Genomic DNA, 111,802 nt, shown 5'->3' with positions numbered 1-111,802 from the left:
GCCCGTGAGCGCCACGCCCAGCCAGCCCATCAGCGTGCCGAAGAAGGGGTAGAACACGCCGGTATTGGCAAAGGCCAGGCCCAGGGTGGTATCGGTACCCGAGTAGCGTGTTAGCGTGCCCAGGGCCAGCATCAGCACGATGGTCAGCAGCGAGTAGCGCACCAGCCAGGTGGTCTTGAAGAAGGTGCGCACGATGGTGACCGGGTTGTACTTCATGACGAAGGCGCTGACGATGGCCGACAGCAGAATGGCGGTTCCGGTGGCCGACAGCAGGTTCAGCGTGTAGACCGCGCCTTCCTTGGTCGGCTGGGGCACCACGGGCGGCATTTTCTCGATCAGATTGTGCAGGCCCGTCATGGGGAAGGCGGGGGCAAACAGGCTGTTGAGCCAGGCCTTGACCGGCGGCAGGCCCCAGATGAAGACAAACACCGAGAGAATGATCCAGGGCGTCCAGGCGGCGATCAGCTCGCTCTTGCTGTGCTTGGCCACGGGCTGGGGTGGCTTGACTTCGGAGGCGCTGACATCCTTGCCGCGCAGCGAGGCCGAGGTCCAGATCTTCTTGGGCTGCCAGACGCGCAGGAACAGGATCAGGCTGGCCATGGAAACAATGGCCGCGATGATGTCCACCAACTCGGGTCCGATGAAGTTGGAGACCAGATACTGAGGAATCGCAAACGACAGGCCGGTGACCAGAATCGCGGGCCAGATCTCCATCATGCCCTTGCGACCGGCAAAGGCCCAGATCAGCCAGAACGGCACCAGCACCGAGAAGAAGGGCAACTGGCGGCCGATCATGGCGGTCACTTCCATCAGGTCGTAGCCATGGACCTTGGCCAGCGTGATGACGGGAGTGCCCAGGGCGCCAAAGGCCACGGGAGCGGTATTGGCGATCAGCGACAGGCCGGATGCCGCCAGCGGCGAAAAGCCCAGGCCGATCAGGATGGCGGCCGTCACGGCCACGGGCGTGCCGAAGCCGGCAGCGCCTTCGAAGAAGGCGCCGAAGGAGAAGGCAATCAGCAGCAGCTGGATGCGGCGGTCTTCGGTGATTCCGGAAAGCGAGTCCTGCAGCACCTTGAAGCTGCCGTTCTGCTCGGTCAGCTGGTGCAGGAAGATGATGTTCAACACGATCCAGCCAATGGGCAGCAGGCCGGTGAAGCCGCCGAACAAGGCGGCACGCCCCGCCATTTCGCCGGGCATGTTGTAGACAAAGACTGCAATCAGCAGCGCTGCAATCAGGCCTGCGCCTGCGGCCAGGTGGGCCTTCATGTGCAGAAAGCCCAGGCCCACCAGCATCACCACGACCGGAATGGCCGCAAGCAATGTGGACAGCCACATATTCGATAGGGGGTCGTAGACCTGTTGCCAAACCATCTCTCTTCTCTCCTGCTTGTTGTGATAACAAGGATGGTCGCTGGACGAATACGCTTGCACACCTAGCATTAGCCCTTGATTTGCCCTCGCTGAAGAAAATTTCAAAAGCGGCATAAATCACTTCAAACCAGAGCGCAACGCCGATAGCGGCGATGAGGGCTACCATCGGGCTCAAATCCCATTACAAGGCTAGAAGTCGTGAGCGATCTCTCCAAAATTACCTGTATCGAAGACCTGCGCGTGGTGGCCAAGCGCCGTGTGCCGCGCATGTTTTATGACTACGCCGACTCGGGCTCCTACACCCAGGGTACGTACCGGGCCAACGAAGACGAGTTCCAGACCATCAAGCTGCGTCAGCGTGTGGCCGTGAACATGGAAGGGCGCAGCACGCGTACCACCATGATCGGCGAGGAGGTCGCCATGCCGGTGGCGATTGCGCCCACGGGTCTGACCGGCATGCAGCATGCCGATGGCGAGATTCTCGGTGCCAAGGCTGCGAAGGCATTCGGCATTCCGTTCACCTTATCCACCATGAGCATCTGCTCGCTGGAGGACATTGCCGAGCACACCGATCACCATCCGTTCTGGTTCCAGCTCTATGTGATGCGCGACAAGGCCTTCATGGAACGCCTGATCAACCGCGCCAAGGCGGCCAACTGTTCGGCGCTGGTGGTGACGCTGGATCTGCAGATCCTGGGCCAGCGTCACAAGGACATCAAGAACGGACTGTCCACACCGCCCAAGCCCACGCTTGCCAATCTGCTCAATCTGGCGACCAAGCCGCACTGGTGCCTTGGAATGCTGGGTACCAAGCGCCGCAGCTTCGGCAATATCGTCGGCCACGTGGATGGCGTGGGTGATGTGTCCTCGCTGTCGTCCTGGACTGCAGATCAGTTCGACCCCTCGCTGAACTGGAACGACGTGGAATGGATCAAGAAGCTCTGGGGCGGCAAGATCATTCTCAAGGGCGTGATGGATGCCGAAGACGCGCGTCTGGCGGCACAAAGCGGTGCTGACGCGCTGGTGGTCAGCAACCATGGCGGCCGTCAGCTCGACGGTGCGCCGTCCTCGATTGCCGCCTTGCCGTCGATTGCCGAGGCCGCGGGCAAGGACATCGAAGTCTGGATGGATGGCGGCATTCGCAGCGGGCAGGACGTGCTCAAGGCCCGGGCCCTGGGCGCGCAGGGCACGATGATAGGTCGCAGCTTTCTCTACGGTCTGGGTGCCTACGGCCAGGCCGGCGTGAGCAAGGCGCTGCAGATCATCCACAAGGAGTTGGATACGACCATGGCCTTCTGCGGTCATACCCATATCGACCAGGTCGGCAAGGAGATTCTGTTGCCTGGCACCTACCCCAAGCCGTTTGCAGTGATCTGATCGGCGTTGTTGGCGGCTTGCTGCGCTGCAAGCCGCCGCGACCTCTGCCCAGAAGTCAGGAGTTGCCAGTCCGGGGCTTCCATTCCTGCACCTGCTGCTGGATCTTGGCCCGTTGCGCCGGTTTCAATTTCTTGGCGATGATTTCCTGCTGCTTGGCCGAATCCTTCTCGCCATCCTTGGCTGCCAACAGCGCCCAGAAATAAGCCTGAGGCCAGCTTTGCTCAACACCGCGGCCCAGCGCATACATGGAGCCCACGTTGAACTGGCTATTGGCATCACCCTGTTCTGCCGCCGTCATGTACCACTTGAAGGCCTCCTTGCTGTCTTGCGCCACGCCACGGCCATGGTCGTACATGTATCCGAGATTGCTTTGGCTCGATACATGGTTCTGTGCCACTGCAAGGCGGTACAGCCTGACGGCCTCCTCCTGGTTCTCGGCTACGCCCCGGCCGTCGTCATACATCACCGCGAGGTTGAACAGACCGTCGGCGTCGCCTTGTTCCGCGGCCAGGCGATACCACTTGACCGCTTCCTCATCGCTTTGCGGCACGCCGCGCCCGCGGCCGTACATCAGGCCGATATTGGACTGGCTTTCGGCGTGGCCCTGCTTTGCTGCCAGCATGAACCACTTGGCTGCTTGCTCGTCGTTTTTGGGTGTGCCACGGCCTGTGAGGTAGGCGGCTGCAAGTTTGAACTGTGACTGGGCATCGCCGCCCTCGGCTGCCTGCAGCAGGGCGGACGATTGTGCGATGGACAAAGTGCTGCAAAGCAGCAAGGCGGCTGCGCAAAAGAGACGGCTCAAGGGCTTTTTCATGGCTTGCTTGTTGATGGGACGTTGCGGTTTCTAGTGTGCAGATTCAGCGAATTTGCGGCTTGGGTTTCCAGCTGCCGATTCTTGAATCCTGTGCAGCACGCTCTGCGGGCTTGAGCTTGCGGGCCGCAGCATCGCGCAGCGGCACCGTGTCTTCCAGGTCTTGGGCTGCCGCCAGGGCATACCAGAAATAGGCCTGAGACAGGCTGCGTCTGACGCCACGCCCTTCCTCGAACATCGTGCCGAGGTTGACCTGGGCGGTCGCATTGCCTTGCTCTGCGGCCAGGCCCAGCAGTCTGGCAGCCTCTTTCTCGTTGCGCGGCACGCCGCGACCGGTGGCGTACATCACGGCGAGGTTGACCTGGCCCGAGTCATGGCCTTTTGCAGCCGCTATGCCAAACCATTTGGCGGCCTCCTGATCGCTTTGTTCCACGCCGCGGCCGCTGACATACATCAGACCCAGGTTGTACTGGGCATCGAGAAGGTTTTGCGCTGCAGCGAGCCGATACCACTTGACGGCCTCCTCATCGCTTTGCTCGACGCCGCGCCCATCTTCATACATCACGCCCAGATTGAACTGGCCGTTGGCCTCTCCCTGCGCTGCCGAAAGGCGGTACCACTTGACGGCCTCCTGGTCGCTTTGCTTCACGCCACGGCCCCGGTCGTACATCAAGCCGAGATTACTCTGGCTCAATGCATTGCCTTGTGCTGCCGCAAGACCAAACCAATGAGCGGCTCTCTCGTCGCTTTGCGCCACGCCACGGCCTTCCACGTATATCTGGCCAAGATCCAGCTGTGCCTGTGCATCTCCCGCTTGCGCTTTGTGCAGCAGGTCCGCTGGCTGAGCCATTGCCAAGGTGCTGGCAAGCAACAATGCGGCAGCGGAGTAAAGGTGAGCCATTTTTTGTGCATTTCTTCTGATGTTCTTGCGATAGATAAGCTGTGCCCCGACTGCAACGGCAAGGCGGACCCTGATTTCAGGCTGCCCTGATGTCTTGCCCTGAATGCCCGGGCGGACCCACGGTTCAGCAGTCGGCAGAGCGTGGGCGTACCGCGAAGCGGCACGGCGAGAGCGCCGACCATCGGGCCTTCGCTGATTCACGCCGGTTACGGGCCTGGAACTTCTGAAGCATCAGTCGGCGCCCTTCATGGCGCAGGCATTCAGATGTCCGGAGTTGCGGGCCAGAGCGGGGAGGCATTCTAGTCACCTAACGAACTGCAGCCGCCAGTCGTTCATCGCGTCTGGCGGCTGCAGCTTGTTGATCAGGGGCGCTTGTCAGCCCCGAGCCCGGCCGGGCATCGTGATCGGGAAGTGCTTATGTGCGCTGCAGGCGCTTGCGCATGGCAAAGCCATAGCCCAATCCCAGCAAGGCGGCGATGGCCGAACCGGCCAGAATGCCCAGCTTGGCTGCACCCAGCAAGGAGGCATCCGCAAAGGCCAGACCGCCGACAAAGATGGACATGGTAAAGCCGATGCCGGCCAGCAGGCCCACCAGCAGCACGCCGCGCCAGTTCAGGCCCTCGGGCAGGCTGCACAGCCCGCTTCTGACGGCCAGCCAGGTGCAGATGAAGACGCCCAGGGGCTTGCCCAGTACCAGGGCCACCAGCACGGCCATGGCCGTGGTCTGCGGTGCAGCAGCGCTCAGGTCTATGCCCGAGAACTGTACGCCGGCATTGGCCAGCGCAAAGATGGGCATGATGCAGAAAGCCACCCAGGGATGAAGAATCATGGGCAGGCGCAGCGCAGGTGGCAGCAGGTCGCGCTGTGCGAACTGGGCGGTGCGCAGCTCCTGCAGCAGGTGTTGCGGATCCGGCCGCCCGCTGAGCACCTGCTCGCCGGCCTTGCGCATGGCCGTCTGTGCGGTGATCAGCAGCGGCATGGGGGCAGGGCGGGTAAACACGGGCGTCATCAGGCCCAGCACCACGCCTGCCAGGGTGGGGTGTGCGCCGGTCTTGAGCAGGCCGAACCAGAGAACGGCTCCGGGCAGCACATACAGAGGAGCGGCGGCAATGCCCATGCGGTTGAACAGCAGCACCAGCAGCACGCCGGCCGCAGCCACCACAAAGCCCATGGCCTGCAGCCCGCCCGAGTAGAAGAAGGCGATGATGAGCACGGCCACGATGTCGTCGATGATGGCCAGGGCCAGCAGGAAGATACGCAGCGCTCCCGGAATATTGCGGCCCAGCAAGGCCAGCACGCCCACGGCAAACGCGATGTCGGTTGCCGTCGGGATTGCCCAGCCGTTGAGCAGCGTCCTGTCATTGCCCGCCAGGGCCATGTACAGAAGTGCGGGCACGGCCACGCCGCCGATGGCTGCGATCAGCGGCAGACTGGCCTGGCGCAGGCTGGCCAGTGCGCCGTTGTGCAACTCGCGACGGATCTCCATGCCCACGACCAGGAAGAACACCGTCATCAGCACATCGTTGACGATGAAATGCAAATCGGTGCTGAAGCTCCACGGGCCCAGCGTCAGCGCGACAGGCGCATGCCACAGCGCAAAGTAGCCTGGCGCCGCAGCGGAGTTGGCCCATACCAGGGCGACGGCGGCGGCCAGCATGAGCACCATGCCGGCAAAGGATTCGATATGCAGCAAATGCGAGATTTGCGCCTGCACGCGCTCGGTCGCGGATTGCAGCGCGGGGATGCGGGGGGACTTTTGAGATGCGGAGGGCGCAGGGGCCTGCACAAGTGTTTGTGGGTCCATGTAATGGTGGTGTCTGAGGCCGTCCGCTGACAGATGCACCATGCTTGATGGTGCCGTCTGCATTGCAAAACGACGGTGCGCTGGCGGCCCGACCTGCGCATGAAAATTCACCTGCCATCGCCACCTTGTGTGACGGGCACCCGGCTGAAATTGTAGCTAAAGATGCAGCAATGGTCTGGATATGGGGTTTATTTGCGGGAAAACAGACCTCGTTATCAGGACAGTTGCCTCTCGCGCTTCGCGTCGCCTCGGCTCAAGCGGGTGGACTGCACGAATCGCGTCAGCGCCGTCCGGCAGCCGGCGCTATGCTGGCGCGCTAACGAGAGAGAAGGCGTGTCATGTCGGGCATAGGAATGGAATATTTGTGGGTGGGCGTGGTGCTGTTTGCGGCGGCGGCGCAGACGGTACGCAACACGGCCCAGCGCTCGCTGACGGCGCAGGTCGGTACGCTGCCGGCCACGCTGGTGCGCTTTCTCTACGGCCTGCCGTTCGCCGCCGCCTATCTGCTGGCGCTGTATGCGCTGGGCGATCCGTCCCTGGTGCTGCCGAAGTTCAGCGCCGCCTATCTGGGCTGGATTGCGCTGGGTGCCTTCTTTCAGGTCGCGGCCACGGCGGCCTTGCTGGTGGCCATGAAGGAGCGCAACTTTGCCGTGGCGGTCACGCTGTCCAAGACCGAGGTGCTGCAGGTGGCCTTGTTTGCCGCCATGTTCCTGCACGAGTTGCCGACCCGCCTGGCGCTGCTGGCCATGGTGCTGGCCACGGTGGGCGTGCTGATGCTGTCGCTGCCGCCGCGTGGGCAACTGTTCACGCTCTCGGCCTGGACCAGCAAATCCTCGGTCTACGGCCTGATCTGCGGCGCCTGCTTTGCGCTGGCCACGGTGGGCTTTCGCGGCGGCGCGGTCGAGATCGCAACGCTGGGCGTGAGCTCGCCCTGGCTGTCCGGGGCCTGGGGCGTGCTGATCGCGCAGACCATGCAGTCCGTCGTCATGAGCGCCTGGATAGCCAGAACCCATGAGCAAGGCCTGCGCCCCATCTTCAAGGCCTGGCGCATCTCGCTGCTGGCCGGCAGCATGGGCGCTGCGGCCTCGCTGGCCTGGTTCACCGCCTATGCCATGCAGGGGGCCGCTGCCGTGCGCACCCTGGGCATGGTGGAGGTGGTGTTCAGCTATATCGTCTCGCGCAAGGTGTTCAGCGAGAAGCTGTCGCTGACCGAAAAGCTGGGCATGGCGCTGATGATGCTGGGACTGGTGCTGATCTGTCTGCAGCTCTGATTTCAAGAGCTGCTTGCGCTTTCCAATGTTCATTTTCAAGGTGAAAAGTCATTGAAATGAAGCATGAAAAGGCGCAATTAGCTCCTGAAAAATAGCTCTCTGCAGCGACGATGCGCGATGCCGTGCCTGGCTTGTTGGTGCAGTGCCCTGAACCGCTATCAGGCGCTGGCGGTGGTCAGCGTGGCCGGACGTGACTGCCTGCTGGCGCTGCCCAGGGACTGCAGCACGAGGTCGCCGACCATGTCGGCGGTGACGGCCGACAAGGTCCAGCCCAGATGGCCGTGGCCGGTGTTGTAGAAAACGCAGGGCTTGTTGCCAGGACCCACGCGCGGCAGCATGTCCGGCATCATGGGACGCAGGCCCGCCCAGGGCACCACGCTGCGCGTGCTGACGCCCGGGAAGCACTGCTGAACCCATTCGATGAGAGGGCGGATGCGGTCGGCGCGGATGTCCTTGTTGTAGCCGTTGAACTCCGCCGTGCCGGCCACGCGAAAGCGCTCTTCGCCGAGGCGGCTGGTGACCAGCTTGGTCTCGTCGTCCAGCAGGCTCACGACGGGAGCTGCGGCGCGGCTGGCTTCGTCCGGCAGATTGACCGTGATGGAATAGCCCTTGACCGGATAGATGTTGACGCTGTCGCCGAGCTGAGCGGCCAGCGCGCGGCTGGCCGTGCCCGCGCAGACCACCATGGCGTCGAAAGTCGAGGTCTCGGCCTCCAGACCCTGGCGCACGGTCACGCTGGCCTGTTTGCCGTTGCTGTTCACCGACACGATTTCCTGGCCGTAGCGGCATTGCACGCCCAGTCGCTCGCAGGCGGCGGCAAGGCCGCTGGTGAACTTGTGGATGTCGCCGGTGGAGTCGCTCTCGGTGAAGTAGCCGCCATAGAAGGTTCCTGACAGTGTCGGCTCGATGGCCTTCATTTCATCGGGCGTGACGGCGCGGCGCTCCAGCCCGCCCAGGGCGAGCAGTTGCGAGACCTTGCCCGCATGTTCGAAGCCGGCGCGGTCGCGGTAGATATGCAGGATGCCTTTTTGCTTCAGATCGAAGTCAATGCCTTCGGCGGCCGCCCATTCGAACAGGTGCTCGCGTGCCGCAATCGCCAGCCTGGCGGTCTCCACGGTGTTTTTCTGGTAGTGGGGGATGGCAGCGAGAAACTGGCAGAACCAGGAAATCTTGTGCCAGCTGGGCTTGGGGTTGAGCAGCAGCGGAGCATCGCTCTTGAGCATCCACTTGAGGCCTTTGACGATGGTGGACCAGTGGGTCCAGACCTCGGCATTCGAGGCCGAGAGCTGGCCGCCATTGGCGAACGAGGTCTCCATGGCCGCATAGCGCTGCTTCTCGAACAGGGTGACGGAAAATCCGCGGCGTGCGAGGGCGTAGGCGGTGGTCACGCCAGTGATGCCACCGCCGATGACGGCGATTGTCTTCATGATTCAGGTTCCAGACTCGTCAAGGGTGGAGCCCGTGCGCAACATGCGCAGCGGACGCCCCCTCTGTTCTGGACCTGAGAGATTCACGAGGCAGGGCCTTGCGGTGCTGCTCGCTTGCTCCTTCGGTATGCCCGGCGGACGATGACGTCCGGACATTCTTCAGAGTGTGTGAAAGCGATGCCGATCCTTTGGCCTGAGAGTTTCCGGGGCGGTTGCTCCTTCGGCGCTGCATGCGACAAGTTTGCGCTGCAGTCTCTCTCGGCATCACCGGGCTGAGAGCCTGTGGCGAATGTAGGAAGAATGGCGGCGCCTGGATATACGGGTTTTCTAGACTTCTGCGCCGGGGCAGGCCGTGCTGCGCTTCTTTTATTTGATAGCAGCTAGCGCTTGTTTTTAATGACTTTCTTGTGTTTTTATAAGGAAAGTGAATGTGTTCATGCGCAAGAAGCTTCCGAATTCATAGCATCAGGCGCTGTCAAGTGCCGCTGAGCAGCCCCAGAGCCAACCCCTGCATTGACATGACGGGCCATGGTCGGCGGTGGATTTGGGCAAAATATCGTCTTTGCCTGTCAATGGGCCCGGCGATATCACCGCTTTGCCATTGAAGCGCCCGACCGGGGTGGCTGCCGATTCAGGATGCAACTGGCCTATCCGCCATGGCGTTCTGCTGTCATGGCTTCGTTCCTTTGTCCTTGTTGCCCGCGACCGTCATGGTCGCCTTTTTGCGTTGCCTGTCGCAGCGCCTGCGGGATGGTTGGGTGTTTTGTCCGGATGGGCGCAAACCATTACAACAAGACATTTATGTCCCAACCCAACTCAAGCCAGCAGCTCGCGCCGACTGGCGATGGTGACGATAACCAGCCCCGCTTGCACCGGGTGCTCAAGCAGCGCCACCTGAGCATGATCGCCATTGGCGGCGCCATCGGCACGGGCCTGTTTGTGGCCTCCGGCTCGGCCATCGCCCAGATCGGCCCGGGCGGTGCCGTGCTCACCTATCTGCTCATCGGCATCATGGTCTACTACATCATGACCAGCCTGGGCGAGCTGGCCGCCTTCATGCCGGTGGCCGGTTCCTTCTCGACCTATGCCTCGCGCTATGTGGATCGCGGCTTCGGCTTTGCGCTGGGCTGGAACTTCTGGTTCAGCTGGGCCGTGGTGGTGGCGGTGGATCTGGTGGCCTCGCAGCTGGTCATGGCCTACTGGTTTCCCAATGTGCCGGGCATCCTCTGGAGCGGCCTGTTCCTGCTGCTGATGGTGGGGCTGAACGCGTTTTCCGCGCGGGGCTTTGCCGAGGCCGAGTACTGGTTCGCGCTGATCAAGGTGCTGGCCGTGGTGGCCTTTCTGATCACCGGCGTGCTGATTCTGTTCGGCATCATCAGCAACGGCCATGTGCCCGGTTTCGAGAACTGGACCACGGGCGATGCGCCATTCGTCGGCAATTTCGCGACCTTTGTGGGCGTGGCCATGATCGTGGCCTATTCCTTCCAGGGCACGGAGCTGGTGGGCGTGGCGGCGGGCGAATCCGAGAATCCGCGCGAAAACGTGCCGCGTGCTATCCGTCAGGTGTTCTGGCGCATCCTGCTGTTCTATGTGCTGGCGATTGTCGTCATCGGCTTTCTGATTCCCTATACCGATCCGCAGCTGCTGCGCACCGATGTGGCCGATATCGCCGTGAGCCCGTTCACGCTGGTGTTCCAGCACGCGGGTCTGCTTTCGGCGGCCACGGTGATGAATGCGGTGATCCTGACCTCGGTGCTGTCGGCCGGCAACTCGGGCATGTATGCGGCCACGCGCATGCTCTACAACATGGCGACCGAGGGCAATGCGCCGCGCATCTTCTCCCGGCTGACCCAGAACGGCGTGCCGCTGGTGGCCTTGATCGGCAGCACGCTGGTCGCCAGCCTGTGCCTGTTTTCCTCGCTCTACAGCCCGCAGGCCGTCTATATCTGGCTGCTGAACCTGGCCGGCATGACGGAGTTCATCGTCTGGCTGGGCATTGCCGTCAGCCACTACCGCTTCCGTCGCGGCTATGTCATGCATGGTCATGATGTGGGTCTGCTGCCCTACAAGGCCGGTGCCTTCCCCTTCGGCCCCATCTTTGCCTTTGTGCTGTGTCTGGTGGTGACGCTGGGCCAGAACTACCAGGCCTTCCTGGAAGATCGCATCGATTGGGGCGGCGTGGTCTCGACCTATCTGGGCATTCCGCTGTTCCTGCTGTTCTGGCTGGGTTACTGGCTGGTCAAGCGCAATACCTGGATCAGCTATGCCGACATGCGCTTTGACGAGCTCGAAGACATCAAGCAGGGCAAGGTGTCGTCCTGAGGCGGTTTGAGCCTTCCCCTTCTCCAGGCGGGAAGGGGTAGCAGCAGGGACGGGGGCTGGCGCTGCTTGTTGTATCCCGTTGCCCGTGTGCTTGTTTGACGCATGGGTGCCGGTTCTTGCCGGCGCAGGCAAAATCGGCACTGTGAGCGATCTTCCCACCAGCCCCGAGTCCAGGCCCAGGCGCATAGCGCATCTGGACATGGATGCGTTCTACGCCTCCGTGGAGCTGCTGCGCTACCCGCAGCTCAAGGGGCTGCCGGTGGTGATCGGCGGCGGGCGGCGCAGCTTTGACGAGGAGCTGCTGGCGCGGCATGCGGGGCGGCCGCTGTCCGAGATCCCGGTGGCGGACTTTCCGCTGCTGCGCGATTACACGGGGCGCGGCGTGATCACCACGGCCACCTATCCGGCCCGGCAGTTCGGCGTGGGCTCGGCCATGGGCATGATGAAGGCCGCCAGGCTGTGCCCGCAGGCGATTCTTCTGCCCGTGGACTTTGCCGAGTACCGGCGCTTTTCGCGGGCCTTCAAAGAGATCATCCTGTCGATCGCGCCGCTCATGGAGAACCGTGGCGTGGACGAGGTCTACATCGACTTCACCGACGTGCCCGGTGGTCAGCGCGAAGGCGGGCGCGTGCTGGCCCGGCTGATCCAGAAATCCATCTTCGACGCCACGGGTCTGACCTGCTCGGTCGGCGTGGCGCCCAACAAGCTGCTGGCCAAGATGGCCAGCGAGTTCAACAAGCCCAACGGCATCTCCATCGTCCAGCCCGAGGATCTGCAAAGCCGGATCTGGCCGCTGGCCTGCCGCAAGGTCAACGGCATAGGGCCCAAGGCCGATGCCAAGCTCAAGAGCCTGGGCATTGAAACTATTGGCGACCTGGCCGCGCAAAGCCTGCCGCAACTGCTGCACTGGTTTGGCAAAAGCTATGGCCACTGGCTGCACGAGTCGGCCTGGGGACGGGACGAGCGTGCAGTGGTGACCGAGAGTGAGCCGGTGTCCATGAGCCGTGAGACCACCTTCGAGCGTGATCTGCATGCCGTGCGCGACAAGGCCGAACTGGGTGCCATCTTCACGGACCTGTGCGAGCGGCTGGCCGAGGACTTGCAGCGCAAGGGCTATGTGGGGCGGACGGTGGGCATCAAGCTGCGCTATGACGATTTCAGGATCGCCACGCGGGACCAGACCCTGAACCTGCCGATACAGGATGCGGCCGCCATCCGCCTGGCCGCAGGCCAATGCCTCAAGCGCGTGCCTCTGGGCAAGCGCATCAGGCTGCTGGGGGTCAAGGTCTCGGGCCTGATCGCCGAGCCACTCTGGCAGGCCAGTGCCCACGATCCGGTGGCGCGAGAGTTGCTGCTCAGGCCTCATGGTTTGACATCCGTCAAGCATTTGGATCCCTATACCGCATCTCTGTTCTGAGCCTGGGGGCTCGGGAATCATCGCTGTGCGATGATCCAAGTGTGAATTTGTGTATCTGGTTAACCAGCTGTCGACGGGATGCCTGATCGCTCACTCTCGAACAAAAACTACATAGGCCTATTGGAGGAGTGCAAAGCATGCGCCTGAACCTGCCGGTATCTCAACAAAACTACGACTTTCCGGGCGACGAGCTGCTGGTCTCCAGCACCAACACCAAGGGTGAGATCACGCATTGCAATCCCGCCTTCGTCCGCGTCAGCGGCTATGGCTATGAAGAGCTGATCGGCCAGCCGCACAATCTGATTCGCCACCCCGACATGCCGGCCGCTGCCTTCAAGGACATGTGGCGCACCATCGCCCATGGCTACCCCTGGACGGCACTGGTCAAGAACCGCCGCAAGAACGGCGATCACTACTGGGTGCGCGCCAATGTCACGCCCATCATGGAAGGCGGCAAGCCAAGCGGCTATCTGTCGGTGCGCACCAAGCCTTCGGCGGCGGAAGTGGCCGCAGCCGAAGCGCTGTACGCACGCATGCGCAACGAGGAAAAGCAGGCACAGGCCAGCTTCCGTTTGCGCGCGGGCGCGGTGCGCCGTCTGGGGCTGATGGGCTGGTGGGACGGCCGCAAGGATGTGGGCCTGGTGGCGCGCATGGCCTGGTTGCTGGCCATCGTGGCCTTGATCGTCATGCTGCCCGATATGCTGGGCTGGCAGGGCGTGGCTGCCTGGGGCTGGCGTGCTGCCAGCCTGGTGGCGGGCGGCGCCTTCGTGCTGTGGCGCTTTCAGCAGCGCTGTGTGGCGGGGTTGGAGGAAGCCAGCCGCTTTGCCGCCGATGTGGCCGCCTGCAATCTGAGCACCGAATGCAACCAGAGCTATAGCGGCGCCGTGGGGGCGCTGATGCTGAGGCTGCAGCAGATTCAGATCAATCTGCGCGCCGTGGTGGGCGATGTGCGCACCGAAGTGCAAGGCTTTGCACAGACTGCCCATGAAATCGCTCAGAGCAGTTTAGACCTGGCAGGGCGTACCGAGTCGCAGGCCACCAGCCTGCAGCAGACGGCGGCCTCGATGGAGGAAATTTCGGGCACCGTGTCGCAGACGGCCGATACGGCGCAGTTCATGGCCGGCGCCAGCGACGAGAGCAGCAAGGTGGCCAGCCGCAGCGGCGCGGCCATCAGCGAAGTGGGGCAGGCTATGGAGCATATCCGCGGCTCCTCCACCCGCATGAGCGAAATCATTGGCGTGATCGAGAGCATTGCCTTCCAGACCAATCTGCTGGCGCTGAACGCGGCCGTGGAAGCGGCGCGGGCTGGCGAGCAGGGGCGCGGCTTTGCCGTGGTGGCGGGCGAGGTGCGGGCACTGGCCCAGCGCAGTGCCGAGGCGGCCAAGGAGATCAGCGTGCTCATCAACCGCACGGTCGATGGCATCAATGACGGCAATGCGCGCATGCGTGCCGCAGGCCAGACCATAGACGGCATGGTGCAGGCCGTGGACAAGGTCGGCTCCCTGGTGCACCAGATCAGCATTGCCACGCGTGAGCAGTCGATAGGCATCTCCCAGGTCAACGAGGCCGTGGCCCAGCTCGACTCCGTGACCCAGCAGAATGCGGCGTTGGTGGAGCAGTCGACCAGCGCTGCGCAATCGCTGCGCCAGAGTGCCAGGACACTGGAGCGTTCGGTGGACGTGTTCCATCTCTAGGCTTTTGTGGTCTTGCTCTGAAAAGGCAGCCGTGGAGCTGCCTTTTTTGCATCGGCTTTCGGTAGGATTGCGGCATGAGTGTTGTGCTGACCCTGATCGCCATTGCGGCGCTGGCCCTGTGTTTGCTGATCTGGCTGATATCGCGTTTGCGCGCTGACGCCAGACCCGCGTCGTCTGCAACTGCCCAGCAGGAGGCCGAGCCGTCCGTGGCCCATGCCAGAGCGGCGTCGGAGGTTGCAGCGCAGACGCTCTCCGATCAAGAGCTCGCGGCGCAGGCGGATACGGCGTCAGAGGCCAGCAGGGATGTGAATTTTCGTCCCCAGGGCGAGCGCGGCATGGGCGGCCCCATCTATGGTGATGTGCTGTGTGCGGACGGCGTCTACCTGCCCCATGTCTGGGAGATGGACATGCACACCTCCTATGATGGGCGGTGGCTGCGCACGGGCTTTTATGACAGCGAGACCGCCCATCTGGTCGACCGCAAATCACGTCGCAGCTGGGTAATCAGCAAGCCGGAAGGCGAGCTGCTGGATGCCATCCACTGGCGCATGCCGCGCTGGAGCGGCGAGAGCATCAACGAAAGCGGGATCGCCGACGACGCGCATGTGATCATGTCCGATGCCAGCTTTGAGGCCTGGCTGGGTGAGCATATGGCTGCGCAGGCGCAGCCCCTGCTGCAGGTGGTGGACCTCTGGGTGCCGGCAGACTGCCTGCCGGCCGAAGTCGCCCGGCCCATGCCGACTCTGCCTCAACCGGCTCAGCCCACCCCGGTGCCGTCGGTGCTGTTGCAGCGCCACTGGCCGGCTTCGCTGCGCAAGCTGCGCTACCCCATGGCTCCGCTGCAGAATCCGCACTGGCAGCTGATGCTGGGTGAGGCCGCCCAGCCCTGGGTGCTGGACGAGAGCCACAGCATGGTCTGGCGTGCCGATGCCCAGGCCTTTGCGCTCTATGCCTACCCTACCCAGGGCGATGCCAGCCAGGCCAGCCTGAGGCTGGCCGTATGGACCATGGAGCGGGGCTGGCAGCAATGGCCGGAGTTGATGCCCGAGGATCGCAAGCCCTGGGCCCTGGGCCTGCCGGATCTTGAGCCGCCGAGCGAGCCGCAAGCGCCAGCAGTTTTGCCGCTGAGCTGGCTCAATGAACTGCTGCTGCAGAGAGTGCAGCTCGATATGCCCGAGACCGAGCGCCTGCATGATGGCACCAGCATCAGCTGCGCCATGAGCGAGGTGGATGTCTGCGCTGCCCATCAGCGCGATGGCTTGCCCATCCTCAAACCCTCGCTTCCCTTGTGCTTCGACTGGCTGCGTGATCCGGCGCAGCCCGCGCTGTGGCGCGCGCAGAGCGAGCCGCTCAAGGGGCAGCGCCTGATCTGGACCCTGTCCAAGCCCGCCCGGGAGGAGCTGGGCGAAACGGCGGCCTACAACCTGCAATGGGGTGAACGCCATTTGCCCGGCACCTGGGCTATGGAACACGTGATCGTGCAGGGGCGCTGGGCGATTCTCATGCCGCATGGCCGTGCACCGATTCGCGGTGGCAGCGGCAGCCTGCAGGTCTGGGACGGGGAGCGCCTGCAAAGCGTGGACCTGCCCTGGCCCGTGGTGCGGCTGGCCGCTGTGCCGTCGGTCAAGGGCGGCATGGCCGCTCGCCTGCGCGTGCTGGCGCTGACGGCCAGTCTGGCGGACAAGGACTGGGACCCCTCGACCGCATCCTGGCGCTGGCCTCTGCAGTCCGTATCGGCCAGCCATCTGGCAAGACCCGACTGGCGCCCGCTTTACTCCGAGCGTGAACTGGCGCCCGATGCGCAAGGGCGCTGGCAGTTGCTGCCGCGCTGGCGCGAGGTGAGACAGATCCAGCATCCCTGCTCCGACGGCGACTATGTCTGGCGCGACGACGTGCGCGGCGACACCGTCTGGTGGTGGGGTGGCGTGAACGAGCGCGTCAACCACTATTGGCAGCATGATGAACCTCGCAAGGACGGCGTGATCATGACGCGCAGCGGGCTCGCGTTCTGCGGTGTCGGGCCCTGTGCCTGTCCCCATCCTTCAGGCGAAGGCTGGGCCTTGCTGGAGCCGGTGGAGACACGCTATGGCGAACTGGGTCAATGGCAGCTGCACTGGCTCAACCCCGTGGAAAAGGAAGTGCGCACGCTGACGCTCAAGGCGCGCATGCCGGTGCTTCAGGGCTGGGATGCCCAGGGCCTGCATTGGCAGGATCTGCCCTTGCCTGACGAAGCGGCGCTGCAGGGCGAGGCCAGCGCGGTTCACAAGCCCCCGTCGGAGCCGGCAGCGGCGCGTCAGCTGGTGGTGGCGCAGACCTGGCAGCGTGCTGCCGTCGAGCCTCTGCGCCAGGGCATGAACGGGCTATGGCTGCGCATTCAGGATCTGCGCTATGCAGAGGCTTTGCTGGGGCAGGATGACTGCCCTTGGAAGAATTGATCCCCTGAGCCGCTTTGCAGCCTCAGCCCCTTGCTTGCTGCCCTTGGTTGGGCCGTGCCGATACTACTGGCGTGCCGTGCGCACATTGGCGGGCAGGGCGCCCGGGTGGCTGGTGCGGAAGGGGTTGATGTCCAGGCCGCCTCGGCGCGTGTAGCGGGCGTAGACAGCCAGCTTGATGGGTTTGCAGCGGCTCCAGATGTCCATGAAGATGCGCTCCACGCATTGCTCATGGAATTCGTTGTGGTTGCGAAAGCTCACCAGGTACTGCAGCAGACCTTCCTGCTCGATCTGTGCACCGCTGTATTGAATCTGCACGCTGCCCCAGTCGGGCTGGCCGGTGACCAGGCAGTTGCTCTTGAGCAGATTGCTGACCAGGGTCTCGCTGACGGGGGATTCGCCATGGTTGGCACGCAGCAGCTCGGGAGCCGGCGTGTACCGGGTGCACTCCACATCGAGGCGGTCCAGCAGCAGGCCGTCCAGCTCATGCACTTGCTGGGCATCGAACTGCTCTGCCTGCAGCAGCCGCACGCCCACGCTGCCCTGGGCCTCGCTGCCGCGCCAGGTGGCTTCGGACAGATCGGTGCGCAGGCGCGCCAGCACCTCGCTGGCATCGGCAAAGCGGGTGTTGTTGAAGCTGTTCAGATACAGCTTGAAGGACTTGCTTTCGATCAGGTTGGGCGTTTCGCAGGGGATGGTGAAATGCGCCAGTGCCACCTGGGGCTTGCCACGCAGATTGAGCCAGGAAACCTCGAATGAAGTCCACAGGTCGGCGCCAAAGAACGGCGGGTTGATGGCGGCGCCGATTTCCTCGCGCTTGGTCAGGCGTGGCAGGGGAAAGAGCAGGGACGCGTCGTACTGGTCCACATAGGCCGAGCTTTTGCCCAGCTGCGATTGTTCAGGGGTGTGCATGATTCAAAAACAAAATGGCCAGCAGTAAAAAAGATAGCTGCTGGCGCTTTATGGGTAAGGGCTAGAGCCTGTTTTACTTGAACTCTCGTTCGCGTAGCCACTTGGTGGCAATCCATTTTTCGCCCTCCAGCACGGGAGCGCCGCCGTGCAGGGTCTTGGTCGCCGGGTCGGGCCGGTTGTAGCTGAAGAATACGGCATTGCCACGGCGCGGTACGACCTGCAGCCCTACATCGGGAAAGGTGGTTGCGCCGCCGCGCGCGGGCTCGTTGAGATACATGACCAGGGTTCCCACACGCTGGCCGCCACGCTTGAGTATGGTCGGTGTGCCGGGCTCGTTGGGGGCGAAGTAATCGTAATGCGGCTTGTATTCGGCGCCGGGCCGGTAGTGCAGCACCTGCATGCCTTCGCCGTTTTCCAGCGGCCAGTTCAGCAGCCTGGCAATGCGCTGCTCCACGCGGCCGATGAGCTCGTTTTCTCCACGCTGGAAGAACATGCCATTGCTGGTGCGGTCGTCGTTGACGGCCTCGCCACCGCTCTGGTTGTCCACGGTCAGCGAGCGCTGCATGCGCGGGCTGGCGGAGGCGATGATGGCATCGCACTCCTCGTCGGAGAGCAGGTTGCCGAACACCACGACCCTGGGGTGACGCATATTCATCAGCACATGGACCTCGCGATCGCCGGTGTTGATGCAACAGGGATCTGTCTGCAGATCGGGCTCGGGCACGCCGGACTCGTGAATCTGCACGTTCACCCCGGCTTCGGGCCTGGCCGCCGCGAACGCCTGGGGTAGCTCGCCTTCTTCGGGCAGGGCCAGCGCCCGGCGTGCCAGATGCTCTGCCCAGCCCGCCTTGCGCATGGATTGCAGCAGCGATGGCAGCGGCACGCCGGAGGCGCTTTGCGTGCGCACCCATTGCATCAGCTCGGGTGTCAGGCCGGGAGGTGTGACGAACTCGTCTTGGGTGGAGGTGCTCATGTCGACAATGCTAGTGTGCACTGATGCCGATTTCAATGCGCGGCGTCAGTCTTGCAGCTTGCGGCGGAACACCAGCTTGCCGGGCGTGCTGGCCTGCTCGGCCAGCGCGTAGCCTTCCAGGTCGAACTTGCGCAGGTCGGCCACCTTCCTGGCCTTGTGCTGCACGGCCCAGCGCACCATCAGCCCGCGCGCGCGCTTGGCATGGAAGCTGATGATCTTGTACTTGCCGCCCTTGAAGTCCTCGAAAACGCATTCCACCACGGGGGCCTTGAGCGTCTTGAGATCCACGGCCTTGAAGTATTCCTGCGATGCCAGGTTGACGACAATGCGCTCGGCATGGGCGTCAGCGTGCTCGGCTTGTGCGGCACTGCGCTCGTTCAGATAGTCGGCAATCTGGGTTCCCCAGAACTGATAGAGGTTGCTGCCCTTGGCATTTTCCAGCCGGGTTCCCATCTCCAGGCGATAGGGTTGCAGCAGGTCCAGCGGGCGCAGCACGCCATAGAGGCCGCTCAGGATCACGACATGCTCCTGGGCCCAGTCCAGTTCCCTGGGTTTGAGGCTGGCGGCATTCAGACCTTCGTAGACATCGCCATTGAAGGCCAGCACGGCCTGGCGCGAGTTCTTGGCGGTGAACCTGGCACTGAACGCTTCGTAGCGGCCCACATTGAGCACGGCCAGCTTGTCGCTGATGCTCATGAGCTCGGAAATCTGCTGGGGCGACTTCTCGCGCAGCACTTCGATCAGTTCAAGGGGCTGTTTTTTGAATACCGGCAGCGTGTGTGGCAGCTCGGCGGAAATTGGGCTTTCATAGTCCAGCGATTTAGCCGGAGAGATCAGAAACAACATGGCTTGACGTTCACTCAATCAAAGAAAGGGCGCATGAAAAAGGGCCAAGGCCCCATCCACAGAAGTGGACAGTCCCCTTGGCCCTGTGATGCCGGAAGGCAGTCTGCTTAGGCGTTGACGCCTGCAGCCTGTTCTTCCTTCTCGAACGGCAGCTGCATCAGGCTCAGATCCTTGCGGGTCTCGACCAGAATCAGCGGGCCTTCGTCAAGCACCACCACGGGCGGGCGCTCGCGTGGAATGCGCACGGGCTTGGGCTCGGCGGCAATCGCAGCCTGGACGGCGGCGATCTTTTCGGCATCGGAGTTGATCCATTCCAGACCCGATGCGGCTGCCAGGGCTTGCAGCTCGGCAATCGGCAGCGCATAGCTCTGTGCCTTGGGCGCTGCGACTGCAGGGGCAGGAGCCACGGTTTCAGCCACAAGCTCGACTGCGGCAGCCTGAGGCTCTGCAGCCGCCGCAGGCTCTGCCTGCACGGGCTGGGCGGGCTCCGCCATAGGAGCGACAGCCACCGCGGCTTCTTCTGCAGCCACGGGGGCCTGCACTTCTGCGGCTACAGGCGCTTGCTCTGCCTGAGCCTGAGGTGCAACCGCATCAAAGTAGCTGCGGCGTGCCGGCTGCTCGCCAGCGTCAGTTGCAGGCACTTCGACCGGGGCCTGGGCTTCGGCTGTCTGCTCGGCAGACTGCTCTTCTGCCTGTGCATCGCGCGGTGCACGGTCGCGGCGGTCACGGCCATAGCGGTCACGCGAACGGCGCTGGCGGGGTTCGCGAGTCTCGCCGCCTTGTGCGCCATCCTGCACCTGAGCGTCAGAGCCTTCAGCTTGGGCGGTATTCAGCACCGCTTCGTCGACCACGGGCTGCATGGCGGGCTGGGCATCGGCGTTGCGATTCTGGCGCTCACGGCGGCCTTCACCGCGTTCGCCGCGCTCATTGCGTTCCGCACGTTCGCCGCGTTCCTGGCGGTTGCGCTCGGGCTTGGGAGCTGCGTTGAACTCTTCGCCATTCAGCGCGGCTTCTGCCACCTGGGGCTGGCGGTCGTCGCGGCGCTCGTTGCGTTCGCCACCGCGGCGACTGCCGCGCTCGGGGCGGTCCTGGCGCTGTTGCTGCTCGGGACGCTCGTTGCGTTGCTGCTCATCACGGCCCTGGGCATTGCGGCGGTTGTTGCGGTCCGTGCGTTCGCTGCCATTGCGCTCTGCGCTGTTGCGGTCGCTGCGGTCACCGCCACGGCGGCTACGGTCACCGCCACGGCCTTCGCCTCGGCGGCCATCGCGGCTGCCTTCACGGGCGGCAGGAGCGGCAGCCTCGGCCGCGGGAGCGGGGGCTGCCACGGGAGCCGGTGCGCCAAAGCCGAACAGATTCTTGAGCCAGGCAAAGAAGCCTTGCTCGCGCACCACGGGGCGGGCCGCTACGGGAGCGGGTGTCGCGGCGGCAGCGGCAGTGCGCGGCTGGCGGGGTGGTCGAGGCTCGGCAATCGGCGCGGGAGCATCGGGCAGGACCCCCTTGATGACGGGAGTCTGCTTGTTGGTGGGCTCCTGCGAGCGGCGGGTGACGGTGGTCACCTCTTCGGGCTCGTCGGCCAGCTTGTAGCTGGCTTCCATGGACTCCAGGCGCGAGTCGTCGTGCTTGAGGCGCTCGAGCTTGTAGTGCGGCGTGTCCATGGACTTGTTGGGCACCATGATCACGTTGACGCGCTGCTTGAGCTCGATCTTGGTGATTTCGCTGCGCTTCTCGTTGAGCAGGAAGGAGGCCACTTCCACGGGCACCTGGCAGTGCACGGCGGCCGTATTGTCCTTCATGGACTCTTCCTGAATGATGCGCAGAATCTGCAGCGCCGAGCTTTCCGTGTCGCGGATGTGGCCGGAGCCGCCGCAGCGCGGGCAGTTGATGTGGGCGCCCTCGGACAGGGCGGGCTTGAGGCGCTGGCGGCTCATTTCCATCAGGCCGAACTTGCTGATGGTGCCGAACTGCACGCGGGCGCGGTCCTGACGCAGGGCATCGCGCAGGCGGTTCTCCACTTCGCGGCGGTTCTTGGCCTCTTCCATGTCGATGAAGTCGATCACGATCAGGCCGCCCAGGTCGCGCAGGCGCATCTGGCGGGCCACTTCGTCAGCGGCTTCCAGGTTGGTGCGGGTCGCGGTTTCCTCGATATCGCCGCCCTTGATGGCGCGGGCCGAGTTCACGTCCACGGAGACCAGGGCTTCGGTGTGGTCGATCACGATAGCGCCGCCCGAGGGCAGGGTCACGGTGCGCGAATAGGCGGACTCGATCTGGTGCTCGATCTGGAAGCGCGAGAACAGGGGGGCGTCGTCGCGGTAGCGCTTGACGCGGGCAGCATGCTCGGGCATCACATGTGCCATGAACTGCTGAGCCTGTTCGTAGATGTCATCGGTGTCGATCAGGATGTCGCCGATGTCATTGTTGAAATAGTCGCGGATGGCGCGGATCACCAGGCTGGATTCCTGATAGATCAGGAAGGCGCCCTTGGAGGCCCTGGCGGCGCCGTCGATGGCGCTCCACAGCTTGAGCAGGTAGTTCAGGTCCCACTGCAGCTCGGGAGCCGAGCGGCCGATACCGGCGGTGCGCGCAATGATGGACATGCCCTTGGGGTACTCGAGCTGGTCCATGGCCTCCTTGAGCTCGGCGCGGTCCTCGCCCTCGATGCGGCGCGAAACGCCACCGCCACGGGGGTTGTTGGGCATCAGCACCACATAGCGGCCGGCCAGCGAGATGAAGGTGGTCAGGGCCGCGCCCTTGTTGCCGCGCTCTTCCTTTTCGACCTGGACGATCAGCTCCTGACCCTCGCGGATCACGTCGTTGATGCGGGCCTGGCTGGGCGAAATGCCTTCGGCAAAGTATTGCTTGGAGATTTCCTTGAAGGGCAGGAAGCCGTGGCGGTCTTCACCATAGTCCACAAAGCAGGCTTCGAGGGAAGGCTCGACGCGGGTCACGACGGCCTTGTAGATATTGCCCTTGCGTTGTTCGCGACCTTCGATTTCGATCTCGTAGTCCAGCAGCTTCTGGCCGTCCACAATGGCCAGGCGGCGTTCTTCAGACTGCGTCGCGTTAATCAGCATCCGTTTCATGATGCGCTTCCTTTATTCGTTTTATGGGGCACGCTGGTCACAGACCAACGTGCCTTTGACTGGTAATCAAAGACAGGCTCAACAGGAGCCGTGATGCCAGACGAACGTGTTGAAACGGATGAGGAATCTGGGGCGGTACAGGACGGCGCTACTGGCCTGATCTCAAGTCAGTAGCGGAGGTACAGGCCGGGGGACGAGCGGTAGAGGACGCGCATGCAGACGGGGTACAAAAGAAGCCGACGCGCGTGCTAGGGAGGTGGGTGGTTTCTTCCAGACATGACTCGTCCCGGGGGCCGGCCGTGCCTTGCCCCAGAGGTTGATCAGCAATGTCCAAAAGATCCACATGCTCGTTGAGAAAACCGACAGTTGCAGGCTGCTTTTGCCTGGTCAACTGCACGGTATGAGATTCCGTATCAGTGTTTCAATTCGTCAGCCTTTGCCAGGCTTTCACAGGCTGCTGCAGCTCATCTTGACTGCAATTTGCGTGTGCAAAACTGGCGGGCATCGACCTGCCTGTGCGGTGGGAAATGATTGTTTGGACTAAACTCCATGCGAATCAATCACTTACAACTAAGCTCGGCACAGGTGAAACACATTATAGAGGGCAAACCGGCACAGGACCGGTCCCAGAATACGGCCACGGCCTCGGTACGGCTGATCGAGGTCGATGAAGACTCCGCCGGACAGCGACTCGACAACTTTCTCATGCGCCACCTCAAGGGGGTGCCCAAGACCCATGTCTACCGCATCATCCGCAGTGGTGAAGTACGGATCAACAAGGGGCGCGTGAGTGCAGAGACCCGGGTTCAGCCCGGCGATGTGGTGCGTCTTCCCCCGGTCCGGATCTCCGACAAAGTGGCTGAAAAAGCGGAACGCCCGGCGCCGGCTAAGGACTTTCCCGCACTGTTGGATGACGAGCACATGATCGCTTTGTCAAAGCCTGCCGGCGTGGCCGTGCATGGAGGCTCTGGCGTGAGCTTTGGCGTCATCGAGCAACTGCGCCAGGCGCGTCCCGATGCCAAGTTTCTCGAGCTGGTGCACCGGCTGGATCGCGAAACCTCGGGCATCTTGCTGGTCGCCAAAAAGCGCTCCGCACTCATCAATCTGCAGGACCAGTTTCGCGAACGTGAGACCGGCAAGACCTATCTGGCACTGGTGCAGGGGGCTTGGCCGGCCAACAAGAAGGTCATCGACCTGCCGCTGCACAAGTATCTGCAGGCTGATGGCGAGCGCCGCGTGCGCGTGACCACGGCCGATGACCCGGACGGAATGCGCTCCATCACCCTGGTCAAGATCAGAAAGCTGATCGAGCCGCGTCCCCTGCAAGGACTGCCTGCCATGAGCCTGCTGGAGGTGACCATCAAAACAGGTCGTACCCACCAGATTCGCGTGCATCTGTCGTCACAGGGGCATCCCATCGTGGGCGACGATAAATATGGTGATTTTGATCTCAACCGTCGTGTGCAAAAGCAGGGGCTCAAACGCATGTTTCTGCACGCCTGGCGGCTACAGTTCAACCATCCCGCCAGCGGCGAGCGTGTCGAGCTGCGCGCCGAGCTGCCGCCGGAGCTGGCGGATTTTGTGAACTGACTAGGCTTCATGACTACTGAAAACCATAGCGCCCAGCGACCACGCCGCTTCGATCTGATTGCATTTGACTGGGACGGGACCGTGGCGGACTCGACGGCCATCATCAGTCGCAGCATCCAGGAGGCGGTGCGTGATGTGGGTGGCACCGTGCCCAGCGACGAGCAGGCAGCCTATGTGATCGGCATGGCGCTGATGCCGGCTCTGGCCCGCGCGGCACCCGATGTGCCGCCTGAGAAATACCCGGAGTTGGCCAATCGCTATCGCTTTCACTTCTTCAAGCATCAGGACGATATCTGCGTGTTTGACGGCATCCTGCCTTTGCTTGCAGAGCTGCGTGAACGCGGCCACTGGCTGACCGTGGCCACGGGCAAGAGCCGCATGGGGCTCAACCATGCGCTGCAGGACCCGCAGCTCAAGGGATTGTTCGACGGTTCGCGCACGGCCGACGAGACCGCCGGCAAGCCCAGTCCGCTGATGCTGCACGAGCTGATGGCCGAATTCGGTGTGGAGCCCGAGCGCACGCTGATGATTGGCGACACCACGCACGACTTGCAGATGGCGCAGAATGCCGGCTGTGCCTGTGTGGGGGTCTCCTATGGTGCCCATGCGCCCGACGGCTTTGCCCAGTTCGATCCGCTGTTCGTGGCCGATTCCGCGGCGCAACTGCGGGCCTGGCTGCTGGCCAACGCGTGAAGCCAGATATGACAGATGCCGTGGAGCTGTGCGCCAGTGCGGATCTGGTCGATGGCGGCCGGGCGGTGGGCTTTGATGTGCTGTATGCCGGTCAGAGCAGCCGCGCTTTTGCGATTCGCTACCAAGGGCAGGTTCATGCCTATCTGAATCGCTGCAGCCATATCCCCATGGAAATGGACTACCAGGAAGGTCAGTTTTTCGACGATTCCGGTCGCTGGCTGTTGTGTTCTACCCACGCAGCGGCCTACGAACCTGACAGCGGTGCCTGTGCGGGCGGTCCTTGCCGCGGCGGACTGGTAAAAATCGCCTTGAGCGAAAGCAGTGGCTTGGTGCACTGGCATACTGGGCCACAACTGAAACCTCTGAAGTTTTGAGATGAGTACTCCTGACAACCATGATTCCCAGTCGCATGTGACGCCGGGCGCAGACCTGTGGTCCAAGGCGCCTGCTGCGTCCGCTGAGGCGCCCGCCGCTGCCAAGGCCTCCGGGAATGGGGGCTGGGAGCGCGATGTGCTGGAAAAGCTGGTGTTTGCTTCCATCAAGGAGCAGCGGGCGGCACGGCGCTGGCGTTTTTTCAGCCGTCTGCTGTGGTCCGTGGTGGTGCTCCTGGTACTGTGGGCAGTGTTCTTCAAGGACACGGCCACCAAGACCAGTACCTCACCCCATACTGCGGTGGTGGAGATCAAAGGCGAGATCGCCTCGGGAGCCGACGCTAGTGCCGAGTTCGTGGTGGCGGCCATGCGCAGCGCCTTTGAGGATTCCGGCTCGCGCGCCGTGGTGCTGCTGATCAACTCGCCTGGCGGCAGCCCCGTGCAGGCCGGCATCATCAACGATGAGATGACGCGTCTCAAGGCCAAGTACAACAAGCCTCTGTATGCGGTGGTCGAGGAATCCTGTGCCTCGGCGGCCTACTACATTGCGGCGGCGGCCGACGAGATCTTCGTCGACAAGGCCAGCATCGTGGGCAGCATCGGCGTGCTCATGGACGGCTTTGGCTTCACCGGCGTGATGGACAAGGTCGGCGTGGAGCGCCGCCTGCTGACGGCCGGCGAGAACAAGGGCTTTCTCGACCCCTTCAGCCCCATGTCGCCGCAGCAAAAGGAATTTGCGCTGCAGATGCTGGAGCAGATTCACCAGCAGTTCATCGGCGTGGTCAAGGCCGGTCGCGGTGACCGCCTGCATGAGACCCCCGAAATGTTCAGCGGACTGTTCTGGACCGGCCAGCAGGCCGTGGAGCTGGGTCTGGCCGACAAGCTGGGCAGCCTCGACTATGTGGCGCGCGAGGTGGTCAAGGCCGAGGAGGTCATCGACTACACCCGTCGCGACAATGTGGCCGAACGTCTGGCCAAGCGCTTTGGCGCCGCCATCGGAGAGGGCTCGGTCAAAGCCATGCGCGGCTTGGTGCCCAGCATTCGCTGATTAAGCATCGAAAGGCCGCTAACCCATTGCCAGGTGAGCGCCGATAGCTATCAAAAAGCCTGCGGTATTGGCCGCAGGCTTTTTGATTTCAGGCGCTTAGCGGCCTATGGCAAACACCACCGGTGTGCGGTTGTCGGGAGGCGCGTTGCGCTGGCGCCATTCGCGCACCAGATGGCTTTCGATGCGTGCCGTCTCCAGCGTCAATCCGCTGGCCAGGGCCAGTCTGGTATTGGGTTGCAAGGTTTGCAACAGCGCCTGCCAGAGAGCAGCATTGCGGTAAGGCGTCTCGATGAACTGCTGGGTCTGGCCTTGGCGCAGGGCCAGGCTCTCCAGCTCCTTGATGCGGGCCGTGCGCTCGGCGCCATCCTGAGGCACGTAACCGACAAAGGCGAAATTCTGGCCGTTGAGGCCGCTGGCAGCCAGGCCCAGCAGCAGCGAGACCGGTCCCGTCAGCGGTATTACGCGAATGCCCAGATCATGGGCGGCACGCACGACGGAGCTGCCGGGGTCGGCCACGGCGGGCATGCCCGCCTCGCTGATCAAGCCCATGTCCAGCCCGGCCAGAGCCGGTGCCAACAGGGGCTTGGGGTCGAAGACGGCGCCGCCTTTGTTGCCATGGTCGCCTTTTTTGTGGGCTTCGCGTGGCAGCTCGGCAATGTTCTGGGCCTGCAGCGGCGCAGCCAGCGGGAACAAGGCGTCGATGCGCTTGAGATAGGCGCGGGTCGTCTTGGCGTTTTCGCTGATCCAGTGAGTCAGAGAAGCGGCGCGGCGCAGCGTGCCCTCGGGCAGCACCTCGGTCAGCGCGGTCTGGCTTTCGCAGCCGAAGTCGAGTGGAGCAGGCACCAGGTAAAGGGTGCCGACTTTGCTTTTAGATGTGTCGCTCATGGCAGAACCACTCCCGCGGCACGCAGCAACTGGCAGGTGCGGATCAGCGGCAGGCCTATCAGTGCCGTGGGGTCGTCGCTGACGATGGCATCCAGCAGAGCGATGCCCAGGCCCTCGCTCTTGGCCGAGCCTGCGCAGTCATAAGGCTGCTCGGCACGCAGATAGCGCTCGATCTCGAGGTCGTTCAGTTCACGAAAGCGCACTTGCACCGTGACTACGCCGGACTCCATGAAGCCGGCTTCGGCACAGCTCACGCAGACGCCGGTGTGAAAATTCATCTGGCGGCCGCTCATCTGGCGCAGCTGCTCGGTGGCGTGCTCGTGGGTGCCGGGCTTGGACAGGGGCTGGCCGTCGAGCTCGGGCACTTGGTCGGAGCCGATAACGATGGCGCCGGGGTGTAGCTGGGCCACGGCTTGTGCCTTGGCCACGGCCAGACGCAGGCTCAGCTCGTAGGGTGTTTCGCCGCTGTGCGGGGTTTCATCCACTTCGGGAGACACCGTCTCGAACGGCAGTTGCAGGCGGCTGAGCAGCTCGCGGCGGTAGCGCGAGGTCGAGCCAAGAATCAATGGACGCTCAAGTCGTCCGGCAATCAATAAGTCGGGCATTGCGGGATTCTCTTACACTGACTGCATGAGCAAGGATTTTTCTGCGACCCGGCTGGACGTGCGTGCTTTCGCGCAGGCCGCAGGTCATCTGCATGGTCAGGCACCATTGTCGGACTTCAAGCGTCTGGCGGCGGATGCGCTGGCGATTACTGGCGAGCAGCCCCTGGTGCGCTGGGAAGCCGAAGGCGAGCTGGTCGAGCAAAAGGGCGGCAGCGGCCATGTGTGGCTGCACCTGAGTGCCGAGGTGGATTTACCGCTGACCTGCCAGCGCTGCCTGACCGAGGCCGATATTCCCCTTTATGTGGATCGGTCATTTCGCTTCGTTCCGGACGAGGCGACGGCAGAACTGGAAGATGACGACAGCGATGAGGATGTGCTGGCACTGAGCAGCGAGTTCAATCTGCTGGAGCTGATCGAGGACGAGCTGCTGATGGAAGTGCCGGTGGTGCCTCGCCATGAGGTCTGCCCGGTGCCCGTCAAGCTGGAGGTCAGCGATGACGCCTTCGAGCAGGCCAATGAGCAAAAGGAGAACCCTTTTGCCGTGCTGCAATCTCTCAATGTAGGCAAGTCTGCCGACTGATCCAGCCCGGAGCACGGTGGGGATTTGATTTTGCATAGGCCACGAAAAGCGTTTGCGCTATAATCGTGAGCTTCGCGCGAAACCCCCTCGTGTCTTTAATGGGCTGATCGCGTTTTTTTAGGACTTGCACAGACAAGGGCGCACTTACTCTCGGTGGGTGCGTTGAAAGGCAGAGTTTTTTGCCCGGTCTTGCTGTGTGGGTCGTGTTACCAACCCTTTCAAGATACACAGGAGCCATCATGGCTGTTCAGCAAAACAAGAAGTCTCCCTCCAAGCGCGGCATGCACCGTTCGCACAATGCACTGAATGTGCCTGGCATTGCTGTTGAAGCCACTACCGGCGAAACACATCTGCGCCACCACATCAGCCCCAACGGCGTGTACCGTGGCCGTCAAGTGCTGAAGAACAAGTCCGAAGCCTAAGCGACGACTGCATTCGCAAAGCCTGTTGCTACATTTTTTGTAGCAACAGGCTTTTGTTTTTATGGGAGATATTTGCAAAATCAGCCTTGGCTGGCCTTGCTGCACAATTCCAGGGCTGGTTTTGCAGATAACTCCTGTGGTGGTCCCTGGACCATCCAGTTCATTACCCCAAACCCGATTGGACCTGTCAGTCGCCCATGATTACTTTGGCTGTTGACTGCATGGGGGGCGATCATGGCCCCCGCGTCACGCTGGCCGCGTGTCGTCAGTTTCTGAATTTACACCCCGATGCGCATCTGCTGCTGGTCGGCAAGGCCGATGAGTTGGCTGGCTTCAAGCACGAGCGTGTGACCGTCGTCCCCGCCACGGAAGTGGTGAGCATGGATGACCCCGTTGAAATAGCCCTGCGCAAGAAAAAGGACTCGTCCATGCGCGTGGCTGTGCAGCAGGTCAAAAATGGCGCGGCTCAGGCTGCAGTGTCTGCCGGCAATACCGGAGCGCTGATGGCGATCTCGCGCTATCTGCTCAAGACTCTGGATGGAATTGACCGTCCTGCCATTGCCTTTGGTTTGCCCAATGCCAAGGGCAGCGACACCACCATGCTGGACCTGGGTGCCAATGTGGACTGCACGGCGGAGCATCTGCTGCAGTTTGCGGTCATGGGCTCGGCCCTGGTCTCGGCGCTCAAGAACACCGAGGCGCCCAGCGTCGGCCTGCTCAATATCGGAGAAGAGCTGATCAAGGGCAGCGAAGTCATCAAGCGCGCCGGCGAGTTGCTGCGCGCTGCTGGCGATGCGGGCAATCTCAACTTCTACGGCAATGTCGAGGGCAACGACACCTTCAAGGGTGTGGTGGACATTGTGGTGTGCGATGGTTTCGTTGGTAACGTTGCGCTCAAGACCACCGAAGGGGTTGCCTCGATGATCTCGGGGATTCTCAAGGAAGAGTTCAAACGCAATATCTTCACCAAGATTGCCGCCATCATTGCCTATCCGGTGCTATCTGCGCTGATGAAGCGTGTCGATCACCGTCGGTACAACGGCGCTGCCTTGCTGGGCCTGCGTGGGCTGGTCTTCAAAAGCCATGGCTCGGCCGATGCAATGGCATTCGAGCATGCTTTGAACCGCGCGTATGATGCGGCACGCAACAACCTGCTTGACCGTGTCCGCAGCCGTATTGCTGCTGCCGCACCCTTGTTGCTGGCAGCGCAGACGGAATCTGGAACTTCGGCGCCCTGATAGAAGACATGAGACGCTACGCACGCATCATCGGCACCGGCAGTTACCTGCCGCCCCGCCGCCTGACCAATAACGACCTCGCAGCCGAGCTGGCTCAGCGTGGCCTGGAAACCTCGGACGAATGGATCGTCGAGCGCACCGGCATTCGTGCCCGCCACTTTGCCGAGCCCGATGTGACCAGCAGCGATCTGGCTCTGGAAGCCAGTCGCAAGGCCATCGAGGCTGCAGGCATAGAGGCTTCGGACATCGATCTGATCATTGTCGCAACGTCCACCCCGGACATGGTGTTTCCCTCGACGGCAGCCATCCTTCAGCACAAGCTGGGCATCAGCAATGGTTGCCCTGCCTTTGATGTGCAGGCGGTGTGCAGCGGTTTCGTCTATGCCTTGACAGTGGCGGACTCCATGATTCAGTCCGGCGCCGCCAAGCGCGTGCTGGTGGTGGGCTCCGAAGTCTTCAGCCGCATCCTGGATTTCAACGACCGCACGACCTGCGTGCTGTTCGGTGATGGCGCCGGCGCCGTGGTGCTGGAGGCCTCCGACGAGCCCGGCATCCTGTCCACCGAATTGCATGCTGATGGCAGCCATGTCGGCATTCTCTGCGTGCCGGGTAATGTCTCCGGTGGCAATGTGCTGGGCGACCCCTTGCTCAAGATGGACGGTCAGGCCGTGTTCAAGCTGGCAGTGAGCGTGCTGGACAAGGCTGCTCGCTCCGCGCTGGAAAAAGCGGGCCTGACGGATGCCGACATCGATTGGCTGATTCCGCACCAGGCCAATATCCGCATCATGCAAAGCACGGCGCGCAAGCTCAAGCTGTCCATGGACAAGGTGGTGGTGACCGTCGATCAGCATGGCAACACCTCGGCTGCCTCGATTCCCCTGGCGTTGGATCATGGCGTGCGCAGCGGCCAGGTCAAAAAAGGCCAGACCGTGCTGCTCGAAGGTGTGGGTGGTGGCTTCACCTGGGGGGCAGTGCTCCTCAAGATGTAGCTATAAACGCAAGCTAGATAAGCGTTTAAGGCAGTTTTTATACTAAGAAATATGAAGAAATTCGCGTTTGTATTTCCTGGCCAGGGCTCTCAGTCCGTAGGCATGCTGGACGGCTGGGGTGATCATCCCGTCGTGGCTCAGACCGTGGCCGAAGCCTCCGAAGCTCTGGGTGAGGATGTAGGTCTGCTGATCAAGCAAGGCCCCAAGGAAGCGCTGGCTCTGACCACCAATACCCAGCCCGTGATGCTGGTGGCCGGTGTGGCGGCCTGGCGCGTCTGGCAGGCCGAGGGCGGTGCACTGCCCGATGCCGTGGCCGGTCACTCCCTGGGTGAGTACTCGGCACTGGTTGCGTCCGGCGTGCTGACGCTGGCTCAGGCCGCTCCCCTGGTGCGTCTGCGTGCTGCAGCCATGCAGGATGCCGTGCCTGTGGGCACGGGCGGCATGGCGGCTGTGCTGGCGCTGGATGCCGAAAAGGTCAAGGCAGTCTGTGCCGAAGTGACGGCTCAGTTGGGCGGCGCCGAAGTGGTGGAAGCCGTGAACTTCAACGATCCCGGTCAGACCGTGATCGCTGGCAGCAAGCTGGCCGTGGAAAAAGCCTGTGAAGCGGTCAAGGCGGCCGGTGCCAAGCGCGCCCTGCCTCTGCCCGTGTCCGCACCTTTCCACTCCAGCCTGATGAAGCCCGCTGCAGAAAAGCTCAAGGTCGCGCTGGCCGAGCTGACGCTGGCTACCCCCTTGATTCCCGTCATCAACAATATCGACGTCACCGTCCAGACGGACGCTGATTCGATTCGTGATGCCCTGTATCGTCAGGCCTTTGGCCCGGTGCGCTGGGTGGAATGCGTTCAGGCCATCAAGGCGCGCGGCGTCACCCATATCGTGGAATGTGGACCCGGCAAGGTGCTGGCCGGCATGGTCAAGCGTATTGACGCCGACCTGACGGGTGCTCCCTTGTTTGATACAGCCACCCTGGCTGACGTGAAAGAATTGCTCGCATGACTGATAACCAGACCAAGCCCCAGGTTGCCCTGGTCACCGGAGCCACTCGTGGCATTGGTGCCGCCATTGCGCAGGAGCTGGCCTCCAAGGGCTATCAAGTGATCGGCACGGCCACCTCGGATGCCGGTGCTGAAAAGATCAGCCAGGCGCTGTCCGCCTTCGGCGGCCGCGGTGTCACGCTGAACGTGACCGACGGCGCTGCCGTGGATGCCCTGATCGACTCCATCGTCAAGAACGACGGCGGCCTGCATGTGCTGGTCAACAATGCGGGCATCACGCGCGACACCCTGGCGATGCGCATGAAGGATGACGACTGGGACGCCGTCACCGACACCAATCTGAAGGCCGTTTTCCGAGTCAGTCGTGCGGCTATTCGCCCCATGATGAAGCAGCGCTTCGGTCGCATCATCAGCATCACCAGCGTGGTCGGTGCCTCGGGCAATGCTGGTCAGGCCAACTACGCTGCAGCCAAGGCTGGCGTGGCGGGCATGACCCGTGCTCTGGCCAAGGAACTGGGCAGCCGCGGCATCACCGTGAACTGCGTGGCTCCCGGCTTCATCGCCACGGACATGACGGCAGACCTGCCAGAGGCGCAGAAGGCTGCGCTCAAGGCGCAGATCGCCATGGGCGATCTGGGTCAACCCAGCGACATCGCGCATGCCGTGGCCTATCTGGCCTCTGCCGGTGCCGGCTATGTGACGGGGCAGGAGTTGCACGTCAACGGCGGCATGTACATGTAAGAGATTTCGGCAGCTTGCGTGGTGTTTGCCACAACTGCTGCCAGAGGCTGAACATTTTTGCAAGTTCAGTGGCCGTTTCCTCGCGACGGCCAGCCGCCAAGGGGCTTCTCCCGAAACGGCTAGAATCGCGGGTTCATTCACAACCCCCTGAGGGAAACCATGAGCGATATCGAAGCACGTGTCAAAAAAATCATTGCTGAACAACTCGGCGTTGAAGAGTCCCAAGTGACCAACGAAAAGGCCTTCGTGGCTGACCTGGGCGCTGACTCCCTGGACACAGTGGAACTGGTGATGGCCCTGGAAGATGAATTCGGCATCGAGATCCCTGACGAAGACGCAGAGAAGATCACGACGGTGCAAAACGCCATCGACTACGCCAATACCCACCAAAAGGCCTAAGGTCTTTTTTCAGCGATCAGTTAAAGGTTTGAACGCATGAGCCGTCGTCGCGTTGTCGTGACCGGTCTGGGCTGCATCTCCCCCGTGGGTAACACGGTGGGCGAAGCCTGGACCAATCTTTTGGCCGGCCAGTCCGGTATTGACCTCATCACCAAGTTCGATGCGTCGAACTTCTCCTGCAAGATTGCGGGTGAGGTCAAGGGATTTGATGTGGAGAAGTACATGAGCGCCAAAGATGCGCGCTCCATGGATACCTTCATTCATTACGGCATCGCGGCTGCGGAGCAAGCCGTTCTGGACGCAGGCCTGCCCACAGGTGAAGCCCTGTCCGAAGACCTTGCCACACGCATTGCCTGCGTGATCGGCTCGGGCATTGGCGGCCTGCCGCTGATCGAGAACACTCACGCAGAACTGGCTGCCCGCGGTCCTCGCCGCATCACGCCGTTCTTCGTGCCTGCTTCCATCATCAATATGGTGGCAGGGCATGTGTCCATGCGATTTGGCTTCAAGGGGCCGAATCTGTCGATCGTTACAGCCTGTACCACAGGTCTGCATTGCATCGGCGAAGCCGGACGCATGATCGAATACGGCGATGCAGACATCGTCGTGGCCGGTGGCACGGAAGCCACTGTCTCGCCTCTGGGTGTTGGCGGCTTTGCTGCCATGCGTGCGCTGTCCACGCGTAACGATGACCCCAAGGCTGCCTCGCGCCCCTGGGACAAGGACCGTGACGGCTTTGTACTCGGTGAAGGTGCCGGTGTGCTGGTGCTCGAAGAGTACGAACACGCCAAGGCCCGTGGCGCCAAGATTTACGCGGAGCTGGCAGGCTTTGGCATGAGTGCCGATGCCGGTCACATGACGGCTCCCAACATGGACGGCCCCCGCCGCGCCATGCTCAATGCCTTGCGCAATGCCGGTGTGAACCAGGATCAGGTCAATTACCTGAATGCGCATGGCACGTCCACGCCGCTGGGCGATGCGAACGAGTCCAATGCCATCAAGGCGGCCATGGGCGAGTTTGCGAAGAAGAATCTGGTGGTCAGCTCGACCAAGTCCATGACGGGTCACCTGCTGGGTGGCGCGGGTGGCATCGAGAGCGTTTTCACCGTGATGGCGCTGCACGACCAGAAGATTCCTCCGACCATCAACCTGATCAACCAGGATCCCGAGTGCGATCTGGACTATTGCGCCAACACGGCGCGTGACGCCAAGCTGGAAGTTGCCGTGAAGAACAACTTCGGTTTCGGCGGCACCAATGGCACGCTGGTTTTCAAGCGCGTCTAAGTCGCTGCTAGCTGCTTCTGCACAAGCCCGCATAGGCCCAGGCCTTGCGGGTTTTGTTTTATGTGGGGCTTGATCGTGCTTTCCCTAGCTTTGCGGCAGCCGGTTTTTCGCACATGGTCTGCCCATGAGCGCTCGCTACCATGCCCCCGCAGTTGCCTACGTCTTCGAGCGATCAGTCTGGGCCGCCGGGGGGCTGCTGTTGATCGGGGCAGGCCTGTTGACGGTCCTGCTGGCCTGGTGCCTGCAGGCCGGGGGGAACGGTCTGCAGTTGCTGCTGACCCTAGCGGCTCTGACGTTGGCCGCGGCGCTGCTTTGTGCGCAGTGGAGGAACTGGCCCCAAGGACGCCTGCTCTGGAATGGTGGGCATTGGTCGCTGGAGGCCAAAAACCTGTCAACCGCACAGTCATTGCCTGTGCGGCTGGGAGTGGGGCTTGATGGTGGCCACTGGCTTTGGCTCAGCGTTGCGGATGTCGTGGTGCTCAGGGCCAAGGGCGGCAGGCGCAGAGTGCTATGGATTTTCCTGTCTCAACGACACAGCCCCGAGCAATGGGGAGACTTGCGGCGTGCGGTATATTCCTCCATCGTGCCGCTGGCAGAGCAAGGCTAGGCCTTCGCCGGTTATGGCAGCACGCCGCTTGGCCTTTCATGACACCACCCGACTTCCCCACTCCCTCTGCCGACAGCGATCTGGCTCTGGTTGAACGAGCCAATGCTGGCGACACACGGGCTTTTGAGCTGCTGGTCATCAAATACCAGCGTCGCATCGAACGTCTGGTGGGCCGCATGGTGCGCGATGTCGATCTGGTGCCTGACATCACGCAGGAAACCTTCATCCGCGCCTACAAGGCCTTGCACCAGTTTCGCGGCGAGGCCCAGTTCTATACCTGGCTGTACCGCATCGCCGTCAACACGGCCAAGAAGGCCTTGATGGAAATGCATCGCTCGCCGGTGATGACCGAGAGCGCGTTACACACTGGGGACGATGAGGATGAAACTTCTGTTCACAGACAGGAACTAACGACTCAGGAAACCCCGGAAACAGTATTGGCGGCGCGTGAAATTGCCGAAGCCGTCAATGCCGCCATGGAAGCTTTGCCCGAGGATTTGCGCCAGGCGGTCACGCTGCGCGAAATCGAAGGGCTCAGTTATGAGGAAATCGCCCAGGCGATGGACTGTCCCATAGGCACGGTGCGCTCGCGCATCTTTCGGGCACGCGAGGCGATCTCGGCCAGGGTCAAGCCCCTGCTGGAGCGCCAGGGCGGAAAGCGTTGGTAGTACAGGCAAGACGAGCAGGTGAACTTCATGAATGACGATCTGATCAAGCAGGAACAGTTGTCGGCCCTGGTGGATGGCGAGGCTTCTTCGGTCCAGATGCAGGCCGTGCTTTCCTATGCGGAAAGCGACGAAGGCCAGCAGTCCTGGGCCATGTATCACCTGATTGGCGATGTGCTGCGTTCTCCCGAGCTGGCCCATCACAGTCAGCACGATATTTTGAGCGGCGTGCGCGCCCATATGGAGCGCGAGCCTATCCGTGGCATTCATCTGCCCGGTGTGAGCGCAGATGCGGCCAGCTCACTGGGCCTGGGCAGTCTGGAGCAGATCACTGCTGCAGAGGAGCGCGAGCGGGCGCTGGGCAATGGCGCAACCGTGGTCAGTCTTCCTGCTCGTCAGGCGGCCAATGCATCGGTCTTTCGCTGGAAAATGGCAGCCGGCTTTGCTTCGGTAGCCGCCGTGGCCGCTGTGGGATGGGGGGCGATGCTCGCGGGCTCGGGCGGCCTGTACGGTCGCCAGGGTGGCGCTCAGCTTGCGGCTCTGAGCCCGAGTGTCGTCGTGGCTGCCGCGCCCGCCGCATCGCTGGGTTTGAGCCAGCCGGTCTCCGGCGCTGAGGAAGCGGTCATGCCGCTGAGCTCGGAAGCCCAGTCGTCCACCGTGGTGGCAGTTGCGGGCCCCAACGGCCAGACCGTGATGCTGCGTGATCCGCGCCTGGACGAATTGCTGGCTTCGCACCCTCAGCAAAGCAGCGCACCGAATCTGCAGATGCCGGCCAGCTTCCTGCGCAATGCAAGCTTTGCCACAGCTACCCGCCATTGATGTTCCGGGGCATGGCCGTCCTCAGCCTGGGCTCATGGTTTTCAGACCTTGAGTCTTGTGCGGACTACGCAAGCTGCTATTGATTTCAATACAGTCGACCGCAGATGTTGTGTCATCTGCGGTCAATTCGATGGGGCAGGGCACTTTCGGCCGATGCCGGCTTTTGCCAGAATGAACATTCGACGCTCCTACCCGCTTTCTCTCATGGGTCTGATTTCACGACCGCTTGTGTCAGACGATTCGAACAAGGAATAGAAACGATGCGCACACCTGCCCGGATGACGCTCAAGTCCCGTGTTTCGGCTACAGCCCTGGCCAGCGCCATGGCAGTCGCGGCCCTGGCCACAGGAGCCATGCTGCCGGTCACCGCCGCTCATGCCCAAAGTGCTGCAACGGCGCGCGGGCTGCCGGATTTCACGGATCTGGTCGATCAGGTCGGCCCTTCGGTGGTCAACATCCGTACGCTGGAGAAGGTCTCCAATAACAGCGCCGAAGCTCTGGGCATGGATGAAGACATGCTGGAGTTCTTCCGTCGCTTCGGCCTGCCCGTGCCCAATGTGCCGCGTCAGCGCTCGCCCAAGGGCGGTCAGTCCGAGGAAGAGCAGCCGCGTGGCGTGGGTTCGGGCTTCATCCTCACTGCCGATGGCTATGTGATGACCAATGCCCATGTGGTCGATGGCGCCGATGAGGTCATCGTCACGCTGACCGACAAGCGCGAGTTCAAGGCAAAGATAGTCGGTGCGGACAAGCGCACCGATGTGGCTGTGGTCAAGATCGATGCCAAAGGCCTTCCCGCTGTCAAGATCGGTGATGTGAGCAAGCTGCGAGTGGGCGAGTGGGTCATGGCGATTGGCTCTCCCTTCGGACTCGAAAACTCGGTGACGGCCGGCATTGTCTCGGCCAAGCAGCGCGATACCGGCGACTATCTGCCCTTTATCCAGACCGATGTGGCCATCAACCCCGGCAACTCGGGTGGCCCGCTGATCAATATGCGGGGCGAGGTGGTGGGGATCAACAGCCAGATCTACTCCCGCTCGGGCGGCTTCATGGGCATCAGCTTTGCGATTCCCGTGGATGAAGCGACCCGTGTCAGCGATCAGCTGCGTGCCACCGGCAAGGTCACGCGTGGCCGTATCGGCGTGCAGATTGGCCCTGTGACCAAGGATGTGGCCGAGTCCATCGGCCTTGGCAAGCCCGAGGGCGCACTGGTGTCGGCTGTCGAGCCGGACTCTCCTGCGGCCAAGGCCGGTGTGGAGGCGGGCGACGTGATCACCAAGTTCGATGGCAAGGCCATCGAGAAGGTCTCCGATCTGCCGCGTCTCGTGGGCAATACCAAGCCCGGCACCAAGAGCAACATTACCGTGCTGCGCCGCGGCAAGCTCAAGGAGCTGAGCATGGTGATTGCCGAAGTGCCTTCCGACGAATCTGCCAAGGCCAAGGCCGGCAGCGGTGGGGCAGGCAAGACTCCTCCCGCCGGCACGCTGGATAACAAGGCTCTGGGCCTGACGCTGAGCGAGCTGACGGCTGCGCAGAAGAAGGAGCTGGCCATCAAGGGCGGCGTGCGCGTGTCGGCTGCGGTGGATGCCGCAGCCCGTGCCGGCCTGCGCGAGGGCGATGTGATCCTGCAACTGGCCAATGTCGAAGTCTCCGATCTCAAGAGCTTCGAGGCAGCCTGGGCCAAGGCCGACAAGTCCAAACCCGTGAATGTGCTGGTGCGCCGGGGTGACTGGGCGCAATATGTGCTCATTCGCCCTGCCAAATAAGGGTGCAGAAAAACCGGCAAGAGCTTGTTGTCATTTCGCGATCTGAAATGACAACAAGCCCTCAGCCCGCCAGTGCCCCTATGCCATTGGGTAGAATCCCACGCAAATGCATGGTGGTTGGACGCAAAAAATCACGCTGACAAGCGGTTTTCAAGCGGTGCAAAAGCCTTTGCAATCTCCTGCTACTGATGGCTAAACGGCGTTTTCCGGTCTGTGGATAATTTGTTGATAAATGAATTTGAAAATCACAAACCGGAACTTGTCAAGCCTTGCTGGGTCTTGGTTTGCGGCCAGTTTTGCCTACAATAAAGTCCCAACTATCGCAGTTGCCAGAGATTGTTGGTTAAGGGCGCGCCGCTTGAGGGACGCGCCCTTTTTTCTTGCTGCTGCAGGCCACTTTTTTCAATTCCAAGCTGTCTTTCTCGTTGATGAATCACATCCGTAATTTCTCCATCATTGCGCATATCGACCATGGCAAGTCCACGCTGGCGGACCGCCTGATCCAGCGCTGCGGAGGCCTCGCCGACCGCGATATGGAAGCCCAGGTGCTGGACTCGATGGACATCGAGAAAGAGCGCGGCATCACCATCAAGGCCCAGACTGCGGCCCTGCAATACAAGGCCAAGGACGGGCAGGTCTACAACCTGAACCTGATCGACACCCCCGGCCACGTGGACTTCTCCTACGAAGTCTCGCGCTCGCTGTCGGCCTGTGAAGGCGGTCTGCTGGTGGTCGATGCCTCTCAGGGCGTGGAAGCCCAGACCGTGGCCAATTGCTACACCGCGCTTGACCTGGGCGTGGAGGTGTTCGCCGTCCTCAACAAGATGGACCTGCCTCAGGCCGACCCCGAGAATGCCAAGGCCGAGATCGAGGATGTGATCGGTATCGATGCCAGCGACGCCATTCCCTGTTCGGCCAAGACCGGCATGGGCATCGACGAGATTCTGGAAGCCATCGTGGCCAAGGTGCCGGCTCCCAAGGGCAATCCCGATGGGCCTCTGCGCGCCATGATCGTGGACAGCTGGTTCGACCCCTATGTGGGCGTCGTGATGCTGGTGCGCGTGGTGGATGGCGAGCTCAAGAAGAATGAGCGCTTCAAGATGATGGCCAGCGGCGCTGCCTATGAAGCCAACAACATCGGCGTGTTCACTCCTGCCAACCAGCCGCGCGATGCGCTCAAGGCCGGCGAGGTGGGCTACATTATCGCCGGCATCAAGGAGTTGAAGGCCGCCAAGGTCGGTGACACCATCACGCTGGAAAAGAAGCTGCCCAACAACCTGGGTCCTGCCGAGAAGCCTCTGCCGGGCTTCAAGGAAGTCAAACCCCAGGTTTTCGCGGGTCTGTACCCCACAGAAGCGTCTGAATACGACCAGTTGCGTGATGCGCTGGAAAAGCTGCAGCTCAATGATGCGGCGCTGCAGTTCGAGCCCGAGGTCTCGCAGGCGCTGGGCTTTGGCTTCCGCTGCGGCTTCCTGGGTCTGCTGCACATGGAAATCGTGCAGGAGCGACTGGAGCGCGAATTCGACCAGGATCTGATCACCACGGCTCCCAGCGTGGTCTACCAGGTGATCAAGGGCGATGGCGAGCTGATCGACGTGGAGAACCCCTCCAAGATGCCCGATATCGGCCGCATCCAGGAGATCCGCGAGCCCATCGTGACCGTGCACCTCTACATGCCGCAAGACTATGTGGGTCCGGTGATGACGCTGGCCAACCAGAAGCGTGGCGTGCAGATGAATATGCAGTACCACGGTCGTCAGGTCATGCTGACCTACGAGATGCCGCTGGGCGAAATCGTGCTGGACTTCTTCGACAAGCTCAAGAGCGTCTCGCGCGGCTATGCCTCCATGGACTACGAGTTCAAGGAATACCGCGCATCCGACGTGGTGAAGGTCGATATCCTGCTCAACGGCGAGAAGGTCGACGCCCTGTCCATCATCGTGCACCGCTCGCAGTCCGTATATCGCGGCCGTGCCGTGGTGGCGAAGATGCGCGAGATCATCAGCCGTCAGATGTTCGATGTGGCCATTCAGGCCGCCATCGGCGCCAACATCATTGCGCGTGAAACCGTCAAGGCCATGCGCAAGAACGTGCTGGCCAAGTGCTACGGCGGCGACATCACGCGTAAGCGCAAGCTGCTCGAAAAGCAGAAGGCCGGCAAGAAGCGTATGAAGCAGATCGGTTCGGTAGAAGTGCCGCAGGAAGCCTTTCTGGCCATTCTGCAAGTGGAGGATTGATGCAAGTCATGCAGTGGATCACGGCCGCCATCCTGGCGGCCTTTGTAGGCTATATCGCGGCCTGGTACACCGGCTCCATCGAAGGCAACTTCGCATTGCTGCTGTTTCTGGCAACCGTGGTGACCGGTGTGTACTGGCTGGCCGAGCGCTTTTACTTCTGGCCCCGGCGCCGAGCGGCTGCGGCCGCGCTGGAGCAGGCTGCCGTCGAGCGTCGCGCCGAGCTGGACCGCATGGGCATCGCCAAGACTGACATCGAAGTCTCCGACGACGCCAAAGGTCGCATTCTCATGCAACCCTGGTGGCTGGACTGGACTGCCGGTCTGTTCCCGGTGATCGCCATCGTATTCGTGCTGCGGTCCTTCCTGTTCGAGCCGTTCAAGATTCCCTCCGGCTCCATGATTCCGACGCTGATGGTGGGCGACCTGATCCTGGTCAACAAGTTCACCTACGGCATCCGTCTGCCCGTGATCAACAAGAAGATCACCGAAGGCAACAAGCCACAGCGTGGCGATGTGATGGTGTTCCGCTACCCACCCCAGCCCACGCTGGACTACATCAAGCGTGTGGTGGGCGTGCCCGGTGATGAAGTGGCCTATATCAACAAGCGCCTGAGCATCAACGGCAAGGAACTGCCCGTGCGCGATCTGCCGGACTTCCTGGATCGCGACGTGATGCGCTACTTCAAGCAGTTTGAGGAAACCCTGGGCGAGCACCCGCACCGTGCCATCGTCAACAACGATGTGCCGGCCTTCATTCAGGGCGCGAGCAACTTCGAGTACAAGGAAAACTGCCGCTACAGCGTTGAAGGCGTGACCTGCAAGGTGCCCGAAGGCTATTACTTCATGATGGGCGACAACCGCGACAACTCGCTGGACTCGCGCTACTGGGGCTTTGTGCCGGACCAGAACATCGTGGGCAAGGCATTCTTTGTCTGGATGAACTTCGGTGATCTGAGCCGTATCGGCCGCTTCCACTGAGCACCGGCAATCGTTTCGTCATTTTTCTGGGATACACGGGCAGGAACATGCCCGGCTTGAGAGGGGAAAAGCATGAAAAATCTGGCAATGCGCTCCAGGCAGCGTGGTCTGTCCTTCATCGGTCTGGTGTTTCTCGTGGCCATCATCGTGGCAGTTGCCGCAATTGGCGCACAATCGGTGCCCGTCTTCCTGGAGTACCAGGCCATCACCAAGGCGGCCAACAAGGCCGCCGCTGAAGGCAGTACCGTTGCCGAAGTCAAGGCCAGCTTCGATCGTTCGGCCTCCATTGATGACTTCAAGTCCATCACCGGCAACGATCTGAACGTGACCAAGGTCAACGACAAGATCGTCGTGGGCTTCGAGTATTCCCGTGAGATTCATCTGGCAGGCCCTGCCTACCTTGTTTACCGTTTCAAGAAATAGACCTTTCAGGTGGAACCTGCTCTAGTCGCTCTGCAGCAAAGGCTGCAACATCAATTTGCCAACCCGGCGCTGCTGCAGCGTGCCATCACGCACCGCAGCTTTTCGGCCGACAACAACGAGCGACTGGAGTTTCTGGGCGACTCGGTGCTCAGTCTGGCCATCTCCAGCTTGCTCTATGCCAAGCTGGCCTCCATGCCCGAAGGCGATCTCTCGCGTGTTCGGGCCAATCTCGTCAAGGAAGGCACGCTGCACAAGATCGCGCTGAAGCTGCAGCTGCCTGATCTGCTGCGTCTGGGCGAAGGTGAGGCCAAGTCCGGTGGCAAGCAGCGCCCGTCCATCCTGGCCGATGCCGTGGAGGCGCTGATCGGCGCCGTCTACCTCGATGCCGGCTTTGCCGCAGGCGAGAAAGTCGTCCACCACCTCTTCGAGGGCGTGGACATCAACCCCCATATGCGTGCGGCCGACAAAGACCCCAAGACCGCACTGCAGGAATTGCTACAGGGCAAGCGCATGAAGCTGCCGCAATACCATGTGGTGGAAATCAGTGGCGCGGCGCACAAGCAGACCTTCAAGGTCGAGTGCACGATTGCCGAATGGAATATCAGCGCCCAGGGCTCGGGAGCATCCCGTCGCATGGGCGAGCAGGCAGCCGCCGCTGCCTTGCTGGAAAAAGTGAAAGCCAAAAATCCATGACCGATGCTGCTAAGAAAAAGATAGCGGGCACCGCAGGTGCAGAAAAAGCCAAGGGCCAAAAGGGCCCCAAGTCTGTGACTACCGATATCAGCGACCCCAGCCTGGACTACATCAGCGCCATGCTGGCCGCTGCCAAGCCCGGTAGCACGCCGACCGCCATCCGCGACCAGGAGGAAGAGGCTCCGGCACGCGTCTACGCGCCCGAAGAGCAGCGCTGCGGCCTGATCGCCATCGTCGGCAAGCCCAATGTGGGCAAGTCCACGCTGATGAACGCGCTGGTGGGCCAGAAGATCTCCATCACCTCGCGCAAGGCCCAGACCACGCGCCACCGCATCACCGGCATCCGCACCAAGGACGAGACCCAGTTTGTCTTTGTGGATACCCCCGGTTTCCAGACCAAGCATTCCACTGCCCTGAACAAGTCGCTCAACAAGACCGTGATGGGCGCGATCGGCGATGTGGACCTGATCCTGTTCGTGGTGGAGGCGGGCAGCTTCACGCTGGCCGATGCCAAGGTGCTGAGCCTGTTCAAGCCCGGCATTCCCACGCTCTTGATCGCCAACAAGCTCGACACCGTGGGTCGCCGCGCCGAGATCGCCCCCTGGCTGCGCGATATGCAGGAGCGCCATCCTTTTGCCGAGTTCGTGCCCATGTCGGCCAAGAACAAAAAGGATATCGAGCGCATGTATGGCATTTGCGCCAAATACCTGCCGCAGCAGCCCTGGTTCTACGGCGAGGATGAACTGACCGACCGCAGCGAGAAGTTCCTGGCTTCCGAGACCCTGCGCGAGAAGCTGTTTCGCTTCACGGGCGACGAGCTGCCTTATACCTCCACCGTGGTCATCGACAAGTTCGAGGAGGAGCCCAGCCCCAAGTTTGGCCGCTTCATGCGCGTTGCAGCCACCATCGTGGTCGAGCGCGACGGCCACAAGGCCATGGTGATCGGCCAGGGCGGCGAGCGCCTCAAGCGCATCTCCACCGAAACCCGTCAGGAGCTGGAAAAGCTGCTCAACGCCAAGGTGTTCCTGGAAGTCTGGGTCAAGGTCAAGTCCGGTTGGGCTGATGACGAGGCCCGGGTCAAATCCTTCGGCTACGAGTAAAACTTTTTGACCCCTACGCTCGCTCACTGCGTGTGCCCGCTGCCCCCCAAGGGGGCCATGACCCGGCTTAGGCCGGGTTTTGCCTTGGGGCGACCCGGCGGCAAAACCGCCCCCTTCACATTTTTGTTGTGGTACGGAGCAAGTCATGGCTAGCGCCAAACGCGTCGGCGACGAGCCCGCATATATCCTGCACCAGTACGACTGGAGCGAATCCAGTCTGATCCTGGAGGTGTTCACGCGCCATCGCGGGCGCGTGGCGCTCGCGGCCAAGGGCGTCAAGCGTCATACCTCCAACTTTCGCCCTGTGCTGCTGCCGCTGCAGCCGCTCAAGCTCAGCTACACGCTGGGGGCGGAGGGCAATGCCGAGATTCACACGCTCAAGGGCGCTGAATGGGCGGGCGGCCATGTCATGCCCCAGGGCGATGCACTGTGGTCGGGCATGTACCTGAACGAGCTGCTGCTGCGCCTGCTGGCGCGTGATGACCCGTATGCGGCGCTGTTCGACATCTATGCAGGGGTGGTGCGCGTGTTGGCGGGCCAGCATGGCGGCACGACCGAGGCCATCGAGCCTGTGCTGCGTGCCTTCGAGCTGGTGCTGCTGCGCGAACTCGGCCATCTGCCCGATCTGCGGCAGGAAAGCGCAACGCTCAGCCAGGTCAACAGTGTTTTGCGCTATACCCTGGTGGCCGATGGAGGCCTGCGCCAGGCCGCTGGTTACGAGCGCGCGGCGCTGAGCGGCCAGCAGTGGCAGGGCATAGAGCTGGCGCTACAGGCCGAGCAGCCATTTCCGCGAACCCTGAACGCACTGGCCGAGCCCGAAGTGGCCCAGGCCTTGAAGCCGCAATTGCGCCATCTTCTGCAATACCATTGCGGCTCAACCATGCTGCGCACCCGCCAGCTGATGATGGATCTGCAATCGCTATGAATACCTCTGCCTCCCCCCGCACCGCGCTTTCGGTCAATGTCAACAAGGTGGCGCTGCTGCGCAATACCCGCCATCTGGGCATTCCATCGGTGACGCGTGCGGCGCAGATCTGCCTTGAAGCGGGAGCGCAGGGCATCACCATTCACCCGCGCCCCGACGAGCGCCATATCCGTGCGCAGGATGTGTTCGAGCTGCACGAGCTGCTCAAGAGCTGGCCTGAGGCCGAATTCAATATCGAAGGCAATCCCACGCAGAATCTGATGGATTTCATCCGCCAGACGCGTCCGCATCAGGCCACCTTCGTGCCGGACAGCGAAGACCAGTTCACCAGCGACCATGGCTGGAGCTTTCCCCAGGATGCCGAACGCCTCCAGCCGCTGATTGCCGAATGCAAGGCGCTAGGCGTGCGCGTGAGCCTGTTCATGGATCCGATCCCCGAGCAGATGGCGGCAGCCAAGGCCGTAGGTGCCGACCGCGTGGAGCTCTACACCGAGCCCTTTGCCGCCAATTGGGGCAAGGCCGAGCAGGAGCAGCAACTGCAAGCCTATGCCAGGGCCGCGCAGGCCGCGCTGGACGCCGGGCTGGGTATCAATGCCGGCCATGACCTGAACCGCGACAATCTGGCCGCCTTTGTGGCGCAGGTGCCGGGTCTCGCCGAAGTCTCCATCGGCCACGCCCTGATTGCCGATGCACTGGAGCTGGGCTACGCCGAGACCGTCAAGGCCTATCAGGCCTGCATCGACGCTGGCATGGCAGGCAAGAATTCCTGAAAAGATAGCTGCTAGCGCTTTGTGGGTAAGCGTTTAAGGCCTTTTTCTCTATAAGGAGTCATGGATGATTTACGGCATCGGCACCGATATCTGCGATGTGCGCCGCATACGCGCAAGCCTGGAAAAGCATGGCGAGCGCTTTGCGCGCAAGGTTCTGGCCGATGGCGAACTGGCGACCTGGAAGGCGCGCAGCGAGCGCTGGCCCGAGCGCGGCATCCGCTATATGGCCACGCGCTTTTCGGCCAAGGAAGCGTTCAGCAAGGCCGTGGGAATGGGCATGGTCATGCCCATGACCTGGCGCCATTGCGAAGTCATCAAACTGCCCAGCGGCCAGCCTGCGATTCGTCTGCATGGAGAACTCAAGGAGTGGTTTGAGAAAAACAATCTGACGGCGCACCTGTCCGTCACCGATGAATCCGACTACGCAGCCAGCTTTTGCGTCGTCGAAAGAAAAGAATGAAATATGCTGCTGGCACTTAATGGATAAGCGCTAGCAGCTATCAAAAACAAAGTACATCATGAGCATGCACGCCCCTCTCATCATCGATATCGCAGGTACATCGCTGACCGATGTGGACCGCGCACGCCTGGCCCATCCTCTGGTGGGCGGCATCATTCTCTTCAAGCGCAACTGGGAGGACCGCAGCGCGCTGGTCCAGCTGTGTGCCGATATCAAGGCCGTCAAGCCCGACCTGCTGATCAGCGTGGACCACGAGGGCGGCCGCGTACAGCGCTTTCGCACCGATGGCTTCACGCATATCCCGCCGATGCGTGCCTTTGGCGAGATGTGGATGGATGACGGTAAGGGCAAAAAGCACCGCGAAGGCAGCGGCGCCATGCGCGCCATGAACGCCGCCACGGCCGCCGGCTACGTGCTGGGTACGGAGTTGCGTGCCTGCGGTGTGGATTTCAGCTTCACGCCCGTGCTGGATCTGGACTATGGCGAATCCTCGGTCATCGGTGACCGCAGCTTTCACCGCGACCCGCGGGTGGTGACGGCTCTGGCCAAGAGCCTGATGCAGGGTCTGCTGCAGGCCGGCATGGGCAATTGCGGCAAGCATTTCCCCGGTCACGGCTTTGTGAAGGCCGATTCGCATGTGGACATTCCCGTCGACAAGCGCAGCCTGACGGCCATTCTCGACGAAGACGCCGCACCGTACCCCTGGCTCTCCAGCGTGCTTACCGCCGTCATGCCCGCTCATGTGATCTATCCCAAGGTGGACAAGCGCCCCGCGGGCTTCAGCGAGAAATGGCTCAAGGACATCCTGCGCGCCCGTCTGCGCTATGACGGAGCCATCTTCAGCGACGACCTCAGCATGGAGGGCGCGCGCCGCATTGACGGCGAACTCATCAGCTACACCGATGCTGCGCTGACCGCCCTGAATGCGGGCTGCGACATGGTGCTGCTGTGCAACCAGAGCCTGGGCCTGGGCGAGCATGTGGACGAGTTGCTGGACGGCATGGATGCCGCGCTGCGCGATGGCCGCTGGGTGCCCGATATCGACTCCGAATCGCGCCGTGTCTCGCTGCTGCCCGACACCGAGCCCCAGGCCTGGGACGATCTGATGCGCCAGCCTGCCTATCTGCAGGCGCTGGATCTGTTGCCCTAGGCGGCACTGAGCCGGCCCAGCCATCCGCTGCCTTTGACGCAAGGGCAGCGGATTTTTTATGTCTTCCGAAGGCCGGGCAGGGCGGCTACCTGCATTTAAGTCTGGCCTCAGTTAACCGGCTTAGGGTGAGCTCAGGAGCCTGGCAGCGGCATCGCCGCGGCGCCAGTTGTTCATGAATCACCGAAAGCCTGCATGACTTCCAAGAGCCCGGGAGCTGAGTCCCGCAAACATCGGCCAGGCGTGCTGCGCCAGGCCTTTTCGCTGACCCGGCCCTATTTCCAGTCCGAGGAGAAATGGAAGGCCTGGGGGCTGCTGGCCGCCATCGTGGGCCTCAATCTCGCCGCGGTGTTCATGCTGGTGCAGATCAATGAATGGAACCGGGTGTTCTATGACGCATTGCAGAACAAGCAGGCCGAGGTGTTCTGGCAGCAGCTCTGGCGCTTTCTCTGGCTGGCCCTGGCGTATATCGTCATCGCGGTCTACAAGTTCTATCTGACGCAGTTGCTGCAGCTCAACTGGCGGCGCTGGCTGACCGAGCACATGTTGCAGCGCTGGCTGTCGGCCAAGGCGTTCTACCGGCTGGAACTGGGGCGCTATGGCGTGGACGGCAATGCCAAGGCCCCCGACAACCCCGACCAGCGGATTCAGGAGGACCTGAATCTTTTCACCACCTATAGCGTGTCGCTGTCCATGGGGCTGCTGAATGCGGCCGTCACCTTTGTGAGCTTCGTCGGCATTCTGTGGAGCCTGAGTTCCGTCGTCGATATCGGTCTGCCGGCCTTGTTCGGTGGCGGGCAGCTGCAGGTTTCCGGTTTCATGGTCTGGATGGCGGTGCTGTATTGCCTGGTCGGCAGTGCAATCACCTTCTGGATCGGCAAACCACAGGTCTGGCTCAACAGCCGCCAGCAGCAGCTGGAGGCCAATTTCCGCCACCACCTGATCCGTGTGCGCGAGCACGCCGAAGCCATCGCCCTGGACGGTGGCGAGCGCGTCGAGGGGGCGCAGATCGGCCTGCGTTTCGGAGACGCGCTGAGCAACTACCTGAACCTGATCAAGAAGCAGAAGAGCCTGGGCTGGTTTACCAATTTCTTCGGCCAGGCGGCCGTGGTCTTTCCCTTCATTATTGCCGCACCGCGTTTTTTCAGCGGTGCTATCCAGCTGGGTCAGCTCATGCAGATAGGCTCGGCCTTCAATCAGGTGCAGGACTCGCTGAGCTGGATCGTCAACAACTACTCCGATATCGCCGCCTGGCGGGCCACGACCTTGCGTCTGGCCGGTTTTGACGAGAGTCTGCACGAGCAGGAGGAGCATCCGGTCGGCGTGCAGCTTGCAGCGTCTAACCAGTTGCAGACCCGGAATCTCGATGTGTCCCTGCCCGCAGGAAGCCCGATCGTGGCGGACGCCGAGCTTCAGATACGCCCGGGTCAGAGGCTGCTGATCAGCGGGCCTTCGGGCAGCGGCAAGTCGACCTTGCTGCGGGCGTTTGCCGGCATCTGGCCCTATGCGCGAGGTCAGGTGGAGCGGCCTCGGGACGCGATGTTCATTCCTCAGCGTCCCTATTTTCCCGACGGCAGCCTGCGCGATGCCCTGGCCTATCCGGAGCCGGCGGCAAGCTACAGCGATGCCGAGCTCAAACAGGTCTTGCGCGAAGCGCAGCTGCCGCAGTTGCAGGAGCGGCTGGACAGCCAGGCGGCCTGGAATAGCAGCCTGTCGGGAGGTGAGCAGCAGCGGCTGTCCGTGGCGCGGGTCTTGCTCAAGCGCCCGGCCTGGGTGTTTGCGGACGAGGCCACGAGCGCGCTGGACAATGCCGCCGAAGCGAAGATCTACAGCCGGCTGGTGCAACTGGTGCAAAGCAAAGGCGGGGCATTGGTTTCGGTGGCGCACCGCGACAGCGTGACGGAGTTCCACACGGCCCGCTGGCTGCTTCAGCCGCAGCAAGGGATCCGGGAGGCCGACCTGCCCGGGAGCCGCTGAAGCAGGCAGGTTTGAGGACAGGCAGTCTCAACCGCAGTGCAGGCCCGGGAGGCTCTGGCCGCGACTTTCTCGTGGGATGATGTGCATTCGAGAATCTTTGGAGAGCGAGCCCATGCGCGTTGGTGTGCTGACCGGTGGCGGCGATTGCCCCGGCCTCAATGCGGTGATCCGTGCGGTCACCAAGTCCCTGATCAATCATGGCCAGTGCGAGGTACTGGGCATTGCCGACGGCTTTGAAGGGCTGATGGATGCGAGCCCGCGCGTCAGAGCGCTGAGCTGGGACGAGGTCAGCGGCATTCTGCATATCGGCGGCACCATCCTGGGCACCAGCAATAGCGCCAATCCATTGCGCGATGCGGCCACGCTGGCCCAGGTGGGGCGCAATGTCAAGGAACTGGCACTGGATGTAGTGGTCGCCATCGGCGGTGATGGCACCATGAGTCTGGCTCATGGCCTGGCGCAGGTGGGACTGCAATGCGTGGGCGTGCCCAAGACCATCGATAACGACATTGCCAACTGCGAGCGCAGCTTCGGCTTCGACACGGCCGTGGCCACGGTGACCGAAAGCCTGCGCCGCATCGAGAGCACCGCCATGAGCCACCACCGGGTGATGATCGTGGAGACCATGGGCCGCCACGCGGGCTGGCTGGCGCTGGAGTCCGGCATTGCCGGTGCTGCCGACATCATTTTGCTGCCCGAGATCGATTACGACCTGCAGTCCATCATCAAGGTCTGTCAGGAGCGCGAGCGGCGCCAGCGCTACACCATCATCTGCATCGGCGAGGGGGCCAAGGAAAGCGGCCAGAGCCTGACGGTGCGCGAGCGGATTGCGCACAGTCCGGACCCCGTGCGCCTGGGCGGCGTCGGCCATGTGCTGCGCGAGCGCCTGCAACCCCATCTCCAGAGCGAGGTGCGCGCCACGGTGCTGGGGCATGTGCAGCGCGGCGGCGATCCGACGCCGTTTGACCGGGTGCTGGCCACGCAGTTCGGCCACCATGCGGCGCAACTGGTGCTGGACGGCCAACTGGGCCATATGGTCACGCTGCAGAACGGCCGCATCGGTAGTGTGGCGATTGCCGATGTGGCCAATACCCAGCGCACCGTGCCGCTGGACAGCCCGCTGCTGACCATGGCGCGCGATATCGGAATTTGCTTTGGCGAGGCCTGAGCTGCGCTAAGGTGTGAGCCTGCGCGCACTTTCGGCGCGCCGGAGAAATTCAGCATGGACCGACATGAAGAAGCCGTGATGCAGCTGCTCACGGCCAACGGTGAGACTTTTGTGGCCCCCAAGTACGAGGTGGCCGATGGCTGGCAATGTCCGGCTTTCGTGGCATTGCGCCCGGCCCGTCGCCAGGTCTATGTGGTCGAGGTATCGGCTTCCGGCTATCCGCTGGCGCTGGTCAACCGTCTCAACGAGCGGGTCGAGAAATGGTATGCCCCGCTGTTGTCGCAGCTGCACGGCCTGGGCATCACGCAGCCCGACTGGGAGATTGCCTGCCTGGTGTTTGTACGCAGCGACCAGATCGACTGGCTCAAGGAACGCGTCAAGGATCTGAGCGGCGTGCATGTGCTGGGTCTGGAGCAGGCCAGCAGTCCCTGGGTCTGGGACGATGCGGTCTGGACTTCCGAGATGCGATTCGACGCGGGAAGCATTCCGCAGCGTGGCGGCAAGGCTGTGGGTCTGACGCACTGATACCCACCGAAAAATTCCAAGATATTGGCCTCAATCCCTTTTTCTTAAAGCGATTGAAGCTATCTATTTGGTAGAGATGCTGGCCCATGAACACCACTCACTTGCAGGTAGGCAGATGACTCTTTTCCGAATTCTGATCGCGGCGGCTTTGACAGCCTGCGCCGCTTTTGCCCAGGCTGCTGACTGGCAGATCTGCGATCTCAAGGTGCAGGTGCGAGAAAAGCAAAGCGGTGGCCGCGCGCTGCAGACCCGCGTGCTCGAAGCCAAGGCCAGCGGCGATGCCGAATGTCCGCAACCAGGCACGGCGCTGAGCTTCAGGCCCGAAACGGCGGACTATCAAAGCGAGCTGCCGCGCAGGCAGTGGCCCAGCCCGGGTGCTGCCGTGACGGTACGCTACCGCTATCTGGACGGGCAATGCAAGAATCGCGGCGCCTGCCGCATCGAGCATTACTCGCCGATGCCGCACTGAATCTTCAATCAGCCGCGCCATGCGCTTCATAGCTCGGCGCTGAAAGCGGCCGAATTGCCAAGCTGCAGTCACGAGAGGCTTGCCTGCTCGCCTATGATCGGGGGCTTGGCCCCATATATGCAGGATGCAACCATGACCACCCTAGGAACCCCTCTCTCCCCCAATGCCACCAAAGTCATGCTGCTGGGCAGCGGCGAGCTGGGCAAGGAAGTGCTGATTGCCCTGCAGCGCCTGGGCGTGGAAACCATTGCCGTGGACCGCTATGAAAACGCGCCTGGCCAGCAGGTGGCCCACCATGCGCGCACCATTACCATGAGCGATCCGGGCCAGCTCAAGGCGCTGATCGAAGAGGTCAAGCCCGATCTGGTCGTGCCAGAGATAGAGGCCATTGCCACGCCCATGCTGGAAGAGCTGGAGGCCGCAGGCGTCATCACCTGCATTCCCACGGCCCGCGCCGCGCGTCTGACCATGGACCGTGAAGGTATTCGCCGTCTGGCCGCTGAAACCCTGGGTCTGCCCACCAGTCCCTACCGTTTCTGCGATTCTCTGGCCGAGCTGCAAGCCGCGATCGACGGCAGCGACGGCCAGCCCGCCATCGGCTACCCCTGCGTGGTCAAGCCCGTGATGAGCAGCTCGGGCAAGGGTCAGAGCAAGATCGACGACCCGGCCGATGTGGCCAAGGCCTGGGATTACGCCATGGCCGGCGGCCGTGTGGCCAAGGGCCGCGTGATCGTCGAAGGCTTTATCGACTTTGATTACGAAATCACCCAGCTCACCGTGCGCGCCAAGGGGGTGGACGGCCGGATCGAAACCCATTTCTGCGACCCCGTAGGCCATATCCAGCAGGCAGGCGACTATGTGGAGAGCTGGCAGCCTCACCCCATGCACCCTGCCGCGCTCGAGAAATCGCGCCAGATTGCCAAGGCCGTCACCGACGACCTCGGCGGCCTGGGCCTGTTCGGCGTGGAACTGTTTGTGAAGGGCGAGCAGGTCTGGTTCAGCGAAGTCTCGCCGCGTCCTCATGACACGGGGCTGGTGACGCTGTGCACGCAGTGGCAAAGCGAGTTCGAGTTGCATGCCCGCGCGATTCTGGGTCTGCCTGTGGATGCCAGCCTGCGCAACCCAGGTGCCAGTGCCGTGATCTACGGCGGTCAGGATGCCGAAGGCCTGGTGTTTGATGGCGTGGATCAGGCCCTGGCCGTGCCCGATACCGATCTGCGCCTCTTCGGCAAGCCCGAGAGTTTCGTCAAGCGTCGCATGGGCGTGGCCCTGGCACGTGCTGGCGATGTGGAGCAGGCCCGCGTGAATGCCAAGCTGGCCGCCAGCAAGGTCAAGCCGCGCCTGCCTTGAGGTGACCTGTCAAGGAATCAAAAAAGGGCTTCTCAGGAAGCCCTTTTGCATGGAGGCCAGGTATCAGCCGGTCTCAGCGTGAAGCAGCGGCGCTGCCGTCAGGAGTGGTGATGGCTACGGCGCTAGCTTCCTCATGGCTGGTGGCCGGCGTGTTTTCCGTCACCACCGGCATGCCGCCTTTCCAGCGGCGAATGACACGCTGGAAGATCAGGGAGTTGGGGATCTGCAGCAGATTGGGCATGCCCGCCGGTGCGCTGTCATCCTGCAAGGTGATGTAGAGCATGTTGAGGTCGATCACGCGGCCCTTGGCTCCGGGCTTCTCGGCGGTGTCGAGTACCTCGATATAGTCGCCCAGCCTGAAGGGGCCGACGGTGACGATCAACAGCGCACAGAACAGGTTGGAGAGCACGCTCCAGGCCGCGAAGAATGCAACGGCGCCCACGGTGGCAAAGCCGGTGAAGGCCGTCCAGAGCACGGTGGCCGACATGCCCAGGCGCTCGAGAATCGCCAGCACGGCGGCGGCGATGATGATCCAGCGAAACACGCCGCGCAACGGCATGAGCAGCTCATGCGGCAGGTCATAGGCCTTGCCCGCGCGCGAGATGATGCGCTTGATGAGCCAGTTGATCAGCCAGGCGACCAGGATGATGAGAAAGATCTGAATCCCGGGAATCAGGATTTCAAGCCAGTCCTGCATCCAATCGGGCAGGTGCATTTGAAGACGACGCATAACCAGTCACTCGAGAAAAACGGCAGAGGTCAGACCCAAAGGGTCTGACAGGACAATGCGTCAATCCTAGCGTCTCTTGAGAGCGGAGCTGACAAGTGTCGACCTTGCAGGCTCCAGGCAGCAGCAGCCAGAGCGGCAACGCTGCCCCCATGGACGACTAGATCTGCCTTTGCTCTATGGTGTCCATCTGCATTTCGAAGCTGAAGAAGCGGTTGCGCCCTTGCGTCTTGGCAGCGTACAGGGCTTCGTCGGCACGCATCAGCATGGATTCGGCGCTGGTGTGTTCGTCGGGAATGCAGGTGGTGATGCCGCCGGAGAGGGTCAGCGGAATGTCTTCTGTCGTGCCTGGCGGACGAATCTTGAGGAACTTGAGCATCTGGCCAAGCGCACGCGCGAACGTCATCGAGCCGGAGCGCGGGGTGTTTGGCAGGATCAGGGCAAACTCTTCACCGCCGTAGCGTGCGGCGATGTCGCGCGGACGCACGCAGACTTCGCGCAGCAGACGCCCGACCTGCTTGAGGCATTCGTCGCCCTGGACATGGCCGTAGGTATCGTTGAAATGCTTGAAGTGATCGAGGTCGCAAAGCATCAGCGTCAGCGGCCTGCTCTCGCGCCTTGCCGCCGCAATTTCGGCATGCAGCATGCGGTCCAGTCCTCTGCGGTTGACTAGGCCCGTGAGCGCATCGAGCTCCACCATCTCGTTGAGTTTCTGATTCGCCAGATGCAGCTCTGCAGATACGGAGACGAGGCGGCGACGCATATCCAGCAGGCGGCGCATGGCACGCAGTTTGGCGACCAGCACAATGGGCTTGACGGGTTTGACCAGATAGTCGTCGCCACCCGCTTCAATGCCGCGCCAGACGTCCAGGTCGTTATCCAGCCCGGAGAGAAAGATGATGGGCGTCCATTCGCCGGGTTCGGCCTCGCGCAGCTGACGAGCGACCCAGTAACCGTCCTCGCCGGGAAGGCGGATGTCCAGCAGCACCAGGTCGGGTCTTTCGCTGCGAAACAGTGCCAGCGCGGTGCGGCCGTTTTCGGCTTCCAGCACGTGCGTCACACCGGCCTGGCGCAGTTCGGTCACCAGGGCAGCGCGCATGACGGCCTGATCCTCGACAACCAGCACGGAGAACGGGGTCGCAGAATCGGGTGCCGAGAACCGTGCCCCACTGGATTCGATGGCAGACAAAGCTGATGCAGAAGATGGCAGAGCTGTCATGGGAGGAAGATCAGGGTCGGACGCATCTGTAGTTCAGGCATGTGCCGGGAAATATATTGTTACTTTATACGCCGGTTTAGGGCAACAGGCTTTGCGAATGGTCACGGAGAGACTCAGGCCAATGCAAGGGTGGAGTGGGCCTTGCTGCTTTCATCGTGCCAGAGCACAAAAGTCTGCGCCGCCGAGCACTGCGTCGTCGCGCCCAGCTGTTCGATATAGCGACAGGCTGCGAACTGCGCCGATCTGGCCTCATAGTCCGACACCCACTGCTGGCGCGAAGCCTGGGAGGCGGCAGGCAGGGGCCAGCGCCTTTCCTGAGTGGACAGGCCATTCAGCCCCATGCGCCAGGGTTTTCCGCTGACGCGAGCGCGAAAGCACTGCTGCTGCTGGCACAGCATGGCATACAGCGGGTCGACCTCGAGTTGCAGGAACAGCGCCTGAACCTCGGGAGAGGAGGGGCTGAATGCGGCGTGGGTGACGATGACGCGCAAACCCTTGGGTGTTTCGTAGACGCGCAGGCCCCAGTCGGGGTGGCTGGCGGAGAACGCCTGAATCTTGGCCAGCGCAAGATCGACAGGCGGTGGCTGCCGGGCATTGTCGCGTTGCGCCTGGCGGGCATGCAGCCATTGCTTGAGGCCCGACCAGAAGACCAGGCCGATGCCGGCCACCAGCAGCATCAACACCGCAGCACCCAGACTCCAGGTCAGCGGGGTCACCCACAGCCAGGGCAGGGCCAGGGCCAGCAGCAGCGACGAGATGAGAGGGAAGCGGGCGGGCTTTTTCTGCTGTGGAAAGTCGATATCGGCAATGGCCACATGCTCTGTGTTCAGGCAGTGTGCGCCATAGCTGTTGCGGGTCATGACGGATTCATCACGCCGCTCCAGCACCTCTTCGCGAATGGGCGTGCCGCCGTCCAGACCGTATTCACCACGCCATTCCATGCGCTCGAAATCCGCATCGAGGTGGCGTTGCGTGGGAGCGGCCAGCACGGCGTCCAGCGCTTGCAGGGCCCGTTGCTGCGCATGGTTCTCGGCTTCCTGCTGGCTGTGGTCTGACCAGCCCCAACGCTGGACGGTCGCGCCGTGGCGTTGGCCGGTTGCATGGCGCAGCCGCGCTTGCGCCCAGTATTGAGGGATATGCATGGTGGGCCAGTATAGCCACGGGGTCGAGGCCGCAGTCACGGCCCAGATGTCCTGCAGTGATTGGATGAGCGTGCTCCGGGGTTTGTGCGGCTGAACGCGCCCTCAGGGTTGAATGGGCGCGAACGGCAGGTAGTCGATCTGCGTGCCACGCACAACGATTGCCGTGGACTCGGGCACCTGGGCCCAGGCCAGCGGCAGATCGACCAGCGGCTCGGAAACGATCAGATAGGCATCGTCGCCAACGGCCGCAATGCGCGGGTCGTCGGGGTAGAGCGCGTGAAGATGCTTGAAGGAGGTGCTGTGATAGAGCGAGCGCGGCGACTGGCCCTCGCTCGCGTAGCGCACGGCCACCAGTTGCTCGCCATCGCTGGCGCACACGGTCATGCTGAGCGGGTGTGCTATTCCGTGACTGCGCGCCGTTGCCTCGACAAAGCCCGCCATGCGTGCGATGGCCGGCACAGGGCTGTGCTCGAGCCCGAAGCTCATGGCCAGAAGGAACATGGCCTCCGAGTCCGTCGAGCCTTCCAGCGAGTTGAAGAACTGCGGATCGATGGCCACGAGCAGATCGCGCCTCACCCGCGGAAAGTCCTCGATCATGCCGTTGTGCATGAACATCCAGCGCCGGTGGCGGAAGGGATGGCAGTTGGTCTCCTGCACCGGCGTGTGCGTTGCCGCGCGAACATGCGCGAGAAACATGGGCGCCGACACGGCGCGCGACAGCTCGCGCAGGTTGTGATCGTGCCAGGCCGGCTGGATGCAGCGATAGCGAAAGGGCATCTCGTGCGGGTGCTGGTACCAGCCCAGTCCGAAGCCATCGCCATTGGTCGTCGTCGCTCCGAATCTCGAATGCAGGCTTTGGTCGATCAGTGAATGGCGAGCATGGAACAGCATTGTTTCCAGGGAAACAGGATTGCCCGTATAGGCCAGCCAACGACACATGGCGCTCTCCTTGAGACATGGAACCGATGAATCATCCTATCGGTTCCAGGTGTCTGCCGGGAAAAGCCTGTGTTTTTGCCAATTCTTTGATAGCAGGTAGCGCTCTCTCTGCTTGGATTTCAGTAATAAAAATATCTGAAAACCAAGACAGTCAAGCGCTAAAAGCTATCAATTTTCAGGCTTACTGTTCGCGACGCAGGGCGGGGAACAGGATCACGTCACGGATGCTGGCGCTGTCGGTCAGCAGCATCATGAAGCGGTCGATACCGATACCGCAGCCGCCGGTGGGAGGCATGCCGTATTCCAGGGCGCGCACAAAGTCGTGGTCGAAGTACATGGCTTCGTCGTCGCCGCCGTCCTTGGCTTCCACCTGGGCATTGAAGCGGGCAGCCTGGTCTTCTGCGTCATTGAGCTCGGAGAAGCCGTTGCCGAATTCGCGGCCGGTGATGTAGAGCTCGAAGCGTTCGGTCACTTCGGGACGCTCGTCGTTGGCACGCGCCAGCGGCGAGATCTCGGTGGGGTGTTCCATGATGAAGGTGGGGTTCCACAGCTTCTCTTCCACCACCTCTTCGAAGTACAGCACCTGCAGGCTGGCCAGTGTGCGGGTGGACAGCTTGTCCTTGTCTTCCTTCATGCCCAGCTTCTTCAGGGCATTGGTCAGCCATTCGCGGTTGGCCACGTTGTCGCCGGCTTCGGTGTACTTGACGATGGCTTCGGGGATGGTCAGGCGCTCGAAGGGCTTGGCCAGATCCACAGGCTTGCCGCCGTAGCTCAGCTCCAGCGTGCCCACGGCCTTGATGGCTGCATCGCGGATCAGCTTTTCGGTGTAGTCCATCAGGTCCTGGTAGTTCCAGTAGGCCGCGTAGAACTCCATCATGGTGAACTCGGGGTTGTGGCGTACCGAAATACCTTCGTTGCGGAAGTTGCGGTTGATCTCGAACACACGCTCGAAGCCACCGACGATCAGGCGCTTGAGATACAACTCGGGCGCGATGCGCAGATACATCTCCTGATCCAGCGCATTGTGGTGGGTGATGAAGGGCTTGGCATTGGCACCGCCGGGAATGGGGTGCAGCATGGGGGTCTCGACTTCCAGGAAGCCGTGTTCGACCATGAAGTCGCGGATGCCGGCCACAGCCTTGCTGCGCGCCACGAAGCGCTTGCGGGCTTCTTCGTCGGTCATCAGGTCCACATAGCGCTGGCGCACCTTCTGCTCCAGGTCGGCCATGCCATGGAACTTGTCGGGCATGGGGCGCAGGCTCTTGGTGAGCAGGCGGATCTTCGTGGCCTTGATCGACAGCTCGCCGGTCTTGGTCTTCATCAACTGACCTTCGACAGCGATGATGTCGCCCAGATCCCACTTCTTGAAATCGGCGTAGACCTCTTCACCCACAGCGTCGCGGGTGACATAGGCCTGGATGCGGCCCGTGGCGTCCTGCACGGTGGCAAAGCTGGCCTTGCCCATCACGCGCTTGAGCATCATGCGACCCGCCACGCTGACGGCGATGGCCGCGGCGTCCAGGGCTTCGGCATCCTTGTCGCTGTGTTCTGCAATCAGGGCTGCGGCGCGGTGCTCGGGCTTGAAGTCGTTGGGAAAGGCGACGCCGCCATTGGCCTTGGAGGACTCGCGCAGGGCTTTGAGTTTTTCGCGGCGCTCGGCGATGAGTTTGTTTTCGTCCTGAGGGGCGGTGTTTTCTGCCGCAGAAGAGGTGTTTTGTTCAGTCATGAAAAGAGAGCGCCAGCGACAAGCGCCGGTTGGAGGCCAGAAATAAGGGGCAGCCAAGATGGCAGCTGCCCGAAACCGGTGATTTTAAGTTTTTTGCCGAAGCAGCGGTAGGCGACCGGGCAAAGCGCTGACGGGAGCTGCGGTATGCGGCCTCCATGGCTCAGGCTGCATTCGGGCAAGTCAGCTATATGCTATTAAATAAGTAGCATCTATTGATTGTCAGCAAAGGGGGGAGGCGATTTCAGGCATTGTCCTGCGGGCGCGATCCGGTAATGCCGCTTTGCTCCAGCACATCGGCGATCAGCTCCAGCCGCAGCAGCGGGGCGTCCAGCGTCATCAGTTGCTGCTTGATCCGCACCGGCAGCGGCAGCATCTCGGCCCAGCGATTGGCAACCCAGGCACAGTCGTGCATTTGCGCTGGCGTGGGCAGCTGCGCGTGATCGGGGTCGTGGTCGTGCAGATTCAGCAAGGCCTGAGCCAGCGCATGGGAGGTGCTCAGCAAATGCTTGGGGACAGTGACCTTGGGGTCGTCGGGCAGCATGGCGACATCGGCCACCCACAGGCCATGCGGCAGTTGCCAGCAGCGCTGGATGTGAAAGCGCTGAGCTCCCCTGCATTGCAGATGCAGCAGCCCGGGCTGGGGCGAGTCGAGCCGGGCGATGCGGGCCAGCACGCCTTCCGAGTGCAGGCGCTCGGTCTGGGCGCCGGCCTTACGCACTTCCTGTCCCGCCTGCAGCGCAACCACGCCGAAAGGGGCGTCGGCATGCTGGCATTTGCGGATCATGTCCAGATAACGCACCTCGAAGACCTGCAGGCTCAGCAGGCCTTCGGGAAACAGCACCGTGTTCAGCGGGAACAGGGGCAGGGAATGCAGACTTTGCGTATCGGTCATGATGCCCGGCTATCATCCCATGAATAGGTGAGTTGCTCACTGTTTTCTGAATTGGGTCACATGCTGTTTGAAATCGTTCTGTTCCTGCTGGATGTCGTCGTCGGCTTGATCACCGGCGCCTGTCTGCTGCGCATGTATATGCAGGCACAGCGTGTGCCGTTTGGCAACCCCGTGGGGCAACTGGTCTTTGCGTTGAGCGACTGGATCGTCATGCCGCTGCGCAAGGTCGTTCCCGCCAAGGGGCGCTGGGACAAGTCCAGCCTGATTGCGGCCTTGCTGCTGCAACTGGCGCAGGTGCTGCTGATCTGGTTGCTGCTGGGCGGCAAGGGCTCGGTGCTGGCACTGCCGTGGCTCGCCCTTTGCGGACTGGTCAAAGTCATCCTGTCCGGCATGATGGGCATCTTGCTGATCTACGCCATCCTGTCCTGGGTCCAGCCCTATTCCCCCATCTACGGTGTGCTGCAGCGTCTGGCGGAGCCGCTGGTGGCGCCTATCCGCAAGGTGGTGCCCCTGATCGGCAATGTGGACTTTTCGGCGCTGATCGCCCTGATCGGCCTGCAGGTGCTGCTGATGGTGCTCAACTATGTACAGGCCGGTGGTCTGTCCATGATTGCCGGTATGCGCTAGGGGAGCTGCCCGGGCCAAGAAAGCCGCACCGCCTTGAGGATGAGGCCTCGTCAATTCCAAGGCCTGCTGCGGGAGGCTTTCTAAATATCCCGAGTCGATAAAGCCAAAAAAAACGGCTGACGCAGATGAATGCTGCGTCAGCCGTTTTGCTTTTAGCTCGTCCGGTGCTTATTCCACGGCGTCCGCAGGCAGACGTTGCAGCATGGCCAGAGAGCTGGCGACGCGATCACGCAGCTCGCGGCGGTCGACGATCATGTCCACAGCGCCCTTGTCCTGCAGGAACTCGGCGCGCTGGAAGCCTTCGGGTAGCTTCACGCGCACGGTGGTTTCGATCACGCGAGGGCCGGCAAAGCCGATCAGGGCCTTGGGCTCGGCGATCACGATATCGCCCACGAAGGCGAAGCCGGCGGACACACCGCCCATGGTGGGGTCGGTCAGCACGGAGATATAGGGCAGGCCTTTTTTGGCCAGACGTGTCAGCGCGGCATTGGTCTTGGCCATTTGCATCAGCGACAGCAGACCTTCCTGCATGCGGGCGCCACCGGTGGCGGTGAAGCAGATGAAAGGCACTTTCTGCTCGATGGCGGTTTCCACGCCGCGCACAAAGCGTTCGCCGACCACGGAGCCCATGGAGCCGCCCATGAAGTCGAACTCGAAGCAGGCCACGACCACATTGATGCTCTTGACGGAGCCACCCATGACGATCAGTGCGTCGGTCTCGCCGGTGTTCTCCAGCGCTTCCTTCAGACGCTCGGGGTACTTGCGGCTGTCTTTGAATTTCAGCGGGTCGACAGGAATGACTTCCTGGGCCAGTTCATAGCGGCCTTCCGCATCGAGGAAATGGTTCAGGCGCGCGCGCGCACCGATGCGGTGGTGGTGGCCGCAGGTCGGGCAGACGTTCTGGTTCTTTTCCAGATCGGTCTTGTACAGAACGGTTTCGCAGCTGGGGCACTTGATCCACAGACCTTCGGGAATCTGCTGGTGGCGTTCCGTCGGATTGGTCTGCTGGATTTTTGCAGGCAGAAGTTTTTCAAGCCAGGACATGGTTATTTCCTTTTCAGTTTCCACTGCACTGCGCGCCACCCGCAACCCATGAGAGCGGCGCGGCGCAGGCACTGGCGCAATCCCGGTCAGGGACAGCGAGCAAGGGCCGCCCCGCTGCGAGGCTGTCGTCCCCCTTCAAGGGGGAAGCGGCAAAGCCGCTCAGGGGGTGGCTGATTTCAGGGCTGCATTATGCGTCGAGAGCCTTTCGCACACCACGCAGAAAGTCTATTGCCAGAGGCACGATCTTCTCGTGGGGCTGGTTGTCGAGCAGGTCAATGATGCGGCTGCCGATGATGACGGCGTCGGCCACCTGGCCCACGGTCTGTGCGGTCTGGGCATCGCGAATGCCGAAACCCACGCCCACGGGCACGCTGACATGCTGGCGAATGCGCGGCAGCATGGCCTCCACGGCCGAGGTGTCCAGAGCGCCCGAACCGGTCACGCCCTTGAGCGAGACATAGTAGACATAGCCGCTGGCCACGCGCGCGACCTGTTGCATGCGCTCGTCCGTGCTGGTGGGTGCCAGCAGGAAGATCAGGTCCATGTCGCGGGCCTTGAGCTTGGCCGCAAACTCTTCGCATTCCTCGGGCGGATAGTCCACGATCAGCACGCCATCGACGCCGGCTTCGGCGGCATGGTTGACGAAGGCATCTTCGCCATGGATCTGGTCATAGCGCTCCACAGGGTTGGCATAGCCCATGAGCACCACGGGCGTGGCCTGGTCCTTTTTACGGAACTCGGCCACATAGGCCAGCACCTGGCTCAGACCCACGCCGTTGGCGATGGCCTTGTCGCCCGCGCGCTGGATGGTGGGGCCGTCGGCCATGGGGTCGGAGAAGGGCACGCCCAGCTCGATCACGTCGGCACCGGCTTCCACCATGCCGTGCATGAGGGGCGGGGTGATGGCGGCGAACGGGAAGCCTGCTGTCACATAGGGAATCAAGGCCTTGCGGCCTTCTTCCTTGAGCTTGTTGAAGGTGGCGGTAATTCGGCTCATAACTTGTTGCCCCCTGCGGCAGCCTTGGCTGCATCATGTCCGGGAGCGCCCTTGACGGTGAGACCGCGCATGGAAGGGCGGTCGAAGTATTCGGCACCCGACAGGTCGGCCACGGTGCCAATGTCCTTGTCGCCGCGGCCGGAGAGGCTGACGAGAATGGACTGGTCGGCGCGCATGGTCTTGGCCAGCTTCATGGCATAGGCCACGGCGTGGCTGGACTCCAGAGCCGGGATGATGCCTTCGGCACGGCACAGATAGTGGAAGGCGTCCAGGGCCTCCTGATCGGTAATGCCCACGTACTGGGCGCGACCGATTTCCTGCAGCCAGGCATGTTCAGGGCCCACGCCGGGGTAATCCAGGCCGGCGCTCACGGAGTGGGTCTCGGTGATCTGGCCGTTTTCGTCCTGCAGGATGAAGGTGCGGTTGCCATGCAGCACGCCCGAGCTGCCTTTTTGCAGCGAAGCCGAGTGCTTGCCGGACTCCAGACCCTCGCCCGCCGCTTCCACGCCGAACAGCTTGGTGTTCTCGTAGGGGATATAGGGGTAGAAGATGCCCATGGCATTGCTGCCGCCGCCCACGCAGGCGACCACGGCATCGGGCTGTGTGTCGGCGCCCAGGAACTCGGGCATCTGCGTCAGGCACTCGTCGCCGATGACCTTCTGGAAGTCGCGCACCATCATGGGGTAGGGGTGGGGGCCGGCCACGGTACCTATGATGTAGAAGGTGTTGTCCACATTGGCCACCCAGTCGCGCATGGCTTCGTTGAGCGCATCCTTGAGCGTTCGCGAGCCGGACTCCACGGGCACCACGGTGGCGCCCAGCAGCTTCATGCGGTAGACATTGGGGCTTTGGCGCTTCACGTCCTCGGCACCCATGTAGACGATGCATTCGAGGCCGTAACGCGCGCAGATGGTGGCCGTGGCCACGCCGTGCTGGCCGGCGCCTGTCTCGGCAATGATGCGCGGCTTGCCCATGCGCTTGGCGAGCATGGCCTGGCCGATCACATTGTTGATCTTGTGTGCGCCCGTGTGGTTGAGGTCCTCGCGCTTCAAATAGATCTGCGCGCCGCCCATTTCACGGCTCATGCGCGAGGCGTGATAGACGGGCGAGGGGCGGCCTACGTAGTGGGCCAGCTCGGACTGGAATTCGGCGATGAATTCGGGGTCGTTCTGATACTTTGCGTAGGCCTCACGCAGCTCGGTGAGGGCATGGGTCAGGGTTTCGCTGGCGAAGCTGCCGCCGTAGCGGCCGAAATGGCCGTGGACGTCGGGATACTGGTATTCAAACATGTGTCAGTCTGCAAAATTTGGGCATCAGCTGCGCGTACGGCAGCAATGAAGCGGTGAATCTTGTGGGCATCCTTGATGCCTTTGAGGGGCTTGCCGTCGGGACCTTCGGCCTCGACACCAGAGCTCACATCAACGGCCAGAGACAACCCGCGAGGGCGCACTTGCAAGATGCCATCGGTCACGTTTGCAGGCGTGAGTCCACCAGACAAAACGAGGTGAGAGTCGACGCTTGTTGGCAGAAGTGACCAATTGAATGCCTTGCCGCCGCCACCATAACCATCGACATGGGCGTCGAGCAGGATGGCTTGGGCCTTTGAATAACGTTGGGCATATTCTACGAGGTCAAACCGGGCCGCATCGTCTCCAAGGGGTATGCGCGCCGCGCGCAACCAGGGCTGGACGCCCCGGGTGGAGGCTTCGCAGTCCGCTGCCGATTCATCACCGTGAAATTGCACGCAGGCGTTCGGTATTTGGTCGCAGGCTGCTATCACATTGGTAGCTGTTTCATTCACAAAGAGCAAAACAGGTGTGACAAAGGGCGGCAGTCGCCGGGCCAGCTCGGCCGCGCGCTGCAGCGTCACGGCACGCGGGCTTGGCGCATAGAGCACGAAGCCGATGGCGTCGGCGCCGGCGGCCACCGCGGTGTCGACATCCTGCTCGCGGGTCAGGCCGCAGATCTTGATGCGGGTGCGGGAGGCAATGGAAGGCATGACTAATCCCTGGCGTTGCAGCAATCGTTGGCAGGTGGCTGCTCAGGGCAGCCAGGCAAACGGAGGGGTGTCGGCAGGCAGACCCCAGCGTGTATCGTAAATGGGGCCGAGAAAGTACAGGCCGTCAGGGGAGAAGGTGGGCGCGGCCACCTCGCGCGAGCGGGCATCGAGTACCTGCTGCATCCATTCCACGGGCTTGGAGCCCTGGCCCACGTAGATCAGGCAGCCCATGATGTTGCGGATCATGTGGTGCAGAAAAGCGCTGCCCTCGAACTCGAAGCGCCAGTAGCCGCATTCCATCTGCGCATCGCGCATGGGGGCCTGGCCAGCGGGACGGTAGTGGATGTCGATGCGGCGCAGGGTCTTGACCGGGCTCTTGGCCTGGCAGCCCGCGGCGCGAAAGGACGAAAAATCATGCTCGCCCAGCAGCATATCGGCGGCTGCGCGCATGCGCTGCGCATCCAGAGTCTGAAACACCCAGCCGACCCGGCCCTGGTCCACGCTGGGGCGCACGGGAGATTGCAGTAGCACATAGGCATAGCGACGTGCTGTGGCACAGGCGCGGGAATGGAAGCCATCCGGGCCGTCGGCCACCTCGGCCGCCCATTGCACGGCAATGTCCTTGGGCAGAAAGGTGTTGGTGCCGCGCACCCAGGAGTTGGGCGCACGCTGCAGCTCGGTGTCGAAATGCACGACCTGCATCAGGCCGTGCACACCGGAATCGGTGCGACCGGCGCAGATGGTGGAGACTTCTTGAGCAGCAAAGCGGCCCAGGGCCGCTTCGAGTTTGTCTTGTACGGTGTTGCCATCGGGTTGGCTTTGCCAGCCGCGATAGGTCTGACCGTTGTAGCTGACGCCGAGAGCTATGCGCATGGCATGGCTCCCGGCGCTGGGTCTGAATGCATCAAATCAATCAACCAATCTGAGAGAGAAGGCTGTGAGCCTTGGCCTTGAGATCGCCATGTGCCTCGGCGATCACTTCCTCGATCAGTGTACGCGCTCCGTCGCTGTCGCCGATGGCATTGAACTCTTCGGCCAGGGCCAGCTTGGTGGCCAGCGGGTCCTCGGGCTCGGAAGGTGCCGGCACGGCATCGATAGGTGCGGCGTCATCGGAGGTGCCCAGATCCAGCGACAGGCCGCTGAGGTCGAAAGTCACCTCGGGTTGTGCAGGAGTGGCGGCAGGGCTGTCGCTTTCCTGAGCCGGCTGCTGCAAGGTCAGCGCTTCGATGTCCTGCTCTGCGCCAGGGCTCTCCTGGCTGGAGGAGAGCTCCAGCGGAGTCGTTTCCTGTCCGCTTTCTGGCTCGGGTTGGGACTGCAAGGGCAGTGCGAAGCTGTCGAGGTCGAACTCGAGCGCATTCAGGGCGCCTTGCTCGGCGGGGGCGGGGGCTGTGACGGGAGCCGGAGCCTGAGAAGCCGTGGTGGGCAGGCTGAACGAAGCCAGATCGTCGAGGCTCAGGTCCAGGCCGTTGTCTGCTGCGGGTGCCGGCTCGGATGTGGTGACAGGGGTGTCCCACTGTGCCAGTGCCGCGAAATCCTGCTCGTTGGGCAAGGAAACGGGCTCGGAGGCCACGGGCGCTGCGCTGGCCGCGGTGTCGGGCAGGCCTGCTGGCAGTTCCAGATCCATGTCGAAGTCCATGCCGGCAGGCTCCGTGGGAGGGCCTTCGCGGCTGGCAGCCGCTTCGGCGGCCTGTGCAGCAGCCAATGCCGAGCCAAAGCCCACGGCTGCGGCCACGCCGCCTTGCAGCGCGGTCGATGGATCGGTGGGGCTGAACGCGTTGGGCGCAGCCGCTGCACCTGCTTGGGGCTGGGGAGCGCCGCCGAGCTGGTAGGTCAGATTGTCGGGATCCAGGATGCGGCCCTGATCGGCCAGTCGCTGCCATTCGGGGCCCTTGCCCTGGGTCAGTGCAAAGACGTTGTTGGCAACCGAGGCGTAGGCCATGCGGTCATGGCGCTTGGCATAGATTTCAGCCAGCTTCTGGTGCAGCACCAGGCGGTTGGGGTCGGTGCGCAGCGCTTCCTTGAGGATTTCCTCGGCCTGCAGATCGCGGCCGTAGGCCAGGTACACATCGGCTTCGGCCAGCGGGTCCACATCGCCGGCGTCGAGCTGGCTGGGAGAGTACTGCATCGACTGGCCCGACATCTGGCTGCTGCTGGTCGTGGTGTCCACGCGCTGGCCGCCGCTGGCGCCGAAGAAGGAGTCCGCCGACAGCTGGCTGTCGCCCAGCGTGCTGTCCGCGCTTGCCGCAGCGGCCTTGCGACGCTGAGAAACACGGTAGCCGCCATAGCCCAGCAGCAGGGCCAGCAGTGCCGCACCTGCCAGCGGGATGGTGGGATCTTCCATCAGGCTGTCGATAAAGCTGGGCTCTTCGGGAATGGGAGCAGGTGCCGCCACAGGCTTGGGAGGGGCAACCGGTGCCGGTGCAGGCGCTGCAGCCTCGGCTGCGGCCTGCGCCTCCGGTGCGGGCGCGGCGTCGCTGCCAGCCTCGGCTGGTGCGGCTCCAGCGGTCGTAGCCACAGCATCGGCAGCCACGGCCGGCGCCGGGGCTGGTGCTGCAGGTGTTGCAGCGGCATCAGCGACTGGAGCGGGAGCAGGCGCCGCCACATTGGCGGCACCGGCCGCGGGCACGGCGACGCTGGGGCCTGCCGCAGGCGCAGCTGCTGCCGGTGTGCCAGCTGCGGGAACTGCAGCCGTACCGGCGGGTTTGGTGGCGGCCGCAATCTGGCTCAACTCGGCCATATTGCGCTTGAGTTCATCGGCGCGCGCAGACTGGTCGGCAGCCTGCTTTTGCTGGGCCACCTGCTCGTCGGCGACAACGCCCTTGACGGAGCCCTTGGACAGGGTCAGCTTGTCGGGGGCTGCGGTAGCGGCCTTGGCATCTGCGACATGGGCCTGAACCTGGCCGGAGGCGCTGCGCGAGGCTGCTTCCACGGTGGCCACAGGTGCCACGCCTGCGAGTTGACGGCGGAACTGGTTGAAATCCTGAGACTGGGCCGCCATGATCTGGCGTGCTTCCTTGGCCGAGGTGGCCTGGGCCGCGGCCTGATCGGGCATCTGAACCACGACGCCGCTGCGCATGCGGTTGATGTTCCCATTGACAAAGGCCTGGGGGTTGCTGCGCAGCATGGCCACCAGCATTTGGTCGAGCGAGACACCTGCGGGCTTGTGCGCCGCAGCAAGGCGTCCGGCGGTGTCGCCGGTTCTGACGCGGACTTCGTCACCGCTGCCTGCAGGTGCTGCAGCACCTGCCTGGCGCTTGCGCTGCGGCTTCGCAGCGGCTTCGTCCTGGTCACGGTCATTGCGCAGGTCCCCGCCGGCGCTGCTGACAGGACTGGAGGCAGCTCGTGTGGTCACGGCGGCACGTGCTGGTGCAGGTGCAGGCACTGCGGCAGGCGTGGCCTGAGCCGCAGTGGTGGGCACAGGAGCAGGGCGGCGCGTTGCCGGGGGGTCGAGCAGCAAGGTGTAGTTGCGCTGCAGCTTGCCCGATGCCCAGTTGGCATCGATCACCAGATCGACAAAGGGATCGTTGACCGGCTGAAAGCTGCTGAGCTTGAGCACGGCCGTGCCGTTGGCGCGCTTTTGCACCTGCACGCGCACCGAATTGGCCGTGCCTGTGAATTCCATGCCCTGGGCGCGGAAGGCGGCTGGCGATGCGATCGCCGCCTGCAGGCTGTCGGCTTCGGCAGCGCTGAGCTGAGGGATTTCAACTTCGGCACGCAGAGGCTCGCCCAGAGCCGACTGCACCGTGATGCGCCCCAATGCCAATGCCCATGCATCGGTGGCCGAGAGGCTTGACAGTGCGAGGGTGGCTGCGGCTAGCGCAGAGAGTTTCCAGCGTTGCATAGGGCTCAGACTTGATTCGTGCAGCCTACAGCCCTCTTGTTCTTGATCGGGTTTGTGGCTGCGGTGCACATAAAAATTGGAAATTCCAGCAGGCGGCAAAGGTCTCTCAGGCCGGCGGACACAGTTTGCATTGTCAACGACGCTATTGCAATGTGAGCAAAAGCATGGCTGGCAAGGCGCTGAATTGTTGTCGATTGGCAACGAGATGAAACCTAATGTAGGTTGGCTGACGGTTTGCATTCGCCCGAATAAGCGGGCAATTGTCGCCCAAGCCCGGAGCCCGGGGATAAAAAAGCGCCAGTCATCACGCGGATGACCGGCGCTTTGATGCACTGGATCAAGCCGTCAGGCGGCTTGATGGAGGCCGGAATCAGGCTGCCAGCAGGATGCGCAGCATGCGGCGCAGAGGCTCGGCAGCACCCCACAGCAGCTGGTCGCCGATCACGAAGGCCGAGACGTATTCGGGGCCCATGTTCAGCTTGCGCACGCGGCCAACGGCCACTTCCAGACCGCCGGTGGTGGCAGCAGGAGTCAGTTCCTTGACGGTCTCGGCGCGGTCGTTGGCCACGAACTTGACCCAGGGATTGCCGGCCTTGATCAGGGCTTCGATCTCTTCCAGGGGCAGATCCTTCTTCAGCTTCAGGGTCAGAGCCAGGCTGTGGCAGCGCATGGCGCCAATGCGCACGCACAGGCCGTCGACGGGAATGGTGGCTTCTGTGCCGAGAATCTTGTTGACTTCGGCTTGGCCCTTCCATTCTTCCTTGGACTGGCCGTTGGGCAGTTGCGCGTCGATCCAGGGGATCAGGCCGCCGGCCAGAGGCGCGCCGAAGAATTCGGTGGGCACATCTTCGCGGATGGTCTGGGCGACCTTGCGGTCGATTTCCAGAATCGCCGAAGCAGGAGTCGCCAGCTCGTCAGCGACGGCGGCGTGCACCACGCCCATGCCCTTGAGCAGCTCGCGCATATGGTTGGCACCGCCGCCCGATGCGGCTTGGTAGGTCATGGAGGAGACCCATTCCACCAGACCGGCCTTGAACAGGCCGCCCAGACCCATCAGCAGGATGGAGTTGGTGCAGTTGCCACCGATCCAGTTCTTGCCGCCTGCGGCCAGCTTTTGCTGGATCAGATCGTCGTTGACGGGGTCCAGTACGATGACGGCGTCGCTCTCCATGCGCAGCGAGGAGGCGGCGTCAATCCAGTGACCGTTCCAGCCGGCGGCGCGGATCTTGGGGAAGACTTCCTTGGTGTAGTCGCCACCCTGGCAGGTGATGATGATGTCGCACTTGGACAGCTCGGCGATGTCGTTGGCGTCCTTCAGCTCGGTGTGCACGGTGGCCATGGCCGGAGCCTTGCCGCCTGCATTGGAGGTGGAGAAGAACACGGGCTCGATCAGTGCGAAGTCGCCTTCGGCCTGCATACGGTCCATCAGCACGGAGCCGACCATGCCGCGCCAGCCCACCAAACCTACCAATTGCTTGCTCATTTGAAACGCCCTTTCAGTTTTGAAAACAGTAGCTTGAGACTGCTTCGGCCGGCTCGTCAGGGCCGGAAGGGGCGCGCGACGAACCGGGCTGGGTCAGCCTGTAATCGTCTTAATGGTGATTGCGCGCGCATTCACACCGGCAGTCTTTGCGGGTGTGACGATCTTGGGAGCGAAGGTGCGTGCGGCAAACATAAGAGTTGTCATTCTAGCGACTAGAGAAAAAGCTTGAAGAACTAAAAGTGCTTGAAACTCTAGTCAAAACGTCGAAATAAATGATTTATTTTTGACGTTTTGTTTTATTTGGTGCCGAAATTTGCGTCAAACCCAGCCGCCGCAAGCGGCGGCGGCTGGGTTTCAGCGGTTTCAGTGCCTCAGACGCCGGCCAGCGCCTTGACCACGGCATCACCCATTTCACGGGTGCTGACCTTGGTCGTGCCTTCGCTGTAGATGTCGGCAGTGCGCAGGCCGTCGGCCAGCACCTTTTGCACGGCGGCTTCGATCTTCTGGGCGGCTGCTTCCTGACCCAGGCTGAAGCGCAGCATCATGGCGGCCGACAGAATGGTGGCCAGGGGGTTGGCGATGCCCTTGCCGGCGATGTCGGGGGCCGAGCCGTGGCTGGGTTCGTACAGGCCTTGCTTCTTGTCGTTGAGGCTGGCGCTGGGCAGCATGCCGATGGAGCCGGTCAGCATGGAGGCTTCGTCGGAGAGGATGTCACCGAACATATTGCCCGTAACCACCACGTCGAAGCGCTTGGGCTCCTTGACCAGCTGCATGGCGGCGTTGTCCACGTACATGTGATCCAGAGCCACATCGGGATACTGCTTGGCGACTTCGGTGACCACATCCTTCCACAGCTGGAAGGTTTCCAGCACATTGGCCTTGTCCACGCTGGTCACGCGCTTGCTGCGCTTCTGGGCAGCCTGGAAGGCGACATGGGCGATGCGCTCGATCTCGGGACGGGTGTAGCGCATGGTGTCGAACGCTTCCTCGGCACCGGGGAAATGGCCGTCGGGAGCCACACGGCGGCCGCGCGGCTGGCCGAAGTAGATATCGCCGGTCAGCTCGCGGATGATGAGGATATCGAGGCCTGCCACCAGCTCGGGCTTGAGGCTGGAAGCATGGGTCAGTTCCTTGTAGCAGATGGCGGGGCGGAAGTTGGCGAACAGACCCAGGGCCTTGCGCAGGCCCAGAATGGCCTGCTCGGGACGCAGGGGGCGGTCCAGCGTGTCGTACTTCCAGTCGCCCACGGCACCGAACAGGATCGCATCGGCTTCCTGGGCCAGCTTCAGCGTGGCGGGAGGCAGGGGGTGGCCGGCAGCTTCGTAGCCAGCGCCGCCGACGGGAGCGGTTTCCATCTCCAGACCCAGATTCAGGGCCACGAGTACCTTGACGGCTTCCGCAACGATTTCGGGACCGATGCCATCACCGGGCAAAACTGCAATCTTCATGATGTTCCTTTGATTAATTTGATAGCTGCTTGCGTTTGTTATTCATAGATTTCAGATTGAATATCTATCGAAAACTATTGATGGAAAGCGCAAGCAGCTCATTTATTGATAGTTGAACTTGAATCAGGCATGCCCCAAAGTGAGAGACGGCCAGCAAGAGCCGCCTCGCGGCAAAGGCCGTCGTCCCCCTCTGGGGGAAGCCGCGGGGCCGCCTAGGCAAAGCGGCTCAGGGGGAGCTTTATTTCTGAATCAGGGTATGCGCCAGCCAGGGCTTTTGCGCCAGGCGCTCGGCTTCGAAGGCCTTGATCTTGTCGGCATGGCGCATGGTCAGGCCGATATCGTCGAAGCCGTTGAGCAGGCAGTACTTGCGAAAGGCGATGACGTCGAAGGCGATCTCTTCGCCCTGGGGCCTCAGGATCACCTGGCGCTCCAGGTCGATGGTCAGCTCGTAGCCGGGGAAGGCCGCGACGTCGTTGAACAGCTGGTCTATCGTGGCCTCGGGCAGCACGATGGGCAGCAGACCGTTCTTGAAGCTGTTGTTGAAGAAGATGTCGGCAAAGCTGGGGGCTAGGATGGCACGGAAGCCGTACTGATCCAGGGCCCAGGGCGCGTGCTCGCGGCTGGAGCCGCAGCCGAAGTTCTTGCGCGCGATCAGGATGCTGGCGCCCTTGAAGCGGGGCTGGTTGAGCACGAAGTCGGGGTTGGGCTTGCGGTCGGCTTCGGGCACGCCGGGCTGGCCGGGCTGGTCCAGATAGCGCCACTCGTCAAACAGGTTGGGGCCGAAGCCGGTCTTCTTGATGGACTTCAGGAACTGCTTGGGAATGATGGCGTCGGTATCGACGTTCTCGCGGTCCATGGGGGCGACAAGGCCCTTGTGCACGGTGAATTTTTGCATGGCGTGAATTCCAGGGATCAAGGGTTCAGCGAGCGGCTCGTTCGATGGCGCTGCCTGCACTTTGCACGTCCTGGCCCAGGCCCTTGACGGTGTTGCAGGCGGCCATGGTGAAGGCCAGGCCGATCAGGAGAATCGTGACGGAAGGCTTCATGCTCTGTCTCGCTGAAGAAATGGTTTAGGAGAACTTGCGGATGTCGACAAAGTGGCCGTGGATGGCTGCCGCAGCGGCCATGGCGGGGCTGACGAGGTGGGTGCGGCCACCGGCGCCCTGACGGCCTTCGAAGTTGCGGTTCGAGGTCGACGCGCAGCGCTCGCCGGGCTCCAGGCGGTCGGCGTTCATGGCCAGGCACATGGAGCAGCCGGGTTCGCGCCATTCAAAGCCGGCAGCCTTGAAGATCTGGTCCAGGCCTTCGCGCTCGGCCTGTTCTTTGACCAGACCTGAGCCGGGCACCACCATGGCCAGCTTGATGTTCTTGGCGACCTTCTGGCCCAGGTTCTTGACCACGGATGCGGCTTCGCGCATGTCTTCGATGCGGCTGTTGGTGCAGGAGCCGATGAACACCTTGTCGACAAAGATGTCGTTGATGGGCTTGCCGGGCTCCAGCGCCATATAGGTCAGCGCACGTTCGATGGCGCCGCGCTTGTTGGAGTCCTTTTCCTTGTCGGGATCGGGAACGGCGGCATCGATGCCCAGCACCATTTCAGGGCTGGTGCCCCAGGTCACCTGCGGCACGATGTCGGCGGCGTTCAGCTCCACCACGCGGTCGAACTTCGCATCGGCGTCGGAATGCAGTGTCTTCCAGTAGCTGACGGCGGCATCCCATTCGCCACCGGTGGGTGCCAGGGGGCGGCCCTTGATGTAGTTGATGGTCTTGTCGTCCACGGCAACGAGACCTGCGCGAGCGCCGCCTTCGATGGCCATGTTGCAGACCGTCATGCGGCCTTCCACGCTCAGGTCGCGGATGGCTTCGCCGGCAAACTCGATGGTGTAGCCCGTGCCGCCGGCGGTGCCGATCTTGCCGATGATGGCCAGCACGATGTCCTTGGCGGTGATGCCGGGTGCGACCTTGCCGTTGACCTGAACCAGCATGTTCTTGGCCTTCTTGGCCAGCAGGGTCTGGGTGGCCATTACATGCTCGACCTCGGAGGTGCCGATGCCATGGGCCAGCGCGCCGAAAGCGCCATGGGTGGAGGTGTGGCTGTCGCCGCAGACCACGGTCATGCCGGGCAGGGTCGCGCCTTGCTCGGGGCCCATGACGTGAACAATGCCTTGGCCCTTGTCCATGAAGGGGAAGAAGGCGGCCGAGCCGAACTCGGCAATATTGCTGTTCAGCGTGGTGATCTGTTCCTTGCTGATGGGGTCGGCAATGCCGTCATAGCCACGCTCCCAGCCGTCGGTGGGCGTGTTGTGGTCGGCCGTGGCCACGACCGAGCTGACACGCCACAGCTTGCGGCCGGCCATGCGCAGACCTTCGAAGGCCTGGGGGCTGGTGACTTCGTGCACCAGATGGCGGTCGATATAGAGGACGGAGGTGCCGTCTTCCTCGGTGTGAACGACGTGCTCGTCAAAAATCTTGTCGTAGAGGGTGCGTCCCATGATGGTCTCGTGAGGTTGGTTTGTTGGGAGGATTCTGTGTTCTGTGGCGGGCCTGAGCAGTGCTTCAAGCCTTGGCGCTGGCGGGGCAGAGGTGATCGACCAGCAGACGGGTGGTCACCGGCAGCGCTTCAAAGTCGCGCGCCACCACGCAGAGTTCGCGGTGCGCCCAGTCGTCGGTGAGCCGCACGGCGCGCAGATGGCCCACGCCATGCATCAGCTCGAATGCGCGGTCGGGCAGCAGACCCAGTCCCAGTCCGTTGTCAATCATGCGGCACATGGCGTCCAGGCTGGTGACCTGGATGCGCTGGTGCAGCGGGTGGCCGGCCTGAGCCGCGGCAGAGCGCATGGCCAGGCTGATGGAGGAGCCCGCATGCAGGCCGACGATGTCCCATTCCAGCACTTCCGTGAAGGCCACACTCTCGCGATCGGCCAAGGCATGGCGCTCGGGCACGACGACGACCAGCCTGTCTTCGCGATAGCTGCGGTATTGCAGCGGCACATTGCCCTGGCTCAGTTGCACGGTGGCCTGCTGGCCTTCGCTGCTTCTGATGTTTCCCAGTGTGCAGATGCCGATATCGGCCGTGCCCTCGGCCACCGCACTCAGCACGTCGGGGCTCAGGTGTTCCTGCAGGTCGATCTTGATCTGGCTGTGCTCGCGTGCAAACGCCCCCAGGTCCTCGGGCAGAAACTGCACGATGGCCGACATATTGGCGTGCATGCGCACATGGCCGCGCACGCCGTCGGCATATTCGGAGAGCTCGCCTTGCATGCGCTCCAGCCCGTAGAGCACATTGCGCGCATGGTGCAGCAGGCTCTCGCCGGCCGGCGTCAGCGTCACGCCGCGGCTGTGGCGATAGAGCAGGGCGGTGTCTACCGTCGCTTCCAGGTCGGACAAGCGCTTGCTGACGGCCGAGGCCGCAATGAACTCGCGTTCAGCGGCGCGGCCAATGCTGCCCAGTTCGCACACGGCGACGAACAGCTGAAGCGAGGTGAGGTCGATGCGGCGCGCAAAACTGCGCTCTGAATTCTTCATGGGGTAGGCTCAAGTCTTCTCGTTTCGAGAAGTTTTCAGCATTTTTACCGATTAATCCAGCTGCATCCATCTTTGAATGAGATGTCTTGCTTGACGATGGGTAAATTTTGGAGATGGGTGATTTCTTGCTTTGCGATGGATTGAGCAGACGTGGAAAAGTGATGTTGCATTTGTCAGTCTTGCGTACTTGCATTTTCATAGCGAAAACTCTATATGCCAGAATCGTTCAAGCCTGATCTGGCTTAGGGTGCGCTAGCACTTGCAGGTGCCTGAGTTACGGCATTTCTTTTACAAAGTAAATCGTCAGTAAAGCAGCCCGGAATCGACGCTATTCGCTGCAAAAATGTGAGTTATGAGAGTTCCCAATCATCCGATGTCTGACAGTGAGCCTTCCGAGTTGCCAGCCCTGGCTTCGGCCGGGGCATCCCTCTTGAACCGCAGCCGCTGCTGGAGCCATGCCTGCCTGCTGGCGGCGGCCCTGGCGCTGGGTAGTGGCATGGCCTTGCCGGCTGCGGCCAAGGGCAAGACCCCGGCCAAGTCCAGCGCGGCCGCGCCAGCCAAATCGTCCAAGTCTGCCAAGAGCACGACTTCAGGCGCTGCCAAATCTTCAGCAGCCAAGGCCGGCAAGAAAGGGCGTGCCGGTCGCCATGCAGCGGCGGCCGGTGCTGCGGCAGCTGGTGCTGCAGCGGCCGCTCCGCTGGGCCGCGAGCATTGGACACCGGAGGCCAGAAACAATCAGGCCGAGGATGCCAAGGAGCTGGCTGCCATGCGCGCCGAAGCCCAGACGGGCGATGCCAAGGCCCAGTATCTGTTGGGCTCGCGCTATCGTTTCGGCAAGGGCGTGAATCAGGATCTGGCCCAGGCCGTGCACTGGTATCGCCAGTCGGCCGAGCAGGGCTATGCGCCTGCGCAATCCGATCTGGGAGTGCTCTACGCCAATGGGCGGGGCGTGACGCTGGACGAGGCGCAGGCCGTGAGCTGGTACCGCAAGGCGGCAGATCAGGGCGACGGCATTGCGCAGAACAATCTGGGGCTGATGTATGCCGAGGGGCGTGGCGTGGCCGCAGACGATGCACAGGCCGTGCAATGGTTCGAGCGCTCGGCTAAAAGCGGCGAGGCTGCGGGTCAGTACAGTCTGGGCGTGATGCTTTCCAGCGGCCGGGGCGTCAAGGAAGACGGCCGCGCCGCCTTGCAATGGTTTGAGCAGGCGGCCGAGAAAGGCCATGCCGATGCCCAGTACAACGCCGGCATGATTTATGCTGTGGGTGCTCTGGTGCCCCAGGATCTGACGCGCGCTGCGCGCTGGCTGGAGAAGTCTGCCGGCCAGGGCAATGCGGCGGCGCAGTCGTCTCTGGGTTTTCTCTATGCCAACGGCCAGGGCGTGGCGCAGGATGCAGGCCAGGCGGCGCGCTGGTTCGATCGCGCAGCCAAGCAGGGCTACACGCTGGCGCAATCGAATCTGGCGGCCATGTATGCCAGCGGCCAGGGTGTGCAGAAGGACATGGGCAGGGCCTATTTCTGGCTGACCATCGCCCAGGTCAAGGACCCCTCGCTGCAAAGCCGCATGCAGGCGGCTGAGCAGGCATTGAGCCCATCGGAGCGGTTGAAGGTTCAGCGCGAGGTGCGTAGCTGGAAGCCGGGCAAGGAGTGATTCCCGCCCCGTGAAAAAAAAGCCCATCAGGCGCATGACCGGTGGGCTTTTTGTTGAGCGTCAGTGATTAGCTGAAGAAGCTTTTCAGGCGATCCGTCCAGCTCTCGCCGCTGGGCGAATGCTTGGAGCCGCCTTTCTTGAGCGATTCGTCCAGATCCTTGAGCAGCTTGCGCTGGTACTCGGTGAGCTTGACCGGGGTCTCCACCACGATGTGGCAGTAGAGATCGCCGGGGTAGCTGGAGCGAATGCCCTTGATGCCCTTGCCGCGCAGGCGGAACTGCTTGCCGGCTTGCGTGCCTTCGGGGATGTCGATCGCCGCCTTGCCCTGCAGTGTTGGCACTTCGATCTCGCCACCCAGGGCAGCGGTGATGAAACTCACGGGGACATTGCAGTGCAGATCGTCGCCGTCGCGCTCGAAGATGTCATGGTCCTTGACGCGAATCTCGATATAGAGGTCGCCTGCCGGGCCGCCGTTGGTGCCGGGCTCGCCGTTGCCGGCCGAACGAATGCGCATGCCGTCGTCGATGCCGGCGGGAATCTTCACTTCCAGCGTCTTCTGGCGTTTGACCTTGCCCTGGCCGCCGCAGGATGTGCAGGGCTCGGGAATGATCTTGCCGGTGCCACGGCAGTGCGGGCAGGTCTGCTGCACGCTGAAAAAGCCCTGGCGCATCTGCACCGTACCCATGCCGTTGCAGGTGGAGCATGTCTTGGTACTGGTGCCGGGCTTGGCGCCGCTGCCACTGCAGGTGTCGCAGCTGTCCCAGCTCGGAATGCGGATCTGGGCATCCTTGCCCTTGGCAGCTTCTTCCAGGGTGATTTCCATGGAATAGCTGAGGTCGTTGCCACGGTAGACCTGACGGCCGCCGCGACCGCTGCGGCCGCCGCCGTTGAACATATCGCCAAAGATGTCGCCAAAGGCTTCGGCAAAGCCGCCGAAGCCCTCGCCGCCACCCATGCCGCGGTTGGGGTCCACGCCGGCATGGCCGTACTGGTCGTAGGCCGCGCGTTTCTGGCTGTCGGAAAGCATCTCGTAGGCCTCTTTGACCTCCTTGAAGGTTTCCTCGGCTTCCTTGGCCTTGTCGCCCTGATTGCGGTCAGGGTGGTACTTCATCGCCAGCTTGCGATAGGCCTTCTTGATGTCATCGTCCGAGGCGCTTTTGGCAACGCCCAGAACTTCATAGTAGTCACGTTTGGACATGTGATTTTTCGGTCGGATGGAACAGGAACGCCGCGCCAGCTCCTGGGAGCCCGGCGCGGCGGCAAGCGGTCAATGGTTTGAGGCCAGGACCTGCCCGCGCTTAGTCCTTCTTGACTTCCTTGACTTCGGCGTCAACCACGTTGTCGTCAGCGGCAGCCGAGGCGCCGGCACCGGCGGAGGCACCTGCTGCTGCGGCAGCGGCTTCGGCACCGCCAGCGGCCTGTGCGTCGGCGTACATCTTCTCGCCCAGCTTCTGGCTGGCCGTCATCAGGGCCGTGGTCTTGGCGTCGATGGCGTCCTTGTCCTCGCCCTTGAGCGCTTCTTCCAGTTCCTTGACGGCGGCTTCGATGGCACCCTTTTCGGCTGCATCCAGCTTGTCGCCATGTTCGGCCAGGCTCTTGTTGACGCTGTGAACAGCAGCTTCGCCCTGGTTCTTGGCAGTCACCAGTTCCAGCTTCTTCTTGTCGTCGGCGGCGTTCAGTTCCGCATCCTTGACCATGTTCTGGATTTCTTCTTCCGACAGGCCCGAGTTCGCCTTGATGGTGATCTTGTTTTCCTTGCCGGAAGCCTTGTCCTTGGCCGACACGTTCAGGATGCCGTTGGCGTCGATGTCGAAGGTCACTTCGATCTGGGGCACGCCACGACCTGCGGGCGGAATGCCTTCCAGGTTGAACTCGCCCAGCATCTTGTTGGCGCTGGCAATCTCGCGCTCGCCCTGGAACACCTTGATGGTCACGGCGGGCTGGTTGTCTTCAGCCGTGGAGAAAGTCTGCGCGAACTTGGTCGGGATGGTCGTGTTCTTGCTGATCATCTTGGTCATGACGCCACCCAGGGTTTCGATACCCAGGGACAGGGGAGTCACGTCCAGCAGCAGCACGTCGGAGCGCTCGCCACCCAGCACCTGGCCCTGCACGGCAGCACCCACGGCCACGGCTTCGTCGGGGTTCACATCCTTGCGGGGATCCTTGCCGAAGAATTCCTTGACCTTTTCCTGCACCTTGGGCATGCGGCTCATGCCGCCGACCAGGATCACGTCGTTGATGTCGGACACCGAGATGCCAGCATCCTTGATGGCGGTGCGGCAAGGCGCGATCGTGCGTTCGATCAGGTCGTCCACCAGCGATTCCAGCTTGGCGCGGGTCAGCTTGATGTTCAGGTGCTTGGGGCCTGTGGCATCGGCAGTGATGTAGGGCAGGTTGATGTCGGTCTGGGCGGAGTTCGACAGCTCGATCTTGGTCTTTTCAGCGGCTTCCTTCAGGCGCTGCAGAGCCAGCACGTCCTTGGACAGATCAACGCCTTGTTCCTTCTTGAACTCGTCGATGATGTAGTTGATGATGCGCTGGTCGAAGTCTTCGCCGCCCAGGAAGGTGTCGCCGTTGGTCGACAGCACTTCGAACTGCTTTTCGCCGTCCACGTCGGCGATTTCGATGATGGAGACGTCAAAAGTGCCGCCGCCCAGGTCATACACGGCCACCTTGCGGTCGCCCTTGCCCACCTTGTCCAGGCCGAAGGCCAGGGCAGCAGCGGTAGGTTCGTTGATGATGCGCTTGACTTCCAGGCCGGCGATGCGGCCGGCATCCTTGGTGGCCTGACGCTGGGCGTCGTTGAAGTAGGCGGGCACGGTGATGACGGCCTCGGTCACGGGCTCGCCCAGGAAGTCCTCGGCGGTCTTCTTCATCTTGCGCAGCACTTCGGCGCTGATCTGGGGGGGGGCCAGCTTCTGGTCACGCACTTGCACCCAGGCGTCGCCGTTGTCGGCCTTGACGATCTGGAAGGGCATCAGGTCGATGTCCTTTTGCACCTCGGCTTCGGCGAACTTGCGGCCGATCAGGCGCTTGGCAGCGTAAATGGTGTTCTTGGGGTTGGTGACGGCCTGGCGTTTGGCGGACGCGCCCACCAGGATTTCGCCGTCTTCTTGATAGGCGACGATGGAGGGGGTGGTACGGGCGCCTTCGCTGTTTTCGATCACGCGGGTGTTGTTGCCCTCCATGATGGCGACGCAGCTGTTGGTGGTGCCCAGGTCAATACCGATGATTTTTCCCATAATTCTCTCCGTAATCTGTTGAATGTTTGCTTGATTCGTCACTTGTGGGCACTGCGGCCGGCTTCAAGAGCCGTCACTCACAAATTTTTGCCCTGACGGTGGGGTTATTGATGTCTTTGACGCTCAGCCCTGGGCCACGGTCACCAGCGCGGGGCGCAGGATGCGGTCGGCGATCACATAGCCCTTTTGCAGCACGGCCACCACGGTGTTGGCGGGCTGGTCGGCGGGAACCATGGAGATGGCTTGGTGATGGTGAGGGTCGAACTTCTCGCCCGCGGCCGGGTTGATGGCCTGCACCTTGTTGCGCTCCAGAGCCGAAGTCAGCTGGCGCAGCGTGGCGTCCGAGCCTTCGCGCAACTGCTCGGGTGTGGCGTTCTGGATAGCCAGGGCGGCATCCAGGCTGTCGATCACGGGCAGCAGGCTTTCGGCAAAGCTCTCGATGCCGAACTTGCGGGCCTTGGTCACTTCTTCTTCGGCACGGCGGCGCATGTTCTCGGCGTCGGCCTTGGCACGCAGGTATTGATCGGCCAGTTCGGCGCTCTTGGCCTTGAGTTCTTCCAGCTCGGCCTGCAGACGACCCAGTTCGTCCGACGCATTGGCTGCCAGGGCCGCTTCCAGTTCCTCGGGGCTGGCGTCGTTGATGGTGTTGGGGTTTTGGTTCTCGGTCATAGTTGGTGAAGGTTTCTCAAAACTTAAGACAATCTGTCTTCCAGATGCGCTCCGGCAGGTCTATTTCAAGACCTGTGTCGCCCGACAAGGGCGAACGGCGCAGTGGCTGAAGTGAGTCTGCAGGATTTGCGGGGTATTCTAGGAGAGTGAGTACTTGTGATTTCAGTGCCTCTCGCCTTGATTTACCAATGCTAATCGCAGGTTTATAGGCCCCAGAGTGTACAGATAGTCTGCCACTCGGCTAGAATCTAACGTTTTGCCTTGCCGCACCGCTACAGACGCAGTGGGCGGCGTTTACCCAAAAGGAGTCGTTATGCGTCATTACGAAATCATTTTGTTGATCCATCCGGATCAAAGCGAACAAGTTCCCGCGATGCTGGAGCGCTACAAGGGCATGATTGCTGCTGGTGGCGGCAAGGTGCACCGCGAAGAAGATTGGGGCCGTCGTCAGCTGGCTTACATGATCAACAAGCTCGCTAAGGCTCACTACCTGTGCCTGAACATCGAAGCCGACCAGGCTGTGATGGCTGAACTGGAACACGCCTTCAAGTTCAATGATGCCGTGCTGCGTCACCTGACTGTGCAGAAGAAGAAGGCTGATACAGCTGCTTCCGCCATGATGAAGAGCGTTGAGCGCGAAGAAGCCCGCAAGGCCAACCAGGCTGAGCACGCTTAATAGCATCAGACACTGAAGGAGTGGAAAACCGCGTTGTATTGACGGGCCTTCTCGCAGAGCAAGCTGCTTTGCGCTACACGCCCGCCGGATTGCCGGCCCTGGATTTGCGAATTGAACACAGTTCGCAGCAACAAGAGCTGGGCAGTACGCGCAACGTGAATGCATCTGTCAAGGCTGTTGCCTTTGGCGCCCTGGCTGAAAAGCTGGCCCGCCAAGCACCCGGTAGCCAATGGACCTTTCAAGGTTTTCTGGCCACGCCGCGCAATAGCAAGATGCTGGTTTTACACATTCAGGATATTCAACAAAATTAATTTTCAAGAGGTCCAGCAATGGCCACGTTCAAGAAATTCAACAAGGACAAGCGTCCTAAGCGCAACACCCAGTCGCTGCTGTTCAAGCGCAAGCGTTTCTGCCGCTTCACAGTCGCCGGCGTCGAAGAAATCGACTACAAGGATGTCGACACCCTGCGTGACTTCATCGCCGAAAACGGCAAGATTGTGCCCGCACGCCTGACCGGCACGCGCGCCATCTATCAGCGTCAGCTGAACACAGCCATCAAGCGCGCTCGCTTCCTGGCTATGCTGCCCTACTCTGACCAGCACAAGATCTAAGGAGCACGACAATGCAAATCATTCTGCTCGAAAAGGTTGTGAACCTGGGTAACCTGGGCGATATCGTCAAGGTCAAGGACGGTTACGCTCGTAACTTCCTGATCCCCTCCGGCGCTGCACGTCGTGCAACAGCTGCTGCCAAGGCTGAATTCGAAGCCAAGCGCGCTGAGCTGGAAAAGGCTGCTGCCGAGAAGCTGGCTGCCGCTCAAGAACTGAGCGAAAAGCTGAACGGCGCCAACGTGAAGATCACTCAGAAGGCCGGCGTTGACGGTCGTCTGTTCGGCTCCATCACCAACGCCGACATCGCTGAAGAACTGGTCAAGGCCGGTTTCGCAGTGAGCAAGTCGCAAGTGCGCATGCCCAACGGCCCCATCAAGACCGTTGGCGACGCCACTGTGGTGGTGGCTCTGCACACCGATGTGTCTGCAGAAGTGGCTGTCTCCGTGTACGGCGACCACTCCTAATTCAGGCTTTGTTCTGAATTGGCAAAAAGCCGCCTTCGGGCGGTTTTTTGTTTTCCGGTAATTGTTTGTCTAGCCAGCGTTTTTCTCGTCACCCGCCGTGACGTTGCCACTGCCTCCCGCTACGATGGAGGACTTGTCTCTAGGAGTGTCATGTCGTCAGTAATGCCCCCGCTTGATCTGCAAGATGATGCATTCGCCCCGGTTCCGCCAGCAGACCAGCAGGTGGCGCAACTGCGTGTGCCACCGCACTCCATGGAGTCGGAATCTTCGGTGCTCGGTGGTCTGTTGCTGGACAACAATGCCTGGGAGCGGGTGGGAGACCTGCTGAACGACGGCGACTTCTATCGGCACGAGCACAAGCTGATCTTCGAAGCCATAGGCAAGCTGATCAATGCCAGCAAGCCGGCTGACGTGATCACGGTCTACGAGCATCTGCAGGGCATGGGCAAGGCCGAGGAAGTCGGCGGCCTGATGTACCTGAACCAGCTGGCGCAATATGTGCCCAGTGCCAGCAATATCCGCCGCTATGCGGAAATCGTGCGTGAGCGTGCCATTCTGCGCAAGCTGGTTACGGCCAGCGACGACATCGCGACCAATGCCTTCAATCCTCAGGGCAAGACCGTGGAGCGCATCCTCGACGAGGCCGAGCAGAAGATCATGGCGATCGGCGAGGAGGGGGCGCGCAACAAGCAGGGCTTCCAGTCACTGGACACGCTGGTGGTGGATCTGCTGGACCGGGTCCAGGAGATGGCCGACAACCCCATGGATGTGACCGGAGTGCCCACGGGCTTTGTCGATCTGGATCGCATGACCTCGGGTCTGCAGGCCGGCGACATGGTGGTGCTGGCGGCGCGTCCCTCCATGGGCAAGACCTCGTTTGCCGTGAATATTGCCGAGCATGTGGCGCTTAACGAAGGCTTGCCGGTCGCCATCTTCTCCATGGAAATGGGTGCGGCCCAGCTGGCGGTGCGTATCGTCGGCTCCATTGGTCGCGTCAACCAGGGTAATCTACGTACCGGCAAGCTCAGTGATGACGAGTGGCCGCGTCTGACCGAGGCCATCGAGCGCCTGCGCACGGTGTCGCTGCATATCGACGAAACGCCGGGCCTGTCTCCGACCGAGCTGCGTGCCAATGCGCGTCGTCTGGCGCGCCAGTGCGGCAAGCTGGGCCTCATCGTGGTCGACTACCTGCAGCTGATGAGTGGCTCGGGATCGGCTGCCAGCTCGGACAACCGTGCCACCGAGCTGGGCGAAATCTCGCGGGGCTTGAAGATGCTGGCCAAGGAGCTGCAATGCCCGGTGATTGCGCTGTCCCAGCTCAACCGCTCGGTGGAGCAGCGTACCGACAAGCGTCCCATGATGTCCGACTTGCGTGAATCAGGCGCCATCGAGCAGGATGCTGACATCATCATGTTCATCTACCGCGACGACTACTACAACAAAGAGAGCAAGGAGCCCAATATTGCCGAGGTCATCATCGGCAAGCAGCGTAACGGTCCGACGGGCACGGTGAAGCTCTTCTTCCAGAAGAACCAGACGCGTTTCGAGAATCTGGCACAAGGCTACGGCACGGACGAATACTAAAAAGCATAGCTTCTAGCGCTTGTTCGGTATGGATTTCAGAACTCTATGAATATGAAATCTATGAATAACGAGCGCTGGCAGCTATCAAATTGAATGTGGACATAAGAAAAGCCCGCAAGGCACAGACCTTGCGGGCTTTGTTTTTGAGTGATTGCGGTGCTAGCGGCTGAACAGGTAGATGCCAAGACCGATCACGCACAGTCCCAGCACGCCGCAGGTCCAGGCCAGGCGCTGTGCGCCTATGCGCAGCGCTCCCACGGTCGCGACGATCTGGGCATTTTGCTGGGCCAGTTTCTCGATGATCTCCAGTGACTGGCGCTGCGACTGCTCCAGCTGGGCGATGCGCTCTTCCTGCTGCTGGATCAGCAGCAGTGCCTGCTCGCCGGCGGAAGCCGGTGGCGAAATGCGCTGCCTGGCGCTGTCCGCGCTGGCATCCTGCTCGCGCGCTTCGGCCTGGGCCTCTTTCTTCTTGAGCATGCCCTGGGCAGCCTTCACCACCTGGGGCGTGGCCTTGATGACCTCGCCCCAGGGTACGAGCTTGAGCGCCGCGATCCAGCTGGTCACTTACAGCACCTCGCTGGCGAAGTCCGCCAGGCGCGAGCGTTCGCCGCGCGCCAGGGTGATGTGGCCGCTGTGAGGCCAGCCCTTGAAGCGGTCCACCACATAGGTCAGACCCGAGCTGCCTTCGGTCAGGTAAGGTGTGTCGATCTGGGCCAGATTGCCCATGCAGATGATCTTGGTGCCGGGGCCGGCACGGGTGATCAGGGTCTTCATCTGCTTGGGCGTCAGATTCTGGGCCTCGTCGATGATGACGTACTTGTTCAGGAAGGTGCGACCGCGCATGAAGTTCATGCTCTTGATCTTGATGCGGCTGCGGATCAGCTCATTGGTGGCGGCGCGGCCCCATTCGCCGGCATTGCCGCCGTCGCCCTTGGCCAGGAACTCCAGGTTGTCGTCCAGGGCGCCCATCCAGGGACCCATTTTTTCCTCTTCGGTGCCGGGTAGGAAGCCGATATCTTCGCCCACGCTCACCGTGGCGCGGGTCATGATGATCTCGGTATAACGGCGCTCGTCCAGCACCTGGGCCAGGCCGGCGGCCAGGGCCAGGAGGGTCTTGCCGGTGCCGGCCGTGCCAGTCAGCGTGACAAAGTCGACTTCGGGGTTGACCAGCAGGTTCATCGCGAAGTTCTGCTCGCGATTGCGTGTGGAAACGCCCCAGACGGCATTCTTGGGATTGCCGAAGTCGCGCAGCGTCTTGAGCACCGCCGTCTTGTCGCGGATCTCGGTCACGCGCATGTAGAGGCTGGGCTCGCCCGGTGCCTCGTAGTACACGAACTGGTTGATCATCAGCTGGTCGACGATGACGCCGCTGACGCGGTAGTAGGTGATGGCGCCTTCCTGCCAGCTCTCCACATTCTTGCCGGCCTTGGTCCAGAAGTCGTGCGGCAGGGCGAGGGCGCCCGAGTACAGCAGATCGCCGTCCTCCAGCACCTTGTCGTTCTGGTAGTCCTCGGCAGCCAGGCCCAGTGCGCGCGCCTTGACGCGCATATTGATGTCCTTGGACACCAGCACCACTTCGCGGTCCTTGTGCTGCTCGCGCAAGGCGGCGACCACGCCCAGAATCTGGTTGTCGGCCTTGCCCTGGGGCAGGCTCTCAGGCAGGGATGCATCCAGAGGGTTGGTCTGGAAATACAGCGTGCCGGTGGCGCTGCGCTGACCCGTGGCATTGAGCGGCAGGCCTTTTTCCAGGCCGTCTGCGGGCTGGGAGGCAACCAGGGAGTCCAGCGTGCGGCTGACCTGACGGCCGTTGCGCGCCACCTCGGTCATGCCCTTCTTGTGGTTGTCCAGCTCTTCCAGCACGACCATGGGCAGGAAGATGTCGTGTTCCTCGAAGCGGAAGAGGCTGCTGGGGTCGTGCAGCAGCACATTGGTGTCCAGCACGAACAGTGTGGTCGGGCCGGTGCGCGTATTGCGGGCGCGGCGTGCGGGCTTGGCAGCCGCGTCGGCGGGTTTGGCGGGGGCAGCGGTAGTCGACCCTGTCTTTGCGGCGGAAGCCGTTGCTGCGCCAGTCGAAGCTGCAGTAGTGGGTGCAGCGGCAGTCGTTGTGGCGGCCTTGCGCGGCTTGGCAGTCGCCGTGGCCGAGGCGGAGGGCTTGCTGGTGCTGCGGCGCGGCTTGGTGGCTGCGGGAGCGGTCTCTGGAGCGGCGCCAGGGGCTGCTCCGGTGGAGGGGTTCAGATCCTCGTCAAGCTCTGCAGTCTGCCTGGCAGACTTGCGGATGGACGAAAAGGCTTCTGCGGGGAGCTTTGCGGCGCGGTGGCCGGGTGCGGGGGGCAGGGGCATAGTGGACGAACCGTTCTCAACAAGATTCAAAAAGCACAAAGCCGCCTGGAAACCGAGGCGGCTTTGGTGGGGTGAACAGAGAATACTACGTAGCACTGAGGCATGCCCCATTATGCATAGGCCGCGAGGGCCTGAACGCAGTATTTCCTGTTTTGCCTTGTTTAAAGACTTTGAAATACTTTGCGTGTAGATAATCGCAAGGTTTTCGGTCCCGGGCGGGGCTTAGGCCACCTTTTTGTCCTGAGTCTTCAGGCTTTTGACGGCCTTGAGAACTTCGTCCACATGGCCGGGAACTTTCAGACCGCGCCATTCCTGCATCAGGATGCCGTCTGCGCCGATCAGGAAGGTGGAGCGCTCGATGCCCTTGACCTTCTTGCCGTACATGATCTTGTTCTTGACCACGCCAAACATGTGGCACATCTTTTCTTCGGTGTCGGCAATCAGCTCGAACGGCAGTTCCAGCTTTTCCTTGAAGTCGTTGTGCGAGTTCATGTTGTCGCGCGACACGCCGAACACGGTGGCGCCAGCCTTCACGAAATCCTTGTACTTATCGCGGAATTGCATTGCTTCCGTGGTACAACCCGGCGTGTTGTCCTTGGGGTAGAAATACAGGATCAGAATTTGGCCGTTGTGCGAGGTGTTGGACACCTTGACGCCGCCGGTGGCGTTGGCTTCAAATTCTGGGAGTGGTTTGTTGACAACGATCGCCATGCGCTTGTATCTCTCGGGTGTGTTCGTTGAAATGCCGAGGGCGTCGGTGGTATTTTTGTTTTTATCAATCGATCGCCCCCAACCGCAACCTGCGATTTTACCCTGAAATACGTATTTCTCTCAATGTAAGCTCAGAAGTCTATGCTAGCAGCAGGGCTGCGACTACGTTGCGGCCTTCGCTGGCCAGAACGTTATAGGTGCGGCAGGCCGATGCAGTGTCCATGCTCTCCAGGCCGATGCGTTTGGCGATCAGCGGCTTGAGCCAGGCCACAGGCGGAAAGCGGTTCTTGCTGCCGCTGCCGAAGAGCACGACTTCCGCGTCCAGCTTGGCCAGTTCCTCGAAATGCTCGGCCGTCAGGTCTTCGAAACGGGTGCAGTTCCACTCGGTCAGCAGGCCGCGGGCTCCGACCAGCAGGCTGGTTTCATGGTTTTGCTTGTCAACGGCGATCCAGCCCGGGCCATAGCCGGTGATGGTTTGCGCATCGGATTTGTCTGCATGAAATTTCATGGTGGAGAGTGTGCGTAATCGGCGCGCTGGACGGGTGCGATGGCTGCTGTCTCCATACAGAGAGGGTGGGGACATTGTTGCAGCGCGGAACTGTGCTTAAATTATAGGTTTCACCATGGCACTTAATGCGCCCTGGCGTGCCTGAAATCCTTTTGTATTGATTCGCATGAAAACCGTTCAAAAATCCGCCAAGTTAGCAAACGTCTGTTACGACATCCGCGGGCCGATCATGGACGCGGCGAAGAAGATGGAGGACGACGGTCAGAAGATCATCAAGCTCAATATCGGCAATCTGGCCGTGTTCGGCTTCGACGCTCCCGAGGAAGTGCAGCAGGACATGATCCGCAACCTGCCCAACTCGGCAGGCTACTCCGACAGCAAGGGCATCTTCGCGGCGCGCAAGGCCGTGATGCACGAAACCCAGCGCCAGGGCATCAAGGGCGTGACACTGGACGATATCTATCTGGGCAACGGTGCTTCGGAGCTGATCAGCCTGGCCACCAACGCGCTGCTGGACAACGGCGACGAGATGCTGCTGCCTGCGCCCGACTATCCGCTGTGGACGGCTGCCACCAGCCTGTCCGGCGGTACACCCGTGCATTACATGTGCGATGAGTCCAATGGCTGGATGCCCAATATGGACGACATCCGCGCCAAGATCACGCCGCGCACCAAGGGCATCGTCGTCATCAACCCCAACAACCCCACGGGTGCGCTGTACTCCAAGGAGCTGCTGCTGCAGATCGTGGAGTTGGCGCGCGAGCATGGTCTGGTCATTTTCGCGGACGAGGTCTACGACAAGGTGCTGTACGAGGATGCCAAGCACACGCCGCTGGGCAGCCTGTCCATCGATGTGCTGACCATCACCTTCAATTCCCTCTCCAAGGCCTACCGCTCGTGCGGCTACCGCGCCGGATGGATGGTGATCTCGGGCGACAAAAAGCCCGCCAAGGATTACATCGAGGGCCTGAACATGCTCTCCAACATGCGCCTGTGCGCCAACGTGCCCGGCCAATGGGCGGTGCAGACGGCACTGGGCGGTCATCAGAGCATCGATGCTCTGGTGCAGGAGGGCGGCCGCCTGCGCGTGCAGCGCGATCTGGCCTGGGAGCTGATCAACGCCATTCCCGGCGTGAGCTGCGTCAAGCCCCAGGGCGCGCTGTACATGTTCCCGCGCCTCGATCCCGCCGTCTACCCCATCCAGGACGACCAGGAATTCTTCCTCGAAGTACTGCAGGAAACCAAGGTCATGCTGGTGCAGGGCACGGGTTTCAACTGGCCCGAGCCTGACCACTTCCGCATCGTGTTCCTGCCGCATGAGGCAGATCTGCGCGAGGCCATCAACCGGCTGGCATCCTTCCTCGAGAAGTACCGCAAGCGCCATGGCACGGACAAGCCCAAGGCAGTGCCGACAGAAAAGGCACTCAAGCCTGCCAAGGCTGAGAAAGCCGCGTAACTCATCTTTTTGATAGCTGATGGCGCTTGATTTTCAAGCGCTTCAGCGCTTTTTTGACCTTAGAACTTATGAAACCCATCCAAGTAGGCCTGTTGGGCATTGGCACCGTAGGCAGCGGTACTTTCAATGTGCTGGAACGCAATCAAGACGAGATTCGCCGTCGTGCGGGTCGTGGCATTGAAATTACCATGGTCGCCGACTTGGATACCGAACGCGCCAAGAGCGTGGTGGGTGACAAGGTCAAGGTGGTCGGTGACGCACGTGAAGTCATCGCCAACCCCGATATCGACGTGGTGGTCGAGCTGATCGGCGGCTACGGCATTGCCAAGGCCCTGGTGCTGGAAGCCATCGCGGCGGGCAAGCATGTGGTGACAGCCAACAAGGCCCTGCTGGCCGTGCACGGCACGGAAATCTTCAAGGCTGCGGCCGAGAAGGGCGTGATGGTGGCCTATGAGGCCGCCGTGGCCGGTGGCATTCCCATCATCAAGGCCTTGCGCGAAGGCCTGACTGCCAACTCCATCCAGTGGGTGGCCGGCATCATCAACGGCACGACCAACTTCATCCTGTCCGAAATGCGCGATAAGGGCCTGGACTTCGACGTGGTGCTCAAGGAAGCACAGCGTCTGGGCTACGCCGAAGCCGACCCCACCTTCGACATCGAGGGTGTGGACGCTGCCCACAAGGCCACGCTGATGAGCGCGATTGCCTTCGGCATTCCCGTGCAGTTCGACAAGGCCTATGTGGAGGGCATCACCAAGCTGGCCGGTGCCGATATCCGTTACGCCGAGCAACTGGGCTACCGCATCAAGCTGCTGGGCATCACCAAGCGCACGGACAAGGGTATCGAGCTGCGCGTGCACCCCTCGCTGGTGCCCTCCAAGCGTCTGATCGCCAATGTGGAAGGTGCGATGAACGCCGTGGTGGTGAACGGCGATGCCGTGGGCACCACGCTGTACTATGGCAAGGGCGCCGGGTCCGAGCCCACCGCTTCCGCCGTGGTGGCCGACCTGGTCGATATCGCCCGTCTGGACGGCTCCGATCCTGCCCACCGAGTGCCTGCTCTGGCCTTCCAGAGCAGCAGCCTGGCTGCTGCCGGCAGCGAGCTGCCCGTGCTGCCCATGGCCGAGGTCGTGACCAGCTACTACCTGCGCATCCGCGTGGCTGACGAAGCCGGAGTGCTGGCCAAGATCACCGGCCTGCTGGCTGGTGCCGGCATCAGCATCGATGCAGTGCTGCAGCGCGAAGCCGACGAAGTGGGCGGCGAAGGCTCGACCCAGACCGACCTGATCATTCTCACGCACGACACGCGCGAGGGCGATATGGACAAGGCCCTGGCCGAAATCCAGGGGCTGCCCACGGTGCTGGCTCCCATCACCCGCATCCGCAAGGAAGAGCTGAACTAAGGACTTGAGCATGTACCGTCGCACTCAAACCGGTTTATTCCCTGTTCAGTGCGGTGTCGCTATTGCAAACTCCTTCAAAGGCTGGCGCCCTATGGCGCCAGCCTTTTTGCTTTGGGTGGCAGCGGGTGCGCAAGCGGCGCCCGTCGATGTCTATCGTGGCACGCTGGGCGGCTCGGCGGTGGTGATGGAGCTGAGCAAGCCGGGTGAGGATGGTGAGCGCCAGGGGCGCTATTTCTATCTGCGGCATGGAGTGGATATTCCGCTCCGGGGCGCGCTGAGTGCGCTGTCTGAGGCACGTCCTTTGAATAACGACTGGGCGCGTGAAAGCGGTGGCGAGCCTCCCGTGCTAACAGACTCCCAACAGCGCCGCATCGTCTGGCAACTGCGCCAGCAAGGCAGTGCTTTGGCGGGTGAGTGGGTGGATGATATTCATGGCAAAAAACTGCCGCTGGCCCTTACCCATATTGCGCAGTACGACCCTGAAAAGATAGCGCCATTCGGTGTGGAGGCCGTGACGTTGGCGATTGTGCAAGGTGAGGGCAGTGGTATTGCATCGGGCGTTGCCATCTCGGCACAGGCCACGCCCTACGACTATCTGAAAGTGGCCGAGCAAAAGCTGGAGCAGGGCAAGGAAGTGGTGGTCAGCCCCACTCTGGCCTGGAGGCCGGTGCGCGATGCGCGTACCCAGTTCTGGTATCCGCGCCTCACGCGTCATCCGGATAGCAAAATTCTGGCGCAGACCAATACCGTTCTGGAGCAGCGCCACTGGGGCATGAGCCTGGAGGCGCTGGCCTGTGTGGGCTCGATCTATCAGAACGCTGGCCCGGCGGCAGGCTCGCTGGGGGACTTCAATAACGAGTCGATCAAGGTGACCTACCTCTCAAGCGCCTTGATGAGTGTGGTGGAGTCGGGGTCAACCGGTTGCGGCGGCGCGCACCCCAACAATCATTACGACCCCTTTGTGCTGGACTTGCTGCGGGGCGGCTATATGGACTTCACCCGCCTGCTCAAGGGCGTGAAATATGGCGAGTACAAGCTGGAATACGGTGATCGGCTGTCGCGTTTTCTGAGCAAGGCTGTGAGCCGGTATTCCGAGGATGACAAGGATTGCACCGAGCTGCTGCCTCAGTACATGGCGCTGATGTTTGACAAGCCCGACAAGATGAGTTTTGTGATCTCAGGCATAGGCCATGCCATGGGGGTGTGCCTGGGCAGCGGCGTCAGTGTCCCGTTCAAGGAGTTGAAGCCCTATATCAAGCCGGGGGCGCAGCGCTATTTCCAGCCATGAGTCCCCGTTCAGCGCGATATGAGGCAATGGCGTTGGCCGGTCTCTGCATTCGCGCGCAGTCAGATCGGGCTTGCTGACCGATAATGGTCAGCTTGGCGGCACGACTTCTGTCCGTTTGGCTGCCGGTTCCGAATTTTAGTTTTTGGCGAGTTTGAGATGCTGTATCTGTCCACCCGCGGCCATGCTGACCGCAAGCGTTTTTGCGACATTTTGCTCGAAGGTCTGGCTCCCGATGGCGGCCTGTACCTACCCGTCGAGTACCCCCAGATTGACGATGCCAAGCTGAGCCAGTTGCGCGAGACGCTGGTAGCCAAGGGCTATGCAGCTCTGGCCTTCGAGATTCTGTCGCTCTATATCGACGACATTCCTGCCGAAGATCTGCGCGCCCTGTGCGCCAAGACCTATACCAAGGAAGTCTTTGGCAGCGACGCCATCGTGCCCGTGCGTCAGCTCGACGGCGTGCTGCACATCGAAGCCCTGTCCAACGGCCCCACGCTGGCCTTCAAGGACATGGCCATGCAGCTGCTGGGCAATCTGTTCGAGTACGAACTGGCCCGCCGCAACGAGGAACTGAATATCCTGGGTGCCACCAGCGGGGATACCGGCAGTGCGGCCGAGTACGCCATGCGCGGCAAGAAGGGCGTGCGCGTCTTCATGACCAGCCCCCACGGCCGCATGAGCCCCTTCCAGCAGGCGCAGATGTTCAGCCTGCAGGACGAGAACATCCACAACATCGCCATCGAAGGTGTGTTCGACGACTGCCAGGACATCGTCAAGGCCGTCTCCAACGACCACGCCTTCAAGGCCCAGTACAAGATTGGTACTGTCAACTCCATCAACTGGGCACGTCTGCTGGCCCAGGTGGTCTACTACTTTGCCGGCTATCTGCAGGCCACCCGCTCCAATGACCAAAAGGTGAGCTTCACCGTGCCTTCGGGCAACTTCGGCAATATCTGTGCAGGCCATGTGGCGCGCCAGATGGGTCTGCCGATTGCCAAGCTGGTCGTGGCCACCAACGAAAACGATGTGTTGGACGAGTTCTTCCGCACTGGCGTCTACCAGGTGCGTGGCTCGGCCAACACTTACGAGACCTCCAGCCCCTCGATGGACATCTCCAAGGCCAGCAATTTCGAGCGCTTTGTGTTCGACCTGGTGGGCCGCGACGGCGTGCGCACCAGGCAGCTGTTCGCCGAAGGCGTGGCTAAGGCGGGCAAGTTCGATCTGAGCACAGATCCCGCTTTCAAGGATGCGGCCGGCAAGTACGGTTTTGTGAGCGGCAAGAGCACGCACGCCGACCGTCTGGCCACCATCAAGGACACCTTCGAGCGCTTCGATCAGATGATCGACACCCATACCGCCGACGGCGTGAAGGTGGCGCGCGAGCATCTGGGCACCGAGCCCATGCTGGTGCTGGAAACCGCTCTGCCCATCAAGTTTGCCGCGACGATCGAAGAGGCATTGGGCCGCCAGCCCGACCGTCCCGCCAAGTTCAATGGCATCGAAGACCTGCCCAAGCGCGTGGTCGTCATGGCTTCCGATGCGGACCAGGTCAAGGCCTTTATTGCCGAAAACTGCAAATAAAGCCTTGCGGCGTTAAGCTTGAAAAGCACCTGTAGCTTGGCGACAGGTGCTTTTTTCTTTGAATAAAATAGCCGCAATTCGCTTATCCATCAAGCGTTGGTAGCTATCAAAAGTATATTGAAATCAAGATGAAGGTCATAGGCTTTGCCGGATATTCTGGCGCGGGCAAGACGGCCCTGGTCGAGGCGCTGGTGATGCTGATGAGGCAGCACGGGCTGCGGGTCTCGGTCATCAAGCATGCCCACCATGACTTTGATGTGGATCGCGAAGGCAAGGACAGCTGGCGCCACCGCAAGGCCGGTGCCTACGAGGTGCTGCTCGCGTCCGACAGGCGCATGGCGTTGATGCGCGAATACGAGCAGCCTGCGCAGCCCAGCGTGCACGACATGCTGGCGCAGCTGGACCCCAGCGTGGATTGGGTGCTGGTCGAAGGCTTCAAGCATGGCGAGCTGCCCAAGATCGAGGTCTGGCGGTTGCAGCAGGACAGGCTGGACAAGGGCAAAAGCCTGGAGCCGCTGTTTGCCCACGACTCCCGGGTGCTGGCCGTGGCCACTGACGCTGCCCGGGATCTGCCGCAAACGCCTCACCAGCCCGTGCTGGACCTGAACCAGCCCCAGCTTGTGCTGCAATGGCTGCTGGCGCATTCGGATTCTCTGCAATACAAGAACTAAGGAAAGACACAGCAATGCAAGCATCACAGACGCCTCGCAAGCCGCTCAAGCCTCTGGACGAGGCCCTGCAAGAGCTGCTGGCCCATGCCTGGCACCAGGCCGGCGCACAGCTGGTGGACACCTTCGATGCCGATGGCCGCGTGCTGCTGCAGGCCGCCGTCTCGCCGCTGCAGGTGCCGCCTCAGGACAATTCGGCGATGGACGGTTATGCAGTGCGCAGCGCCGAATGCGCGGGCGGCACGGCGGTGCTGCCGGTGTCGCAGCGCATTCCCGCAGGCACCTCGCCTGAGGCCCTGGTTGCAGGCTCCGTCGCCCGCATCTTCACGGGCGCGCCCGTGCCGGCCGGGGCCGACGCCATCGTCATGCAGGAAGATTGCGAGCTGCTTGAGGATGGCCGTGTGCGCATCAAGGCCGAGCCCCGTGCCGGCCAGTGGATTCGCCGTGCTGGCGAAGATATCAGGCAGGGCGCGACCGTGATCGAGGCCGGCACCCGTCTCACGCCGGCCCACCTGGGTCTGGCCGCCAGCATGGGCTTTGCCAGCCTGCAGGTGGCACGCAAGCCGCGGGTGGCCTTGTTTTCCACCGGCGATGAATTGGTCATGCCCGGCACCGTCGCTCCGCAGGACATGCCGGCGGGCAGCATCTACAACAGCAACCGCTTCTTCCTGCGTGCATTGCTGCTGCGTATGGGCTGCGAGGTCACGGATCTGGGCATTGTTCCCGACGACCGCGAGGCCACGATTGCCGCACTGGCCGATGCCGCCATGGACCACGACGTGATCGTCACCAGCGGCGGCGTCTCCGTGGGCGAGGAAGACCATATCAAGCCTGCGGTGCAGGAGCTGGGGCAGCTGGATCTCTGGCAGATCAACATCAAGCCCGGCAAGCCTTTTGCCTATGGCCGCGTCAATCGCGAGTCCGGCACGGGCTTTGCGCATTTCATCGGGCTGCCGGGCAACCCGGTCTCCAGCTTTGTCACCTTCCAGGTGCTGGTGCGTCCCTTCCTGCTGCGTCTGCAGGGCGTTGAGAACGTGCTGCCGCGATCCTTAGAGGCGCGCGCCGATTTCGAGTGGCCAAAGGGCGACAAGCGCAGAGAGTTTCTGCGGGTGCGCTACAACGAGCGTGGTGGGCTGGAGTTGTTCAGAAACCAGAGTTCGGGGGTGTTGACTTCCACGGCCTGGGGCGACGGTGTGGTGGACAATCCCGCTGGTACCACGATTGCCATGGGAGACAGCGTGCGCTTTATCCCGTTTGCCGAACTCATGGCCTGATGGAGTTGGAGATGAAGACCGTTACGATTCGATATTTCGCCTCGATTCGGGAGGCCCTGGGCACGGGCAGCGAAAGCCTGCAGACTCCGGCAGCCACCGTGGGAGCATTGCGCGAGCAACTGATGAGCCGCAGCGATGCGGCTGCCCAGGCGCTGGCTGCCGGCAAGGCTGTGCGCATGGCGCTGAACCAGGATATCTGTGATGCAGATGCCGTGCTCAGCAATGGCGACGAAGTGGCGTTTTTCCCGCCTGTGACGGGCGGCTGATGAGCCTTGCCGCTTGTTGCCGCGCACACCGCTGCTGTGCTGCTCCCGCCATGGTTGCGGGGTCAGTCCCTGAGTCATATACCCATCTCTAATGCCATGACCGAAACCGCCGAGTCGTCCACGCCCGAAGTCAATCCCGAGATCAGCGCCCGCACCCGCAAGGCGTTGGCCGAAGCGCGTGAGCGCGGTGTCAAGCTAGGCACGGCCGGCGCGGCCAATATCCGCGCCACGGTGGAAAAGCGCAAATCGGCGGCCGATGCCTTTGCCAGGCAGCATGAAGCGCTGTTTGCCGCTTTGCAGGAACTAGGACTGACCCACCGCGCCATGGCGGCCGAACTCAATGCAAGGGGCATTGCGGCGGCCAAGGGCGGCGAGTGGACCCATGGTCAGGTGCAGCGTATTCTGAACCGCTATGCGGACTGGAAGGCTGCCGACTCGGCCCAGGCCTGAAGCCGTCAGACCGATCCCCCAGCCGTGCGGCGTCTGCTGCACGGCTTTTTTGATGGGGCAGCAAAGAGGCTGTCAGGCCACGCGGCGCGCAGGCGACAGCTCGGGGTTCAGGCGGCCTGCCGCACGACTGCTTGCTGCCTTGTGGCTGCCAGTGCCAGCAAGCCCAGCACGATCAGCATCAGACCATAGCCATAGGTGGTGGGCACCAGCCCCAGGCTCTGGGTCAGCAGGCCTGCCGCGATGGCAGGCAGGCTGAAGGCCAGATAGCTCAGCACATAGATGGTGGACAGCAGGCCGCCGCGTTCATGCGGCTCGGCCAGCGGCAGCACGCTGCGCAGTGCGCCCTGAAAGCCCACACCAAAGCCCGCGCCGGCAATGACGGAGGCGGCCACCATCAGCGTCAGGCTGTGGCTGGCCACGCCCAGCAGCAGTATCACGATGCCCAGCGGCAGCATCGAGCCGCCAAAGCGCAGCATGCGTTGTGCCGTCCAGTGGCGCAGCAGCCAGATGGCTGCTGCCGCGCTCAGGGTGTTGATGCACACCGCCAGGCCTGCCATGAGGGTGGAGCCGGTGATCACCCGCAGCAGGGTCGGGCCTAGCGACAGATAAAAGCCAGCCAGCGCCCAGGCGGCGATATCCAGCGGCGCCATGCGCAGGAAGGCCGGGCGGATATGCGCGGGAAGGCGGATGCGAGGGCGCATGGAGGCCAGGGCTCCGCTGCGGCGGCTGACGGTTTCAGGCATCACGGCAATGGCCCAGGCCGATGCCGCAAAGACCAGTAGCAGCCACCAGTAGATCTGGTGCAGTCCGTCATGGCCGTGGCTGGCCAACTGGTTGGCGCCGAACACGCCGGCTGCCATGCCGATCATGGGAGACAGCGTGTTGATCAGCGCACCACGTTCGCGGTCCATATCGAGCAGGGCCGCGCCCAGAGCCGCACTGGCCATGCCGGTGGCAAAGCCCTGCACCACGCGAGACCAGAGCAGGGCCTGCGCATCCTGTGCATGGGCAAACATCAGCATGGAGACTGCTTCCAGTCCCAGGGCGGCAAGAATGACGGGGCGTCGGCCCAGGTAATCGGACAGTGCGCCCATGGTGAGCAGGGCGACGAGCAGGCTGAAGGCGTAGACCGCGAAGATCAGGGTCAGCATGCCCGACGAAAAGCCCCAGGCCTGTTGGTAGAGGCGATACAAGGGCGTGGGCGCGCTGGATGCCGCCAGAAAACTGGCCAGGGTCAGAGCGACAGCAGCCATATTGCGGGTGCTGGATACCGCAGTCAGGGATACAGAGGATGTGGACATGGGAAAGCTGGCTCCGCTACCATAAAAGCAAAATTTTTGCGTTTGCGTATTCTGCGTTAATTTCTCATTAACGCAAATATTTAGCTTTAATGACCATGATTGCAAAAGACCCAGTCCAATCCCGGCCTGGCGGGCGCAGTTCCCGCGTACAGGCCAGCGTGCATCAGGCGGTGAGAAAACTGCTGGAGCGCATGCCGCGCGAGGAGCTCACCTTTCCCCTGATCGCCACTCAAGCCGGCGTGACGCCTTCCACGCTGTACCGCCGCTGGGGCGATCTGCCGCAGCTGCTGGCCGATGTGGCGCTGGAGCGCATCCGTCCCATTGCCGAGCCTGCGGACACGGGCAGCCTGCATGGCGATCTGCAGGCCTGGACCGAGCAATACATTGAGGAAATGGGCTCGCCTCTGGGGCGCACCTTGCTGCGCGATACCTTGGTGGCAACCCAGGAAGATCAGGTCACCTGTGCCTGCGTGGACATCATCCGCGACCAGCTTGGCATTGTGCTGAGTCGGGCCGGGACGCGTGGCGAGTCAGGTCCCGATGTGGACACCATGCTGGATCAACTGGTGGCACCCATCGTCTATCGCATTCTCTATGGTCTGCAGCCTGATGTGGCTTTCGGGCGAAAGCTGGTCGAGCAGTTGGCCGAGCACCTGACGCCCAAGCAGGCCTGAGGCGCTTGCACTAGAATCGCGGCTCACAGGTGCAAAGGGGCGCCTGCCCGCACAAGAGGCTCTCACCCTTGCTTTCGGCAGCGTGTTCACGCTCGATTCGATGTTTTGCCAGACCATGGTTGTTCTAAGGGCCCAGCGCGGGAGGCTCCGATGCAACCTGGAGCACTGTCATGACTTCATCTCTCCATCCCCAGGCGCGGCGCGCGCTGACGCGGGACTACAAACAGGCGTTTCCCGCCATGGGTATCTACGCGGTGCGCTGTGATGCCGCCGACTTGTTGCGCCTGGGTGCCAGCCGCAATGTGGACGCAATACTCAACCGCCTGCGGTTCGAGCTGAATAATGGCTCCCGGCGCGATGCGGCGCTGGCCCAGGCCTGGGCCCGCCATGGCGCACAGGCATTCCGTTTTGAAGTATTGGACCGTGTGAAGGAGCGCGACGACCCCTTGTTCGACTATGACGCCGAACTTCAGGCCCTGCTGTCTCTGTGGCAGCAAGAGCTGCAAGGGGTGCAGCCATGAGCAGCGAAACCGTGAATGCCATGAGTTCAGGCCAAGCGCTGCCTGCTGGTGCTGGCGCTATTGACCCGTCGGGTCTGGCCATGGGGGCAAGTTCTGTTTCCGGATTCCTGTCGCCGCAGGCCATGGTCGACGAGATCAAGGTGCGTGCCCGCGTGCGTTTGAGCCGTGGGCGGCGCGATGGGGCTGCGGGCTCGGCCACCTTGCGCGACCACTTGCATCAGGCGGCGCGCGAGGTCGGCTTTGCCGGCTGGGAGCAGGCGCGCCGGGTGCTGGGAGCGCTGGCGGCACCGGGAGACGACATGGGCAGCTTCTGGCATGTGCCGCGTAGCGGCATTCTTCTGCACATCTGGTTCAGCGAGCATGCACAGGCGCGCAGTGTGCTTGCACAGCAGGCGGACGGTTTTTTGCTGCCTTATCGGCGCCAGTGCTTCATCGTGCAAGCGCCGTTCATCGAGGCCTTGGGCTTGAACCCGGTCGATCCGGCCTGGGCCGTCATTGGGCGCGATCTGGTCGCCGCCTATGGAACGTCTGCTTGGCGGGCCTTGGCCTGGCAGCGTCTGCATGCGCCTGCCGGAGCCTTCTGATCTAGCTCTGGAGTTTGAAGCGGAAAATGCTGGTCTGAAAGCGCTGAAACCGGTTCTGTCCGGGCTTTCAGGCCGGGTCTGCAGGAGTGGGAAACTGCGGTGCACGCCATTCCAGCAGCTCGGCCAGGCGCTGCATGATCCAGCCCGCTTCAAGCGCTGTGACGACCGAGCCCTCCGCGGCCAGGCCCGCATGCATGCCCAGCAGTACCTGCTCTTCGGAGGAATTGCCCGAGTGATAAAGCGTCTGTGCCTGCTCGGTCAGATGACTTGCCAGGTCTTCGCACAGCTCATAGCGTGCGACGACCTCGGCAATCGGGGCGGACAGCTTGCCGCTGCGAGTGCGAAACAGCTCGGCAAAGCTGGGCGGCGGCTGAATCTGGCTGGTGTCGTCCATGGCTTAGCTTGGCTCGAACAGGCGCTCGAAACGCTCGATGTCCACGGCCAGCTCGCAGGTAATGAGCTGGCCCGATTTGTTGTCGCGCTTGCGGTGGGCGGCAAATAGCGTGGCCTTGCCCTTGAAGTTGTAGTCGGGCAGATGGATCAGCTCATAGGGATAGGGCACAAAGAGCTGGAACTCGAAAATCATCCGATGCTCGTTGCGCGGAGAGGGGTACAGCGTGTACTCCGGCAGATTGATGGTTTGTGTGGCCATGGCGCAATGCTAATGCGCCAGACATGCCCATGCTGGCCTGCGACAATGCATGCATGACTGCAGCACGTGTATCCATTCAGACCCAGGACTTTGACCTTTCGGCCGAGATTGCCGCCTTGCGCGTCGGCGATGCGCGCGTGGGCGCGGTCTGCAGCTTTGTCGGCACGGTACGCGACCGCAACGAGGGCGATGCCGTCTCCAGCATGGAGCTCGAGCATTACCCCGGCATGACCGAGAAGTCGATCGAGGCCATCATCGACAAGGCCGTGGCGCGCTTTGGCATCTATGGCGCGCGTGTGATTCACCGTATCGGCCTGCTGCAGCCCATGGACCAGATCGTGCTGGTGGCCGTGACCAGCGCTCACCGCGGCAAATCCTTCGAGGCCTGCGAATACATCATGGACTATCTGAAGTCCGAAGCGCCGTTCTGGAAGAAAGAGCAGACCGGGCAGGGCGCTCGCTGGGTGGATGCGCGTGTCAGCGATGAGCAGGCATTGGCACGATGGCAATAATTCTATGAATTGATAGCTGCTTACGCATTTACTCATTGAGTTTCAGAAGAAAAATCATCTGAAACTAAATACATAAGAGCGGTAGATGCTATGCTTTTTGTAGACCGCTCGGCTGCAGCCAGCGGGGTGGCTTGAAGACCAGGACATTGCCAGCCATCACCAGGATCAGGCCCAGCATGCCGGCGGCAGTCCACTGGTAGCCTTCGAACAGAGCCGAGATATTGAGTGCCACAATGGGAAACAGCACTGTGGCATAGGCGGCTTTTTCGGGGCCCAGTCGGCCCACCAGTGTGAGGTAGGCGGTAAAGGCAATCACCGAGCCGGGAATGGCCAGATACAGCAGCGCGCCTGTATATTGCGGGCTGGTGTCAAAGTGCCAGGGCAGACCGGCGATCAGCGCATACGTCAGCAGCAGCAGCGTGCCGGCCAGCATGCCCCAGGCATTGGTGTGCAGTGGCTTGTAGCCCAGGCCCTGAAGCGATGCAGAAAGCATGTTCCCGCAGGAAAAGCACAGCGTTCCACCCAGCGCCCACAACAGACCTTGCCAGCTGGCGTGCTGACCCTGTTGCAGCTCCGGCCAGAACAGAATCACCAGACCCGTCAGGCCCAGAGCGCTGCCCGCAAGCACATTGGGCGCAAGCCTGCGACCATGGATGACTCGCGCCAGAAATGCATTCCAGATGCTGGCACTGGAAAACACCACGGCAGCCAGACCGCTGGTCAGGGTCTCGCTGGCGTGCATGAAGCAGACAAAGTTCAGGCTGAACAGGCATAGCCCCTGGCCCAGTACGCGTGGAATGGCTGCGCCGCGGGGGACGCGCCACTGGCGGGTCAGCAGCAGCCAGGCAAAAAGCACCAGGGAGGCAAGACCAAACCGGTAGGCGATGGACAGCTCTACGGGTACGCTGCCCAGTTGCATCTTGAGAGCGATCCAGGTGGAGCCCCAGATCAGCACGACCAGGGCATAAATAGGTAAAAGCATGGCAAGTCTTGGTGCTTGGAAGAGCCAGATCTTGCGCGCCTGGATTGGCTCTGCATTGCACATTCCTGCGGTTTTGTGGCGTTGCAGCAAGCGCGGCCAGATGGCTGGCGTCACAATGCAGGCATGCCCGCCAGCGCTGTATCCGCCCCTTCGCATCTGAGTCATGTGCTGGCTCGGTCACGCGCCGAGAACAGGCGCAGAGCGGGTTTGAGCCAGTCGCTGGAATTGGCAATCTGGGCCAATCACGATGATGAGGTGCACTACCGTCAGCAAGGGCATCACACGTTGTCTGTCTATCTGGCCGGAGGTCAGGGATCGCAACTCAAGGACGATGCACTGGCCCGAGGCGAAGCAGGGCGCTTTTGCGTTTTCCCGGCCGAGCATGAATCGCACTGGCTGGTGCGCGAGCCTGTGCAGTTTCTGCACCTGTATGTCTCGGATATTGCCTGGGCCGACCGTGTGGTGCGCCTGCTGGATGCCGAGCCGCGCAGCATTACGCTGACACCGCAGATTTATTCCCAAGACCCGATCTATGCGCAATGGGCACAGTCGCTGTGGCGAATGGACTGGAGTGGGGCTCACGACATATGGCAGGCGGACTGCCTGAGCCAGCAAGTGCTGGACCGGCTAGTGCTGCAGTCGGCGGCGCCCTGGCAGCGGCACAAGCTGCTGAAACCGCTGGGTGGCCTGTCATCCACGGCCCGGCGCAAGGTGCTTGACTATGTGGATGCCCATCTGGCCGACAGCAAAGCCCTGAGCTTGCCCGCGCTGGCGCAGGTCGTGGCCTTGTCCGAATATCACTTTGCCCGCATGTTCCATCAAAGCATGGGTTGCACCGTGCATGACTGGGTCATGCAGCGACGTCTGCAGCAAGTCTGCGCCCGCCTGCAAGGCAGCGCAGGCAGTGCCAGGGGGCGCATGCCGCAGCTGGAATGGCTGGCCGCCGAAACGGGGTTTGCCAATGCCAGCCATTTGCTGCGCAGCTTTCGCAAGCACTATGGGCTTACTCCTACGCAGCTGGCCCGCAGCTGGCGCGATGCTTGACTTGATATACCGCAAGCAGGGTGGGTGTAGATCTGCCTTTTGCTGTTTTTTTACGCATTAGGGTCTTGAAACCCCCTGTTTGACTATCAGATAAATGGCAATGAATCTGATTGGAGCGAAAGCGACAAACCATGCGAATTGACAAACTGACGACCAAATTCCAAGAAGCCTTGGCCGACGCGCAGTCCCTGGCGCTCGGTGCTGATCAATCCACCATCGACCCTCTGCACCTGCTGGTAGCCATGCTGCGCCAGGACGACGGCCCGCGTGCATTGCTGCAGCGCGCCGGCGGCAATGTGCAACAACTCAAGAACCTGGCGGAACAGGCCATGGCCGATCTGCCGCGCGTGCAGCAGCAAGGCGATGTGCAGGTCGGTTCGGAGTTGGCCCGCCTGTTGCAGGCCTCGGAGAAAGAAGCCCTCAAGCGCGGTGACCAGTTCATCGCCAGCGAGCTGTTTCTGCTGGCGCTGGCCGATGCCGCAGGCTCGGCCACGCGTGCCGGTGCCTTGCTCAAGCAAAGCGGCGTGAGCAAGTCCAGCCTGGAAGCGGCCATCAATGCCGTGCGAGGAGGTCAGAACGTGGACAGTGCAGAAGCCGAAGGCCAGCGCGAAGCGCTCAAGAAATACACACTGGACCTGACCGAGCGTGCCCGCAGCGGCAAGCTGGACCCGGTGATCGGCCGCGACGATGAAATCCGCCGCGCCATCCAGGTGCTGCAGCGCCGAAGCAAGAACAACCCTGTGCTCATCGGCGAGCCCGGCGTGGGCAAGACCGCCATCGTCGAAGGCCTGGCCCAGCGCATCGTGGCCGGCGAGGTGCCCGAGAGCCTGCAGAACAAGCGCGTGCTGTCGCTGGACATGGCTGGTCTGCTGGCTGGTGCCAAGTACCGCGGCGACTTCGAGGAGCGCCTCAAATCCGTGCTCAAGGAAATCGCACAGGATGAAGGCCGCATCATTCTTTTTATCGACGAGATCCACACCATGGTGGGCGCCGGCAAGGCCGATGGCGCCATGGACGCCGGCAATATGCTCAAGCCCGCACTGGCGCGTGGCGAGCTGCATTGTGTGGGTGCGACCACGCTCGATGAATACCGCAAATACATCGAAAAGGATGCCGCGCTGGAGCGGCGCTTCCAGAAGGTCATCGTGGACGAGCCTTCGGTGGAGGACACGATTGCCATTCTGCGCGGCTTGCAGGTGAAGTACGAGGCGCATCACAACGTCGATATCACCGATCCCGCCATCGTTGCCGCTGCGGAGCTGAGCCATCGCTACATCACCGACCGTTTTCTGCCTGACAAGGCCATCGATCTGATCGACGAGGCTGCGGCCAAGATCAAGATCGAAATGGACTCCAAGCCCGAGGTGATGGACAAGCTCGAGCGCCGCATGATTCAGCTCAAGATCGAGCGCGAAGCCATGAAGCGCGAAAAGGACGAGGCTTCGCAAAAGCGTCTGCAGCTGATCGAGGAAGAGCTGGAGAGTCTGGAGCGCGAGTACGCCGACCTCGAGGAAATCTGGAAGGCCGAGAAAGCCAGCGCTCTGGGCTCGGAGCAGATCCGCAAGGAAGTGGATCAGTTGCGCATCCAGATCGAGGAGTTCAAGCGCAAGGGCGATTTCAACAAGGTGGCCGAGCTGCAATACGGCAAGCTGCCCGCACTCGAAAAGCAGCTGCATGAAGCCCAGGCCAAGGAAGAAGGCCAGGATGGCGCGACGGCCAACAAGCTGCTGCGCACCCAGGTCGGAGCCGAAGAGATCGCCGAGGTGGTGAGCCGTGCCACGGGCATCCCCGTGGCCAAGATGATGCAAGGCGAAAAAGACAAGCTGCTGCACATGGAGGGCAAGCTGCACGAGCGTGTGGTGGGTCAGGAGGAAGCGATCAGCGCCGTGGCCAATGCCATCCGCCGCTCGCGCTCGGGCCTGTCAGACCCCAATCGTCCCACCGGCTCCTTCCTCTTCCTGGGCCCCACGGGCGTGGGCAAGACCGAGCTGTGTAAGGCGCTGGCAGGATTCCTGTTCGACAGCGAGGACCATCTGGTGCGCATTGACATGAGTGAGTTCATGGAAAAGCACTCTGTGGCACGCTTGATCGGTGCGCCTCCCGGCTATGTGGGTTACGAAGAGGGCGGCTACCTGACGGAAGCCGTGCGCCGCAAGCCCTATAGCGTGCTGCTGCTGGACGAGGTGGAAAAAGCCCACCCCGATGTCTTCAATGTGTTGCTGCAGGTTCTGGACGATGGTCGATTGACCGACGGCCAGGGTCGCACGGTGGACTTCAAGAACACAGTGATCGTGATGACCAGCAATATCGGCTCGCATTTGATACAGGCCATGGTTGGCGAGGATGCCGATGATGTGAAGGAAGCGGTCTGGGGGGAACTTAAAAACCATTTCCGACCCGAATTCTTGAACCGTATCGATGAAACCGTGGTCTTCCATGCACTGGATGCCAAGAACATCGAGGCGATTGCCAGGATTCAGCTGAAGTTGCTGGAAAGCCGTCTGCAGAAGATGGAACTGAGCATGCAGGTGTCCGAGCAGGCCCTGGCCGAGCTGGCCAAGGTGGGCTTCGATCCCGTGTTCGGTGCCCGTCCGCTCAAGCGCGCCATACAGCAGCGTATTGAAAACCCGCTGTCCAAGTTGTTACTTGAGGGAAAGTTCCCGCCCAAGAGTACGATAGCTGTGACAGTCGACCCGGTGAATGATCCCGGGGTGTTCCGGTTCGAGTCCGCAGGCACTGCCTGAGGCCCCGAACCCTAGAAAGAGGTATTGCTTTGAACGATTTCGCCGCCACTGCAACCCGTTGGGCCGTCCGCATCATGCTGATGCTGGTGGGCCTGGTGTTCTTCCTGTGCCTGATGGCCGTGGCCTGCCTCATCGCCCTGGCCTGGGGCGTGCGCGCCCTGTGGGCCAGACTCACGGGCCAGCCCGTGGTGCCCATGAGCATGGGAGCCATGAGTCCTTTTGCCGGTTGGCAGACGGTGTACCGCTCGGGAGCCGAGTGGATGGCGCAATCGTCGGGCAATGCCGATGCCAAGAAGGATGGGCGTGAAACCCGCGGGCGCCGCGGCGTTCTGCCCGGTACCGGCGATGTGACCGATGTGCAGCCACGCGAGGTACACGAGTCGTGATGACAAGCCCTTGTGCAGGCTTCATACTTTGGAGCCAGTGAGGCAAAAAAGGCCGCAGGCTGGTTTCGCGGTCAACACACAAGAGCCTGTGCAGTGTTGCATCAGGCTCTTTTTTTACGCTGTGTTTACGCAGTCTCGCGGTATGGTCGGGATTGTGATCTTGGGATTTTCAGACAGGCATGAACTACATGGACTTGCACCGCATTTTTGACTTGCAGTACCAAGCCAGCCGCACGCAGGTCGATGTACCTTTGCTGGTGCGCCGGGAGAGGCTGCTGCGTCTGCAGAAGCTGCTGGACCAGAACGGTCCGGCCTTGTGCGCGGCGGTGGAGCAGGACTTTGGCGTGCGCTCCGAGCGCTGGACCGAGATGCTGGATCTGATGCTGGTGCGCAATATGCTCAGGCACACGCTCAAGCACCTGCCCAGATGGAGCAAGCGCCAGCGTGTGCGCACGCCGCTGATGCTGCAGCCCGGCAAGGCCTGGGTGGAGCGCCAGCCTCTGGGTGTGGTGGGCATCATCTCGCCCTGGAACTATCCGCTGCAGCTATCGCTGGCGCCGGTCATCACGGCGCTGGCGGCGGGCAATCGCGTGATGCTCAAGCCCAGCGAGCTGACGCCGCATACCTCGGCAAAAATGGCGGAGCTTGTCGCACAGTTCTTCGCACCCGAAGAGTTCTGCGTGATCGAGGGCGATGTGGCCGTGGCCACGCAGTTCTCGGGCCTGCAATTCGACCATCTGCTGTTCACCGGCTCCACGGCCGTGGGGCGGCGCGTGGCGCAGGCAGCGGCCGTGCACCTGACGCCCACCACGCTGGAGCTCGGGGGTAAATCGCCCTGCATCATTGCGCAGGACTGCGATATGCAGGCCGCTGCGCTCAAGGTGGCCTACGGCAAGCTGGTCAATGCCGGGCAGACCTGCATCGCTCCCGACTATGTGCTGCTGCCGCGCGGCAAGGAGCAGGAGTTTGCCGAGGCCTACCAGGCGGCAGTCCAGCAGCTGTACCCGCGCATCTCGGGCAACCCGGACTACACGGCCATCATCAGCAAGCGCCATCTGGCGCGGCTCAAGCAGATGCTGCGTCAGGCGCAAAGCCTGGGAGCGCAGGTGCACTGGATGCATGAGGCCGCAGCCCCTGCGGTCGATGGCGACACCACTGCCTGGGGCGAGGCGGTGGAGCGCCAGTTCGCTCCGGCGCTGGTGTTTGGCGCCACGGGCGAGATGCAGCTGATGCAGGAGGAAATCTTCGGCCCCATCCTGCCCGTGATCTCGTACGAGCATATCGAGGACGTGATCAATGCCATCAACGCCAGCCCGCGCCCGCTGGCGCTGTACTGGTTCGGCAATGGCGAGGCCGAGCGCGATGCCGTGCTGACGCGCACCGTCAGCGGAGGCGTCTGCGTGAACGACACCTTGCTGCATGTGGCGCATGAGAACCTGCCGTTCGGCGGTGTCGGCGACAGCGGCTGGGGCGCGTATCACGCAGAGCAGGGCTTTTTGCGCTTTGTGCACCAGAAGGCGGTTTTCGTTCAGTCGCGCTGGGCTGCGACGTCCCTGCTTTACCCGCCATTTGGAGAGAAATTCGACCGGGTGATGGAATTCATGCGGCGCTGGCTCTGAATTTCCTTGACTGCGATCTAGGGACTGAGCGCTTGCATGCTGTGGTGAGCGCTTGCCATATTGTCATCAAATGTGACGCAAACCATTGATGGTTGTGGGCTTGCTGCTCTGCTTAGTGGAGCGCATAGCACATAGATTGCGCCATAGCAAGAAATAGCGAACAGCCGCAGTTGAGCAAATGGCTAACCACTGCACCGCGTGCCAAAACTCTGAATCTGTAGACAATTACGCCCTTCTATTCTTACATGTTTCCGCCCCGGTTTTTCCATGTCTAGTATCCAGGTCCGTCCCGCTACTCTTCGCGATGCAAAAGCGATTGCCCAGATCCATACTGCTTCCGCACTGGAGGCTTATCGAGGTCTGGTTCCCGATGATCAACTGAAGGCCATGTCCTCGGTTGAAAAGCGCCAGGCTTACTGGCGCGAAGCTATTGAATACTGCGAGCCGCAGGTCCAGGTCGCCATCGATGGTGACAAGATCGTCGGCTTTATCGGCTTTGACCGCTCCCGTGATGAAAAGTCCCGCCAGACCACCGGCGAGATTTGGGCCATCTATGCTGCCCCTTCCCACTGGAACCAAGGCGTTGGCGTTGCCCTGTGGGACGCTGCCCGTGACGGTTTGCTGGAAGAAGGCTGCACCAATGTGACTGCCTGGATTCCGCTGCGCAACGAGCGTGCCCTGCGTTTCCATGAAATGGCTGGCTTCAAGCGTGAAATGTCCACGGCCAAGACGGCTGTGATCGGCAGCATCAAGATCGAAGAAGTGCGCGTCAAGCGCCCTCTGAACGGCTGATCACACAGCGTTCAACCCTCACTGAAAGACAGGCCGTGACGTCTCTCCACAGCAAGCTCGCGGCCTCAGTCTGCGCTCCCGCATCTGCTTTCGATCTGCTGCAATGGCAGGAGCAAGCCCAGGCCCATACGGCCTTGTGGCGCAGCGAAAGCAGCCTGCCCAAGCCCCGCCGCATCGAAGTTGCCGATGACACCATGCCCGCTGATACGGCGTTTCGCCATATCAGCGAAGGTGCGTCATTGCTGTGGCGAGGTGATTTTCAGAATGCGCGCCAGCTGCTGCTGGCGCTGGGCCGCCGGCTGGACAAGAAGTCGCGCCGCAAGAGCCCGCCAAAGAGCCCCGCTGCGGCAGGCTTTCCGCACGCGTTTCATCTGTACCGCCAGTCCCAGGCCCAGCGTGCACGCATGTTGGGCAGCATTCTGATCGAGCTGGATGTGCAATGGCATTGCGCCTTGCGTCGCGCTCCGGACTGGAGCTTGGCCTGCTCCGAGGCTTGGGGCGCTGTTCCGGTCGAAGCACCTGCGCAGTCCGTGCTGGTGCCGCTGCGCGATCTGCTGGGCGTGGTCGGCGCCCATGAGTGGCGCAAGAAGGGGGTGGAGATTCCCTCCCTGGATGGCGCCCGCATTCATGCCCACTACGGTGTTTTCTCGCCCGTGCGCGGCGAGTATCTCGATCTGGTGGCGCGTGCGAGCATTCCCGCTGCCGGTCTGCAACAGGCTTGGGATATCGGTGTCGGTACGGGCGTGCTCTCGGCATTGCTGCTCAAGCGCGGCGTGAAGTCGGTGATCGCCACCGATACCAGCGAGCGTGCGCTGGCCTGTGCCACCGAAAATCTGCAGCGTCTGGGCCATGCTTCCCGGGTAGAGCTGCAGCGTGCCGATCTGTTTGCGCAAGGACAGGCAGGCCTAATTGTCTGCAACCCGCCATGGCTGCCGGGCAAGGCAGCATCGGTGCTCGATCAGGCCATTTATGACGAAGACAGCCGCATGCTGCGCGGCTTTCTGCAAGGGCTGGCAGCACACCTGCTGCCGGGTGGCGAAGGCTGGCTCATCCTATCGGACCTGGCCGAGCATCTGAAGTTGCGTACGCGTGACGAGTTGCTGGGCTGGATTGAAGCGGCCGGCCTCAAGGTGCTGGGGCGCGAGGATGTCCGCCCGCACCACGGCAAGGTGCAGGACCGCGAGGACCCCTTGCACACTGCGCGCGCGGCCGAAGTGACCTCGCTCTGGCGTCTGGCTGCTGCCGCTTGACCGCGGGCGTCCTCCTTCGATCGCCAGAAAGCTAGGCCGTTGCGCCATGCAGTTCCTGGCTGGAGGGATCGGCGGCTTCGCCATGCGCCAGCAGGGCGGCCAGCCTTTCGCGCAGCGACTGGGCGCGCTCTTCGCCCGCATATTCCTCTACCGCCGTCAACAGGCTGATGCCTGCGCTACGCAGACTGTTCAGGTCTCTGGCCTCGCGCAGCTGGGTGCGCAATGTCTGGGCCAGTGCCTCATGGCGGTTGGCAAACAGGCGCTCGCACATATCGAACAAATACATGCGCGTGCCCGCCATATTGATGGCAGGCATCGCGCTGGTGGCTTGCTCGGCGGGAGCCAGGGCCGGTGCGGCAGGGCTTTCGCCGAAGGTGGCGAGAGCCGCCGCAGGGTGGAGGGGCATGCCGCGCTCCCTGGGGGCGCCGGATGAAGTCACCAGCTGGAGATATCCCTGCTCCACCAATTGCTGGGCCAGTGCGGCATGATCGCTGCCCAGCATGGCGGCAAGTTCTTCCATGCTCTTGCCGCCGGCCAGCAACAGCAGGGAGCGCGCGCGCTGCGGCAGCTGGCGCGATCCTGGCTGAAGTTCCTCCTGGGCCTTGGCGGTTTTCTGCAAAATCATGGCTGGTTCTGTCTGGCGCATTACAAGTGCGGATGCGCTATTGCATGAGTTGACGATGACACTGGTGTGAATCTGCGCCAATTCGCAGTGGATGGCCCCGTCATTACTGCCCAAGCTTGCCAATTGCTTCTGAATTAATAGCTGCTGGCGTTTTTTGAATAAGCGCTACAGGTCAATCTGATTTGAATCTGAAATGAGACTGCTGCTTGCGCCCATGGAAGGGCTGCTGGATTTTGTGCTGCGCGATGTGCTGACCCGGGTGGGCGGCGCGGATCGCTGCGTGTCCGAGTTCATTCGCATCAGCGGCTCGCTGCTGCCGGACAAGGTCTATCTGCGCACCATGCCCGAGCTGCGCAACGGCAGCCGGACGCTGGCCGGCGTGCCGGTGCGGGCGCAGTTGCTGGGTTCCGATCCCGTCAGCATGTCCGAAAACGCGGCCAATCTGGCGCGCCTGGGGCCCGAGGGCATCGATCTGAACTTCGGCTGCCCGGCCAAGGTGGTCAACCGCCATGGCGGTGGTGCATCACTGCTGCAGGACCCCATGCAGATTGCCCGCGTGGTCGAAGCCGTGCGCAAGGCGGTTCCGGCGCAGCTGCCGGTATCTGCCAAGATGAGGCTGGGTTTCAACGACCGGGCGCTGATGACCGAGTGCGCCCAGGCCATGGAAAGCGGCGGAGCTTGCGAAATCGTCGTCCATGCACGCACCAAGCTGGATGGCTATCGCCCCCCGGCCTATTGGGAGGAGATTCCGCGCATCCGCGAGGCGGTGGGCGTGAATGTGGTGGCCAATGGCGAGATCTGGACCGTGGAGGAGGCCTTGCGCTGCCGCGAAGTTTCGGGTTGTGACGATCTGATGCTGGGACGCGGCATCGTGGCCGACCCGGGTCTGGCACTGGCGGTGCGCCGCGCCGTGGAGCAGGGCAGTGGCACGGTGGCGGCGGGCATTGACTGGTTGGTGCTGGTGCCCCAGGTGCAGCGTTTCTGGCATATGGTCTGCGAGGATCTGGAGCCGCGCCAGCGTGCAGGCCGCCTCAAGCAATGGCTCAATCTCATGCGCAGACGCTTTCCCGAGGCCGAGCAGGTCTATCAGGAAGTGCGCACCCAGACCGATCAACGCGCCATCAGCGATTGGGTGCAGGCGCTGCCGCTGCGCGATCTGCAGCAGGAATGGGCCTGGCCGCAGTCCGAGCCTAAAGCAGACTGTCCGGAGCCAGAGGCCCGAGCAACTGCAGCATGAGGCGAAGTCCAAGGCTGGCATCGGGCTCCGAGTAGGAGTCCGCTAGCCCGCTTTCCTGGGGAGCACGCCAGACCAGCTTCCCCTTGGGGTCCAGATCCAGGCGCCAGCTGTTTTCTGGCAGGCTTTCGTCGATGCTGTCGCCGGCCAGCTGGCTGAACCGGCGGCTGGCGATCAGCACGGCGATTTCGGTGTTCTGCAGCTGTGAGCGCATATCCAGATTCATGGAGCCCACGGCAACCAGACGTCCGTCTATGACCAGCAGCTTGGTGTGCAGCATGGCCCGCGAAGCCCCGGCGCTGCCCCCGCTGGAGCCCGTGGTGCCTGCGCGCAATGCCGAGCGTACATTGGCCGCTTCGCTGCGCATTTCATAGAGCTCGATGCCCATCTCCAGCAGGGCCTTGCGGTGGCGCGCATAGCCAGTATGGGCCAGCGGCGCATCGTTGGAGGCCAGCGAATTGGTCAGTACCCGGATGCGCACGCCCTTGCTGCGCGCGGAGCGAAAGGCATCCATGATCTCCGGTCCCGGGACAAAGTAAGGCGACACCACCAGCAGATCCTGCCTGGCCGAGCGGATCAGGGCCAGCAGGCCGTCGACCACCGATTCGGCATTCAGTGCTGGTGTGGCGGAGGGGGGCGGGCTGGAGGCTTCGCCAGCCTTGAGCACGGCTGACCCGGTGGACTCGCTGGCGGCAGATCGTTCTGCTCCTTCGACGGGGATCTTGGTGGGGCTGTCCGCCAGCACCATGGCCTGGGCCCAGATCCACGGGACCTGGTTCAGATTCAGGGAGCTGTCTTCGGGGGCGCTGGTGCCTTGGGTCGGTTCGGCCTTGCTGCTGGCGTCTTCCTGGTCGAACTGCGTCTTGAGCTTGAGCAGATCCGGCTCGCTGATCAGCGACTGCACGGGGTAGGCGCGCACATTGTTCCAGTAGCGGTCAAAACTGAGCGACAGGTCTTTGACGACGGGGCCGGCGGCCAGAACATCGAGATCGACAAAATTGCCCACATTGGAGGCGTCAAAGTAGGCGTCGCCCAGATTGCGTCCGCCAATCACGGCCAGGGTGTTGTCGGCCACAAACAGCTTGTTGTGCATTCGCTGCTGCGCACGCTGAAAGTCGGTCAGCAGCGTCCAGGCCCGGCCGATGGTGGAGGCGCGCGAGCCGGCCAGCGGGTTGAACATGCGCATCTCCACATTGGGCACAAAAGCCAGTCGCATGACCTGTGCATCCGGCCCGGTGCTGTGGAAGTCGTCCAGCAGCACACGTACGCGCACGCCGCGCCGGGCTGCCTGCACGACGGCGCGCAGCAGTCGCCCGGTGCTTTGGTCTGCATGGATGGCGTAGTACTGCAGATCCAGCGTTTTCTGTGCGTTCTCCACCAGCGCCATGCGGCTGCTGAGCGCATGTTTGGGCCCGGAGACCAGGGCAAAAGCCGAGGCATCTGGCTTTGCCTTGGCCGGGCGAGCCTGAGAGACGAACACGCCCAACTCGGTGCTTTGGGGCTGGCTCAGTGCCATGCTGACGGGGCGTTCCACATCCTTGGGTAGCGACGCCGCGCAACCCGTGAGCAACATCGCGGCAATAGCGCCGGCAAGCAGCGCCAGATGTGTTTGCGGCCCTGATGGTTGCAGTCGTGACGATGTGGAGATAGAAGCCGTCATTGCTGCTTTGTAACCCATGATGACCGAGTTCGGGTGTCGGACGCAGACTGCGCTAGAACTGCTCTCGGCCTTGGACTCTGGCAACAATGCGCAGATCCGGTCCCAGGCGGGCAACATCATGGAACACCAGCGGCAGGCCTTGGTCCAGGCTGTCGAGCGGGCCGAAGTTGGCAATGCCCATGGCTCCCGTGCCCAGCAGTCTGGGGGCCTGATAGAAG

Annotated in this window: 105 protein-coding genes and 1 riboswitch (2 of these 106 running past the window's edge); of the genes, 62 read left to right on the top strand and 43 right to left on the bottom strand. The window is 62.2% G+C overall.

Annotated features, from left to right (window positions below; translation table 11 throughout):
- Positions 1-1,371, bottom strand: partial view of an L-lactate permease gene (locus F3J24_RS10945; protein WP_043006410.1) — the 5' portion only. It extends 288 nt beyond the left edge of the window; only the first 1,371 of its 1,659 coding nucleotides appear in the window; it begins with the start codon at positions 1,369-1,371; the stop codon falls past the left edge of the window.
- Positions 1,372-1,569: 198 nt separating this feature from the next.
- Between F3J24_RS10945 and F3J24_RS10940 the strand changes: the two genes are divergently transcribed.
- Positions 1,570-2,748: an alpha-hydroxy acid oxidase gene (locus F3J24_RS10940; protein WP_167005832.1), complete on the top strand. Its 1,179-nt coding sequence runs from the start codon at positions 1,570-1,572 to the stop codon at positions 2,746-2,748.
- Positions 2,749-2,803: 55 nt separating this feature from the next.
- Here F3J24_RS10940 and F3J24_RS10935 read toward each other — a convergent pair whose 3' ends face one another.
- The 3 genes from F3J24_RS10935 to nhaA form a co-directional block, all read right to left on the bottom strand.
- The gene (locus tag F3J24_RS10935) at positions 2,804-3,562 is read right to left on the bottom strand and encodes a tetratricopeptide repeat protein (RefSeq protein ID WP_167005829.1); all 759 of its coding nucleotides are present in this window, start codon (positions 3,560-3,562) and stop codon (positions 2,804-2,806) included.
- A gap of 43 nt (positions 3,563-3,605) precedes the next feature.
- Positions 3,606-4,460 carry a tetratricopeptide repeat protein gene (locus F3J24_RS10930; RefSeq protein ID WP_240154310.1) on the bottom strand — a complete coding sequence of 285 codons (855 nt, stop codon included), beginning with the start codon at positions 4,458-4,460 and terminating at the stop codon, positions 3,606-3,608.
- Between the two features lie 415 nt (positions 4,461-4,875).
- On the bottom strand, positions 4,876-6,264 hold the full coding sequence (gene nhaA / locus F3J24_RS10925; protein ID WP_167005826.1) for a Na+/H+ antiporter NhaA: 1,389 nt from the start codon (positions 6,262-6,264) through the stop codon (positions 4,876-4,878).
- Positions 6,265-6,602: 338 nt separating this feature from the next.
- Here nhaA and F3J24_RS10920 point away from each other — a divergent pair, with 338 nt between their 5' ends.
- Positions 6,603-7,535: a DMT family transporter gene (locus F3J24_RS10920; protein ID WP_167005824.1), complete on the top strand. Its 933-nt coding sequence runs from the start codon at positions 6,603-6,605 to the stop codon at positions 7,533-7,535.
- Positions 7,536-7,693: 158 nt separating this feature from the next.
- Here the strand turns inward: F3J24_RS10920 and F3J24_RS10915 are convergent, their stop codons facing one another.
- Positions 7,694-8,962 carry a D-amino acid dehydrogenase gene (locus F3J24_RS10915; RefSeq protein WP_167005821.1) on the bottom strand — a complete coding sequence of 423 codons (1,269 nt, stop codon included), beginning with the start codon at positions 8,960-8,962 and terminating at the stop codon, positions 7,694-7,696.
- Between the two features lie 171 nt (positions 8,963-9,133).
- Positions 9,134-9,233, bottom strand: a riboswitch (glycine riboswitch).
- Between the two features lie 530 nt (positions 9,234-9,763).
- Between F3J24_RS10915 and F3J24_RS10910 the strand changes: the two genes are divergently transcribed.
- From F3J24_RS10910 to F3J24_RS10895, 4 genes are all read left to right on the top strand, one after another.
- Positions 9,764-11,284 (top strand): amino acid permease, encoded by a 1,521-nt coding sequence (locus F3J24_RS10910; protein WP_167005818.1) that lies wholly within the window; start codon positions 9,764-9,766, stop codon positions 11,282-11,284.
- 199 nt (positions 11,285-11,483) lie between these two features.
- On the top strand, positions 11,484-12,701 hold the full coding sequence (gene dinB / locus F3J24_RS10905; RefSeq protein ID WP_205244754.1) for a DNA polymerase IV: 1,218 nt from the start codon (positions 11,484-11,486) through the stop codon (positions 12,699-12,701).
- Positions 12,702-12,838: 137 nt separating this feature from the next.
- Positions 12,839-14,395 (top strand): PAS domain-containing methyl-accepting chemotaxis protein, encoded by a 1,557-nt coding sequence (locus F3J24_RS10900; protein ID WP_167005812.1) that lies wholly within the window; start codon positions 12,839-12,841, stop codon positions 14,393-14,395.
- Between the two features lie 74 nt (positions 14,396-14,469).
- Entirely contained in the window at positions 14,470-16,830 is a 2,361-nt protein-coding gene (locus F3J24_RS10895; protein ID WP_167005809.1) for a hypothetical protein, read from the top strand.
- Positions 16,831-16,893: 63 nt separating this feature from the next.
- On the opposite strand, the gene queF is transcribed toward F3J24_RS10895, so the two are convergent.
- The 4 genes from queF to F3J24_RS10875 all read right to left on the bottom strand — a co-directional run bounded on the left by queF (position 16,894) and on the right by F3J24_RS10875 (position 22,638).
- A complete protein-coding gene (gene queF, locus F3J24_RS10890; protein ID WP_167005806.1) occupies positions 16,894-17,739 on the bottom strand; it encodes an NADPH-dependent 7-cyano-7-deazaguanine reductase QueF in 846 nt (281 codons plus the stop codon).
- Positions 17,740-17,812: 73 nt separating this feature from the next.
- Complete coding sequence (locus tag F3J24_RS10885) at positions 17,813-18,712, bottom strand: 2OG-Fe(II) oxygenase (protein ID WP_167005803.1); 900 nt, start codon at positions 18,710-18,712, stop codon at positions 17,813-17,815.
- A gap of 45 nt (positions 18,713-18,757) precedes the next feature.
- Complete coding sequence (gene yaaA / locus F3J24_RS10880) at positions 18,758-19,558, bottom strand: peroxide stress protein YaaA (protein ID WP_167005800.1); 801 nt, start codon at positions 19,556-19,558, stop codon at positions 18,758-18,760.
- A gap of 107 nt (positions 19,559-19,665) precedes the next feature.
- Entirely contained in the window at positions 19,666-22,638 is a 2,973-nt protein-coding gene (locus F3J24_RS10875; RefSeq protein ID WP_167005797.1) for an Rne/Rng family ribonuclease, read from the bottom strand.
- A 585-nt stretch (positions 22,639-23,223) separates the two neighbouring features.
- Here F3J24_RS10875 and F3J24_RS10870 point away from each other — a divergent pair.
- From F3J24_RS10870 to F3J24_RS10855, 4 genes are read left to right on the top strand one after another with little or no spacing between them, the layout of a single operon-like run.
- Positions 23,224-24,228 (top strand): RluA family pseudouridine synthase, encoded by a 1,005-nt coding sequence (locus F3J24_RS10870; RefSeq protein ID WP_167005794.1) that lies wholly within the window; start codon positions 23,224-23,226, stop codon positions 24,226-24,228.
- Positions 24,229-24,237: 9 nt separating this feature from the next.
- The gene (locus F3J24_RS10865; protein ID WP_167005791.1) at positions 24,238-24,921 is read left to right on the top strand and encodes an HAD family hydrolase; all 684 of its coding nucleotides are present in this window, start codon (positions 24,238-24,240) and stop codon (positions 24,919-24,921) included.
- 8 nt (positions 24,922-24,929) lie between these two features.
- On the top strand, positions 24,930-25,295 hold the full coding sequence (locus tag F3J24_RS10860) for a Rieske 2Fe-2S domain-containing protein (RefSeq protein WP_167005789.1): 366 nt from the start codon (positions 24,930-24,932) through the stop codon (positions 25,293-25,295).
- A gap of 1 nt (position 25,296) precedes the next feature.
- The gene (locus F3J24_RS10855; protein WP_167005786.1) at positions 25,297-26,340 is read left to right on the top strand and encodes a S49 family peptidase; all 1,044 of its coding nucleotides are present in this window, start codon (positions 25,297-25,299) and stop codon (positions 26,338-26,340) included.
- 96 nt (positions 26,341-26,436) lie between these two features.
- On the opposite strand, the gene F3J24_RS10850 is transcribed toward F3J24_RS10855, so the two are convergent.
- A complete protein-coding gene (locus F3J24_RS10850; protein ID WP_167005783.1) occupies positions 26,437-27,225 on the bottom strand; it encodes an SAM-dependent methyltransferase in 789 nt (262 codons plus the stop codon).
- Entirely contained in the window at positions 27,222-27,830 is a 609-nt protein-coding gene (locus tag F3J24_RS10845; RefSeq protein ID WP_167005780.1) for a Maf family nucleotide pyrophosphatase, read from the bottom strand. Before F3J24_RS10845 ends, F3J24_RS10850 begins: the two co-directional genes overlap by 4 nt.
- Positions 27,831-27,855: 25 nt before the next feature.
- Here F3J24_RS10845 and F3J24_RS10840 point away from each other — a divergent pair, with 25 nt between their 5' ends.
- The 26 genes from F3J24_RS10840 (at position 27,856) to purT (ending at position 52,553) form a co-directional block, all read left to right on the top strand.
- Positions 27,856-28,410, top strand: coding sequence for a DUF177 domain-containing protein (locus F3J24_RS10840; protein ID WP_114862969.1), 555 nt, complete (start codon positions 27,856-27,858; stop codon positions 28,408-28,410).
- A 239-nt stretch (positions 28,411-28,649) separates the two neighbouring features.
- Entirely contained in the window at positions 28,650-28,832 is a 183-nt protein-coding gene (gene rpmF, locus F3J24_RS10835; RefSeq protein WP_003058062.1) for a 50S ribosomal protein L32, read from the top strand.
- A 197-nt stretch (positions 28,833-29,029) separates the two neighbouring features.
- The gene (gene plsX / locus F3J24_RS10830; protein ID WP_050872210.1) at positions 29,030-30,070 is read left to right on the top strand and encodes a phosphate acyltransferase PlsX; all 1,041 of its coding nucleotides are present in this window, start codon (positions 29,030-29,032) and stop codon (positions 30,068-30,070) included.
- A gap of 8 nt (positions 30,071-30,078) precedes the next feature.
- On the top strand, positions 30,079-31,059 hold the full coding sequence (locus tag F3J24_RS10825) for a beta-ketoacyl-ACP synthase III (RefSeq protein ID WP_043007685.1): 981 nt from the start codon (positions 30,079-30,081) through the stop codon (positions 31,057-31,059).
- A 51-nt stretch (positions 31,060-31,110) separates the two neighbouring features.
- A complete protein-coding gene (fabD, locus tag F3J24_RS10820) occupies positions 31,111-32,055 on the top strand; it encodes an ACP S-malonyltransferase (protein ID WP_167005778.1) in 945 nt (314 codons plus the stop codon).
- The gene (gene fabG, locus F3J24_RS10815) at positions 32,052-32,795 is read left to right on the top strand and encodes a 3-oxoacyl-ACP reductase FabG (protein ID WP_003058052.1); all 744 of its coding nucleotides are present in this window, start codon (positions 32,052-32,054) and stop codon (positions 32,793-32,795) included. The genes fabD and fabG overlap by 4 nt, the downstream gene beginning before the upstream one ends.
- Before the next feature lie 159 nt (positions 32,796-32,954).
- Positions 32,955-33,194 carry an acyl carrier protein gene (gene acpP, locus F3J24_RS10810; RefSeq protein WP_003058049.1) on the top strand — a complete coding sequence of 80 codons (240 nt, stop codon included), beginning with the start codon at positions 32,955-32,957 and terminating at the stop codon, positions 33,192-33,194.
- A 36-nt stretch (positions 33,195-33,230) separates the two neighbouring features.
- Positions 33,231-34,478, top strand: a complete 1,248-nt coding sequence (gene fabF, locus F3J24_RS10805) for a beta-ketoacyl-ACP synthase II (RefSeq protein ID WP_167005775.1) — start codon at positions 33,231-33,233, stop codon at positions 34,476-34,478.
- Positions 34,479-34,602: 124 nt separating this feature from the next.
- Complete coding sequence (locus tag F3J24_RS10800) at positions 34,603-35,085, top strand: hypothetical protein (RefSeq protein WP_167005773.1); 483 nt, start codon at positions 34,603-34,605, stop codon at positions 35,083-35,085.
- Positions 35,086-35,123: 38 nt separating this feature from the next.
- Entirely contained in the window at positions 35,124-35,753 is a 630-nt protein-coding gene (gene rpoE, locus F3J24_RS10795; RefSeq protein ID WP_003064186.1) for an RNA polymerase sigma factor RpoE, read from the top strand.
- Positions 35,754-35,780: 27 nt separating this feature from the next.
- Positions 35,781-36,569 carry a sigma-E factor negative regulatory protein gene (locus F3J24_RS10790; protein WP_167005770.1) on the top strand — a complete coding sequence of 263 codons (789 nt, stop codon included), beginning with the start codon at positions 35,781-35,783 and terminating at the stop codon, positions 36,567-36,569.
- A 260-nt stretch (positions 36,570-36,829) separates the two neighbouring features.
- A complete protein-coding gene (locus tag F3J24_RS10785; RefSeq protein WP_167005768.1) occupies positions 36,830-38,332 on the top strand; it encodes a DegQ family serine endoprotease in 1,503 nt (500 codons plus the stop codon).
- A gap of 428 nt (positions 38,333-38,760) precedes the next feature.
- Positions 38,761-40,569, top strand: a complete 1,809-nt coding sequence (lepA, locus tag F3J24_RS10780) for a translation elongation factor 4 (RefSeq protein ID WP_167005765.1) — start codon at positions 38,761-38,763, stop codon at positions 40,567-40,569.
- Positions 40,569-41,546: a signal peptidase I gene (gene lepB / locus F3J24_RS10775; protein WP_167005763.1), complete on the top strand. Its 978-nt coding sequence runs from the start codon at positions 40,569-40,571 to the stop codon at positions 41,544-41,546. Before lepA ends, lepB begins: the two co-directional genes overlap by 1 nt.
- A 72-nt stretch (positions 41,547-41,618) precedes the next feature.
- Entirely contained in the window at positions 41,619-41,969 is a 351-nt protein-coding gene (locus F3J24_RS10770; protein ID WP_167005760.1) for a DUF4845 domain-containing protein, read from the top strand.
- Between the two features lie 9 nt (positions 41,970-41,978).
- Positions 41,979-42,662, top strand: coding sequence for a ribonuclease III (gene rnc, locus F3J24_RS10765; protein ID WP_003057967.1), 684 nt, complete (start codon positions 41,979-41,981; stop codon positions 42,660-42,662).
- Positions 42,659-43,762, top strand: a complete 1,104-nt coding sequence (gene era / locus F3J24_RS10760; protein ID WP_003057966.1) for a GTPase Era — start codon at positions 42,659-42,661, stop codon at positions 43,760-43,762. The genes rnc and era overlap by 4 nt, the downstream gene beginning before the upstream one ends.
- 145 nt (positions 43,763-43,907) lie before the next feature.
- A complete protein-coding gene (recO, locus tag F3J24_RS10755; RefSeq protein WP_167005758.1) occupies positions 43,908-44,687 on the top strand; it encodes a DNA repair protein RecO in 780 nt (259 codons plus the stop codon).
- Complete coding sequence (locus F3J24_RS10750) at positions 44,684-45,457, top strand: pyridoxine 5'-phosphate synthase (RefSeq protein ID WP_167005755.1); 774 nt, start codon at positions 44,684-44,686, stop codon at positions 45,455-45,457. Before recO ends, F3J24_RS10750 begins: the two co-directional genes overlap by 4 nt.
- Before the next feature lie 64 nt (positions 45,458-45,521).
- Positions 45,522-45,917 (top strand): holo-ACP synthase, encoded by a 396-nt coding sequence (acpS, locus tag F3J24_RS10745; protein WP_003064212.1) that lies wholly within the window; start codon positions 45,522-45,524, stop codon positions 45,915-45,917.
- 58 nt (positions 45,918-45,975) lie between these two features.
- On the top strand, positions 45,976-47,067 hold the full coding sequence (gene nagZ / locus F3J24_RS10740; RefSeq protein ID WP_167005752.1) for a beta-N-acetylhexosaminidase: 1,092 nt from the start codon (positions 45,976-45,978) through the stop codon (positions 47,065-47,067).
- A gap of 192 nt (positions 47,068-47,259) precedes the next feature.
- On the top strand, positions 47,260-49,041 hold the full coding sequence (locus F3J24_RS10735) for an ABC transporter ATP-binding protein/permease (protein ID WP_167005750.1): 1,782 nt from the start codon (positions 47,260-47,262) through the stop codon (positions 49,039-49,041).
- Positions 49,042-49,153: 112 nt separating this feature from the next.
- Positions 49,154-50,209, top strand: a complete 1,056-nt coding sequence (locus tag F3J24_RS10730) for a 6-phosphofructokinase (RefSeq protein WP_167005747.1) — start codon at positions 49,154-49,156, stop codon at positions 50,207-50,209.
- Between the two features lie 54 nt (positions 50,210-50,263).
- Entirely contained in the window at positions 50,264-50,734 is a 471-nt protein-coding gene (locus F3J24_RS10725; RefSeq protein ID WP_003057958.1) for a hypothetical protein, read from the top strand.
- A gap of 115 nt (positions 50,735-50,849) precedes the next feature.
- Positions 50,850-51,203: a hypothetical protein gene (locus F3J24_RS10720; protein ID WP_167005745.1), complete on the top strand. Its 354-nt coding sequence runs from the start codon at positions 50,850-50,852 to the stop codon at positions 51,201-51,203.
- Positions 51,204-51,335: 132 nt separating this feature from the next.
- Entirely contained in the window at positions 51,336-52,553 is a 1,218-nt protein-coding gene (purT, locus tag F3J24_RS10715) for a formate-dependent phosphoribosylglycinamide formyltransferase (RefSeq protein WP_167005742.1), read from the top strand.
- 73 nt (positions 52,554-52,626) lie between these two features.
- Here the strand turns inward: purT and F3J24_RS10710 are convergent, their stop codons facing one another.
- From F3J24_RS10710 to F3J24_RS10685, 6 genes are all read right to left on the bottom strand, one after another.
- Complete coding sequence (locus F3J24_RS10710) at positions 52,627-53,283, bottom strand: mechanosensitive ion channel family protein (protein ID WP_205244714.1); 657 nt, start codon at positions 53,281-53,283, stop codon at positions 52,627-52,629.
- Positions 53,284-53,440: 157 nt separating this feature from the next.
- Positions 53,441-54,499 carry a diguanylate cyclase domain-containing protein gene (locus tag F3J24_RS10705; protein ID WP_167005739.1) on the bottom strand — a complete coding sequence of 353 codons (1,059 nt, stop codon included), beginning with the start codon at positions 54,497-54,499 and terminating at the stop codon, positions 53,441-53,443.
- A gap of 113 nt (positions 54,500-54,612) precedes the next feature.
- Positions 54,613-55,641, bottom strand: a complete 1,029-nt coding sequence (locus tag F3J24_RS10700; RefSeq protein WP_167005736.1) for a hypothetical protein — start codon at positions 55,639-55,641, stop codon at positions 54,613-54,615.
- A gap of 102 nt (positions 55,642-55,743) precedes the next feature.
- Positions 55,744-56,580, bottom strand: a complete 837-nt coding sequence (locus tag F3J24_RS10695; protein ID WP_167005733.1) for a class II glutamine amidotransferase — start codon at positions 56,578-56,580, stop codon at positions 55,744-55,746.
- Positions 56,581-56,761: 181 nt separating this feature from the next.
- A complete protein-coding gene (gene lysS, locus F3J24_RS10690; protein ID WP_167005730.1) occupies positions 56,762-58,306 on the bottom strand; it encodes a lysine--tRNA ligase in 1,545 nt (514 codons plus the stop codon).
- A gap of 241 nt (positions 58,307-58,547) precedes the next feature.
- Complete coding sequence (locus tag F3J24_RS10685) at positions 58,548-59,198, bottom strand: LON peptidase substrate-binding domain-containing protein (RefSeq protein ID WP_167005727.1); 651 nt, start codon at positions 59,196-59,198, stop codon at positions 58,548-58,550.
- 60 nt (positions 59,199-59,258) lie between these two features.
- Here F3J24_RS10685 and F3J24_RS10680 point away from each other — a divergent pair, with 60 nt between their 5' ends.
- Positions 59,259-59,825, top strand: a complete 567-nt coding sequence (locus F3J24_RS10680; RefSeq protein WP_167005724.1) for a YggT family protein — start codon at positions 59,259-59,261, stop codon at positions 59,823-59,825.
- A 168-nt stretch (positions 59,826-59,993) separates the two neighbouring features.
- Here the strand turns inward: F3J24_RS10680 and accD are convergent, their stop codons facing one another.
- The 12 genes from accD to F3J24_RS10620 form a co-directional block, all read right to left on the bottom strand.
- Positions 59,994-60,869, bottom strand: coding sequence for an acetyl-CoA carboxylase, carboxyltransferase subunit beta (gene accD / locus F3J24_RS10675; RefSeq protein WP_167005721.1), 876 nt, complete (start codon positions 60,867-60,869; stop codon positions 59,994-59,996).
- Positions 60,870-61,056: 187 nt separating this feature from the next.
- On the bottom strand, positions 61,057-61,866 hold the full coding sequence (gene trpA, locus F3J24_RS10670; protein WP_167005718.1) for a tryptophan synthase subunit alpha: 810 nt from the start codon (positions 61,864-61,866) through the stop codon (positions 61,057-61,059).
- Positions 61,863-63,155: a tryptophan synthase subunit beta gene (gene trpB, locus F3J24_RS10665; RefSeq protein WP_043007186.1), complete on the bottom strand. Its 1,293-nt coding sequence runs from the start codon at positions 63,153-63,155 to the stop codon at positions 61,863-61,865. The genes trpA and trpB overlap by 4 nt, the downstream gene beginning before the upstream one ends.
- Positions 63,080-63,865 carry a phosphoribosylanthranilate isomerase gene (locus F3J24_RS10660; protein ID WP_167005715.1) on the bottom strand — a complete coding sequence of 262 codons (786 nt, stop codon included), beginning with the start codon at positions 63,863-63,865 and terminating at the stop codon, positions 63,080-63,082. Before F3J24_RS10660 ends, trpB begins: the two co-directional genes overlap by 76 nt.
- A 42-nt stretch (positions 63,866-63,907) precedes the next feature.
- Positions 63,908-64,738, bottom strand: coding sequence for a tRNA pseudouridine(38-40) synthase TruA (truA, locus tag F3J24_RS10655; protein WP_167005710.1), 831 nt, complete (start codon positions 64,736-64,738; stop codon positions 63,908-63,910).
- 40 nt (positions 64,739-64,778) lie between these two features.
- Positions 64,779-67,706, bottom strand: coding sequence for a FimV/HubP family polar landmark protein (locus F3J24_RS10650; protein ID WP_167005707.1), 2,928 nt, complete (start codon positions 67,704-67,706; stop codon positions 64,779-64,781).
- Between the two features lie 370 nt (positions 67,707-68,076).
- Positions 68,077-69,189 (bottom strand): aspartate-semialdehyde dehydrogenase, encoded by a 1,113-nt coding sequence (asd, locus tag F3J24_RS10645; RefSeq protein WP_043007194.1) that lies wholly within the window; start codon positions 69,187-69,189, stop codon positions 68,077-68,079.
- Positions 69,190-69,560: 371 nt separating this feature from the next.
- Positions 69,561-70,637 (bottom strand): 3-isopropylmalate dehydrogenase, encoded by a 1,077-nt coding sequence (leuB, locus tag F3J24_RS10640; protein ID WP_167005704.1) that lies wholly within the window; start codon positions 70,635-70,637, stop codon positions 69,561-69,563.
- Positions 70,638-70,875: 238 nt separating this feature from the next.
- Entirely contained in the window at positions 70,876-71,532 is a 657-nt protein-coding gene (gene leuD / locus F3J24_RS10635) for a 3-isopropylmalate dehydratase small subunit (RefSeq protein WP_003057935.1), read from the bottom strand.
- Positions 71,533-71,557: 25 nt separating this feature from the next.
- Positions 71,558-71,683 (bottom strand): entericidin A/B family lipoprotein, encoded by a 126-nt coding sequence (locus F3J24_RS10630; protein ID WP_043007199.1) that lies wholly within the window; start codon positions 71,681-71,683, stop codon positions 71,558-71,560.
- Between the two features lie 24 nt (positions 71,684-71,707).
- Entirely contained in the window at positions 71,708-73,129 is a 1,422-nt protein-coding gene (leuC, locus tag F3J24_RS10625) for a 3-isopropylmalate dehydratase large subunit (protein ID WP_167005701.1), read from the bottom strand.
- A 64-nt stretch (positions 73,130-73,193) separates the two neighbouring features.
- Complete coding sequence (locus tag F3J24_RS10620; RefSeq protein WP_043007203.1) at positions 73,194-74,162, bottom strand: LysR substrate-binding domain-containing protein; 969 nt, start codon at positions 74,160-74,162, stop codon at positions 73,194-73,196.
- A gap of 373 nt (positions 74,163-74,535) precedes the next feature.
- On the opposite strand from F3J24_RS10620, the gene F3J24_RS10615 reads away from it, so the two are divergent.
- Positions 74,536-75,813: a tetratricopeptide repeat protein gene (locus F3J24_RS10615; RefSeq protein ID WP_205244713.1), complete on the top strand. Its 1,278-nt coding sequence runs from the start codon at positions 74,536-74,538 to the stop codon at positions 75,811-75,813.
- Positions 75,814-75,880: 67 nt separating this feature from the next.
- Here F3J24_RS10615 and dnaJ read toward each other — a convergent pair whose 3' ends face one another.
- From dnaJ to grpE, 3 genes are all read right to left on the bottom strand, one after another.
- A complete protein-coding gene (gene dnaJ / locus F3J24_RS10610; RefSeq protein ID WP_167005698.1) occupies positions 75,881-77,011 on the bottom strand; it encodes a molecular chaperone DnaJ in 1,131 nt (376 codons plus the stop codon).
- Between the two features lie 100 nt (positions 77,012-77,111).
- Positions 77,112-79,055: a molecular chaperone DnaK gene (dnaK, locus tag F3J24_RS10605; RefSeq protein ID WP_167005696.1), complete on the bottom strand. Its 1,944-nt coding sequence runs from the start codon at positions 79,053-79,055 to the stop codon at positions 77,112-77,114.
- Between the two features lie 123 nt (positions 79,056-79,178).
- Positions 79,179-79,724, bottom strand: a complete 546-nt coding sequence (grpE, locus tag F3J24_RS10600) for a nucleotide exchange factor GrpE (protein ID WP_167005694.1) — start codon at positions 79,722-79,724, stop codon at positions 79,179-79,181.
- A gap of 313 nt (positions 79,725-80,037) precedes the next feature.
- Here grpE and rpsF point away from each other — a divergent pair, with 313 nt between their 5' ends.
- From rpsF to dnaB, 5 genes are all read left to right on the top strand, one after another.
- The gene (gene rpsF / locus F3J24_RS10595; RefSeq protein ID WP_003057922.1) at positions 80,038-80,400 is read left to right on the top strand and encodes a 30S ribosomal protein S6; all 363 of its coding nucleotides are present in this window, start codon (positions 80,038-80,040) and stop codon (positions 80,398-80,400) included.
- Positions 80,401-80,420: 20 nt separating this feature from the next.
- Entirely contained in the window at positions 80,421-80,711 is a 291-nt protein-coding gene (gene priB, locus F3J24_RS10590; protein ID WP_167005691.1) for a primosomal replication protein N, read from the top strand.
- An 18-nt stretch (positions 80,712-80,729) separates the two neighbouring features.
- Complete coding sequence (gene rpsR, locus F3J24_RS10585; protein ID WP_003057920.1) at positions 80,730-81,011, top strand: 30S ribosomal protein S18; 282 nt, start codon at positions 80,730-80,732, stop codon at positions 81,009-81,011.
- An 11-nt stretch (positions 81,012-81,022) separates the two neighbouring features.
- Positions 81,023-81,475, top strand: coding sequence for a 50S ribosomal protein L9 (gene rplI / locus F3J24_RS10580; RefSeq protein WP_167005688.1), 453 nt, complete (start codon positions 81,023-81,025; stop codon positions 81,473-81,475).
- Positions 81,476-81,625: 150 nt separating this feature from the next.
- Entirely contained in the window at positions 81,626-83,059 is a 1,434-nt protein-coding gene (gene dnaB, locus F3J24_RS10575; RefSeq protein ID WP_167005686.1) for a replicative DNA helicase, read from the top strand.
- Between the two features lie 159 nt (positions 83,060-83,218).
- On the opposite strand, the gene F3J24_RS10570 is transcribed toward dnaB, so the two are convergent.
- From F3J24_RS10570 to F3J24_RS10555, 4 genes are all read right to left on the bottom strand, one after another.
- On the bottom strand, positions 83,219-83,623 hold the full coding sequence (locus tag F3J24_RS10570; RefSeq protein ID WP_167005683.1) for a hypothetical protein: 405 nt from the start codon (positions 83,621-83,623) through the stop codon (positions 83,219-83,221).
- Positions 83,624-85,399 carry a PhoH family protein gene (locus F3J24_RS10565; RefSeq protein WP_167005680.1) on the bottom strand — a complete coding sequence of 592 codons (1,776 nt, stop codon included), beginning with the start codon at positions 85,397-85,399 and terminating at the stop codon, positions 83,624-83,626.
- Between the two features lie 222 nt (positions 85,400-85,621).
- Entirely contained in the window at positions 85,622-86,110 is a 489-nt protein-coding gene (locus F3J24_RS10560; protein WP_003057908.1) for a peroxiredoxin, read from the bottom strand.
- A 139-nt stretch (positions 86,111-86,249) separates the two neighbouring features.
- The gene (locus F3J24_RS10555) at positions 86,250-86,618 is read right to left on the bottom strand and encodes an Mth938-like domain-containing protein (RefSeq protein ID WP_003057904.1); all 369 of its coding nucleotides are present in this window, start codon (positions 86,616-86,618) and stop codon (positions 86,250-86,252) included.
- Between the two features lie 166 nt (positions 86,619-86,784).
- Here F3J24_RS10555 and F3J24_RS10550 point away from each other — a divergent pair, with 166 nt between their 5' ends.
- The 8 genes from F3J24_RS10550 to F3J24_RS10515 all read left to right on the top strand — a co-directional run bounded on the left by F3J24_RS10550 (position 86,785) and on the right by F3J24_RS10515 (position 95,004).
- Positions 86,785-88,074, top strand: coding sequence for a pyridoxal phosphate-dependent aminotransferase (locus tag F3J24_RS10550; protein ID WP_167005677.1), 1,290 nt, complete (start codon positions 86,785-86,787; stop codon positions 88,072-88,074).
- 68 nt (positions 88,075-88,142) lie between these two features.
- The gene (locus F3J24_RS10545; protein WP_167005674.1) at positions 88,143-89,477 is read left to right on the top strand and encodes a homoserine dehydrogenase; all 1,335 of its coding nucleotides are present in this window, start codon (positions 88,143-88,145) and stop codon (positions 89,475-89,477) included.
- A 91-nt stretch (positions 89,478-89,568) separates the two neighbouring features.
- Positions 89,569-90,765 (top strand): hypothetical protein, encoded by a 1,197-nt coding sequence (locus F3J24_RS10540; RefSeq protein WP_167005671.1) that lies wholly within the window; start codon positions 89,569-89,571, stop codon positions 90,763-90,765.
- A 156-nt stretch (positions 90,766-90,921) separates the two neighbouring features.
- On the top strand, positions 90,922-92,346 hold the full coding sequence (thrC, locus tag F3J24_RS10535) for a threonine synthase (protein ID WP_167005668.1): 1,425 nt from the start codon (positions 90,922-90,924) through the stop codon (positions 92,344-92,346).
- 128 nt (positions 92,347-92,474) lie between these two features.
- The gene (gene mobB, locus F3J24_RS10530; protein WP_167005665.1) at positions 92,475-93,017 is read left to right on the top strand and encodes a molybdopterin-guanine dinucleotide biosynthesis protein B; all 543 of its coding nucleotides are present in this window, start codon (positions 92,475-92,477) and stop codon (positions 93,015-93,017) included.
- Positions 93,018-93,031: 14 nt separating this feature from the next.
- A complete protein-coding gene (gene glp, locus F3J24_RS10525; protein WP_167005662.1) occupies positions 93,032-94,288 on the top strand; it encodes a gephyrin-like molybdotransferase Glp in 1,257 nt (418 codons plus the stop codon).
- 11 nt (positions 94,289-94,299) lie between these two features.
- Positions 94,300-94,554 (top strand): molybdopterin converting factor subunit 1, encoded by a 255-nt coding sequence (moaD, locus tag F3J24_RS10520; protein ID WP_039049984.1) that lies wholly within the window; start codon positions 94,300-94,302, stop codon positions 94,552-94,554.
- 96 nt (positions 94,555-94,650) lie between these two features.
- The gene (locus F3J24_RS10515; protein ID WP_167005659.1) at positions 94,651-95,004 is read left to right on the top strand and encodes a recombinase family protein; all 354 of its coding nucleotides are present in this window, start codon (positions 94,651-94,653) and stop codon (positions 95,002-95,004) included.
- A 107-nt stretch (positions 95,005-95,111) separates the two neighbouring features.
- Here F3J24_RS10515 and F3J24_RS10510 read toward each other — a convergent pair whose 3' ends face one another.
- Complete coding sequence (locus tag F3J24_RS10510) at positions 95,112-96,305, bottom strand: MFS transporter (protein WP_167005655.1); 1,194 nt, start codon at positions 96,303-96,305, stop codon at positions 95,112-95,114.
- A 95-nt stretch (positions 96,306-96,400) separates the two neighbouring features.
- On the opposite strand from F3J24_RS10510, the gene F3J24_RS10505 reads away from it, so the two are divergent.
- The 3 genes from F3J24_RS10505 (at position 96,401) to F3J24_RS10495 (ending at position 98,084) form a co-directional block, all read left to right on the top strand.
- Positions 96,401-96,979 (top strand): TetR/AcrR family transcriptional regulator, encoded by a 579-nt coding sequence (locus tag F3J24_RS10505; protein WP_167005652.1) that lies wholly within the window; start codon positions 96,401-96,403, stop codon positions 96,977-96,979.
- 170 nt (positions 96,980-97,149) lie between these two features.
- Positions 97,150-97,500: a GIY-YIG nuclease family protein gene (locus tag F3J24_RS10500; protein ID WP_167005649.1), complete on the top strand. Its 351-nt coding sequence runs from the start codon at positions 97,150-97,152 to the stop codon at positions 97,498-97,500.
- Entirely contained in the window at positions 97,497-98,084 is a 588-nt protein-coding gene (locus F3J24_RS10495) for a hypothetical protein (protein WP_167005646.1), read from the top strand. The genes F3J24_RS10500 and F3J24_RS10495 overlap by 4 nt, the downstream gene beginning before the upstream one ends.
- Before the next feature lie 67 nt (positions 98,085-98,151).
- Here the strand turns inward: F3J24_RS10495 and F3J24_RS10490 are convergent, their stop codons facing one another.
- Together F3J24_RS10490 and F3J24_RS10485 are read right to left on the bottom strand one after the other, a co-directional pair.
- A complete protein-coding gene (locus tag F3J24_RS10490) occupies positions 98,152-98,478 on the bottom strand; it encodes a hypothetical protein (RefSeq protein WP_167005643.1) in 327 nt (108 codons plus the stop codon).
- Positions 98,479-98,481: 3 nt separating this feature from the next.
- Entirely contained in the window at positions 98,482-98,736 is a 255-nt protein-coding gene (locus F3J24_RS10485; RefSeq protein ID WP_003057869.1) for a hypothetical protein, read from the bottom strand.
- Positions 98,737-98,789: 53 nt separating this feature from the next.
- Between F3J24_RS10485 and F3J24_RS10480 the strand changes: the two genes are divergently transcribed.
- Complete coding sequence (locus F3J24_RS10480) at positions 98,790-99,248, top strand: molybdenum cofactor biosynthesis protein MoaE (protein WP_167005640.1); 459 nt, start codon at positions 98,790-98,792, stop codon at positions 99,246-99,248.
- Positions 99,249-99,336: 88 nt separating this feature from the next.
- Here the strand turns inward: F3J24_RS10480 and F3J24_RS10475 are convergent, their stop codons facing one another.
- Positions 99,337-100,230, bottom strand: a complete 894-nt coding sequence (locus F3J24_RS10475) for a DMT family transporter (RefSeq protein ID WP_167005637.1) — start codon at positions 100,228-100,230, stop codon at positions 99,337-99,339.
- Positions 100,231-100,353: 123 nt separating this feature from the next.
- Here F3J24_RS10475 and F3J24_RS10470 point away from each other — a divergent pair, with 123 nt between their 5' ends.
- From F3J24_RS10470 to F3J24_RS10445, 6 genes are all read left to right on the top strand, one after another.
- Positions 100,354-101,274, top strand: a complete 921-nt coding sequence (locus tag F3J24_RS10470) for a helix-turn-helix domain-containing protein (protein ID WP_167005634.1) — start codon at positions 100,354-100,356, stop codon at positions 101,272-101,274.
- A gap of 131 nt (positions 101,275-101,405) precedes the next feature.
- Complete coding sequence (gene clpB, locus F3J24_RS10465) at positions 101,406-104,018, top strand: ATP-dependent chaperone ClpB (RefSeq protein WP_003064338.1); 2,613 nt, start codon at positions 101,406-101,408, stop codon at positions 104,016-104,018.
- A gap of 29 nt (positions 104,019-104,047) precedes the next feature.
- Positions 104,048-104,404, top strand: a complete 357-nt coding sequence (locus F3J24_RS10460; RefSeq protein ID WP_003057863.1) for a hypothetical protein — start codon at positions 104,048-104,050, stop codon at positions 104,402-104,404.
- 179 nt (positions 104,405-104,583) lie between these two features.
- Entirely contained in the window at positions 104,584-106,023 is a 1,440-nt protein-coding gene (locus tag F3J24_RS10455) for a coniferyl aldehyde dehydrogenase (RefSeq protein ID WP_167005631.1), read from the top strand.
- Positions 106,024-106,290: 267 nt separating this feature from the next.
- Positions 106,291-106,815 carry a GNAT family N-acetyltransferase gene (locus F3J24_RS10450; RefSeq protein ID WP_003057859.1) on the top strand — a complete coding sequence of 175 codons (525 nt, stop codon included), beginning with the start codon at positions 106,291-106,293 and terminating at the stop codon, positions 106,813-106,815.
- A 35-nt stretch (positions 106,816-106,850) separates the two neighbouring features.
- Positions 106,851-108,065, top strand: coding sequence for a class I SAM-dependent methyltransferase (locus F3J24_RS10445; protein ID WP_167005628.1), 1,215 nt, complete (start codon positions 106,851-106,853; stop codon positions 108,063-108,065).
- Positions 108,066-108,096: 31 nt separating this feature from the next.
- Here F3J24_RS10445 and F3J24_RS10440 read toward each other — a convergent pair whose 3' ends face one another.
- Positions 108,097-108,711: a hypothetical protein gene (locus tag F3J24_RS10440; protein WP_205244711.1), complete on the bottom strand. Its 615-nt coding sequence runs from the start codon at positions 108,709-108,711 to the stop codon at positions 108,097-108,099.
- Between the two features lie 172 nt (positions 108,712-108,883).
- On the opposite strand from F3J24_RS10440, the gene F3J24_RS10435 reads away from it, so the two are divergent.
- A complete protein-coding gene (locus tag F3J24_RS10435; protein ID WP_167005621.1) occupies positions 108,884-109,927 on the top strand; it encodes a tRNA-dihydrouridine synthase in 1,044 nt (347 codons plus the stop codon).
- Here F3J24_RS10435 and F3J24_RS10430 read toward each other — a convergent pair.
- Positions 109,881-111,584 carry a phosphatidylserine/phosphatidylglycerophosphate/cardiolipin synthase family protein gene (locus F3J24_RS10430; protein ID WP_167005618.1) on the bottom strand — a complete coding sequence of 568 codons (1,704 nt, stop codon included), beginning with the start codon at positions 111,582-111,584 and terminating at the stop codon, positions 109,881-109,883. The two genes, F3J24_RS10435 and F3J24_RS10430, sit on opposite strands and share 47 nt — an antisense overlap.
- A gap of 52 nt (positions 111,585-111,636) precedes the next feature.
- Positions 111,637-111,802: the final stretch of a bifunctional diaminohydroxyphosphoribosylaminopyrimidine deaminase/5-amino-6-(5-phosphoribosylamino)uracil reductase RibD gene (gene ribD, locus F3J24_RS10425; RefSeq protein ID WP_167005615.1), read on the bottom strand. 944 nt of this gene lie beyond the right edge of the window; only the last 166 of its 1,110 coding nucleotides appear in the window; the start codon falls outside the window, past its right edge; its stop codon occupies positions 111,637-111,639.

It is taken from the genome of Comamonas sp. Tr-654, from assembly GCF_011752915.1.
Lineage (GTDB): Bacteria > Pseudomonadota > Gammaproteobacteria > Burkholderiales > Burkholderiaceae_C > Comamonas.
The sequence above is the reverse complement of the archived record's forward strand: the minus strand, read 5'-3'. Positions and strand labels throughout refer to the sequence as shown.

Excerpts from the sequence above, each read along its gene's own strand:
- F3J24_RS10935 (WP_167005829.1), bottom strand. The coding sequence starts at position 3,562 with ATGAAAAAGCCCTTGAGCCGTCTCTTTTGCGCAGCCGCCTTGCTGCTT.
- F3J24_RS10930 (WP_240154310.1), bottom strand. The coding sequence starts at position 4,460 with ATGGCTCACCTTTACTCCGCTGCCGCATTGTTGCTTGCCAGCACCTTG.
- nhaA (WP_167005826.1), bottom strand. The coding sequence starts at position 6,264 with ATGGACCCACAAACACTTGTGCAGGCCCCTGCGCCCTCCGCATCTCAA.
- F3J24_RS10920 (WP_167005824.1), top strand. The coding sequence starts at position 6,603 with ATGTCGGGCATAGGAATGGAATATTTGTGGGTGGGCGTGGTGCTGTTT.
- F3J24_RS10915 (WP_167005821.1), bottom strand. The coding sequence starts at position 8,962 with ATGAAGACAATCGCCGTCATCGGCGGTGGCATCACTGGCGTGACCACC.
- F3J24_RS10910 (WP_167005818.1), top strand. The coding sequence starts at position 9,764 with ATGTCCCAACCCAACTCAAGCCAGCAGCTCGCGCCGACTGGCGATGGT.
- dinB (WP_205244754.1), top strand. The coding sequence starts at position 11,484 with ATGGATGCGTTCTACGCCTCCGTGGAGCTGCTGCGCTACCCGCAGCTC.
- F3J24_RS10900 (WP_167005812.1), top strand. The coding sequence starts at position 12,839 with ATGCGCCTGAACCTGCCGGTATCTCAACAAAACTACGACTTTCCGGGC.
- F3J24_RS10895 (WP_167005809.1), top strand. The coding sequence starts at position 14,470 with ATGAGTGTTGTGCTGACCCTGATCGCCATTGCGGCGCTGGCCCTGTGT.
- queF (WP_167005806.1), bottom strand. The coding sequence starts at position 17,739 with ATGCACACCCCTGAACAATCGCAGCTGGGCAAAAGCTCGGCCTATGTG.
- F3J24_RS10885 (WP_167005803.1), bottom strand. The coding sequence starts at position 18,712 with ATGAGCACCTCCACCCAAGACGAGTTCGTCACACCTCCCGGCCTGACA.
- yaaA (WP_167005800.1), bottom strand. The coding sequence starts at position 19,558 with ATGTTGTTTCTGATCTCTCCGGCTAAATCGCTGGACTATGAAAGCCCA.
- F3J24_RS10875 (WP_167005797.1), bottom strand. The coding sequence starts at position 22,638 with ATGAAACGGATGCTGATTAACGCGACGCAGTCTGAAGAACGCCGCCTG.
- F3J24_RS10865 (WP_167005791.1), top strand. The coding sequence starts at position 24,238 with ATGACTACTGAAAACCATAGCGCCCAGCGACCACGCCGCTTCGATCTG.
- F3J24_RS10860 (WP_167005789.1), top strand. The coding sequence starts at position 24,930 with ATGACAGATGCCGTGGAGCTGTGCGCCAGTGCGGATCTGGTCGATGGC.
- F3J24_RS10855 (WP_167005786.1), top strand. The coding sequence starts at position 25,297 with ATGAGTACTCCTGACAACCATGATTCCCAGTCGCATGTGACGCCGGGC.
- F3J24_RS10850 (WP_167005783.1), bottom strand. The coding sequence starts at position 27,225 with ATGAGCGACACATCTAAAAGCAAAGTCGGCACCCTTTACCTGGTGCCT.
- F3J24_RS10845 (WP_167005780.1), bottom strand. The coding sequence starts at position 27,830 with ATGCCCGACTTATTGATTGCCGGACGACTTGAGCGTCCATTGATTCTT.
- F3J24_RS10840 (WP_114862969.1), top strand. The coding sequence starts at position 27,856 with ATGAGCAAGGATTTTTCTGCGACCCGGCTGGACGTGCGTGCTTTCGCG.
- rpmF (WP_003058062.1), top strand. The coding sequence starts at position 28,650 with ATGGCTGTTCAGCAAAACAAGAAGTCTCCCTCCAAGCGCGGCATGCAC.
- plsX (WP_050872210.1), top strand. The coding sequence starts at position 29,030 with ATGATTACTTTGGCTGTTGACTGCATGGGGGGCGATCATGGCCCCCGC.
- F3J24_RS10825 (WP_043007685.1), top strand. The coding sequence starts at position 30,079 with ATGAGACGCTACGCACGCATCATCGGCACCGGCAGTTACCTGCCGCCC.
- fabD (WP_167005778.1), top strand. The coding sequence starts at position 31,111 with ATGAAGAAATTCGCGTTTGTATTTCCTGGCCAGGGCTCTCAGTCCGTA.
- fabG (WP_003058052.1), top strand. The coding sequence starts at position 32,052 with ATGACTGATAACCAGACCAAGCCCCAGGTTGCCCTGGTCACCGGAGCC.
- acpP (WP_003058049.1), top strand. The coding sequence starts at position 32,955 with ATGAGCGATATCGAAGCACGTGTCAAAAAAATCATTGCTGAACAACTC.
- fabF (WP_167005775.1), top strand. The coding sequence starts at position 33,231 with ATGAGCCGTCGTCGCGTTGTCGTGACCGGTCTGGGCTGCATCTCCCCC.
- F3J24_RS10800 (WP_167005773.1), top strand. The coding sequence starts at position 34,603 with ATGAGCGCTCGCTACCATGCCCCCGCAGTTGCCTACGTCTTCGAGCGA.
- rpoE (WP_003064186.1), top strand. The coding sequence starts at position 35,124 with ATGACACCACCCGACTTCCCCACTCCCTCTGCCGACAGCGATCTGGCT.
- F3J24_RS10790 (WP_167005770.1), top strand. The coding sequence starts at position 35,781 with ATGAATGACGATCTGATCAAGCAGGAACAGTTGTCGGCCCTGGTGGAT.
- F3J24_RS10785 (WP_167005768.1), top strand. The coding sequence starts at position 36,830 with ATGCGCACACCTGCCCGGATGACGCTCAAGTCCCGTGTTTCGGCTACA.
- lepA (WP_167005765.1), top strand. The coding sequence starts at position 38,761 with ATGAATCACATCCGTAATTTCTCCATCATTGCGCATATCGACCATGGC.
- lepB (WP_167005763.1), top strand. The coding sequence starts at position 40,569 with ATGCAAGTCATGCAGTGGATCACGGCCGCCATCCTGGCGGCCTTTGTA.
- F3J24_RS10770 (WP_167005760.1), top strand. The coding sequence starts at position 41,619 with ATGAAAAATCTGGCAATGCGCTCCAGGCAGCGTGGTCTGTCCTTCATC.
- era (WP_003057966.1), top strand. The coding sequence starts at position 42,659 with ATGACCGATGCTGCTAAGAAAAAGATAGCGGGCACCGCAGGTGCAGAA.
- recO (WP_167005758.1), top strand. The coding sequence starts at position 43,908 with ATGGCTAGCGCCAAACGCGTCGGCGACGAGCCCGCATATATCCTGCAC.
- F3J24_RS10750 (WP_167005755.1), top strand. The coding sequence starts at position 44,684 with ATGAATACCTCTGCCTCCCCCCGCACCGCGCTTTCGGTCAATGTCAAC.
- acpS (WP_003064212.1), top strand. The coding sequence starts at position 45,522 with ATGATTTACGGCATCGGCACCGATATCTGCGATGTGCGCCGCATACGC.
- nagZ (WP_167005752.1), top strand. The coding sequence starts at position 45,976 with ATGAGCATGCACGCCCCTCTCATCATCGATATCGCAGGTACATCGCTG.
- F3J24_RS10735 (WP_167005750.1), top strand. The coding sequence starts at position 47,260 with ATGACTTCCAAGAGCCCGGGAGCTGAGTCCCGCAAACATCGGCCAGGC.
- F3J24_RS10730 (WP_167005747.1), top strand. The coding sequence starts at position 49,154 with ATGCGCGTTGGTGTGCTGACCGGTGGCGGCGATTGCCCCGGCCTCAAT.
- F3J24_RS10725 (WP_003057958.1), top strand. The coding sequence starts at position 50,264 with ATGGACCGACATGAAGAAGCCGTGATGCAGCTGCTCACGGCCAACGGT.
- F3J24_RS10720 (WP_167005745.1), top strand. The coding sequence starts at position 50,850 with ATGACTCTTTTCCGAATTCTGATCGCGGCGGCTTTGACAGCCTGCGCC.
- purT (WP_167005742.1), top strand. The coding sequence starts at position 51,336 with ATGACCACCCTAGGAACCCCTCTCTCCCCCAATGCCACCAAAGTCATG.
- F3J24_RS10710 (WP_205244714.1), bottom strand. The coding sequence starts at position 53,283 with ATGCGTCGTCTTCAAATGCACCTGCCCGATTGGATGCAGGACTGGCTT.
- F3J24_RS10705 (WP_167005739.1), bottom strand. The coding sequence starts at position 54,499 with ATGACAGCTCTGCCATCTTCTGCATCAGCTTTGTCTGCCATCGAATCC.
- F3J24_RS10700 (WP_167005736.1), bottom strand. The coding sequence starts at position 55,641 with ATGCATATCCCTCAATACTGGGCGCAAGCGCGGCTGCGCCATGCAACC.
- F3J24_RS10695 (WP_167005733.1), bottom strand. The coding sequence starts at position 56,580 with ATGTGTCGTTGGCTGGCCTATACGGGCAATCCTGTTTCCCTGGAAACA.
- lysS (WP_167005730.1), bottom strand. The coding sequence starts at position 58,306 with ATGACTGAACAAAACACCTCTTCTGCGGCAGAAAACACCGCCCCTCAG.
- F3J24_RS10685 (WP_167005727.1), bottom strand. The coding sequence starts at position 59,198 with ATGACCGATACGCAAAGTCTGCATTCCCTGCCCCTGTTCCCGCTGAAC.
- F3J24_RS10680 (WP_167005724.1), top strand. The coding sequence starts at position 59,259 with ATGCTGTTTGAAATCGTTCTGTTCCTGCTGGATGTCGTCGTCGGCTTG.
- accD (WP_167005721.1), bottom strand. The coding sequence starts at position 60,869 with ATGTCCTGGCTTGAAAAACTTCTGCCTGCAAAAATCCAGCAGACCAAT.
- trpA (WP_167005718.1), bottom strand. The coding sequence starts at position 61,866 with ATGAGCCGAATTACCGCCACCTTCAACAAGCTCAAGGAAGAAGGCCGC.
- trpB (WP_043007186.1), bottom strand. The coding sequence starts at position 63,155 with ATGTTTGAATACCAGTATCCCGACGTCCACGGCCATTTCGGCCGCTAC.
- F3J24_RS10660 (WP_167005715.1), bottom strand. The coding sequence starts at position 63,865 with ATGCCTTCCATTGCCTCCCGCACCCGCATCAAGATCTGCGGCCTGACC.
- truA (WP_167005710.1), bottom strand. The coding sequence starts at position 64,738 with ATGCGCATAGCTCTCGGCGTCAGCTACAACGGTCAGACCTATCGCGGC.
- F3J24_RS10650 (WP_167005707.1), bottom strand. The coding sequence starts at position 67,706 with ATGCAACGCTGGAAACTCTCTGCGCTAGCCGCAGCCACCCTCGCACTG.
- asd (WP_043007194.1), bottom strand. The coding sequence starts at position 69,189 with ATGAGCAAGCAATTGGTAGGTTTGGTGGGCTGGCGCGGCATGGTCGGC.
- leuB (WP_167005704.1), bottom strand. The coding sequence starts at position 70,637 with ATGAAGATTGCAGTTTTGCCCGGTGATGGCATCGGTCCCGAAATCGTT.
- leuD (WP_003057935.1), bottom strand. The coding sequence starts at position 71,532 with ATGCAAAAATTCACCGTGCACAAGGGCCTTGTCGCCCCCATGGACCGC.
- F3J24_RS10630 (WP_043007199.1), bottom strand. The coding sequence starts at position 71,683 with ATGAAGCCTTCCGTCACGATTCTCCTGATCGGCCTGGCCTTCACCATG.
- leuC (WP_167005701.1), bottom strand. The coding sequence starts at position 73,129 with ATGGGACGCACCCTCTACGACAAGATTTTTGACGAGCACGTCGTTCAC.
- F3J24_RS10620 (WP_043007203.1), bottom strand. The coding sequence starts at position 74,162 with ATGAAGAATTCAGAGCGCAGTTTTGCGCGCCGCATCGACCTCACCTCG.
- F3J24_RS10615 (WP_205244713.1), top strand. The coding sequence starts at position 74,536 with ATGTCTGACAGTGAGCCTTCCGAGTTGCCAGCCCTGGCTTCGGCCGGG.
- dnaJ (WP_167005698.1), bottom strand. The coding sequence starts at position 77,011 with ATGTCCAAACGTGACTACTATGAAGTTCTGGGCGTTGCCAAAAGCGCC.
- dnaK (WP_167005696.1), bottom strand. The coding sequence starts at position 79,055 with ATGGGAAAAATCATCGGTATTGACCTGGGCACCACCAACAGCTGCGTC.
- grpE (WP_167005694.1), bottom strand. The coding sequence starts at position 79,724 with ATGACCGAGAACCAAAACCCCAACACCATCAACGACGCCAGCCCCGAG.
- rpsF (WP_003057922.1), top strand. The coding sequence starts at position 80,038 with ATGCGTCATTACGAAATCATTTTGTTGATCCATCCGGATCAAAGCGAA.
- rpsR (WP_003057920.1), top strand. The coding sequence starts at position 80,730 with ATGGCCACGTTCAAGAAATTCAACAAGGACAAGCGTCCTAAGCGCAAC.
- rplI (WP_167005688.1), top strand. The coding sequence starts at position 81,023 with ATGCAAATCATTCTGCTCGAAAAGGTTGTGAACCTGGGTAACCTGGGC.
- dnaB (WP_167005686.1), top strand. The coding sequence starts at position 81,626 with ATGTCGTCAGTAATGCCCCCGCTTGATCTGCAAGATGATGCATTCGCC.
- F3J24_RS10565 (WP_167005680.1), bottom strand. The coding sequence starts at position 85,399 with ATGCCCCTGCCCCCCGCACCCGGCCACCGCGCCGCAAAGCTCCCCGCA.
- F3J24_RS10560 (WP_003057908.1), bottom strand. The coding sequence starts at position 86,110 with ATGGCGATCGTTGTCAACAAACCACTCCCAGAATTTGAAGCCAACGCC.
- F3J24_RS10555 (WP_003057904.1), bottom strand. The coding sequence starts at position 86,618 with ATGAAATTTCATGCAGACAAATCCGATGCGCAAACCATCACCGGCTAT.
- F3J24_RS10550 (WP_167005677.1), top strand. The coding sequence starts at position 86,785 with ATGAAAACCGTTCAAAAATCCGCCAAGTTAGCAAACGTCTGTTACGAC.
- F3J24_RS10545 (WP_167005674.1), top strand. The coding sequence starts at position 88,143 with ATGAAACCCATCCAAGTAGGCCTGTTGGGCATTGGCACCGTAGGCAGC.
- F3J24_RS10540 (WP_167005671.1), top strand. The coding sequence starts at position 89,569 with ATGGCGCCAGCCTTTTTGCTTTGGGTGGCAGCGGGTGCGCAAGCGGCG.
- thrC (WP_167005668.1), top strand. The coding sequence starts at position 90,922 with ATGCTGTATCTGTCCACCCGCGGCCATGCTGACCGCAAGCGTTTTTGC.
- mobB (WP_167005665.1), top strand. The coding sequence starts at position 92,475 with ATGAAGGTCATAGGCTTTGCCGGATATTCTGGCGCGGGCAAGACGGCC.
- glp (WP_167005662.1), top strand. The coding sequence starts at position 93,032 with ATGCAAGCATCACAGACGCCTCGCAAGCCGCTCAAGCCTCTGGACGAG.
- moaD (WP_039049984.1), top strand. The coding sequence starts at position 94,300 with ATGAAGACCGTTACGATTCGATATTTCGCCTCGATTCGGGAGGCCCTG.
- F3J24_RS10515 (WP_167005659.1), top strand. The coding sequence starts at position 94,651 with ATGACCGAAACCGCCGAGTCGTCCACGCCCGAAGTCAATCCCGAGATC.
- F3J24_RS10510 (WP_167005655.1), bottom strand. The coding sequence starts at position 96,305 with ATGTCCACATCCTCTGTATCCCTGACTGCGGTATCCAGCACCCGCAAT.
- F3J24_RS10505 (WP_167005652.1), top strand. The coding sequence starts at position 96,401 with ATGATTGCAAAAGACCCAGTCCAATCCCGGCCTGGCGGGCGCAGTTCC.
- F3J24_RS10500 (WP_167005649.1), top strand. The coding sequence starts at position 97,150 with ATGACTTCATCTCTCCATCCCCAGGCGCGGCGCGCGCTGACGCGGGAC.
- F3J24_RS10495 (WP_167005646.1), top strand. The coding sequence starts at position 97,497 with ATGAGCAGCGAAACCGTGAATGCCATGAGTTCAGGCCAAGCGCTGCCT.
- F3J24_RS10490 (WP_167005643.1), bottom strand. The coding sequence starts at position 98,478 with ATGGACGACACCAGCCAGATTCAGCCGCCGCCCAGCTTTGCCGAGCTG.
- F3J24_RS10485 (WP_003057869.1), bottom strand. The coding sequence starts at position 98,736 with ATGGCCACACAAACCATCAATCTGCCGGAGTACACGCTGTACCCCTCT.
- F3J24_RS10480 (WP_167005640.1), top strand. The coding sequence starts at position 98,790 with ATGACTGCAGCACGTGTATCCATTCAGACCCAGGACTTTGACCTTTCG.
- F3J24_RS10475 (WP_167005637.1), bottom strand. The coding sequence starts at position 100,230 with ATGCTTTTACCTATTTATGCCCTGGTCGTGCTGATCTGGGGCTCCACC.
- F3J24_RS10470 (WP_167005634.1), top strand. The coding sequence starts at position 100,354 with ATGCCCGCCAGCGCTGTATCCGCCCCTTCGCATCTGAGTCATGTGCTG.
- clpB (WP_003064338.1), top strand. The coding sequence starts at position 101,406 with ATGCGAATTGACAAACTGACGACCAAATTCCAAGAAGCCTTGGCCGAC.
- F3J24_RS10455 (WP_167005631.1), top strand. The coding sequence starts at position 104,584 with ATGAACTACATGGACTTGCACCGCATTTTTGACTTGCAGTACCAAGCC.
- F3J24_RS10450 (WP_003057859.1), top strand. The coding sequence starts at position 106,291 with ATGTCTAGTATCCAGGTCCGTCCCGCTACTCTTCGCGATGCAAAAGCG.
- F3J24_RS10440 (WP_205244711.1), bottom strand. The coding sequence starts at position 108,711 with ATGCGCCAGACAGAACCAGCCATGATTTTGCAGAAAACCGCCAAGGCC.
- F3J24_RS10435 (WP_167005621.1), top strand. The coding sequence starts at position 108,884 with ATGAGACTGCTGCTTGCGCCCATGGAAGGGCTGCTGGATTTTGTGCTG.
- F3J24_RS10430 (WP_167005618.1), bottom strand. The coding sequence starts at position 111,584 with ATGACGGCTTCTATCTCCACATCGTCACGACTGCAACCATCAGGGCCG.